This window comes from Pseudomonas sp. NPDC090233 (assembly GCF_044772285.1).
Lineage (GTDB): Bacteria > Pseudomonadota > Gammaproteobacteria > Pseudomonadales > Pseudomonadaceae > Aquipseudomonas.
Genome location: NZ_JBIVYQ010000001.1, coordinates 56,776 through 155,858, shown reverse-complemented (window position 1 = coordinate 155,858; position 99,083 = coordinate 56,776). Strand labels below are relative to the sequence as shown.

Here is a 99,083-nt window from a genome sequence, read left to right as displayed (position 1 = left end):
TGGTGCGCATTCTACGCATTCCAAAATCAGTGTCAACACTTTTTTTTGAGCTAACTCACTGAATCTTAAACCCTTTATAGAGAAGGGGTGCCCAGCGGGCAGTAAAGGATTTTCAACGGACGACTAGCGGGTGTTTATTATTATTGATAGCATCAGTACATTCGTTAAAAATATAAAACACGAGGTTCCTGCAACATGGCTAACACCCCCTACCCCCAGTCCTACTACGCCGCCTCGGCCAACCCGGTGCCGCCACGTCCGGCGCTGCAGGGTGAGGTGGAAACCGATGTGTGCATCATTGGCGCCGGCTACACCGGCCTGTCCAGCGCATTGTTCCTGCTGGAAAACGGCTTCAAGGTGAGCATCGTCGAAGCGGCCAAGGTCGGTTTCGGCGCATCGGGCCGCAACGGCGGCCAGATCGTCAACAGCTACAGCCGCGACATCGATGTAATTGAACGCACCGTTGGCCCCAAGCAGGCACAACTGCTCGGCCATATGGCTTTCGAAGGCGGCCGCATCATCCGTGAGCGCGTGGCCAAGTACAACATCCAGTGCGACCTGAAAGACGGTGGCGTGTTTGCCGCGCTGACGTCCAAGCAAATGGGTCACCTGGAATCGCAAAAGCGCTTGTGGGAGCGTTTCGGCCACACCCAACTGGAACTGATGGACCAGAAGCGCATCCGTGAAGTCGTGGCCTGCGACAGCTACATCGGCGGCATGCTGGACATGAGCGGCGGCCACATCCACCCGCTGAACCTGGCCCTGGGTGAAGCGGCCGCGGTCGAGTCGCTGGGCGGCATCATCTACGAACAGACCCCGGCCATCCGCATCGAGCGTGGCGCCAACCCGGTCGTGCACACCCCACAGGGTAAGATCCGCGCCAAGTTCATCATCGTCGCCGGCAACGCCTACCTGGGCAACCTGGTGCCTGAACTGGCTGCCAAATCGATGCCATGCGGCACCCAGGTGATCACCACCGAGCCGCTGGGTGAGGAACTGGCCCGCACCCTGCTGCCACAGGACTACTGCGTCGAAGACTGCAACTACCTGCTCGACTACTACCGCCTGACCAGCGACAAGCGCCTGATCTTCGGCGGCGGTGTTGTCTACGGTGCGCGCGACCCGGCCAACATCGAAGCGATCATCCGCCCGAAAATGCTCAAGGCCTTCCCGCAGTTGAAAGACGTCAAGATCGACTACGCCTGGACCGGCAACTTCCTGCTGACCCTGTCGCGCCTGCCGCAAGTCGGCCGTATCGGCGACAACATCTATTACTCGCAGGGTTGCTCGGGCCACGGCGTGACCTACACGCACCTGGCAGGCAAAGTGCTGGCCGAAGCGTTGCGTGGCCAGGCGGAACGTTTCGACGCGTTCGCCGGCCTGCCGCACTACCCGTTCCCAGGTGGCCAGATGCTGCGTGTACCGTTCAGCGCCATTGGTGCCTGGTACTACAGCCTGCGCGACCGTCTGGGCTTCTGATGCAATCGGTGCCGGGTTCTTGGCAAAGAGCCCGGCACTGGCAGGTTACCGCCCCAGGCTATTCACCGCCTGTTTAGCCGCCACCTCCTGGCCCGCCCGGGCCAGTTCGTCGGCAGCCTGCAGCCAGCGCTGCCGGTCCACCTGGGCCGGTAGTTGTCGTGGCGGCTGTATCAACACTGCCCAACTCCCCTCCTTCACCCATGCTGATTCGAAATCATCAAAGGCCATCAACTGGCGCCGGTGCATGCCTGAACGCAACAGCACCCGCTGCTTGTAACGGTCATAGCCGATTAGCAGCGCATAACGCGGCTCGCTCCACCATGCCGAACCTTCCTCATAGCGCAACAGCACCGGGTTGCCGCCGGCTACCTGGGCCAGCAAGGCATCGAGCTGTTTGTCCAGCGGGTATACAACCATGCCGTAATCGCGTGCCACGCGAGGAATGCTGGTGGCCAGCGACTCGGCGCCCTGCGGCAGGTTCAAGGGTTTGTCCAGCAGCCCCGGGGTAATCGGTGCGCCCTGTTGCGAAAGCAGCGCCGCCAGAGCCATGGCCCCGCTGTGATTGGCATTACCGCGATAGAACGGCACGCTGCTGATCTCGACCCGCTGTGGCAGCCCCTTGAGCGTCGCCGGTGGCGCGCTTGCACACCCGCTCACACTTGCCGCGATCAGGCACGCCAGCAACAGGCGGCGTGGGCCGAGGCCCCACGATTTGAAAGTAGGAAGTTGCATGGACACTCGCTTGTTCTGACTCTAGGCCACCGATCATAGGGCCCAGCGCCGCGCCGGTATAGCCCGGTGCAGGCTTGGAACCAAACGAACCAAGCAATAGACCTTCGATCAATGGAACGTCACAAACGCGGAGCTAGACTAAAGCAGTGTCTGGAGGGTGAGCCGTGGGCTGGCCCGAGAGAAGGAGGCACACATGAGTATGACTGTGGCAATTCTCATGCTGGTGGGTATGTGGCTTAGTGTCGCTGCCGCCATGTTATGGGGCGTTTTGCGTATCGTGCGGCGTCATTCACACCATCACCACCTGCCACCGCAGGCCGCGGTCAAACCGCAGCCCGCGAAAGGGGCGCAACACGCCCCTCGGCATCGTCTTACCCCTCAGCCGCCTCACGCTTGAGGCGTGCACGGCGAGCGAAGATGTTAAGCATCTCGATCACTGTCGAGAAGGCCATCGCCGCGTACACATAACCCTTCGGCACGTGGGCACCGAAACCTTCGGCGATCAGGGTCATGCCGATCATGATCAGGAAGCCCAGGGCCAGCATCACCACGGTCGGGTTGTCATTGATGAAGTTCGCCAGCGGGTCGGCGGCCACCATCATGACGATCACGGCACTGATCACGGCAATGATCATGATCGGCAGGTGCTCGGTCATGCCCACGGCGGTGATGATGCTGTCGACCGAGAAGACGATGTCCAGCAGCAGGATCTGGAAGATCGCGGCTGCGAAGCCCAGGGTGACCGTGGAGGAAACCTTGGCTTCTTCCTTGGCGCCATGCGGGTCGACGCTCTCGTGGATTTCCTTGGTCGCCTTCCACAGCAGGAACAGGCCACCGGCGATCAGGATCACGTCCTTCCAGGAGAAGGCATTGCCGAACACCTCGAATACGGGGTCGGTCAACTGCACGATCCAGGCCACGGTGCTGAGCAGCGCCAGGCGCATGACCAGGGCCATGCTGATCCCGATACGGCGCGCCTTGGAGCGGTACTCGACCGGCAGCTTGTTGGTCAGGATCGAGATGAAGATCAGGTTATCGATACCCAGTACGACTTCCATGGCCACCAAGGTGGCAAGGGCTACCCAGGCGGTGGGGCTTGCGGCGAGTTCCAGCAAATATTCCATTTTTCAGTCCTGCAACGGTTCTGGGTCAGATGTCCTGGGTCTTGTCTTGCGGCTCGGCGTCCTTGGGCTTCTCGCCCTCGGTGCCGATGGCGTCGCTCAAGGCGTCCTGCGCCGCCTTGTTGGTGTCATCGATGGCTTGCTTGGCCGACTTGGCGGCCTGGTCGAGCATCTGCTGGGCAGATTTCTCGGCCTGGTCGCAGCCAGCAAGGCTGAACAGGGCCAAGGCTAGCACCAACGGTGTGCCGATGGATTTGAATTGCAGCATGGGGTCCTCGCTTGTCGATATCCGCGCGGCGCGCAATGCGCCTGATGGAGGCGGATTTTAAACATCCAGATACATCAGGAAAATTCGTATTTTCAGCGGTTATACTTCGGTTTTCACGAATCGAGAACAGCGATGCTCAATTATCGCCAGCTGCATTACTTCTGGGCCGTGGCCAAAACCGGCAGCATCGCCCGCGCCAGTGAGCAGTTGAACCTGACCCCGCAAACCATCAGCGGGCAGATCAGCCTGTTCGAGCAGACCTACGGCCTGGAACTGTTCCAGCGGGTCGGCCGGCAGCTTGAGCTGACCGAAACCGGTCGCCAGACCCTGGTGTATGCCGAACAGATGTTTCAGCTTGGTGGCGAACTGGAGGCCATGCTGCGCGCCGGCCCGCAGGAGCAGATCCTGTTCCGCGTGGGGGTGGCCGACGTGGTGCCCAAGTCGATCGTCTACCGCCTGCTCGCCCCCACCATGGAGCTGGATGACGTACTGCGTATCAACTGCCGTGAAGACAAGCTGGAACGCCTGCTGGCCGACCTGGCGATCCAGCGCCTGGACCTGGTGATTTCCGACAGCCCGATGCCCAATCACCTGGACATCAAGGGTTACAGCCAGAAGCTCGGCGAATGCGGCCTGAGCTTTTTCGCCACCAAGGCCCTGGCGCAGCGCCATGCCGGGGGCTTTCCCGCCTGCCTGCACGATGCACCCTTGCTGATCCCTGGCCAGGAGACCGTGGTGCGCAGCCGCCTGTTGCGCTGGCTCGAAGAGCAGCAGGTTCAACCAAGGATCGTGGGCGAGTTCGATGACAGTGCGTTGATGCAGGCGTTCGGCCAGTCCGGCAGCGGCATTTTCGTTGCCCCGAGCGTGATCGCCGAGGAAGTGTGCCGCCAGTACGGCGTCGAGCTGATCGGCCAGACGGACGCGGTGCAGGAGTCGTTCTACGCCATTTCAGTGGAGCGCAAAGTCAAACATCCAGGGATCGTGGCGATCACCGAGGGCGCGAGAAAGGAGTTGTTTCATTGGTGACGTGTTAAAGTCGCGGCCTTTGACGTTACCGAGATTTTGCTGCACATGTCCCCCATCCTTCGCCTTCTCAACCGCACCAGCCTGGTGACCCAGATCGTCATCGGCCTGCTCGCCGGCATCGCCCTGGCCCTCATCGCGCCAGCCATCGCCCGCGACCTGGGCTTCCTCGGCAAGGTGTTCGTCAGTGCCCTCAAGGCCGTGGCGCCGGTGCTGGTGTTCATCCTGGTCATGGCTTCGATCGCCAACCATCGCCATGGCCAGGAAACCCATATCCGGCCCATCCTCTGGCTGTACCTGCTGGGCACCTTCGCTGCCGCGGTGGTGGCCGTGGTCGCCAGCATGTTGTTCCCTTCGCACCTGGCCCTGAGCACCGGCGAGGCCACGTTGAGCGCCCCCGGCGGCATCGGCGAAGTGATGCAGAACCTGCTGCTGAGCGCAGTCGACAACCCGATCAACGCCCTGCTCAACGCCAACTTCATTGGCGTGCTGACCTGGGCCATCGGCCTGGGTGTCGCCTTGCGCCATGCCGGAGAGACCACCCGCACCGTGGTCGAGGACCTCTCGAATGGCGTGACCCTGATCGTGCGCGTGGTGATCCGCTTCGCCCCGCTGGGGATCTTCGGCCTGGTCAGTTCCACCCTCGCCCAGTCCGGCCTGGATGCCCTGCTGGGCTATCTGCACCTGCTGGCGGTGCTGATCGGCTGCATGCTGTTCGTGGCGCTGGTGATGAACCCGTTGATCGTGTTCTGGAAGATCCGCCGCAACCCTTATCCGCTGACCTTGCTGTGCCTGCGCGAGAGCGGCATCACGGCATTCTTCACGCGCAGTTCGGCTGCCAATATTCCGGTCAACCTGGCACTGTCGGAGCGTCTGGGCCTGCATGAGGACACCTACTCGGTGTCGATCCCGCTGGGTGCGACCATCAACATGGCCGGCGCAGCCATCACCATCACCGTGCTGACCCTGGCTGCCGTGCACACGCTAGGCATCCCGGTCGACCTGCCGACTGCCGTGCTGCTGAGCGTGGTCGCAGCTGTATGCGCCTGCGGTGCCTCGGGCGTGGCCGGCGGCTCGCTGCTGCTGATTCCGCTGGCCTGCAGCCTGTTCGGCATTCCCAGCGAAATCGCCATGCAGGTGGTGGCGGTGGGCTTCATCATCGGCGTGCTGCAGGATTCGGCGGAGACTGCACTGAACTCGTCGACCGACGTGCTGTTCACTGCGGCGGCCTGCCAGGCTGAAGAGCGTCGCAGCTGAAATGGCAGGGGCCGCGATGCGGCCCCGATTGCCTTGAGCGATGGCTTTACCTACGCTAGTGGCCTTTTCCTCGCAATGAGACAGGGCCATGTCAGAACACCAAACCGCAGACGAAGGCCGCTTCACCGGTACCGAGATCCGCATTCTCGGCGCACTGATCGAAAAACAGGCCACCAGCCCCGAAAGCTACCCCCTGACCCTCAACGCCCTGCTCTTGGCGTGCAATCAGAAGACCAGCCGCGAACCGGTCATGAACCTGACTCAAGGCCAGGTCGGCCAGGCACTGCGTGCCCTCGAAGGCAAGGACATGACCCGGCTGCAGATGGGCAGCCGCGCCGACCGCTGGGAACAGCGCGTGGACAAAGCGCTGGAGCTGGTACCGGCGCAGTTGATCCTGATGGGACTGATGTTCCTGCGCGGGCCGCAGACACTCAACGAGTTGCTGACTCGCAGCAACCGCCTGCACGACTTCGACGACACTGAACAGATCCAGCACCAGCTCGAACGCCTGATTTCGCGCGACCTTGCCCTGCACCTGCCTCGCCAGGCCGGCCAGCGCGAAGACCGCTATACCCATGCGCTCGGCGATCCAGCGGAAATCGAGGCGATTCTCGCCGCGCGCCAGCAGGAAGGGGGCAGCCGTAGCAGTGGTGGGAATGTTTCGGAAGAACGGATCGAAGCCCTCGAAGCTCGGATTGCAGCCCTGGAGGCGCGCTTGGCCGAACTCGAAGGCTAAGCCCACTCAGTGTTCCGGTTCAGGGAAGTTGCGGCAGCTTTTGCGTTCTGCCAGCTCCCGGTCACTGGGGCGCTGGTCGACGAACACGGTGCGGCCGTCGGCGTAGATTTCCAGGTAGCCCCAGTGCAGGTCCTGCTCTTTCTGCCCGGGCTGTGGTGGCACTAGCCACCAGGGTTCGCGGCTGATCAGGGTCATGGGTGAGATTCCTGAGAGTGTCTGGGGTAATGATAGACACCCTCAGGTTTATGCCAGATTTACGCCGGTGCCGTGGTGCGAATCAGGTGGTCGAAGGCTGACAGCGAGGCCTTGGCGCCCTCTCCCACAGCGATGACGATCTGCTTGTACGGCACGGTGGTCACATCACCCGCCGCGAACACGCCAGGGATATTGGTCGCGCCCTTGGCGTCGACGATGATCTCGCCGCGCGGCGACAGCTCGACCGTGCCCTTGAGCCAGTCAGTATTCGGCAGCAGGCCGATCTGCACGAAGATGCCCTCCAGCGCCAGATCATGCGATTGGTCGGTGGTGCGGTCCTTGTAGCGCAGGCCAGTCACTTTCTCACCGTTGCCGAGCACTTCAGTGGTCAGCGCGCTGGTGATCACCTTGACGTTCGCCAGGCTGTGCAACTTGCGCTGCAGCACGGCATCGGCACGCAGCTGGCTGTCGAACTCGATCAGCGTTACGTGGGCGACGACACCGGCCAGGTCGATGGCCGCTTCAACACCAGAGTTGCCACCGCCGATCACCGCCACACGCTTGCCCTTGAACAGCGGGCCGTCACAATGCGGGCAGTAGGCCACGCCACGGGCACGGTATTGCTGCTCACCCGGCACGTTCATTTCACGCCAGCGGGCGCCGGTGGCGAGGATCACGGTCTTGGCCTTGAGCGAGGCGCCGCCGGCCAGGCGTACTTCATGCAGGCCGCCGTCGGTGGCCGGGATCAGCGCTTCGCCGCGCTGCAGGTTCATGATGTCAACGTCGTATTGCTTGACGTGTTCTTCCAACGCCGTGGCCAGTTTCGGCCCTTCGGTTTCCTGCACCGAGATGAAGTTTTCGATAGCCAGGGTGTCGAGTACCTGGCCGCCGAAACGCTCGGCGGCGACACCGGTGCGAATACCTTTACGCGCAGCGTAGATGGCTGCCGAGGCACCGGCGGGGCCGCCGCCGACCACCAGCACGTCGAACGCTTGCTTGGCGTTGATCTTCTCGGCCTGGCGGCTGCCGGCGTTGGTGTCGAGCTTGCCGAGAATCTCTTCAAGGCCCATGCGGCCCTGGCCGAACACTTCGCCGTTAAGGTAAATGCTAGGTACCGCCATCACCTTGCGCGACTCGACTTCTGCCTGGAACAGCGCACCGTCGATGGCCACGTGGCGCACGTTCGGGTTGAGCACCGCCATCAAGTTCAGCGCCTGAACTACGTCTGGGCAGTTCTGGCAAGAAAGCGAGAAATAGGTTTCGAAGGTAAATTCGCCTTCCAGCGCCTGGATCTGCTCGATCACGTCGCTACTGGCCTTGGACGGGTGGCCACCGACTTGCAGCAGCGCCAGTACCAGGGAGGTGAATTCGTGGCCCATGGGGATGCCGGCAAAACGCAGGCTAATGTCTGCACCCGGGCGATTAAGCGAGAACGAAGGACGACGAGCGTCGCTACCGTCCGCGCTAAAGGTAATCAGGTTCGACAGGCCGGCAATTTCCACCAGCAGGTCGTGCAGTTCGCGGGACTTCGCGCCGTCGTCGAGGGAGGCAACGATCTCGATCGGCTGGGTGACCCGCTCCAGGTAGGTTTTCAGTTGCGATTTAAGCGTGGCGTCCAACATACGGGCGATTCCTTTTTCGAATTTCGGATACAAAAACGCCCAGGCACTAGCGCCCGGGCGTTTGGCGGGGCAATGAGACGTTCAGCTTTGGCGGCTGCTCACCGCCCACGGTTGACGCATGACCTTAGATCTTGCCGACCAGGTCCAGCGACGGGGCCAGGGTGGCTTCGCCTTCTTTCCACTTGGCCGGGCAGACTTCGCCTGGGTGAGCGGCAACGTACTGGGCAGCCTTCACTTTGCGCAGCAGTTCGGCTGCGTCACGGCCAACACCACCGTCGTTGAGTTCGACGATCTTGATCTGGCCTTCCGGGTTGATCACGAAGGTACCGCGATCGGCCAAGCCGGCTTCTTCGATCAGCACGTCGAAGTTGCGCGAGATGATGTGGGTCGGGTCACCGATCAGTGGGTACTGGATCTTGCCGATGGTGTCCGAGGTGTCGTGCCAGGCTTTGTGGGTGAAGTGGGTGTCGGTGGACACGCCGTAGATTTCCACACCCAGCTTCTGGAACTCGGCGTAGTTGTCGGCGAGGTCACCCAGTTCGGTCGGGCAGACGAAGGTGAAGTCGGCCGGGTAGAAGAACACGACAGACCATTTGCCTTTCAGGTCGGCTTCGCTGACCTGGACGAACTCGCCCTTGTGGTAAGCAGTGGCGTTGAACGGTTTGACCTGGCTGTTGATGATTGGCATGAGAGACACTCCTTCATGGGGTTGGAATCAGTTGATGGAGTGAATCCTAACCGCTGGTCGCCGATAAGGCTCATTGGCAAAGCTCATGCTGGTGATTGGTTTTGGCTATAAAGAATTCATTTCGATAGATTGTTTGATTCCAACGACCCTTCACTGCCGGCACAGGTAGGCCGGCGGGCTTTGATCCGCATGCAGCTGGTAGTGGATCGAGCAATGCTCATCGCCCCACTTGACCTTGAGCGTGCCCTCCTCTGCATCAGAGCGCACATGCAGGCGCCCGCCCTGCCCGACCATACCCAGTTCATTATCTTGCGCATCAAAGACCTGCGCGCCAAACGGCAAGGCACTGCCATCATCGAACTTTCCCTGCAGCGTGAACTCACGACCAGTACGCGTCGGATAATGCAACAGCGATGCAGCGCCAGCCCGTGGCACCACCGATTGCGCGGCCAGCAGCAATTCGGTATCACGCGACATGCCTTTGGGGTCTAGCTCGATCGTATTGATGCTATAAGGCAACAATGAAGGGACTACTGCGTAGCCACGTCGATCAAGTTTCACCTCTGGCTGCTGCCGTATGCGGGCTGCGGCGGCACCCGGCGCATGGACGATGGCAAAACTTTCGCCCAGCGGCGGTGCTGTGATAGCTCCGCCCGCATGGGCAACCACAGCCCCTTGCGCCCCGAACGTTGCCTGGCGATAACCACGACGGCTCGACAAAGAACCACTGATCACGCCGCTCGAACCGCGGTGCAGCAAGTTGGCGTCAAAGCCACCGTCTGCTCGATCCCCGCCTTGATGCAGCACCGCCAAGCCATGCCCCCACTGCCCTCGCTCCCCCGACACTCCACTCCAACGCACGTTGGATCTGACCTGCCCTCGTGAATCCCTGTCGAGCGTTGCGCTGAGCGAAGAACGGCGCCGCTCGCCTAGTGGCATGCTGGCACTGAACATGAGGGTGTTGATGGGCTCGCGTGTCCCACGCAGCTCGCGGCTCAGGTTGATGCTGTAACCGATCCTGCCCAGGTGATGGTTGTAACCAAGCGAGTAGCTCTTCTGGCTTTGGCCAGACCAGCTTTGCCGAAGGCTGGCGCTGAAGGCCAGGCGCCCGCCCCGCTCCCCCAACGGCTGGCCAACGGTCAGGCCCGCCTGCCAGCGAAGCGCGTCGGTACGCACGCCACTAATTGAACGGGCATAGTCGTTGAAGCTGTAGTAGTCAGGCCCTTCGCTACGGGTCAAGGTCGCGCCCAGGTCGGTTCCCGTCTCGCTCAAACGCTGTCGCCAGCTCAGCCGCCAGGCCTGGCCTTGCACATGCCGATTTCGTGGAAGGGTAGCAGTCGCGTGATAGCCAGTCAGGCCCACCGCACCAAACGCAGTATTCATTGCCACGCCCATGGCACTTGCCAGGTAATCCTCAGCTAACCATGAGCCGCCGTGTACGCTGAAGCGGTTATCCAACCCTTGTTGCCAACTGCCCTGCACGAAACCTGGTCCCGATTGACCTTCTGCCTCCCGAAACACCCCGCTGGCCAACTCGAAACGCCACGCCCCTGGACGTAGTGCAAGCGGTGCCGCCTGATACGGCAGGAAGAACGTTCGCACGCTGCCATCGGCTTCCCGCAGGCTGACCTCCAGGTCATCGTTCAGGCCGCTGGCGTACAGGCTATCGATTTCAAACGGGCCAGGCGTTACGGTCGACTCATGCAGCAGCACACCACGCTGGCGAATGCTCAACAGTGCAACGCTGTTTGCAACCCCTCTCACCACCGGAGCGTACCCGCGCTGTTCCTCCGGCAGCATGCGCGGGTCACTGCCCAGCCGCACGCCACGCATGGCGATACCTTCAAATATGTCAGAGCCACTGTAGCTGTCACCCAGCGTCAACTGCGCTGACCAGGCAGGGATATCTCGGCGTACCGAGGTCGATATCGGCTGATAACGCGCAGGCATGCCCGTAGAAGCTTGCCAGCTACCCTCATGACGCCAGTACCACTGGCCGGTATTGAATCCACTGCGCAGCCCGAGGTAGGCCTGGCGTGTGGAGTCGCCTTGTTCAAGGTTTTGCTGTTCGTAGAGATTCAGTCGATAGTCGAAAAAACCTGCGGTGATACCGCTGTCCCAATTTTCCGGCGGGAGATAGCCACTGGGTAGGCGCAACAAGGCGTACTGCGGCATTTGCAGATGCAGCTGCAGGTTGCCGAAGTCCAGTGTTTCACTTGCAGCCGCAACACTTTCAGCCAGCCGGACGCAGGCTCCGTCTTGCGCCAGTTGGTCGCGGGTTTGACCGTCCAGCCGCTGCAGATCAACCCCGAGCTTCTGTAACAAAGTCTCGCTGTAACAGGGCGCTGCCTGACCACTTAACCCCTGTACACGCAAAGACACCTTCTGGCGCCCCACCCATTGTTGATTCACTGAGACATCGAGGGTGTAGACCCCTTCGGGCACTGTCGTCTCCTGCTCGAAACGGCGAAGGTCGACCGAAGTCCCCTCTCGCAGAAGCCCGGCATCGAACTCAACGGCGGCGGCATGGCCTGCAAAGTATGCGAAGAAAACGCCAGCAAGCGCATGACAATGAAGGTAGCGCCTACTCATCGTACAGCCCTTGTGCCACCGCGCCTCATTCTGCCACCCGCACCTTCGTCAACGCTGGCGCTTCGCGCACTGCGCCATGGTCATCAATGAAGGCATACTGCAATTGAGCCTTGGCCGGGTTGGCCATGTCCTCGACTCTGAAGCGGGTGCTGGCAAATGGCAGCATGTGGCTTGGCTCCAAGGCCATCGCAGCCCGCCCTTCCTGCAGCACGGTCAAGCTGGCCAGGTTGACCACATAGGGGCTCGCATTATCAGCCACCAATACCCATTGCCTGCCTTCGCGAAGCCATTGCCAGGAGATTGCCTGGTGAGCATCCCTGGCCTTGCCTTGCAAACCCGCTGGCCGATACATCAACTTGATCCGCGAGCGCAACGAAACCTGAAGGGCATTGCCCGAACCTTTTGGCGGCACTTCAAGCACGTTGAGCCAATAAAGGCTTTCGCGATCAGTGGGCATGGCTTCGCCAGCCTGGAACAGCCTCAGGCTCTGGCCCTTACCCGCATCCAGGCGAAACATTGCCGGCATTACATTGAAGGGGATGTGCAGGTCCTGCGGCTGGCTCTGCGGGTGACCATCGTCGACCCAGGCCTGAACCAGCGATGGCGTGCCGCCAACGTTGCTCAGTTTGACGGTCACTTCGGGCTGCTCGGCAGGAAAGACCACCCGAGTGTTGGCGATAACCACATTGGCAGCGAGGTGCGGGGATGCCAGGCAGACAGCCAGCAGCACCCCGCGCCGCAAGGCGTTGGATAAAAGGCGCATGGTAATTGTGCTCAGGAACAGAAGAAAAGGCAGCCCAGATGGGCTGCCTTCTTTCAAGGGTTACGGATAGTCCAGCGCGTACTGCACACGGGAGGCTACCGTTCCAGGCGTGGTCCCACCTGTGGAGTAGTACCGTACGGCGTAACGCAATGTTGCGTTGCCATTGACGATCTGAACCACTTGCGAGTTCTGCTGGCCTTTTGCACCCGCTAGGTTCATCGGCCTTTGCTGATCGTTGAGCAACTCCAGCTGGACATTCTCGCTCCCGCCAGCATCCACAATCAGGCGGCCCTCCGGGCTGATCGTCGCACCGGGAGAGAAATGGGTCGATACTCGGGTGATGCCGGGCGAGCAGTTGGAAAGATTTAACTGGAAAGGCGTCTGGCCGGCGGTTTGACCGGCCCTGCTCAGCAGAGAGGCGTTCACGTTCGGCAGCGTCACCGGTAAGGTACCGTTGCCTCCATTAATGACACAGGTTGGCGCATCTACGTGGCCATCGAACGAAATATCACCGTAGTCAGCCTGGGCTGCCTGAGCCCAGAAAAGCAGGGTGCAACTGCTTGCAAGCAAGTATTTCGAGAAAGTGTTCATAGTCACCTTTTCATTCTGATAGACATTACCAGGCAATGACTGCCAGGCTGCAACCGCCTTGGCGGCACGAGTAGTATCAGTAAGGTGATGAGGTAAATATGTAGGGTGACTCATCAGTCAGCCCGACGAATCGCGGGCCGCACAAGTAGGAAAACGACCTCACTTTGAAGAGGTCATCTTCCTGTCGAGAGTCGTTAACGGGTAACCGTACGCATCGTGACGAATTCTTCTGCTGCCGTAGGATGCACACCAATGGTCTCGTCGAACTGCTGCTTGGTCGCGCCCGCCTTGAGCGCAATTCCCAAACCCTGAATGATCTCGCCAGCGTCTGGCCCGACCATGTGGCAACCCAGCACCTTGTCGGTCTCGGCATCCACCACCAACTTCATCAGGGTTTTCTCCTGGATGTCGGTAAGGGTCAGCTTCATGGCGCGGAAGCGGCTCTCGAAGATCTGTACCTTGTGCCCGGCCTCCAGTGCCTGCTCTTCGGTCAGGCCCACGGTGCCGATGGGGGGCTGGCTGAACACTGCCGTGGGGATGTTCTGGTAGTCCACCGGGCGATACTGTTCAGGTTTGAACAGGCGTCGTGCTACCGCCATGCCTTCGGCAAGAGCCACCGGAGTCAGCTGCACCCGACCGATCACATCGCCGATGGCCAGGATCGACGGCGCAGTGGTCTGATACTGCTCGTCAACGCGAATGTAACCGCGCGGGTCCAGCTCCACACCAGTGTTTTCCAGGCCCAGACTGTCGAGCATCGGGCGCCGGCCAGTGGCATAGAACACGCAGTCGGTGATCAGCTCGCGACCGTCCTTGAGGGTGGCCTTGAGGCTGCCGTCTTCCTGTTTTTCGATGCGCTGGATATCGGCATTGAACTGCAAATCCAGGCCGCGTTTCTCCAGCTCTTCTTTCAAATGAGTACGGACCGAACCATCGAATCCGCGCAGGAACAAATCGCCGCGATAGAGCAAGGTGGTATTGGCGCCCAGACCCTGGAAGATCCCGGCAAACTCAACGGCAATGTAACCGCCGCCCACCACCAGCACGCGACGTGGAAGCTCCTTGAGGTAGAACGCCTCGTTGGAGGTGATGGCCAGTTCCTTGCCTGGGATATCCGGCACCTGCGGCCAACCGCCGGTGGCGATCAGGATGTGTTTGGCGCTGTAACGCTGACCTTCTACTTCCACTTCGTTGGCCGCGGTGATGCGCGCATGGCCTTGCAGCAAGGTCACACCACTGTTGACCAGCAGGTTGCGATAGATACCGTTGAGGCGCTCAATCTCGCGGTTCTTGTTGGCGATCAGGGTGCCCCAGTCGAAATGACCTTCTTCCAAGGTCCAGCCGAAGCCTGCGGCTTGTTCCAGTTCATCGGCGACGTGGGCACCGTAAACCAGCAGCTTCTTGGGTACGCAGCCGACGTTGACGCAGGTACCGCCCAGGTAGCGGCTCTCGGCCACTGCCACTTTTGCGCCAAAGCCCGCGGCGAAGCGCGCCGCGCGCACACCGCCGGAACCGGCGCCTATCACGAACAGATCAAAATCGTAGGCCATGTATTCAGTCTCCTTGGCTGGCGCTCAGCATACCGCCGTTGGCCGCCACAAACAAAAAAGCCACCCCGAAGGATGGCTCGTCGACCTGCAGGGGCGAATCAGTACGCCTTGCCGGCCTTGTAGAAGTGCTCGAAGCAGAAGTTGGTCGCCTCGATGTAGCCTTCGGCACCACCGCAGTCGAAACGCTTGCCCTTGAACTTGTAGGCGATCACGTTACCTTCGGCCGCCTGCTTCATCAGCGCGTCGGTGATCTGGATCTCGCCACCTTTGCCCGGTTCTGTCTGTTCGATCTTCTCGAAGATGTCCGGCGTCAGGATGTAACGACCGATGATCGCCAGGTTGGAAGGTGCGTCTTCCGGCTTGGGTTTCTCGACCATGGAGTCTACGCGGAAGATCCCGTCCTTGATCTCTTCACCGGCGATGACGCCGTATTTGTTAGTTTCTTGCGGATCGACTTCCTGGATGGCGACGATCGAGCAGCGGTACTTCTTGTACAGCGCAACCATCTGCGCAAGCACGCCATCGCCTTCGAGGTTGACGCACAGGTCGTCCGCCAGCACCACCGCGAACGGCTCGTCACCGATCAACGGACGACCAGTGAGAATGGCGTGGCCCAGGCCTTTCATTTCGGTCTGGCGGGTGTAGGAGAACGAGCACTCGTCCAGCAGGCGACGGATACCGACCAGGTATTTTTCCTTGTCGGTGCCCTTGATCTGGTTTTCCAGCTCGTAGCTGATGTCGAAGTGGTCTTCCAGGGCGCGCTTGCCGCGGCCGGTGACGATGGAAATCTCGTTCAGGCCAGCGTCCAGTGCCTCTTCAACGCCATACTGGATCAGTGGCTTGTTGACCACTGGCAGCATTTCCTTGGGCATGGCTTTGGTAGCAGGCAGGAAGCGAGTGCCGTAACCGGCTGCCGGGAACAAGCATTTCTTGATCATAAACGTCCTTAAACAAAGGCAGACACTGTGGAATTCGGCGCAGTCTAATCAGGCGGCAGTCACCTTACAATGCCCCGCCTGTGGCCGACCGATGGGAACATAGAGATAACCCAGTGTAGATAGTTCCTACGGATCGTGAAGAATACGACCGGCAACGACTACCGGTATACGCTTCAGCCCCCTGTTCCCTGCCCGATCAACACACCCTCCACCGTCTGTCCATACAAATTCACGCCATCGTTGGCGTGAAACTTCAACCGGGTTTTCTCGATGGATCCCTCCACCAGTCTTGGATCCTGGGGGCGTTCATGACGGTTGATCCACGCCGCCACGTCCCAGGCTTCCTGATCGCTCAGGCTGCCTGGTTTGCCCAGGGGCATGTTGTGCTTGATGAAAGACGCAGCCGTGTTGATCCGGTGCATGCCGGCACCCCAGTTGTAGGACTCCTGGCCCCATAACGGCGGCATCACGTAATCACCGGCCACTTTTTGCCCTTCACCCTCGTCACCATGACAGATCGCGCATTGCTCGCGGTAGACCTGCTGGCCGCGCTTGAAGTCGTAGCCGCCCTGCGGCTGAGCCACGTCGGGATAACCGCGACCGGCCATTTCCACCCCCGTTGGGGCGTTGTTCGACAGCCAGTAGGCATACACCGAAAGGGCGGTCATCTGCGGACTGTCGGCCGCCGGCGGTTTGCCGTTCATACTGAACTGGAAACAACCCTGGATGCGTTCGGCATAGGTATTCACCTTGTCGTTCTTCTTGCGATACGCCGGGTACATTGGATAAGCACCCCACATCGGCGCAGAATTGGCCAAGCGCCCCTGGTCTAGGTGGCAATTGCTACAATTCATGCCGTTACCCACAGCTTCAGGCATCAAACGACGCGTATCGACGAACAGTGCATGACCTTCGCGGACCAGCTTGCCAAAAGCATTGTCCGGCAACTTGCTTTCAGCGGGTGGCACAAACTGAGCAGAGGTCTGCCCAGGTGCAATTTTAAGCTGGGACTGATCTTCCATGGCGATAGGCGCCGCCAGGGCATTAGCCACGCCCCACAGCAGCAACGATGGCATCAGCATTTTCATGGCTTGGCCTCCGGGCTGGCAGGGCTGGCGGGGCTGGCGAAGTACTCGGCAATAGCCTTGACCTCCTCCTCGGTCATGGCCTTGGCCACATTCACCATCAACTGATTGGGGTCATTGCTGCGGCTGCCGTCGCGCCAGCCGTTCAGTTGTGCCACCAGGTAACTGGCCGGCTGCCCGGCCAATGCTGGAAAATGTTCGCCAACTCCGCTGCCACCCGGACCGTGGCATTGCACGCAACCGGGTATCTGTCTGGTCCAGTCGCCGTAGAGGGCCAGGCGCGTGGTGGCGTCGTCGGCGATCTGTTGGCGACGCTGGCCGGGCGCCGGGTTGCCGGGCAGGCTGGCCAGATAGAGGCTGACCGCGGTGATTTCTTCCTCGCTCAATGCCTTGGCCAGCGGCTCCATCACCGCCTGCTTGCGACTGCCATCTCGCCAATCATGCAATTGTTTGCTGAGATAACCGGCCGGCAGGCCCGCCAACCGCGGAAACCCAGCGGCGGCAATGCCGTTACCATCAGCGCCATGACAACTCAGGCAGGCCATGGCAGCGGGGTTGGATCCGCCCTGGGTGAAGACTTTCTGGCCATCGGCGGCATGCGCCATTGGCCAGGCGAAGACCAGCATGCTGCTGATCGCCACTCGACTGAACGGGCTCATCACGAATCTCCATTTCTTTTGTTATAAGCTTAGGCTTAAAAAACATAAGCAAATGGATACTAGCCCCGCCCAGACGCTCGTAACAACGCCATCCCCTTCCAAAGGGCGATCATTGACCTGTTAACTGCGTTTCAGTTGAGCCAGATCAACTGCCCGAGATGCATTTGGTCGCTGCCGTGCGCACATCGCCCAGGCGCAGCGGGAAGTTGTTCAAGCGCTCATGCAGCTTGATGCTGCTGCCGCTGCCGCGTTTGTCAATGTCCACCAACGCTGCGGGCCCGGCACCGGATGTAAGCTTCTGCGGCACGATCAAACGCAGGCCGTCGTCACGTTTTTCCTCGATCAGCGGATCGCGGGTTTCGGTCAGTTCTTGTTTCACACAATCGGCATACTCGCGCGGCGATTTGCCGGAAATCACGTCGAGGGTTTCGTGTGACTGCTCAAGCTCCGATACGCTGACACACCCCCCCAGCGCCAGGGACAACGCCGCAACCATCCACTTCATTTGCAACACCTCAGCTATCAGGAATGGGTTCGACCACAGTCAGGCACTTTTGCTCCGTGCTTTGGCAGATTTATCCGTCACCCTGCCATCAGGCGCGGCAGCAAGTCCCGACATCGTGGTATCGTTCACGTTTGCAGAGCCAGACCTTGCGGAGCACCCCATGAAATTCGTACACCAGCGCGAGCACCTCAACGAGGACGATATCGTCGTCATCGAGTGTTCTCAGCGCTGCAATATCCGCCTGATGAACGACGCCAACTTCCGCAGCTTCAAAAATGGCGGTCGACACACTTATCACGGCGGCCACTTCGAGCGTTTCCCGGCCAAGATCACGGTACCCAGCACCGGTTTCTGGAACATCACCATCGACACCGTGACCACTCGCCCGATCTCGGTAACGCGCAAGCCAACCTTGACCCACAAGATCAAGATCATCCGTCGCTCGTCGTCGAAACTCAGATAAGACCGCCATGACCCAGAACATCAAATACGTCATCAAATACAAGCTCGACGGCGAGCGCCGCTGGGATTTCGCCGTGATGCCCGACGCCTCGCACGAGCAGGCGATGGATGCCCTGCGCAAGATTCATGGCGAGGACGCCGACAAGATCAGCGACATACAGGTAAGCAAGGCACTTTAAGGCAGCTCGCCAAGGAGAACCGCATGAGCAACTGGCCCGACCGTCGTATTCTCGATCTGCTGGGCATCGAGTTGCCCATCCTTCAGGCGCCCATGGCCGGTGCCAGCGGTTCGGCCATGGCCATCGCCGTGGCCCGTGCCGGCGGCCTGGGCGCCTTGCCTTGCGCCATGCTCACGGGCGAACAGATTCGCGGGGAAATTGCTGCTTTTCGCAGCGCGTGCCCAGGCCGCCCACTGAACCTCAACTTCTTCTGCCACCAACCGCCCGAACCCGACAGCGAGCGCGATGCACGCTGGAAGCAGGCGCTCCAGCCTTACTATGAAGAGCTTGGTGCCGATTTCGAGGCGCCCACCCCGGTCTCGAACCGCGCGCCTTTCGATGAGCAGAGCTGCCAATGGGTCGAACACTTGTGTCCTGAAGTGGTGAGCTTCCACTTCGGGTTGCCTGAAGCGGCAATGCTGCAACGGGTAAAAAGCGCAGGGGCCAAGGTCTTGTCCAGCGCCACCACGGTCGAAGAAGCCCTCTGGCTAGAAGCCAACGGCTGCGACGCAATCATCGCCATGGGCTACGAAGCCGGCGGCCATCGCGGCATGTTCCTCAGTGAAGACATCACCAGCCAGGTCGGCACCTTCGCCCTGGTGCCGCAGATTGCCGACGCGGTGGAACTGCCGGTAATCGCTGCGGGCGGCATTGCCGATCATCGTGGCCTGGTCGCGGCGCTGGCCCTGGGCGCAAGCGCCGTGCAGATCGGTACGGCTTATCTGTTCTGCCCCGAGGCCAAGGTGTCCCCAGCCCACCGCCGTGCGTTGAATAGTGCATCGGCCAGCGACACGGCCCTGACAAACCTGTTCACCGGGCGCCCGGCACGCGGCATCAACAACCGCATCATGCGTGAGCTGAAGCCGATGAGTGCACTGGCGCCACGCTTCCCGCTGGCCGGGGGCGCGCTGATGCCGCTTCGGGCGATCAGCGAACCTCAGGGTAGTAGCGACTTCAGCAACTTGTGGTCGGGGCAAGCGTTGCGCTTGGGCCGGCACGCCCCGGCTGAGCAACTGACGCGAGAAATTGCCAATAAGGCGTTGGCGATTGTCGGGCGCTGAAAAGATACAGCCTGAACAGCCCCTTCCCGGCCAATGGCTTATCGCTATATAGTCATCGCTATAACGATAACCTCAAGGAGCTGTCTTCATGCGTATCCGCCTGTCCCACCTGACCGCCACCGCCCTGGCCAGCCTGGTCACCCTCAACAGCGCCTGGGCCGACGAGGTACAGGTTGCGGTCGCCGCCAACTTCACTGCGCCGATCCAGGCCATCGCCAAGGACTTCGAAAAAGACACTGGCCACAAGCTGATCGCCGCCTATGGCGCGACCGGGCAGTTTTACGCACAGATCAAGAATGGTGCGCCGTTCGAAGTGTTCCTTGCCGCTGACGAAAGCACCCCGGCCAAACTCGAGCAAGAGAAGGAAATCGTCCCAGGCTCGCGCTTCACCTACGCCATCGGCACCCTGGCCCTGTGGTCGGCCAAGGACGGTTACGTGGATGCCAAGGGTGAAGTGCTGAAGAAGAACGAGTACCAGCACCTGTCCATCGCCAACCCGAAAGCCGCGCCATACGGCCTGGCCGCGACTCAGGTGCTGGACAAGCTGAAACTGACTGAAGCCACCAAGGCCAAGATCGTCGAAGGCCAGAACATTACCCAGGCCTTCCAGTTCGTTTCCACCGGCAACGCGGAACTGGGTTTCGTCGCCCTGTCGCAGATCTACAAGGACGGCAAGGTGACCAACGGCTCAGCGTGGATCGTGCCTTCCAACTTGCATGACCCGATCCGCCAGGACGCCGTGATCCTCAACAAGGGCAAGGACAATGCCGCTGCCAAGGCGCTGGTCGAATACCTGAAAGGCCCTAAAGCGGCTGCAGTGATCAAATCTTACGGTTATGAGCTCTGATGCCACTCGATGCCAGTGACCTGGGGGCAGTCTGGCTGACCATCAAGCTGGCCAGCCTGACCACCCTGATTCTGCTAATCATTGGCACTCCTATCGCCTGGTGGCTGGCGCGCACGCGCTCTTGGCTACGCGGGCCAGTGGGCGCGGTGGTGGCACTGCCATTGGTGCTACCACCGACAGTCATCGGTTTTTACCTGCTGATCGCCCTCGGCCCGCATGGCTGGATAGGCCAGGCCACCCAGGCGCTGGGCCTGGGTAGTGTGGTGTTCAGCTTCACCGGCCTGGTGATCGGCTCGACGGTGTATTCCATGCCGTTCGTGGTGCAGCCTCTGCAAAACGCCTTCGGCGCCATTGGCCAGCGCCCGCTGGAAGTTGCCGCAACGCTGCGCGCCAGCCCGTGGGACACCTTCGTCCACGTGGTGCTGCCGCTGGCGCGGCCGGGTTTCGTTACCGCCAGCCTTCTCGGCTTCGCCCATACCGTGGGCGAGTTCGGCGTGGTGCTGATGATCGGTGGCAACATTCCGGACAAGACCCGCGTGGTCTCGGTGCAGATCTTCGATCACGTCGAGGCCATGGAATATTCGCAAGCCCACTGGCTGGCCGGTGCCATGCTGGTGTTCTCGTTCCTGGTGCTGCTCCTGCTGTACGCTGGGCGCCGCGGCAAGGCTGGCTGGAGCTGAAATGAGCGGATCGATTGTGGCGCGCCTGAAACTGGCCCGCGACGACTTCACCCTGGATGTCGACTTGCAACTGCCTGGACGTGGCATCAGCGCGCTGTTTGGTCACTCAGGTTCGGGCAAGACCTCATGCCTGCGCTGCCTGGCCGGGCTGGAGCGGGCTGCCAGCGCGTACATCGAAGTCAATGGCGAAGTGTGGGAAGACAGCGCACGCGGCTACTTTCAGCCCCCCCACCTGCGGCCGGTGGGCTACGTATTCCAGGAGGCCAGCCTGTTCCCGCATTTGTCGGTGCGCGGCAACCTGGAGTTTGGCTGGCGGCGGATTGCCCCCGGCGAACGCAAAGTCAGTCTCGATCAGGCGTGCCAATTGCTAGGCATCGGACACCTGCTTGAACGCAAACCGGCCACCTTGTCCGGTGGCGAGGCCCAACGCGTCGGGATTGCTCGTGCATTGCTCAGCAGCCCGCGCCTGCTGTTGATGGACGAACCTCTGGCCGCGCTGGACGGGCCACGCAAACGCGAAATCCTGCCTTACCTGGAGCGGCTGCACGACGAACTGGACATCCCGCTGGTGTACGTCAGCCATGCTCAGGACGAAGTGGCACGGCTGGCCGACCACCTGGTGCTGTTGGAGCAAGGCAAGGCCATGGCCAGCGGGCCAATCGGTGAGACGCTGGCCCGCCTGGACCTGTCGCTGGCCCAGGGCGAGGACGCTGGCGTGGTGTTCGAAGGCTTGGTGGTCGGCCACGACCCGTATTACGACTTGCTTGATCTGCGCCTGCCCGGCAACGATGCCACTGTGCTGCGCATCGCTCACCCGGCGCACAGTATGGGCAGCACCTTGCGCGTCAAGGTGCAGGCCCGCGACGTGAGCCTCGCGCTGGCGGCAGACAGCGCTTCGAGCATCCTCAACCGATTGGCGGTGCGAGTCAAAGAGGCGTGCCCGGCAGACAACCCGGCGCATGTACTGGTCAGCCTGGATGCCGGCGGCAACGCATTGCTGGCACGCATCACCCGCTTTTCGGCGGATCAGCTCGGCCTGCATCCCGGTCAGGCGCTGTACGCTCAGATCAAGTCGGTGGCGCTGTTGGGCTGAGCATCAAGCGATCAGCCGCTGTCCATTGCTCAGAGACCTGATCGAGGCCGCCGCAATGCTCGACTGCACCCTGCCCCCCAGCCTGCATTATGTTGACGACAGCCAGCCCGGCCTGAGCCGGCGCCGATGGCGCGACCGCTTCATCTACCTCGATACGCAGGGCCAACGGGTGCGCGATGCTGAAACCCTGGCGCGCATCGCGGCGCTGGTCATCCCCCCTGCCTACACCGATGTGTGGATCTGCGCCGATCCGCAAGGCCACCTGCAAGCCACAGGGAAGGATGCACGTGGCCGCAAGCAGTACCGTTACCATGCGCAGTGGCGCGAACTGCGCGATCAGCACAAGTATGGGCGGATGCTGGCATTCGCCCAAACGTTGCCCAAGCTTCGCGCGCAACTGGAAGCCCATCTGGCCCGACCCGGGCTGGACCGGGAGAAGGTCATGGCCCTGGTCGTCAGCTTGCTGGACCACACGCTGATCCGCATTGGCAACCAGCGCTATCTGCGCGACAACAAGTCCTATGGGCTGACTACCCTGCGCAACCGCCATGTAAAAGTCGAAGGCAGTACCATCCGCTTCCAGTTCCGAGGCAAACGCGGCGTGGAGCACAACGTCACCCTGCGTGATCGGCGCCTGGCAAACCTGCTCAAACGCTGCATGGAGCTGCCTGGGCAGGCGCTGTTCCAATACTTGGATGAAAACGGCCAGCGGCACAGCATCGGTTCCAGTGAGGTCAACCAGTTTCTACAGCAGCTCACGGGTGCTGACTTCACCGCCAAGGATTACCGCACCTGGGCGGGTAGCAGCCTGGCGCTGAGCCTGCTCAGGCCCTTGGCTTGGGAGCCGGAGAGCGAAGCCAAGCGCCAGGTTGCGGCCATCGTCAAGCAAGTCGCCGCACGCCTGGGCAATACCCCAGCCGTGTGCAGACGCTGCTACATCCATCCCGCGGTGCTTGAGCATTACGCGCTGGGCCGGCTGACAAACTTGCCAGGACGCCGCGTGCGCAAAGGCCTGGAGCCGGAGGAGGTTGCCCTGCTGCTGTTTCTCCAGGCGCTCGAAGATGCACCCGATGATTGAGCGCGGCTATTTCTCTCATCGTTCAGAGAAATTTCCCATTCGGCCCGAAGCCCCCTATCCTTGCCAGCGAGCACCTCCACCGACACCCTTAATGCGTTCAACTTCGCTGCCTGCAACTCAAGATGGCCAACAGAATTTGATCTTCGGGGGAATTAATATCCGCCGAAAGCGTCTTTAATGAGAAGGAAGAGGGACAGGCTCCCACCGCTGCGGCACTTGGCCTGGCGGATTTCTACATCACCAAGGAGAACTACATGCTGATACTCACCCGTAAGGTTGGCGAAAGCATCGTCATCAACGATGACATCAAAGTCACCATTCTGGGCGTCAAAGGGATGCAGGTGAGGATTGGCATCGATGCACCCAAAGACGTTCAGGTGCACCGCGAAGAAATCTTCAAGCGCATCCAGGCTGGCAGCCCCGCGCCGGAAAAACACGACGACCAACACTGAGTGCTTCGCTTCAAGCCGCACGGATGCGCTTGATCGGGTGGTTGGTATACCCAGGCCTCAGGTGCCGAGCAGTTCGCGCACCTTGGCAATCATCCTGTCCATGTCGAACGGTTTGTCGAACACTGCGGCGAATAATTCCGGGCGTCCTTGGCTGGCCTGGGCGCCGCTCATCAGAATCACCGGCAGGTCGGGCAACTCCAATTCATCACGTATTGCCTTGGCAAGTTCTTCACCATTAAGCACCGGCATCATGTAGTCGGTGATCACCAACTCCACGCGCTTCTCCTTTAAAGCCTCCAAGGCCTTGCGCCCATTGCTCGCCTTTTCTACCAGAAACCCCTCATCCTCCAGGGCAAAGCCCAGGATATCGGCGATCAGGTATTCGTCATCGACGATCAGGATGGTGTTCATCTACTGGGCCCGTCACCCGCTCCCTTGCGGCACCGGTGTCCCCGAGAGCACGCCACATGCGCCCTTGAAAGCCTTGCACAGGCTGATCCCTTGCGAGTCGATGAGCAGCTCGTGCAACGCGGGGTCATGTTGGCTGTCGCGCACTTTCAAAATCGACAACATGCGCCGTAACTGGGACTCAAGCTCGACGAAGCGCATCAGCATGAGGTTGTCGACGATGCTCGACAGGTCAGGCGCCGGGGCGGTGATTTCCGAGCCGAACAGGTCGCGCATCTCCCAGGTGAGCATGACACTGACATCTCGCGCCCGCAGCTCGCCGGCCAGCGCTCGGAAGAACGCATTGAGCCGCGCAGGGTCGACAGCCAGGCGGCTGAACGCGCCTAGGCTATCGATCAACACACGCTTGCTGCCCTGCTGCTCGACAGATTCGAGCAGTCGCGCACCGACCTGGTCCAGCAACCCTTCGGTTGTCGGCTGCCAGCACAATTGCAAGGCGCCTTGGCGTTCCAGCTCGGTGAAATCGTAACCCAACGAGGCAGCCTTCAGGCGCAACCGCGCCGGTGTTTCGTAGAACCCGAAATGCAGCGCGGGCGCATCGCAGGTGGCGGCGCCTAGAAACGCCAGGCCCAAGGAGGTCTTGCCGATTCCCGACGGCCCCATCAAGAGGCTGACCGAGCCTGCGGTCAAGCCGCCGCCGAGCATTTCATCCAGTGCCGGCACTCCCGTGGTGACCCGCGACAATGTGGCCGAGCCAAACTGACTGGGGTGACTGTAGAGTGACTCAATGCGCGGATAGACATGCATCCCCGCCTCATCGATCAGGCATTCGTGGCGCCCAGACAGTGAGCCGCTGCCGCGCGTCTTGCGCAGCTGTACATGGCGCACGGCCCGGCTGCCCACAAGCTGCTCGCCCAATTCGATGACACCATCGACCATCGTGTGTTCCGGACTGCCCTCGTCCAACCGTGCGCTGGTCAGCAGTAGCACGGTACACCCTGCAAAGGCGGCATGGCCTTGCAGCTCCGAAACGAACTTCTTGGTGTCCAGCGTGGTTTCAGCGCGTACCCGGGCATTGAGCACGCCATCGACGATCAACAGGCTGGCCTGCTGCCGCACGATCTCCTGGCGGAGCAACTTGACCACAGCGTCCAGCCCTTCCTGTTCGAGGGTATCGAAGGCGCTGACGAATTGAATCTGGTCACCGATCAGAGCCGGGTCGAAAAAATCGAGGGTTGCCAGGTACTGGAACAGCCGCTCATGCGACTCGCTGAGCAAGGTCGCCACCAATACCCGGCCACCACTGCGCACATGGCCATAGGCCAACTGGTTGGCAAGAATGGTCTTGCCCGCCCCAGGCGGCCCTTGAACGATGTATGAAGCGCCCGCAATCAAGCCGCCCCTGAGCAGGGCATCGAGCCCTTCAATTCCCGTCAACAGTCGTTTGAGTGCCTGAACCATGATGGCTACCTGTGGGGTTGGGTATCGGCATCCTGCCGGGACGCTGGCAAATACAGGCGCATGCAGGTGCCCACGCCAACCGTGCTGTCCACAGTGATTGCACCATTGCTCTGCTTGGCGAAGCCGTAAGCCTGGCTGAGCCCAAGGCCCGTGCCCTTGCCGAAAGGCTTGGTGGTGAAGAAAGGCTCGAAAATGCGTAGCAGCACCTGCGGGTCGATGCCCGCCCCGTCGTCACGCACCTCGAAGCACACGAACGGACCGTGCATCCCGTCCACTTCACCGCTGAGCGCAACGGCATCGAGCGCAATGCAGATCGTGCCGCGCTCGCCGATTGCATCGCGGGCATTGAACAGCAGGTTGAGCAAAACCATCTGCAACTGCCCCGCGTCCACCTCGATGAAAGGCAAGTCAGGTTGCAGCCGCTCTTGCAGAACAATATCGCGCGGCAAGGCGTGCTCCAGCAGGTTTCGCGTCGAAGCCAGCACCGTAGCGGGCGCAATCAGGCTGACATCCAGCTGTCGATGGCGGGCAAAAGTGAGCAGTTGCTGGGTCAGTTCCGTCCCCCGCTGGCCCGCATCGAGAATGTGCTCGAGCATGCGCTGCACGCGAACAGGGTCTTGACTGCCAAGCGCCAACTTCGCCGAGGTGATGATGATGGTCAACAGGTTATTGAAGTCATGTGCCAGCCCGCCTGTCAGCTGGCCAAGCGCCTCAAGCTTTTGCGCCTGGAAGAGCTGCGCACGGATCGCGTCCAGTTGCAATGCCGATTCGCGTCGATCAGTGATATCGCGGGTAACCTTGGCCAGGCCGATGATCTGCCCCACGTCATCGCGGATAACATCAAGGGCAGCCAACGCCCAGAACTGCGTACCGTCCTTGCGCAGCCGCCAACCTTCATCCTGCGCCACACCCTCTTCCAAGGCCTGCTTGATCAGAAGGTCGGGGCGCCCCGCTGCGCAATCCTGGGGGGTGAAGAACAGCGAAAAGTGCCGGCCGATCACTTCCTCGGCACGGTAGCCCTTGATGCGCTCGGCCCCCGCATTCCAAGACACCACGCGGCCTGATGGGTCGAGCATATAGATGGCGTAGTCCACCACCGATTGCACCAGCTGCTCATAGCGGCTAGCGGGCATGACAGGGTGATCGATGCAGTCAGCCGAAACCATGCAAACTCCACAGGCGCAGCGGGAAGGACGTAGTGAGCTTAGCCAATACTACTCGCTTGGGTCAGGCTGTGTGGTAGCGGATCATCAATGCTCACGCTCGACGAGCACAGGACTGATCCGCCTCGGCATCGCCACCTTCAACAACCACAAACCCACGAGCGAGATCAGGCCGCCAGCGCCCAGCGTCATCAGCCGCTGTTTCAAGGGATGCTCGACATCAAAGCCGAGCATCAGCAGATACGCGCCTACACAGATCAGGCTGAAATAGAGGAAAGCCCCCATCAGCACTACCAGCATGAATAGCAAACGCCAGATCAGCCGTGGGCGGACAATGCGCCCGTGAGCCTTGGAAGTACTGCCCTGCGACATGGCAATTGCGCTCATTGGATCCAACCAGAAGGGCAACAGTGGCTTAATGGCAGCATGGTGTCAATTGCCCGTTAGATCACGTCTGCGTACCTTTGATCATAGGTGCTGTAGTTGACTCAAATATAACAATGGGTTATAAAGCGCCCTTGATTGCCAGGCCCTTCTGCTTAGAGGTGCGCCGGTCCAAGTGACCCTTTCAAGCGTGCGAGTGTGGTGGAATTGGTATACACAGCAGACTTAAAATCTGTCGGCGTGAGCCTTGCGGGTTCGAGTCCCGCCACTCGCACCATATTCCTTTAAAAAGGCGCCCATGTGGCGCCTTTTTGCTGTGCGGCGGAAATCCTTAGCGCAACTGCTAAAGTGGAGCTTGTCACAGCCCATTGGAATCTCGCCATGCGCTACTCCCTGTTTGCTGGTCAACGCGATGCCATCATCCTCATCGCCCGCATACTGCTGATGATCCTCTTCGTGATTTCCGGTTGGTCCAAGCTGACCGGGTTCGAAGGTACGGTCGGCTACATGACCTCACTGGGCGCCCCTGCCCCCATGCTTGCCGCAGCGGTAGCGGTGATCATGGAATTCTTCGTTGCGATCATTCTGATCCTGGGTTTCTACACCCGTCCGCTAGCTTTCCTGTTCGCTCTGTTCGTACTGGGCACGGCGCTGCTTGGCCACCCATTCTGGAACATGGTCGACCCTGAGCGCGCCGCCAACATGACCCAGTTCTTCAAGAACCTGAGCATCGTCGGTGGACTGCTGTTGCTTGCAGTGAGCGGCCCCGGGCGCTTCTCGCTCGACGGGCGTTGAATCAGTCGTCCAGATCGTCGTGTCAGGCTGGGTGATTGCGTTCGTCGTCATCAAAGTCATCCAGCCCCGCTTCGTCTTCCTCGACCTCATCCTCCGCACCCTGGGCGTCCGCCTCGGGATCGAAGTCTTCGTAGAGAAATTCGTGATCGAGCAGGTGATCGTGCTCGGGCTCGTGCAGGTCGTCTTCGTCGCGCATGGTCGCTCCTGGGAATAGGGTTCGCCTGTATAGGCGCATCGTCAGCCAGGGTCAATGAATTGTGGTTAATGCTGACTTAACCGGCGGGCTTCATCTTACAGACTTCCCTTCAAACGCTCCTTGCCCGCCGTCTTGGCGGGCTTTTTTTACGCGCCGCTCCATGAGCGGAAGAACGATCAGTCGAAGCTTCTCCCGCAGCGGCGCACATGCTCTTCACACTTTCTTGACACCTGTTCAGGCATGCTGACACTGCTTCGAACGTTCTTTAGGCCCGCCTTCAATTGTTGGCGGGTTTTTCTTGTCTGGGCGAACCACACCCAGGGAGCACTACGATCAGTTGATCGGCACGAGTTGCTCACGCTGGGCAGAGGTCAGGTCGTCAATTACGCCAACTTTCACGGATGGCTGGCCTGCATCCAAGGGCTTGCCCAAGTCAGCAGAGGCGACTTCAGGAAGCTTGTACATGGCACCGGTGAGCGGATCTACAATCAGCATGCCGATAAGCCCGCCGATGAGGATATTGCCCCAATACCAACCACTCAGGCTTGAGTCCAGCTCAACAGTCTTGTCCGGATAGCCTTCTTTCTTGAAGTGAAGCGTATACGTCTGGCCAGTGAAGTACCCCTTGCCTGATTTCAAGGTCACTGTACTGGGGGTATTTCCGGAATGAACAACAGTACCGTTCTTGTCGGTAACTTCAAACGAGGCGCCTGGCGGCGCACTGGATACCGCAACGGGGTAGCGTGAATCGCCAACGATACTCGCGCAACCCTGAACGTTTAGCATTGCAACAATTGCTGTCAACCCCATCATTTTCCGGAACGTCATCGGTACCACTCCATTGCGCCGTCATTGGCATGGCCGGGAATCGGCCGGCGTGGACTATACTGAAAGTGATATCACTTTGGAATCATCGGGCGCGCTTATGACTGGAGGCTGGACGTGGGCCTTCCTCCACCTTGAACTCAAGGTTTTTTCGCCCACAAAGAAAAACCCCGCAGAAGTTAATCTGCGGGGCTTTCGAATGGTGGAGGCCGAGGTCGGAATCGAACCGGCGTAGACGGATTTGCAAACCGATACAAGAGTCGCCGCCTCATGCATGCTGGAGGGAAAAATCAGTTCCAAAACGAATCAGGTTTTACCGGCCTGCAGCCCGCATTCTACAAGGGTCGCCGCAAAAGTTTTGGAACTGGTTTTTGCCACGTTTCTGCCGATAATGTGGCTTTGAGCGCTCCGCCATTTCGCCATCATCATCCTCGAGGATTTCGAATGCACAAGGATCCAGAAGTCGTTGTCACCAAGCAGCGCACCCTCCATACCTATTCCGAGTTATGGCATGCATCCAAATGCGTTCTTGATGTCGGGCTGGCTGAACCAGACGGCTGCTCGCGGCAGTTTCTCTCTAGCGCCCTCCTCACGGCTTTTTGTTTCGAGGCCTACATGAATCATCTCGGAGCGAAATATTTGCCGGTTTGGAAAGCTCTAGAGCGGCTGAGCCCCCTCGAAAAAATGGAGATGTTGTGCCACGAGTTTGACGTGAAGTTCCCACATGGCATGGGTGGCCGTCCGCTTCAGACCGTGGACAAGCTCTTCCGTTTCCGTAATGCAATTGCACACGGAAAAACGATGGATTTGAACTATAAAACCAAGGCTATGACAGTGAAGAACTACCAGGCCGAGCACGAGAAAATGCTGCTTGCTGACTGGGAGGTGCTTATCACCAACAGCGAATTTGCTCAGCGAGCTCGGGAGGATGTGCAAGCTGTTTTGACGAAGCTGCATGAGGCCTCTGGCGAAGATGATCTTCTGTTTTCATACGGGGCTAGCCTCCATAGCTCCACTCTAGTCATCAGTTGAGCACCAGCTTCCAGTACTGCAGCAGTAGCGTAAGAATCACCGCTCAGGCCGCGCAGTTCGCGGCCTATGCATCGAAGCTGTCTAATATGCATTGGCGAGTTTGAGCCACTTTCGACCAGTAAAACCGAAAAGCTCCTGCGCAGTTTTAGACACCCGGTGTACCCCATCCAGGCGTTCTGCCGACCACGATCCGTCCTGGCTCGTCTCCTCCCCACTCCTCCACTGATTCGTACTTGAACAGGCCGATGTGAAAGGCCTCCTCCACCTCCATCAACGCCCAGTACCTGGCCGCTTCGGTAAACTCCAGCATGTCTGCCAGCCCATCAGCGTCTACTTCCCGGCGGCGATGCGCGGCGTACGCCATCTCGCTGAGCACGGCGGCGCGCCCATCCGGATCGGTTACCAACGCCCCTTGGTCGTCGAGCTCCCAGAGCCACGCTTTCGGCAGCTTGCTCATTGCACCACCCTGCACCACCACGACTGCGCATATAGCACGCCGTCGACTTCCTCGAATCCCGTGATGTTTATCCCTAACGTCGCCATGCCGTTCACGCAAGCGTCGTGCAGTCGAGGGATGATGTCGCCGCTTGGGGTCGGGTTGAACACCCAGGCCTCGATGCAGGGGCGGCCGAGCACCTTGCTGTTGCCGTACTCGATGTGCACGTCTGCGCGCAAAGGCTGGACCTTGCGCAGCTTTTCAGCGGGAATGGCTACGCCGCGCTCACGCCGGCGAACGAGAAGGAAGTACATAGGGCACCAATACTGTATATCGATACAGTATCGTATAGATGGACACCGCTCCGGGCAATTGCCGTCCAGCGGTGCGATGGACAGGATAGTGGCAAAACGTTAGCGTCTCGGCCTGCTACGACCACTAGTGATGGCAACCAATCATGCGCTGAGGTACAGGATGAAAGAGATAATCCGAAGGATGCTTATCGTTCTTTGGCTGGCAGCCATTGCTACACATATTTTCAATATGTTTGACCGGGGAATTTTCCACCATGAGGTGTGGCAGATCTCGGCATTGCTCATGGTGCCTATCTGGGCGCTGCAGTTCATATTGCTCGGTATTGCAAACCCTCTTGCCCTCAAGCGTAAGGGCTAGGGTGGCGTCAGGGCGTCGTACTCACGCTCGCACTGCCGGCCGGCTGTCCGGGCTGCGTCATAAGCTTTCGCCAGGTCTCCCGCTCGTTCATCAGCCCGTGCGAGCAAGTCGGACAGCACCATAGCGGCGCGGGTGGCTGCCTGGCCTCGGGCGACAGCGGCGGTATCCGTGCCGGGGCAACTGACGGTGGCGGCGAGCTTTCCGGCTTCGTCGCGCAGCCGCTGGCCAGCAGCATCGGCGCCAGCAGCGCCAGCATCAGCAATCGTTCGTTCTTCCTGAGCATGGGCTCTCGCTTCCTCCTGCGCCGTGGCGCGTCGTTGTTCTTCCTGGCGGGCCGCACGCTCGCCGATCACTTCGGCCAGGCGGTCGCCGCTGTCTCGTTCTGCTGATGCCTGGGCGGCCTCGGCACGCTCCACCGACCGGCCGTGCTCATACACCAGCCAGTAGGAGCCCAGCAGCGCCAGCAGCAAAATCGACCTGAATGTCCACGACTTCATACCAGCGCCCTCCGGACGCCCTCATCGATGATCGACGGCGAGTACGGATTGCCGCCGTTCTCGTGGATGATGATGCTGACCACCATCCCGCGCAGGGTGGCTTGGTCCTTGATGTTGATCGGGTCGGTGGTGAGCACGCCCATGCGCTTGGCCACGGCGCCAGCGTAGGCCTGGGTGTCGTTCTCGTTACTCGGCGCCCAACGGCTGATGGTTTCGAGCACTGTGTCGATCCCCTTCCCGCCCACGCCGGGCATGCCGTCCTTGCCGCGGTAGTTGATCAGCAGCTTGCCCAGGGCGCGGATGCCGTTCTCGGGCGTGTCGAAAATGGCGAAGCGGCCACTAGGCTCTTTGCCGATCTGGCCCTGCCAGTCGTTGCGGGGGTTGAAGTCGATGTTGCCGGGGTTGCGATTGCGGATACCCCGAGGCTGCGAATGGGTCATGTGTTTTCTCCAGGCAAAAAAATACCGCCAGGCGGCGGTTGGTGGTTTCAGTTGTGATCAGGCCGGAGGGACAGGCCATTCAATATCTGAGGGGTAGCCCTCTTGCTCGGCCAGTCGATTCAGCGCAACACGGTAGCGCTTCCAGTCCTTCAGCAGTGCGACTTCCTGGTTCGTCGCCATATCAAGGTCGACGGCATCCTGCAAAGGCGCAATTGCCGCGTCGGCAGATACACGGCGCTGGGATACTTCTGCGCTGACCGTGGCCAGCAGGTGCGCAGAGGCCGCCTCGGTCTTCATCGCTGCCGTGATCACCTGCGACCAGTCGATAACGCCGGTTACGGCAACCTGCTCGACAGTCTCAAGCCCGGGCAACGATATCGGACCATCGTCCGGGTTGAGGATATCGACCGGGAAACGAGCCTGCTCAGGCGCGTCTGCCGCGTGAGGTAGCGTGAGCGTGATCACCAGGTCGCCACTCACTCGCTCGACGGGGACTGGGATGAATTCGTCGCCGACCGCTTCAGCCGGGAGTGACGCACCCTCAGTGAGTGGCGCCAGGTCATACGCCTTGCCATTGATGACCAGGGCGTCACCTAGCTTACTCACGGCGAGCAACAAGTCAGAACGAACTGGGGAAAGCTTGATAATCATCAGTACCACCTTCCAAATGCGGTGAGTTTTACTAGAACGGTGCCCGTCAGGTTGTTGGGCGCTGTATCGAGCACAAAAACACCGGTACCCGAGAGCGTTTGGGACGCGGTAGGAACAACTGACATGATGCGTCCGGACATGTAGGCAGTGCCCAGCACTCGCGGAAGATCCCCGACGAATGCCAGCGGGAATGCCCAGGATGTAGCACCGTAACTTCCAGAGCCGTAAGCGTTAGTCATCGCAATCGACGGAGTGGTGGTCACGCTGCAGATCAGCGTCCCGTCGGCAAGCTTGATGTATTCACCGTTGGCGTTGGCGCCCCGCTCGATAATTGCTCCAGTCGGAGCGCCAGAGACTTGGCTTACAGTCCCGACAATGTTGCCTGTGGTGAAGATTTCGTCCCATGGCCCCCAGGCCGTACCAGCGTTATTGCTGACACGAATCCAGTTGCGTGCTTTCAACAACGCGCCCGATGTTGCTGCACCGGCGTAGCTGACAGCCCGTTGCTCTCTTGAGCCACCTGTGTAGGTTTGCTGCGTCTCAATCCACCAGAAACCCACTCCGTAGGCTGGCGGCTTTGTGCCGGAACAGGCCGTTCCATAGAGGCCAACCGATCCTCCTGGCAAATTGTCGATGTTTACCGCGGCGTCATTGATGTATTGCCCGGACAGAGCACGCGCAGCGAAAACTGCCTCCTGTACTCGAACCAGCGAAGTGGTTGGCAGGCTGATTGCTCCAATCGCTTGCGCAACAGTGGCGGCCAACGTAGATGACGTCCCCAGCCCCAGGCCAGCTCTGGCGTCAGCCTGGTTTGCTCCGCCGGTCCCACCTTTAGCCACGGGCAAAATATCGTAGTTGCCAGTAGTGCCCAGCGCGGCGAGCTTATTTCCGTACTGATTCACCAGGGCACGAAGGGCGTCCGCAGAGTCTTTGACGTAGCCTTGCATCGGAGCAAGGCCATATCCGCCTGCCGAAACTGTCGCGCCTTGGTAGGCTGGCAAGATACTCAGAACCGTTGCGCTGGCGATATTGGCGACCTCATACCAGCGCCCGTCCGGCCCCTGGAAAGCATCGCCAACTCTGGCGTTTGCGGCGAAGTTGACACCGGTACCCACCACCGAAGTCTGGCCGGCCGTTATCGCGACCGTACCGGATCTATACCACGGCATAGTTATTACCTTCTAAATGATTAGACTTGACCCGCGCTTGGAATTTCCAACTATCATCACCGTGCGTTCAGTCGTAATCTGAAACATCCAACATGATGTAGTGATAGCTGGAGCAGTAAGTGTTTGGCACAGGGTTGGAGCTGAGCCTGTTGGCGTTATTGTAAGTTTGAACCCCTTGCAGCCTCACCATGGTAGCGCTCGGTTTGGATATGCAACTGGCGGCAATCGTTGCTATTGCCGAGGGGTCGGTTGGGTCGTTGGGAATTACCTGGTGAAATGACCAGGCCCAGAACACGCTCTGAATTACCGCCACTTTCTTTAGCGCGGGATAGGACCTATCAGTCGTGGGAAACGACCCGTCAGTAGACTTACCAGAAACTGCTTCCAAGACCCTCATGTATTTCATCCTGGAATCAAACACCACTGCGCCGGTGGCTTTGTTTTTCACCACCAACCCGTAATTGATCGCAAACCTCTGCCCCCTGCTGGCGACATCGAAGACGTAGACTTCAAACGGGTTCTGAGTGGTGGCCCAGAACGTCACGCGCAGGACGCCATTGATCAACTGACCCGACCAGCAAACCGCAACGTTGTTCGGCATCGATAGCGCTATGGTGGCTGTCGTGTAGCCTGGGAAGTCTCTGGTTATAAAGTAGATAATGCCGTTGGGGCCGCCCGCCTGGGACGTGGCCGTCAGCGTCAGCTTCTCGACCAGTGCCAGGTTGGCGTATGTGCCATCAATCTGAACAAAACCATTGGCGTTTTTGATTCGAAGTCCGTATTCGGCCATTCAATAAACCCCATACTGAACAACGGCGGGCGTCGGCGTATATCCAGCAATTGCCACGAATGTCCAAGTCACGGTGTTCCCGCTCACGCTGATCTCAGGCGTCGTTTGCATCGCATCGAAGTTGCTTGCGACAGGGCAGATGAAAAACGCGGCACCAAGGCCGCTGGGTACTGTAAAAGATCCGCTGGTCGTCCCGGTGCTAAAGGAGCCGATGGTCCTCGTTATACGATCCGTGATCTCCAGAATCACAGCTCCAGTCGCTGGATGCTTCACTCTTAGCCCGTAGATAGCCATCAGCTGAGTCTTCCTAGCGTGACAACATCCACACTGCCGGCATAGACCTTGGTGCCAGCCCCTGTGAGGTTGGTGCGGCCGTCAGTGGTGGACTCGTTGATCTCCAGCTCGTTGGTCACAAAGTTGATGCGAATACCGCGCTGGCCGGGGATGTAGTTCGCGCTCCGGAGCTCTCCCGTGATGATCAAGTTGATGATGTCGGCCTGACTGATGACTGCGCTGTTCATGATCACCTGGCCACCTTGAACGGTGAATGGGCTCACCAACGCGCCATTGATGCCGTTGACCACAGCGAAGCGGTCGGCTGATACCAGGAACTGGCTCTGCAGGCCGGCTGGTCCGTTTTCGATCCCGAGGCCGATGCCAGCTGCCACGTACTGCCCTTGGGCATTGACCTGCATCTTCACGTTCCACATCGTCGACAGCTTGCCAGACGTGTCAGCGTAGGCCGATGACGTCTGCTGGATCGCTGTCGAGTTTCCTTCCACTGCGGCACTCAGCTGTTGAACCGCTGTAGCCGTGGCCTGTTGGTTGGTGGCTACTGTCGTCTCGACGGTGATGAGGCGACTTTCGTTTGTGTCGACCTTCGCGCCGAGCTCAGTGGTTCGCTGGGTCTGGGCGAAATCCGCCTCAGTGCGCACTTTCACCTCCTGTGCGTAGGTCGCGGTGCTGTCCCAGCCTTTGAGCGCATCCAGCAGATCGCCCTCACCGTCATCGCCCCTGGCTGACGCCCTCAGCGCCTGGAGGCTACCGGCTGTTGCCGTGACCTTACCGTCGACTTCTGCAATCTCAGCGGTATTGGTCGCCACCTGCTGGGCCAAGCCGTTCGCAATTTCGACGGACTGCCCTACTTCAGCCCACAATGTGGAGTTTGGTGGAGCATTCGCGCCGGATGGATCTGCCGGGATTGCCTGCTTGGCCTGGTAGATCCTGCCATCGTCGACGACCATCTGCCCCTTCTCGTAGGGCTCATCCTTGTCATAGTCCTTTAGCCCGCCCAGTGATTCAATCTGCTCCTGCAGTCCCGGGATCTTCTGAATTTCTTCGAGCAGATCCTGGCCAAGCTCGCTTTCGGTGATCTGACCGCTGATGTAGTCGAGGATTGCGTCAGCATCGGCGCTGGACTGCCCATACACCCAGTCAGACCACGGGCCGATGTTGCCGGTCCGATCAACCAACCGACCACGGAAATAGCGCACCACTGCCGCAGCCATTCCCGAGTGCAGGTAGGTTGGCGTTGGATAGGCGAACTGGCCCAATGGCAGCGGATTCTGCCCAGTTGGCTCGGGCGCCATCTGGATCTCCGTATAAGCCGTATCCTCGGCGCCGGTCGGGAACCCCCAGTTCAGCCTGATCGCAAAGATTTCCGAAGTGGCGCGGAGGAATGCCAGCGCGGGTGGCTCGCCCTCCTTACCCTTCAGCTCTGTAAGCAGCGAGCTTCGCCAGGTCGAAGTGATATCGAAGGCGCTGACGGCGCGAACGCGCGCGAGATAGGCGCCAGCGTATATGCCGACAACATCTACCGATGTCGTTCCGGTGCGCTGTAGCCTGATCCAGTTGCCGCTGTCCTTGCGCCATTCAACGTCATAGGCGACTGCACCCTCCACTGCTGGCCATGCAATAGTCATGGTGCTGACCGCGATGCCTTGGTCAACGGCGTAGGTCGAAGTCATGGCCACACTGGCCGGGGGCTGCACGGTTGTCACCGGAATGACGCTGATCGGGCGTTCGTCCAACTTGGCGCCGGTATCGATCGCCGCGAACTTGCTTGGGTTGAATTCGAGTGCAGTGATCTCGTACTCACCCTCCTGGGTTCGGGCAGTTTTCAACACGCGGAACAGCTGCACTGCCAGATCGTCGTAGTCGATCGCCCACTGAAGCTCGGGCTCTGGCTGAACGCCGTAGGCAGTGGTCACCGTCACGGCGCGACCGGAGACCGCCTGCACAGTACGCGCCTGAGCGGTGCCGTTGGGCAGATTCAGGATCAGGCGGTCACCGGCCTTGATCGGGGTGTCACGGTCGAGCGTTACCACGCGTCCGGCCGCTGCCGATATGCGCCCACCGTTCGGGCGGCCGGCCACCAACTCATCAGCGACAGGAATGACATAGCCAGGCAGCGGAATGCGTCCCTCCATGCCGGTCTTGAAGGTGACGGTGCGGTCCTGGCTGTTGCTCAGCAGCGCCCACTTCCCGCGGCGCTGGGCCTCGGAGGCACGGGTGCAGCCAATGGCCGAGATCTCGACCGGGCGATCCCGGTACCGGCGCTGGAGCGCCAGGTCTGTCACGGGGATAACGTCGGTGTCGTAGTTGTTGGCCGGGTTGTCGTAACTGACTAGCGCACGGCTGTAGTGGGTGTTGCGCTCGGCACCACCGTAGACGAACTCGCCATTGATGACGTTGGCACGGGTGAAGACATAGTCGATGTCCTGCGCGCGCGGCATGTCTGCCTGCATGAACAACGAGCCGTGGGCCCAGTACACCATGCCTCGATAGATGGCAGACAGATCGCGGAGCAGCGTCCAGGCTTCGGCGCGGCCCTGCAGGTTCATGTCGCACAGAAAACGCGGCTCTTGGCCGCCAATCCCGTTCGGCACCTGCTGGTCGCAGTACTGGGCGATACGGTACATATCCCATTTGTCGACCATCCACGATTTGATGCGCTTGCCCAGGCCGAAGCGGTCCTCGACACACAGGCCGTAGGTCACGAACGCCGGGTTGTTGGTCCAAGCCTGCTTGAAGCTGCCATCCCACACGCCGGTGTAAGTGCGCATGACCGGATCGTAGTTGCTGGGCACCGGCCAGCGCTTGGCGTTGCAGTCAACGGTGACAGCCGGGATGTTCTGGAACTGCTGGGCATCAAACTCGATGTACAGCAGCGCCGTGTTCGGGTAGCGCAGCTTCTGGTCGATGATTTCGGTGTAGCCGGCGATGGTCATGGTGTCGGCGACGGTGCCGCTGTTGGCGTTTGGGGTGATTCGGCGAACACGCAGCATCCAGCCGGTGGTGGCCGCTGGCAGATTCACGCGGACCGAGCGCTGATAACCGTTGGTGGTTTTACCGTCGACCGCGCCCAGATGGGCCTCAACGTAAGCCCCACCATCTGTAGCGATATCGATGGCGTACTCGATGCGGTAGCCATTGGTGTTGCCGCTGCTGTCCTGCTGAGCGAGGCGCGGCCAGGACATGCGGACTCGCACGGCCGAAAGCTGGGTATTGCTCAGCGCACGGCTGAACGGGTTGTCGCTACGAAGCTCCACGTTGACGGTGGTCTCGTTTTCGACCGCCGGAATGCCCTGGATATAGTCCTGCTCGATCGTGCCCCGTCGCCACTCCCACTTCACGCCGGGGAAATTCACGTTGCCGCTGGAATCCATGATTGGCGTGTTGTCGAGGTAGATATCGCGGTCCGTAGGCGTTCCGTCGAATTCGCCCTCGCCCACCGCCAGCAGGATCTTGGCGATGTTCGTAGACGAAAGGCTGTCGGGGGCCTCAACGGGGGTTTTCGGCTTGCTTTCGCCGCCCTTGGCGCCGGTGATGTCCAGGCTCATGCTTTCCTCCGGGCAATAAAAAACCGCCCTGAGGCGGTCTGTGCACTGAATTGGCCCTAGGCCTTGTCTTGCGCCTCAATGGAGGCTGAGATGATCGCCCCGCCCCACCGGCGCCTGCCGATGCAGATGGGTACCGGGTTACCGCTGGCCGTTGTGTTCTTGGCGCTACCGAAGGCATAGGACGGGAGGTTTTCGGACGCGGCGCTCTGGGATAGCCCCTTCGCCTGAGGACTGAGCATCTGAATGACGCCACCCGCAGTCAGCGCTATACCTGCACTTAGTAGGGGGGCGCCGAAAGGGGTTGCGGATAAAAACACGCCAGCGACGATTAAGATGATTCCAATCACCGTCTGCAGCACCCCACCCCTCTTGCTGCCCCCAACCACTGGCACAATGCGAACTTCTCGGGTGCCGCCCCGAGCAAATTCATCTTGCCCAACATTTTTTCGATTCCGGAACACGGCGAAACGCATGCCTAGGCTGTCCAGTCGGCGAATCTCGTCCTCAAAACCCGGCAGCGTTGCCTTAAGCGACTTGAACACCTCCCACGTTTCGCCGCTGTCAATGAGGCGGCGATGTGACCGCCCGAACAGTTTGGCCAGGGACCCCGACAGCTTGATTTCAGTCATCGAAACAAATTGGGAAGCTACAGCCGCCATGATATTGCCTCTAATAAAAAACCGCCCGAAGGCGGCCTTGTCAGTTGTAGTCGATGTAGGGCCCTATGAAGACCCCGCTCATGTCGCCGCTAATTCTGTAAACGCTCTCGGCACCATCCCGAACACTGCCGGTAATTGAGCGAACTGCCATCCCTCCGCACAGTCCTGAATCAGCAAGACCAATACCTATGTTTGGCTGTCCGGCAGGAAGATAAAAGCTAGCGCGCTGGCCGGTCCCAATTTTTGCAGCTCTCTTGCCGTCAACATAAACAACGACATCACACCCAGAGCCCAAGGCGCCCGAATCTCGAACAACCGTAAGCGTTCCTCCGCCTTCACTAGGCTTGGATTGAAAGGCGTACATTTCATCGCGAGGCACTGGCTGTGCTTGGGATACAGGCGTTGCGGAGGTAGCGCACCCCGACAGCACTGCCAGGCTTGCAGCAACGATCAAAATTCGCATGTGATTCCCCCCCTTGAAAACCGGGAATGTAGCAGCGGGCTGGCTAGGCATCCAGCGTGGATGGAAAGCCAGTAACCGGAACCCCCGGCACCGTAGTAGCGTTGTGCCCCCATGCGGCAGTCGCATGGCGATGAACTTTCACGAGTAAATATCATGACCGCAGACGCTGAATTCCTTCGCGAAAAATCCAAGCAAGGCCAGAAAAACGCCGAATTTCGGGATCTGATGGATTCCATTAAGTATGAAATCAATGATCAAACCCGCGCCGGCTCTTACAGCACTACCTACACGCTCAGCGACGACAAGGTTCAGTTTGCGGATGCGGTGGTTGAGCACTTTGCACAAAGCGATGATCCATGCCAAGTGACCTACGACGCTGATGAATCCACGCTGCATATCAGCTGGGAACAGCCAGAAGAGTAACCATACCCTAACAAAACCCCAGTCCGTTGCCGGAAAGCCCATGGACTGGGGCAGATGTGATCTAGGAGATCAAATGAGCAAAGTAGGTCTTTCTTCATTCGAAGCAGGCGTGATGTCTGCTCTTGGCGCCATTTCGCTGTACCTTCGCTCTCGGCCGGATTACGACGCGGCTGAGCTGCAGAAATACGTGAGCTTCTTCAAGAACACTCGTCAGGATGATGCGGAGTCGACAGCTTTCAATATGCCGCTTGACGCTGTTGGCGGAGATCTCAGCAATGTGCAAGAAGCAATCAAGAACGGCGTAGGTGCAACTCCGCGCTGATCAGCCCTGCGCATTGCCGGTAACAACCGCGCCGACAATGCGCACTCGTCCATCCTGGCCAACCTCAAATACCTTCTTCATATCGTTCTCCTGCGGCATTGCCGCTTCATTTCGCGTCCCGATGACGCAACACAAGGCGCGTGCGGTCAAGCCAGGGCCCGCCGAACACGATAATTTCTGATGGCCTGCCGAGCAGGTGGTGGAGCATGAATGGGCCGGGCCCGAAGGCCTGGGCGTGCTCCTCGGGCAGTTGAGCGTCGGCGCCCAGGTAGATGCCGGCGTGGTTCGGGTGAGCCGTGCGCCCGACCGCCATGACGATCATGTCCCCGCGCTGCGGCTGGCTGACCTGGTAAAACCCGGCAGCCTCATAAGCCTGCTCGTACAGGCTCGGGCCGTCGGCTTTCTCCCACCAACCCTCTTCACGAGCGTAGGCCGGGAACTCCAGATCCCACTCCCGCTTGTACCAGTCCGCGCAGACCTGCCAGCAGTCCCAGGCACCGTGCACGAAAGGCCGGCCCAGCAGCGGCGTATTACCGGACGGGGTGACGGTACGCAGGTCGCCTTCCGGCCAAGACAGGATGTACCAGGGCAAACCCGTGGCTTCGCACATGGCAAGGTCGCGGGGCGAGGGCCTGCTGGTAGCGTCTGGATGCGAGTGCACGATGCCGATCACCTCCCCCTGATCCTCGGCTGCAGCGTACTGATCCGGCGAGATACGAAACTCTTCGGCAGGATCTGTGGCGGAATTCTCACACGGCACATACCGGTGAGATCTACCAACAATGATGATCAGCCCGCAGCACTCGCGCGGGTATTCCGCCGCTGCGTGCGCTTGCACGGCGGCCAAGATGTGTTTGCGCATCGTCAGCTCCGAGCGATCAGAGAGACGGCCGGGAAGCCGCCGAAGGGCAGTTGGTTGCCTTGCCCGTGTCGTACAGTGCACCCGGTATCCAAGCAGCCATTGCACTGATCCTTAGCAGGATCATCCGTAGGGTTGCCGTCGAGATCGTAGTACGGGCCGGTGTAGCCGCAGTTCGGGCCACGGTAGCCAGCGGTCATAGCCCAATGGCACAGCTGCGTCATCTGACGGCCGATCGTCTCGCCGCCGACATCGCCGGGACTGGCAAGCTCCCAAGCGACAGTGGTACCGCTCTCCGAGACCTTCTGATCGACATACCAGACTTCGATCTCCTCCTCGGCCGGGTCAGCCGTCGGGTTGCCAGCCGGGAAGTTAGTGGCATCGAGGTACTCAGCCAGGGTATGGCGCATCGTCAGTTGGAACTCGAGCAGGTTGTCGAAGGCCAGGCACAACGCAGTAATCCGGCCATTGACGTTGCCGACAGTCAGGGTTGGACGAACAGCGGTTCCGTCCGAGTTCGCCTCGATCCCTTCAATCTGCATCGGCCAGGCGCCGTACTCATTGCCTTGCCACCAGATCGATTTTGCGGGTAGCTGATCGGCGTCGGCGCCAGCAGCGGCCAGCTCCTGCGGGGTGTGCGGTATCGCATGCCCATGGAAGCGCAGGACGTCAGCGCCAAAATCCGAGCCGTCCAGTTCGAACAGGATGATCTCGGATCCCGGTTCCAACTTCTGCAGCTGGGTGATCAAACTCATGGGTGATACGCCCTCTCAAACGTCGCTGTCAGCACCACCACGCCACCAGGCCGGCGCTGCTGTTGGAAAGTTTCGCAGCGATACATGCCCAGCGCGCCTTCCAGATTGGTCCAGAGGAATGACTTGGCGCCACGGTGACGACGGATGAACGCTATGACGGGCGCAATCTCATCAGCTAGGCCGCCGAACGATAAGTCCCAGCTGTCGACCTCGCCGTTGAGTCCATCGCTGGACACCTGGGCGTAGCCATCGCCGAACTGCGATTTGCGGGTACGCAGGGTGCTATCGCCGCTGGCTTCATCGTCTGGCACCCAGCTAAATGTCTCGATCGCCATCAGCGCCTCCCCATGCTGTTTCTGTAACTCACCCCGCCGGCGCGCCACGACACTGCAATAGCACGCTCGGCCACGCCCTGCATTTGCTGCTCCAGGTTCTGCTGCAGCGCCGCACTGTCCAGCTCCATACCGTCATTGCTCCTATCCTCTACTGTCACAGCCACAGGAACGCTGACCTGAACCACTGTTGATCCGCCGCCAGCGCCGCCGACCATCTGCACGCCGAGCGATCCATCGGCCCCGCGCGCGAGCGGCATGATGGCCTCTGGACCGGCTTCACCCATGATGCCGGTGCCGCCGTTGGCCAGGCCGAACGCGGTCGGCTTGCTGAGGATGCTGTTGGTGAACGCGCCACCCTTGGCGAACATCTGCACACCGCCGCTCCACGCCCCTCCTTTGGCTTGCGTCGGGCCAGACCAGCTGTCCAGGTACTGCGAGCTGTAGCCCGCTTGGGTAGAACCCAGCGAGGAGGCGCCGCCCCCGAAGTAGTTGGATGCAGCAGATACCCCCATGCTCACCAACCCGCTAAGCAGCGAGCTCGCGGCCTGCTGGCTAGCGATTCTGGCCATGTCGGCAATCACGCTCGATGTGAAATCTTTGAAGCTGGCCTTGCCGCTGATGGCGAAGTCGGCAATGGCATCTCGGGCCGTGTTGAAGCCCGTGGTGAGCATGTCGTCGGTTGCGCCGGCCACGTTCGCCGCATCGGCCTGGATGTTATCCCACGCACGTTTGGCGCCGTTCCGGTAGTCCCGCTGTGCCAGCAGGCGGGCGTCGAAGCCGTCGACCTCCATTTGTAACTCGCGCGCCTGGTAGTCATCCAAGTCGGCCAGCCGCTGCTGGTAAGCATCCTGGCTCAAGCGGCGGGACACATCCTCCTGCTGCTCCTCCAGCTGCCGGCGCGCCTCAGCGTAGTTCTGCCGCACCGCATTCAGTCGATCAGCCTGCTCGCGCTGGTCATCGCCCATTCCCACACCGGCCACGTCCGCGTTTATCGCGTCCTGCCGGGTCTGCAGCACAACCTCCATGGCCTTGCGGTACGCCTCGGCGCTGTTGCGCCGGATTTCTGCGAGCTTCTTCTCCTCCTCCGCCCGCTTCTGCAGAACCGGGTCGGCGTAGGCCGTGTTGAGATTCTTGATGCCAAGCTCCATCTCGGCGGCTGTGATCTTGCCAGCGGCCTGAGCTTTACGCAGGCCCTGTACTCCTTCAACCAGATCAGTGAGTCGTTTCTTCTCTGGCAGCGCCCTATCGATGATGGCATCAAGGGCTTTGATCTCATCCTTCAGCGCCTTAGTGCGGTCCTTGCTCCCTTCGGTGGCGTCCTTGTTGGCTTTCTTCTGAGACTCGATCGCGCTGGCCGCCGAAAGAATCGCTTGGCGATCGGCTTCGGTGAGGTCGGCGTTTTCGGCCAGGTATCGGTTGGCGATCTTGGTCGCATCGCCATTGTCCTGTAGACCGGCCAGCTGCTTCTGCAGCGTCTCCAGGTACGTCTGCCCTGCCGAGCTCATCCCTACCTTGGCGGCGTTGTTTGCCTGAGTCGACGCGGTGTTTTGGTCAGTTACGCCGGTGAGCACGCGCAGCGTTTCGGCAATCAGGCTTGAGCGCTGGTCTGCGTCGCTGACTGCGCCGGCTTGGGTGATCCATTGCTGCACGGTGCTGGCCGGCAGCTGCAGGCGATTCCCCACCTCTTGCAGGATCGGCGATAGCCCTTGACCTGCCGCGCGAGCTTCGTTGAGTCGGTCAACCAGGCCTTGGTACTCGGACAACTGCCGGTTGTACTGGCCGCCGGAGTCGCGCGCCGGTGCTGTCAGCACAGCTGAACGGATGGACTGGGCCAGATCGCCATAGGCGTCCTTGACCTTGTCCGCCGAAGTGATCTGTTCCTGCTGCCACTTCACCAGCGACGCTTCGCGCTGATCCCTGTTGAGCTTCGCAAATTCCTCGCCCAACTGTGAGACCGGCTTGTGCAGGTCCTCCAGACTGACGCCTGCCTGGTCGCCGCTGTTGCTCAGCAGCAGGAAGCTGGCTGCGGCCGTACCTGCCAGCAGAGCCAGCCCCAGCGGTCCACCTAGGACGCTGAGAAGGCCTGCACTGACGGTGCGAAGACTGGCCTGTGCAGTAGCTACCGCAGCCGTAGCGGCCGCCTCCCGCTGCCGAGCCTGGGCGAGCTGGATGGACATTTGCGTCTGCACTGCAGTGCTGCGCGCCGCCGCAGCCTCGCGAGCGGCAAGGATGGTAGCGGTCTCGGCCTTGCGCTGATCAGCAATCGCCGCCTGTACCACGGCCTCGGCCTGGGCGATACGCGCGGCCCGATCAGCAAGGGCTGCCTTCACAGCCAGCCCAGACTTCGCTACATAGTTGGTCAGCGCCGCCACGCCCGCACCAGCCATGGCCACTGCCACCAGATCGACATTGTCGGCAAGGGCAATGAGCATGCTCGACAGCCCCGCTACCGCGCCGGTCTGCTCTTCCATTCCGCCCAAGAAGGTCTGAATGGCGTTGCTGATGTTCACCATCGCATCCTGCACGCTGGTGGACATGTCGGCGGCAGCCTGGCGATTGACCTCAACCGTCTTCAAAAGGCCGGTGTTGATGTCGTCCAGGGACAGTTTTCCCTCAACGCCAAGCTTGCGGATCTCCTCAGCACTTTTCCCGGTAGCGGTCGCAATGGCCGTGACGATGGTGGGCATGGCGTCCTGAATGGACACCCAGCCATCCGCCTCGACCTTGCCGGTCTGCAGGGCTTTGGAGTAGGCGTCCAGCGCAGAGCCGGCCTTGTCAGCGGCAGCGGCATTGGTCACCAGCAGAAAGCTGAAGCTGTCGGTGATATCGAGGGTCTGCTGGGTGTTGAAGCCCAGGCTGCGCATGACGTCCGCAGTGCGGATGTACAGCTCTTGCGCCTCAGCCAGTGGCCGGTAGGTTTCCTGAGCGGTCCGGAGCAGATGCTCCTGCACCGTTTGGTACTCACCCGCGCTGCCGGCGGCGGCCTTCATGCGGTCGGACATTTGTCCATAGACGTCAACCTGCTGGATGATGCCACCAATCAAACCAGCGCCTGCGACGGCGGCAAAGGCGCCACGCATCAGTACACCGGCTTTCTCGGCGGCAACCCCGGCGCTGTCGAACGCGGAGTCAACTTGCTCCAGGTTACGGTCAATCGACTGGGTGGTGCGCGCCACCACCTGGTCAGCGCTGGCCAGTTCGCGGCGCAGTTGTGCCGTGGTGGCCTCGATCTGGACCAGCATCCCCTGGACTTGTTGGTCGGCCATGAAAATCTCCAAGCACAAAAAACCGCCCGGAGGCGGCACGCTGTCTACTGTTTGGGCCGCCCTCGCAGGAAGCTCTTCAACTTGTCCGCGACGCTTTCACGCTTTTGCGGTGAGGCCGGGGTTTGCCCCTGTCCTTGGCCCTGCCCCCTCCCGGTCCAGTCGAGACGAGCATCGAGCGCGAGCATGATTTGCGGAATTGGGGTGTGCCACGCGGTGTCAGGCGGCCAGCCAAGCCAGCCGGTGGCCACGCCGAACAGATAGTCGACGTAGCTGCCGTTCTTCACTGCGCTGTGCTGACCGCCTCGTCCTTTCCCCGGGCGGCCACGCTCGGTGGCACCGGGTTGAGCAGGACGGTGATGAACTCGGTCAGCTTGCCGGACACCTGGGCGACGCCGGTGTGAAACACTTCACCGGCAATGACAGCGTGTTGATCCGGCTTCAGGTCGGCGCCGGCGACAACAACGTCGGCACAGGCGGCGATACTCATGAGGCGCATGGCTTCAAGCGCGCCGCGCAGCCCGCCAAAACGGGCCTCGATGCGCAGCGCGGCATCCAGCGTCGGCTTGAGGGTGTAGCTGCGACCACCGATCACCAGAGTGACGGTGCCGTGCAAGGCTTCGCTCATTGGGGTTCTCGCAGGAGAGGACGGAGCTTGCGCCCCATCGATCACGGAACAGCCGGGCCGGCTGGAATTTCAATGATGTCGGTGTTGATCCCGAGCGTGATGTTTCGGCGCACCACGTTGTCGGCGGCTCCGGGTGCCACGGTGTTGTTCATCACCTTGACACCGTAATAGAACGTGGTCGGCAGGATCGCAGGGGTTGCGCCCGGGTCGCCATCGTTGAGCGTGACCTTGATGTTGTAATTGCCCTTGGAGCGGTCTTTGTGAGCGACACCCACGGCTTTCTGCCCGGCATCGCCATTGTCCAGGCCAACGGCCAGGGTCATGTTGCCCGCATCAGCGGTGCCCTTGTACTTGCGCACCCGGCCATTGGCCAGGGAGGTGAAGTTCACCGGGTTGAACGTGTCGCCGAATTCGCCAAGATCTTCGATCTCGCCAACGTCCACATAGGTGTCAGCTTCGTATTCGGTAAGAGTACTCGCGCCGGTCTTGCCGCCAATGGAAAGGCGGCAGCCTGCGGCTGTGTTGAGGTTGTCGTCGGCCATGGTGGTTCCTCCAAAGGCACATTGGATAACAGCCGCAGCGCGGCCCGTGGGTGATTCAGTGGGTGGTGATCACGCGGAAAGTGATCGAACCCTGGTAGGTGATGCCGTCAGCATCGCGCTGGGCGTCCGCCTGCTCAAGACGAATAGAGACGGCGCGACCTACTTCAAGCGGAAGTCTGCGCTCGTCCAGCGCGGCGATAACCTCGCCATTGATGCGCTTGACCTCTGCCTGGCCCACTGCATCGGACCAGACTGAAAGGTACAGCAGACGCGTATCACGCTTGCGGCCCGAGATCGGACTGCTATTGACAGAGACCTCTCGGTCGATGGACACATACGGCATATCCGCATTCAGCGGTGCTCCGTCGTAGATTGGGCAACTGACCTCGCTTTGCAGTCTGGCGAAGATGGCCTCCTGAAGGGCCAGGGATGGATCAGCCATTGCCTACCCCCTGGCTTGCCTTGCGTAGCGTGCTCCGCACGGCTACCTCAATGTCGGCCATTACGTATTCTCGGTTGACTTGCATGGAGGGGCGCAGCCAAGGGTGCGCGGGTCTGGCGGGAATATTGGGGTATTTGCCGAAGAAGTTTGTCCCGTCACTTTTGTTGGTCACGCGCCGGCTTCGATCTCCAGCCCGCTTCCCACCAGAGTAGCCCTTGGTCCCATACTCGATGAAGCGCAGGTAGAAGAACCTTTGGTTGTCCCTTCTGCCTCGGATACCGATCTGGGCATCCAGGCCACTAGGTGATACGTAGACTTTCAGTGCAGCAGCTGCAGCACCGGTATCCTTAGGCATCAGCTGTCGTTGTGTCTCCAGAATCCGATTCGCGGCCTTCTCCATCGCCGGCTTCAGCTCGTTGTCCATCGTCTTGTGGATGTTGCGAAGCGTCCGGCGCAGCCGGATGTCGCCGCGGATGCTGGACCGGCGTGGCATAGCCTACTCCTTGACCGGGTCAGTCTTCGCGGGCCTGACGCTTTTGTCGGTGACGGCTTCGGCGTAACCACGAGCAATGAGGCCTTCTGCCTGCTCCTTGGTCACCTCGAACTCTTCGCCCTTCTCACGCTCACCAGATGCTCCCGTCAACGGGCCCAGTGCTCGAATCTTCATGGTTCACCTCATGGGTTAGGGACTGATGAGCACAAAAGCCTCATCAGCGTGTTGTCGTTATCTGGCAGAACCGCCTCGACCTGATAAGTAACTCCGCGTCGCGTGAGCCGAGATCCTGCAACGATGTCTGAGCGCGGCCTGCCGATGATCTCCGCTGTCAAAACAGCATTCAGTTTTTCAGCAACAGCTGTGACCCTACCGCTTGGAGTTCGAACCTCTCCCCACATTTCAGGGCGAGCAGCTGGCAGCCAGGTCACTGTGGCGCCACCTGATTTGTTCCTCTCCTCATGCCTATGAGCCACCTTCAGCCGATGACGCAACGGGCCGGCCCTCATACACCCCACCCAATACGATGCGGGGTCAGCAGAGCCATCGAGCCTTTCGGTAGCTCGGTGGCAATGGTGCCGATCACAACGTCCTCGCGGTTCGCATAAAGATGGCCGAGGATCAGCAAGCAGGCAGCGCTGATCTGCTTGTTGCTGACCATAGGGCGCTCGCCGGCATCACCCGCAGCTACCGCAACATCCAGCGCTTCTTGGTCGGCGTAAAAGCGGCGCCCCAGATAATCCATCGCCTGCCCTTCTGCAGCCTCGATCAGGAGCTCAAGGTACTCGTCATCATCGTCTGGATCACGAAGGTGATGACGGGCGATGGTCAAGCTGATGACCGACATACCCTCACTCCTTCAGCGGTTCGAGGGATGCCAAATTCCGCTGCACTAGTTCTTCAGCGTGCCGGCGCGGCACCGTATACGCCGGGCCGCCGCGACGGCGAAGCTCACCTTCATCCATGTATGACCGCAGCGGATAGATCTGAAGAGTCGCAGGGTTTAGCTTCGGCTGCCCATCTGGTGCCGACTGGTCAGCGTCGGCGGGGCTGTAGGGCAGGATTGATGCGCTCTGGCCGGCGTCTTCGGACCCCGCAGCGTCAGTAGTGGCGATGCCGGGGCTGGTACCCTGATCGCCCGTGGCGACATCCAGCCCAGTGCCGGCGACTGCTTGTCCTTCTGGCGGCACCAACCCCGATCCTTCCGCTTGACCTGGAGCAACTGCCGGGACCCCCGAGTCGCTCGAGTCACTGCTAGCTGGAGCAAGCGCAGTGTCAGCCGAAGAAGGCGAACCGGCAGTCTCAGTAGAGCCGCTGCTAGAGTCAACGGTGGTGACCGGACCCTTCGCATCAGCCGTGGATACTTGTGTTTCCTGTTTACGTGCCATTGGATTACTCCATTGGGGCGCCATTTCTGGCGCCGCGTTGCGGAATAGTTAAGGAGTGACCAGCGGGCCAGTGACGAACGCTTCGTCGCGGTAGATCGCAAACGCCAGGCGCTCCTCGGCACGGATCGTCGCCATGTTGTTCTCGAAGTCCTTGTCGTTCTCGGTCGAGATCAGCACTTCGATCTCCATGCGGTCGAAGATCTGAGCGCCGAGCTTGAACGCGCCGACCAGGAAGTCGTTCTGGGTCATGGCCTGAGTGGAAACCACCGGGCGATTCCAGAGCTTCGCGTTGGTGCCTTCCTGCGGCTGGCCGATGATGTATCGGCCCTCACCATCTTTGGTGAGCTCGATCGCTGCCCAGTCGATGGGGTTCAGCACGATGCCGTCCGAGGGGAAGTCGGCCAGCTCTGCTTGCAGCAGCGCCAGGCGCAGACGGTCGATCCGTTGCTCGCCCACTACCGTCAGCCCGGCCTGCGGTGCATACAGCTGAGCAACAGTCACAAGACCCTGAAGGTTGGCACCAGTACCGTTGCCGTAGAGCAGCTGAGCCTCTTCCGCCATGTTCAGTCCGTAACGAGCGCGACCGTCGATGTAGCTCTGCAGTGCCTTGGCATCGTCGAGCATCTGCCGACTCGCCTTGAACAGGTGGGCAATGGTGCGGACGTTCGCGGTGGTCAGCGCGAAGGTGATGTCGGAGTACGGCTTGGCGGTGTTCTCCGCGACGGTCCGCGCGTTGTTGGTGAATCCGGTCTCGCGAATGTATTCGATGGAGTTCGACTCGGTCTGACCCGGCGCCACCAGGTCGCGAATGGTCAACCGGCGCTGAGGCGGAGCAACGACACCAGCCAGACGCTCAGCAGGCACCAGGTCGCCGCCGGTTGCGGTGGTAATGGCCGCGCGCGGTACGGAAACGCGGCGAGAGCCACGGAAGGACGAGTTCATGTCCTGCATTTCTTCGCTGCCGATCACCAGAGCGCCAACCGACTTCTGCGGCTCCTCTTGATTGCCGCGGTCACGGCTGGCGTTCACCAGCTTCTGCTCGGCTTCGCCCAGGCGGGCATTGAGCTCGCCCTGCTTGGTCAACAGTTCGTCGACCTTGGCGCGGGTTTCGGCAGTCATCTCGCCGGACGCCTTGATCTGCTTGTCGGTCGCCTCAGCTTGGGCTTTGATCTGATCACCAATGCCTTTCAGGCTGGCATTGAGTTCTTTGACTTGGGCTTCAAAGTCCATGGTCACTTTCCTTTCAGAGAATTGAGAAGATTTGTTGCCGCGCTCAGTGAGGCGGAGAGGTCTGGCGCGACAGCGCTGGGCTTATCGGTCAGGGCAGCGTTATGCGTGCCCCCGCCGACAGCGCGAGGCATGGCGGACTTGAAATTGGCGAAGAGTTCGCGACGCTCGGAGCGAGTCATGCCACCTTTGGCCAGCGCTACATCCATCGCCTTGAGTGCATTGGCCTGGGCAGCGTCTTCTGTCTCGCGCTCCGTGACTTCGGTTGACGACAACAATCCAGTGGCCAGTCCGAGCTCCACGGCACGCTTGCCACGGATGTAGGTCTCGTCGTCCATCAGTTCGGCCATGTCCTCTGCCGACTGCCCGCTGGTCTCGGCATAGAGATCCGCCATCGCGGCGTCGAATTCCTCCATGTCGTCAGCGATGTCGCGCAGGTAATTGCGGTTGCCTGCGAGCCAGGTCCAGCAGTTGTGAATCATGAGAAAGGCGCTGCTGGCCACCTCACGCTTCTTGCCGGCCAGGAAAACAATCGAAGCAGCGCTGGCCGCCATGCCGAGCACCTTAGTGGTGACCTCATGGCTGTGCTCTTGCAGGCGGTTGTAAATGGCAATGCCTTCAAACATGTCACCGCCAGGCGAGTTGATGTAGACAGTGACATCGCGCTCGCCGATAGCCCGCAAGGCGGCATCGATTCGCTTCAGCGTGACGCCCTCGCCATACCAGTCCTCACCGATCACGCCGTATACCGTGATGGTGTCCGAGGTGTTCTCGACGGCCGCCTGGATCGCGGGGTTCCATTTGTCGAGCGCGCGCGGGCTCATCTCGCTGCGCAGGCCGCGAGACTGGATCTTGTGTTTCATGGATTGCTCCCGTGATTTACTTTTCCGGCTGTTGCAGCCAGTTCATCAATGCGGCCCGTGCGGCCTGGCTATCGTTCTGCTTTCCCAGCTGATCCAACGGCACCAGGTTCGATTGAACAGTAAGAACGTCACCGCCGGGCATGTGAGGCATGTTGTCCTTGCGTCGCCCCTCGTTCCGGGTGATGAACCCGTTCTGAGCCATGGTGCTCAGGTACGCGGCGCGCCCGGAGCTGTCTGCCCGCAGGAATGCTTCCAGCGAGAACTCCGAATAGAAATTGATCCGATCCACGGCAGTCAGGCAGCGCTTATTCACGCACTGCTCAATCGGCGCCGTGAAGGACATGATGCAGTAGGTGAGAAACGCGATCTGCTGCTGTTCCAGACCGGTGCCCCAGTTGCTGCCCTTGTCGGTCTTCATCACCATCCATGGGGGGACGCCGAACCAGCGGCATATCTCTTCAACGCTATGCCCTCTCGACTCAAGCAACTGAGCGTCGGCGGGGTTGATACCGATCAACTCCGGCTTGACGCCCTGCTCGAGTACTGGGCTCTTTCCTGCGTTTAGCGCGCCGGAGATCGTCTTCACGTATTCGCGGAACTCAACACGTTGGGCCGGGCTCAACGTCTTGTCTACGGAGAACGCCACCGTAGGCATCATGCCGTTGCGGAAGGTGCTGTTCGCAGCGTCGTCTGCCGACATCGCCGAACCGAACACATCCGCGCCATAACGAATGGCGGAGAGCCCAACCTTGCCGTCTAGGGTGAAGGCTGGGATGTGGAGCATGTCCTGCCGCTTGATCTCGCGGCGTGCGCCCTTTCGTGGCCTGAAGTAGTACCTCAGCCGGTCGTTATCATCGAACTCAAGGTCTACCCTGGACGGCATCAGGAAGTCCAGAGCGATGACGCGGCCGGCCGAGCGATGGATTTCGCAGTAAGCATTGCCCCACAGCAACATCGATGCGACGACTGCTTGCCAGAAATGGAAGGCGGCCATGTCTTCGTTTGGGCTGTTGTGCACCACATCGTACAGCGGGAAATCCCTAGCATTTTCGCGACTACCATCCGGCATCCGCTTGTAGATACTCAGGGGCAAGCCTGCCACCGAAGTCGAGATGATGCGGACGCAGGCCCATACCGTGGAGAGCCGCATCGCTTTGTCCACGCTGACCGACTTGCCGCTGCTGGACTGAGCGCCAGAGAAAGCGCTCCAAAAGCCGCCATCTGAAAGCCTAATCGTCCGGCCCAGCCACTCACTCACGCTGGCTGAAGGCTTGGTGGCCGCAACCCCCAATGCCTGGGATAGAGTTCTAATCACTGATCAGCCCTCGGCGTGGGATCGCTGGTCAGACCTCGGCGAAGGAAGCCGGCGATGCAGAAGAAACTCACCGCTCCCGCGAGCAAAGCCCAGCCTGTACCGGCCAGCACCCATACCCCGGCACAAGCCAGGCAGAAGGCCACCAGAGCGCAGGCGATGAAAATGTAAAGTGCGTTCATGCGATCAACGGGTCCCGAATGCCAGCCATGAAGTTGTCCATTCCCCCGCGGCCTTCAGGATTGAGGCTGATCAGAGAAACGGCGTTGAATGTAGCCATCAGCGGGTCGATCTTCGCCGTGCCAGACGCCTGCTTGGTGATCAAGAAGGCGTTGGCCGACGGCACCCCTTTGGCGTTGCCGCACGACCAGGCCATGAGTGGTTGTCCGCAGTGCAACAGCGTGCCCTCGGCGAGCTTGCGTTCTGTCGTCTTGATCGCGCCGGTGAGCTTCCAGCCCTGGGAGATACCAACGATCTTGTCTTCCTCGACGCCGGCATCGGCCAGAGCGTCGAGAACAGAGCCGATACCCGCGGGGTCGAGTCCAACCTTGTCCAGCAGGCCGGTCTCATTGATGCGTTTGACGATGGCGGCGAACTGCTCAACGTCATCACCAATCCGCTTGACGATGGTGAGATCGCCTATCGCCTCGAGATCCTTGAGTCGGGGCGCCTCCGATTTGCGCCGTTCCAGCACAGAGGGGTGAGCCCAGGCATGGGCCCAATGGAACCACCTGCGCGTGCCGGACTCCCGACCAACAACAGCAAGGCCGAGCAAGTCATCAAGCCCGCCACCGTCACCACCCACATCGATGACTTCGCAGCGGCCAAGGATTTCATCCAGGCTTAGCCAATCGGCCGCCTGTGGCTCCCAGAATTCGGCGCCGACCCAGGCGTCAGACATGAGGGCCAAGCCGATCTCGATGTTGAGGTGCTTTGCCAGGAATCCACGCAGCTCGGCTTCGCCGTCGATCTCGGCCTGCATGAACAAACGCTCAAGCGTAGGACGGTCGACCGAAAACCCCATGTTGGGATTCACTAGGTGAAAGTTCTCAGGCCGCCGGGCCTCGCCACTGTCGATCATCTCCTTGGAGAATTCGTAGATGATCGGCAGGAAGCGGTTGTCGTTGATGCGGCCATCCCGCACGCCGCGTGCGTAGTTCAGCTTCGACCGGAACACGCCGGCCGGTGGCTCGTTCGACTGCGTGGTTAGCCAGATGACGAAGCCTTCAGGCCTCGACAGCAAACCGCCGGTGGCCTCGCGGATCATGTCCGCAGCCTTGGGGTTCTTGCCGAAGAGCCAGGCCTCATCGATCAGCACGCCGACAGCCTTCTTGCCCCCCACCACATCGCTGTCAGCGGCAACCACCTTCAGCGTGGCACCCGTCTCTCGGTGCGTGATCAGCCGAAGGTGTGGCTGTACGTGCAGCAGATCCTTCAGCTCCTCGTCGTTGTTGACCATGTCCTTGGCCGGCACGAAGGCGTTGTCGGCAATCTCCTTGGTCGGCGCGAGGATGATGAACTCAGCCGACATCCGCCAGTTTCGGACCAGCGCCGTCAACATGATCGCGGCGGCGATGGTCGACTTGCTGTTCTTCTTCGGGATGCACAGCATGAACTCCCGAATCAGGCGCTCACCGGTCTCGCTGTTGTAGCTGCCGAACACAGCTCCTGCGAAGGCCAGCACCCAAGGGGCGCACGCACTTGCGATGGTCGGACTGCCCGGGGCGTCGACGATACGCAGTCCCTTGAAAACCTCCAGGCTCTCTTCGGCTTCCTGGGGAAACAGCGGCTCTGGAATGATTGATTCGCTGGCAGCCAGGCGCCGCCACCAGTCGGGGCAGGCTGTAGTCCAAAGCATGTGTCACCCCTTGACGACAGTGAGGGGCGGTTTGCTCTGGGAGTACTTGCCCTTGCCCGCTTCTTTGGCGGCTTCCGCTTTCTGCTCTTTCTTGCCAGCTTCTGCTTTCTTCCCGTGTATGTATGGGACGGCAGTCTGCGCAGCGTTGCGCCGGTCGAAGACTTTTGCCCGGGGCTCGTTCATCAGCGCTAGCAGCCAAACCAGCGGGTCGTCGGTTGACGGCAGGCAGCTCAGGAACTCGCCGTCGGCTTCGTTGACCTCGGCACCGTCTCCAGCGGGCTCATCAGCCTTCGCTTTGCCTCTGCGTTTTTTGGGCTCAGGGTTAACACTGAGCTCTGCCCGGCGAGCCAGAATGGCGGATGCAATCTTCGGGTCGTTGGCCCAGCGTGAACCAGCTGCAGCAGCGGTAGAGGGCTTGCTGCCTGCGGCTTCCGCAGCTTCTTTGTTTGACGCGCCCCGGGCCTTAGCGTCAACAAACTGTCGCTGTTTGTCTGTTAACACCATTAACAAAAACCTTTAGGGGGGAGAAAAATGTCTACGTGGGGTCGGAGGCGGTCTAGCTAGATGAGAATCCCTAGCTTTTGACCCCCCTACACCTTTAGAGGCACGCCATTGACGTGCTTCTGCGCCGCTCGGATGGATTTCGACGGTCCGCGGCTGACTCAGCCGCCCAGGCCAGCTGACTCCTCGGCCTGTTTGACCGAGTCGTGGCAAGGCTTGCAGAGGCTCTGCCAGTTGGCCTGATCCCAGAAGAGAGTCATGTCCCCACGGTGAGCAATGATGTGGTCGACCACCTTTGCGGCGGTCGTGCGGCCGTTCCGCTCGCAGAACACGCAGAGCGGGTGCTCATTGAGGTAATGCTCTCGCGCTTTCTGCCATCGGTAGTCGTAGCCACGCTGAGAGCTGGTCATGCCGCTACGCCAGCTGCCAGGCGTGACCACCTTGACCCGCGAAGTCGCGTTTTCCTTGATACGCGATCCCAGAGTCTTGAGCCTGGCCATCAGCGTACCTCCACCTTAATGCCGCACTCTACCCATCGAAAGACGCGACTCGTCTCCGGCTCGCGGCCGGTTATGTGGGGCATGACAAGGAGCCCGGCAAGGTAGTACTTCAGCCACCAGGACTGGCGGCAGACGATCGTTGCATACACCTTGGCCATAGCCGGTGTTCCTCATCTCTTGTACCAAGTCAACTGGTAGCACCGCGCATCAGGCGGCACCTCGGCGATTGGCCAGCGCAGTCAGTCCATGTGCATGCGCTCTGGCCGCGTGCGGCTGATACGAAGGGTCTGCACCAGGTAGGCAGAGCCGGCTGCGGTGGTGATGAAGTCTCCTACTGCGATGCCGTCGGCGCCGTCCACATAGAGCTTGCAGGATGTGTAAGGTGGTCGCTTCAAAGCCATCCCGCACCTCCTGCCCGGATTGTTCTGCTATTCGCCGCTCCAACCCAGCAACTTGAGCTGAGCATCGATTGCGGCCAGTTCAGTCCTGAAGTGTTTTTCAAGAGACTCAGCAACCGATTGCAGGACACCCTCGTCCTGATAGTCACCGGTGATCATCAACGCAACGCCCTTGCCGCTGAGCACCGTATCTAAGCGCCGCTGCGCTTGGTCGCGGGTGTGGAACAGGCTGTATGCGCAGGCAATCTGCTGTCGATTCATCGGCATCTCCGCGCCACGAAACGGCGCATGTCTATTTTGTGGTACGGCTACGGCGATACCCGGTTGAGAGCCTCATCAGCTTTGTCGGCTGCCTGGTTCGCGGTGGTTGCAGCCTTCGAGGCCTTGGTAGCGGCACTCTCGGCCTTACTGGTCAGCTCATCTAGGCGCTTGTCGCGCTCCGCCATTGCGGCGTCGTAGGCCTCGCGGATCTGCTTCACCTGGTTGGCTTGGGTGCTCGTCATAGCCCAATAGGCCGACTGCCAGCCCAGCACCGCACCGCCGGCAATCAGCACCAAGGCGATGACCCATATCTCAGCCCGTCGCCACCAGCGACGAGCGATGAACTCAATTGCACATCTGTCCATCAGGAATTACCTCCCAGCTTTCCGCGCAGGCGTGCGATCTCCTCGCTTTGGGCGGTGACCTGCTTGGAGAGCTGGCCGACCTGCCCCGTCAGGGCTTCGATCTTGCCCTCCAGGCGGCCAACGGTGGCCATGAGGTCGTTTCGCTCCTTAGCGAACTGATCAGCACGGGCCTCGGCCTGCTTACGAGCATCGCGCTCTGAGTCGAGCAGTTCGTTCAGCCGGCGGACGGTGCCTATGTCGGCATTGTCCATGGCACGGTCAGCAGCATCCTTCGAGAGGAACTTACGCAGCCATAGAAAGCCACCCAGCAATACAGTGCCCGTTCCGCCCAGCCATGTGGCTGTGCCTGGGCCGAGGTCGGTCGGGTCCATCCAGAATCTCCAGAGACAAAAAAGCCCGCACTGGGCGGGCAAGGGAGCTACGCAGAACGAGTTAAATCTGGTGGCTATAGAAGAGCGAGTAGGATTCGATGCCGTCGTTCGGCTGCTTGATGCCGGCGTTGGAGTAATGAAGGGCTCGAATACCCACCTTCTGGGTCTCGCCAATCTTTAGGCCAACGCCGATGCGATCCTCGAAGTTGAAGGAGGAGCCAAAGTCCTGATCACCAGCAGAGGTGCCGGAGAACACCGCAACGCCAATACCCGCCTCAACAAATGGCTTCACATTGCCGCTACCGAATTCATACACAAACACCGGAGCGAACGAGAGCGAGTGAGCACCACCGGAAGCATCTCCTGCCTCCCAATATGTATACCCAGCATCCCAGTAACCGGTTAAACGGCCCGCGCTGCTTTCAAACCAGCTTTTGTCCCAGTTGAAGCCCACGCCTACGCGCGCTGTAAGGCCGCCTTGGCTTGTCGCACCGAGCGCCCCCGACAGCTCAGCTGCTCCGGCGGACGCAGCGAAAAGGGAAAGCGCTGCAGCAGCTAGAACGGTTTTCATAATCACGGTCTTCCATATTTGTTTAGTTAGCAACCTATCAGAATCATAGTGCTATCAAAACGTTCCGCGTTCCAGAAAATAATTCTGCTCGCTCTCGCTAGGGTTGCGCCAGGACTCATGAGGGCCTCAATGGGCCAATAAAAAACCCGGCTTTTTGGCCGGGCTTTGAATGTTTTCGCCATAGGCGAAATTATGACGATGGCGAAATAGTGCCAGAACGCTCCTCAAACCGTCAAGCGGCTAGTTCATCATCCTCATCCCAGCCTCTAATCCTCTCGATCGCAGCCGAAACGGGCTTGAGTGCCTGCCGGTCCAGCTTATCGATTTGCACGCCCAGTCGCTCCCAGATTTCCTGCCAATCACGCGCCCAATTCTGGGGGTTCATCTTCTCTCCTGTCCGCTCTTCAACGAAGAGGCTGACCGCTCCAGGGCCCATTCCCTCGCGGCCTGCCACCAGCAGTTTGTGTGACTGGAGCGCGGCCATTGCCATCCAGTAAGCCCGCTGCTTCTTGCGGTCGGTCAGAGAGTCCAGTCCACTCCCTAGCCAGACCAGGCCATGCGCAATGCTCAGGTCATTCCCATTTGCGATCGGCGAATAGAGAAAGTTACCGAAGTGCCGGAGGCTTTTCGGCAGCGAGTCAACGGCGAGAAGGATCAGCCCAGCGGTGAGCATGTGGATACATTTGGTTTCAGTCAGACGACGTCCTGATCGGGTTTCCTGAACATCCTCGGTGCGGACCTTGTAGACCTTTGCCACCTCTTTGCCGTCATGGTTTTCAAGCATGACCATGATCTTGTTTTCTCCTGATCCGAACTTACGGCCAATCACAGCCGCCTCTGCGGCGACCGCAAGCGCCGAAGGCCGGTCTTCGTGGAGTGCATCGTGCCAAGCCTGGCGAGCGCAAATTACCTTCATGTCCTTCCCCCTCAATCCCCGGTGTAGTTGGTGCCGCCGGCGCCGAGCCGGTTGCTTCCCTGATATGTAGCCTCAGGCCCGGATGCCTGAGGGTTCTTCAACTGCTCGATCTGCCGGAGCGCTGCCCGGAGCCTCATGCTGAGCTGGGTCACCAGTTCATCCAGGGCCAGGGCCTCGCCAGTTGCAGCCACTACCCAGCCCGAGGCGTTGCAGTGGCCGCATGGCAGTTCATGAAACAAGCCCTTGGTGACCGCTCTCCCACGGCACAAAGGGCACTCACCCAACTCGATTACGGCCTTCTTGAATGCTGGGCCGTGCGTCTTCATCAACCGACCACCTTCAGCCCTTGAGAACGCAGCGACTGGTCAGCAACACCCCGGGCCCAATCTGCATCCGGGTCACCCATCTGAACGGGGAATGGGTTGGTGACGCGCAGAGTTTCGAGTGAGGTCTGCCAGCCCCACCAGGCAGATTGAACCTGCGGAATGACGTACTCGTCGTCACCGCCTCGGGTGAGCACCGCCCTGTCAAAACGGCCGTTCCGCTCAAAGCTTTTTGCCTCATATGCCGCCTCAAACTGGACGCGCATCTTGTCGCTGTTCTTCATTTCGAATCCTCGCTAATTACAAATGCGGTAAGGTCGCTCGGTGCCACGTCTGCCGTGGCCTCGGGCGAATTCTGCGAAATTTCAAATAAGGCCTTGGTAAGGCGGTGGATGACGGCGAAGCCAACCCGGTCAAGCCAAGCGTGCCACTTCTCCAGGGCTGCCCGACGCTGCTGCATGGCCTGGGTGTGGATGTAGGTGCTGGCGATCTTGCCCAGCGTGTGGTTCAGCAGCATCTCGCCGATGTGGCCGTCGATGCCGAGGTCGGTCCAGGTGCTGCGAGATACCTTGCGCAGGTCGTGGCTGGTCCACTCACCCTGCCCCAGGCGGGTGAACACCGCGCTGGCCTGGGTCTCGCTCAGCGACAGGCCGTGCCTGTTCGGGAACAGGTACACGCCCTCGTAGCCCTGAGCCTGCTGAGTCGCCCGGTACCGGACCAGCAGCGCCTTCACCTGAGCGGTCAGCGGCAGGCGGTGCTCCGTGCGGGTCTTGGTGTTGGCGGCCGGTATGAACCACTCGGCAGCGGCCAGCGAGACTTCGCTCCAGCGCGCCATCCGGGTCTCACCGATCCGGGTGCCATGGGCCAGCATCATCAGGGCCAGCATGGCGTCGCCCGGGGTCTGCTCGAAGGCCTGGGCCAGCTGCTGCATCAGCTCCGGCAGCTGAACGTCACGCAGGCGGGCTGCCTTGGGCAGGATCTTTGCCTTGGTGAAATCGTTGAAGCGCATCCCGGCCATCGGGTTGCGATCGATCAGGCCCAGCTGCAGGGCCTGGCGGAAGGCAGTCAGCAGCAGCGCGAACATCTGCCGCAGGTAGGACAGCGACACCTCGGCCTGGCATGGCCACATCAGGTGCTTGTCCAGGGCATCGGCATTCACGGCAGCCACGGCCAGGTCATCCAGGCGTGGCTTCAGGTGCTGGGCGATGGCGGAGCGGGCGCCGGCCTTGCGCTTCGCCGACAGTGAGCGATCCCGCGCCATCCGGTCGCCGTACCAGTCCAGCAACTGCCCAACGGTGGCCATGCCCGACACCACCGGCGCAGTGGCCGGGGAGCGCAGCAGGCGCTGACGCAGGGCAGGCAGCTCGGCAATCACTGCCGACACACTCAGTTCGGGCCAGCGGGCGACCGGCACCCACTTCTTGCCGCGCACCAGATGCCAGGTCGCACGCTCGCGGTTGCTCCAGAAACGCAGGTACAGGCCGGGGTGACGCGGGTCGCGCAGATCGCGCACCGACTTGTCGGCAGCCTGCCGGCGCACCTCGGCCTCGCTCAACTTCACTTCACGGGTCGCGCTCATGCGGCCACCGTCGCAGGCAGCAGCAGGTAGGCGCGGATGGCTTCGACGGCGTCGATGTTGCCCCGGCACACGATGGCCAGATAGCCCTGGTCGGCAAGGGCCTGCAGGTAAGCGTCCTGGCTGGGTGAAACCGGCGCATCGAACGGCGGCATGGCCTTGAACTCGATGTACAGGCCGAAATAGCCACCGCGCGCCATCGGCAGCACCAAGTCGGGGACGCCGGCCTTGACGCCCTGCCCCTTCAACTTGGCGGCCACGGCCTTGACCCGATGCCCACCATTCGGAACGTGGTAGATCAGCTTGTAGGCCTGCGGATAGCGCAGTTGCAGCTCCTGCATCAGCGCGGCCTGCTCCTGCCCCTCCCGGTCGACGGGCTTGGCGCGGGCCGCTTTGGCCTTGGACGGGCGAAGGGCGGGTACTGTCATGCGACTTCCTTGCGTGCGTAGCGGGCCGACAACGGCCGCTCGGATTGGCTTGGGGCCTTGACTGGCGGCTGCCAGCTGGCCGAGAGGGTCTCGAAACGGTTGTATTGGCCGAGGAAGGCTGCACGGACGGTGCCGGTTTCGATGTCACGGCCCTTGCCGACAATGATCTCGGCGACACCCTTGAACTCGCTGTTTTCGTGGTAGACCTCATCGCGGTACACGAACAGGATCACGTCGGCGTCCTGCTCGATGGCCCCCGATTCGCGCAGGTCGGAGTTCACTGGGCGCTTGTTCGGGCGCTCCTCGCATTTGCGGGAAAGCTGGCTGAGCAGCACAACCGGAATGCCCAGCTCGCGGGCCAGCAGCTTGCAGCCGCGGCTGATGCTGCTGACCGCTTCAGTGCGGTTGCCGCCCTCGCCGTCCATCAGCTGCAGGTAGTCGACCATCAGGATGTCCAGGCCGTACCGCATCTTGTGCCGGCGTGCCAGCGAGCGGATGCGGCCAACCGTGGCGGCGGCGCGGTCGGCGATGAACAGGTTGGCGTGTTTCAGCTTGGCCGCTGCAGCGCAGAGCTCCGCGCCATGCGACTCACAGGCTGAGCCGTTCTTGATCAGGTTGAGCGGGATCCGTCCTTCAGCGGCGACGGCACGGTCGATCAGCTGACCCTTGCTCATCTCCAGGCTGATGACCAGGCCGGACTTCTTCTGGCGCACCACGGCGTCCAGCACAAAGCCCATGGCCAAGGTGGTCTTGCCCATGGCCGGGCGACCCGCAACGATGATCAGTTGCTCAGGCTGCAGGCCGCCCAGCTTCTCGTCCAGGTCAGCCAGGCCGGTCGAAAGGCCGATCAGCGTCTCGCCGCGTGACAACCGGTCGTGACGCTCCTGCCACACCTCCAGCTGGTCAGCCATCAAGTCGGCGGCCTTCACGATCTCATCGCCGTCACCGCCAGCGTCGATGCCCATGGCCGCCGCCTGCACGGCCGAGATCTTGTCCTGAATGTCGCCACTGCCCTGCACGATCTCCAGGGTGCGGTCGCTCAGTTCGTACAGGGCGCGCTCAATGGCTCGATCCCGAACGATGCCGGCGTAGGTGCCAGCGCTGGCCACGCTCGGGGTGTTGTGGACCAAGGAGGCGCAGTGCCCCAGGGCGCGCTCCCCGTTGTGCAGCACGCCGATTTGGTCGGCGACGGTCAGCAGATCGACGGCCTTGCCAGCAGCGCGCAGAGCCTGGATCCCCCGGAACACCTCGGCGTTCTCGGCGAAGTAGAACGACTCGGGCGAAAGGTCATCGGACAGGGTGTCGATCAGCTCCGGGCGCTGCAGCATGGCGCCCAGCAGACCGTGCTCGGCCTCAGCGTTGTAGGGCTCATGCATGGTAATTGCCCTCCACCACCTTCACGAAGTTGGACGGGGCAATCAGCCAGTCGAACGTGGCGCGGAATGGCTTCGAGCCGTTACGGCCTTCGACCTTGCCCATCAGGAAAGCGGAAATGCTCACCTGGAAGAAGTAATCAGCCCAGAAGCCCAGATCGCGGTGCACGTCGCTTTCGCGCCAGCGGGCCTGCAGGGCACGCTTGCGAGTGTCGTTCAGGATTGCGACTGCTGGCAGCTCAGGGAGAGCCTGGTGGTACAGGTCGACAATGGCCTGGTACGGGCACGACTCCATCGCTGGCTTCTGACGACGAGGTTTCGCTTGAGCGGATTGACCCTCGGCGCCGACGACTACTCCGTCAGGAGTAGTATTTGTATTTCTTTCTTTATTGTGTGTCAGGAACGCCACATTGGACGTGTTAGAAACGCCACACTGTGGCACTTCTTTTGGTTTGTTCGGATGGGTGTTTTTCTTGTCGATCTTCCACTCGCCGACCGGGGCGAAACCGATCGGACTGCGGCTGCCACCGTCGCGGTGAATGACGCCCTGACGAAGCAGCTCGCTGATCGCCCTGGACACGTCTTCGCGACGGATTCCGGACATCTGGGCGATGTACGATGCAGCGATGCAGGCGCTCTCCAGGTTGTAGCCAGCGGTTTGGCGGTGGATTGCCAGGGCGACACGAAGCTCGCGGCCTGACAGATCAGCCCCGATCAGGGCCTCGTACAGGTCGTTGTCCATTCGGGTGAATCCGCTTTTCGGTTGGATAGTGGTGACGATGCTCACACGCCACCTCCGCACAGCGATGCCCGCAGGTGCTCGACACACTCGCGGCGGAGCGCGGATTTCGAGGAAGCTGCGTACTGGAGGCGAATCATTCGCGCGGCATCGAGTGCGGCGGATTGGTGGTAGGCTTTTTGGTGTGAATCGAACAATGGCGCGGTATTGCTAGCGTCCTTTGCTGTGTGCATAATCGACCTCGATATGTGTTGTAGAGAAAGCCGCCCTGCCAGGCGGTTTTTTTTCGCCCTCAATTCAGGCACTGGATGCATGAACAGCGGGACGGACTCACTACTGGCGCAAGGCCAGGTCATCCATAATTCCCATCAAGCAGCGCCGAGCTCTGGCCAGATAACTCTCCAGTCATCAGGCCGAAGTTGCTGGCGAGTAACGGCGCCACGGCTGGCTACCTCAGTCTTCGCAGCCATCTCCGCAGATGCGGTCTTGTGTCCGTAGGCGATAAGTCGCAGGTAGGCCCGAGACGTACCGGTTTGAGCGACCTGCTCATCTGTCGCCGTCTTGAGCCACTCCAGCAGCCCGTTTTTTCTGGTCCGCATTTCGGGCCTCCGTCGTAGTCCATCCGATTATTACCGCTGGGTAATGATTAAACAATACCCACAGGGAATTTACCTTTTGGTAACGGTCACAGATCATTGCTCGATGGAAATTTCAGACATTCGCCGCGACAATCTGCGGCTACTCATGAACTCGCGCTTCGAAGGCAAGCAGGCCCGTATTGCTGATGCCCTGGGGAAAAGCGCCAACTACATCTCGCGCTGCCTGGCAGGACCTGAAAGCTCCGGCGCCAAGAAGATCGGGGAGGATTTCGCCCGAGAGATTGAGGAAACCCTCGGCCTTCAGCGCTACGCCATGGATCAACCAGGTCTCGTCAGCAAGCAGCCGACTGTTGAGGCAAATGCCGAATTCATCGGCTCCTTCGACGTCTGGGACGACGACACGCCACTGGGCGACGATGAGGTCTATGTGCCGTTTCTAAAGGAAGTAGAGCTGTCCGCTGGCCAGGGACGAACCGTGGTTCAGCAGTCGAGCAACCGGAAGCTGCGGTTTGGGAAATTGACACTTCGCCGACAAGGCGTTCAGCCGAGCGACGCAGTTTGCGTAACCGTCAGCGGTAATAGCATGGAGCCTGTTTTGCCCGATGGCAGTACTGCCGGCGTGGACCAAGGCAGGACGACGGTGGTTGATGGGAAGATGTATGCGATCAACCATGCAGGACAGCTTCGGGTCAAGACGCTGTACCGGCTACCTGGCGGCGGAATCCGCCTCCGTAGTTTCAACAGAGAGGAGCATCCGGACGAGGAGTACTCCGCTGAAGATCTCGTTTCTAACCAGATCATTGTGCTTGGCCGGGTGTTCTGGTACTCGGTCCTTCTGTAGATCCCCCAAAAACGAAGCCCGCTGATGCGGGCTTTTTTTTGCCTTCGAGAAAAAAGATTACCCATGGGTATTGACGCATATCGTTACCCGCAGGTAACTTTACCTCATCGCCGGATAGACACCGGCCAGAAACGAAGGCAGCGATGGACAGGCCTCAACGGTCCAGAGGGGTGGCAACTGCCCCGGGCGCGCAGCGTAAAGCGCCAATGCAGTTATCCAGCGGGTGGGCACCGCGGCTGGAAGAACAAAACGAGTGCGAACTGGACTAGGGCCAGGTGGTAATCAAGGCGCACATGAGTTGTTGGTCGACGCCAGTAGCGGACCGACAACGGAAAGCATCACTGAAGCGCCTGGCTTGCCCGGGCGTTTTGGGATGCAGACCATGTTCAGTCAGCGGCGCTTGCCCAGGCTTGGCGCCCCGCCACTGACGAAGTGGACGCTAGCAAATGGGGTTGAGTGGTCAGGACCTGTCGGCAAGTAGGTCTGATCCAGATCCTTTGCGCACGCCTGGCAAAGGGTTGGGGGGCGCTCCCAGTCTCCGTGAATTTTGAATTTTGACTTGCACCGCCAGCAATTTTTCTCGATCCATTTAGAAACGGAAGCTGGCTGTTTCGTCTTTGGCGCCTTCAGGGACCACTGTCCCTTTCCAGCCTGCTTGTTCGCCTTAATTGCCGCTTTTGCGGCAGCTTTGGACGCCTTCCGGCTCTGCTTGGCGTTTGGATGACCTTTTGCGAGTTTCTGGAGCTCAATGATTTTATCGAGCAGAGCAAACTCGGCACGTAGCTGCAGTGTTGTCTCATCCAGTTCTGGCGCGATCGGCTTCTTTCGATCTTCGGCGTCCATATGGAACTCCTCCCCTGATCATCCCGCGAGAGTAGCAATTTGCCTGCATCTCGCGCCAGCTCATACCAACCGAGATCACAAATGGACACGATCACCGTCGGCGCATGGATAGGCCATCTCGGCCGAGGCCTGGCACCTCGCGAATTGCAATGCATCCTCGACGTCGCCCAAGGCTTCACCACCAAAGAAATCGCACGGCACTTCGGCATCAGCGAAAGCGGTGTCGAGAAGCGCATCGGCGACGCCATGTTGAAGCTGGGCGTTCCCCGCCGTGCCGCGGCCGTAGCCGAAGCCATGCGCCGCCAGATCATCAGCCCCCTCTGCATCATGCTCGCTAGCCTCATCGCCATGCATGCGGTGATCGACGATAGCGACCCGATGCGCCGCGACCGCCGCGCGCCGGAGCGCCGCACCGCGCAAGTTCGAATCGTTCGCAAGGCCGAGGCCTTCGAGCTCCACGCCTGACCCTACCGAGGATCACCACATGCAGACAGCAATGCACCCTGCTTTCGAGCAGAAGATTGCCGTGCTCGCGGCCCTGCTCGAGCGCAGCAAGTCAGTGAGGGCAGAGGCGCACGCCAAGGTCGGCCAGCCAGCCCCCCGCTACCAAGCCTCCGGCAAGGGCGGCACGTGGGATGTGGTTGAAATCGCTACGGGTGCTGTTCAGGGCTTCGCGTACAGCTACCAGGCAGCCATGCGGTTTGTGGATGCGATGGAGGCAGGCGCGGCGACAAAGCGTGGCCTGCAATGAGCAAGCGCAAACCCCACAACATGCGGGCCCGCCTGGAGCGAACCTGCCGTGCACTGGTAGTGGCCAACCATGCCGCCGTGGTGAACATCGACCCCAGCGGCCAGCAGGTGCTGGTCAACTGGCACAACCTCAAGCAGATCCGAGTGCGCCAGGTCGTAGACGCTGTGTGCGATCTATCGCACCGCTGGACCATCTACCTGAGCGTGATGTGCCAGAAGCCCAACGGCGAGCAGTACTGCAAATCGATCGAGGTAGCGCCGCAGGGCAACTACAAGGCCGAGCACATCACCGATGTCATCGAAACCACCTACCGCGACTTGCGGGCCCAGGCCAACCCTGGCCACCTGATCGCATCAGGGTGGATCGCAATTCCCACCGACACAACGCTCGACGAAGTGCAGGCCGCCAAGGTCTTTGCAGCTGTCGGCGCCTGGAATCAGCAGAAGGCAGCATGAAACGCATCACCGAGCGCGTCCGGCACGGCCGGCGCCAGCAGAACATCAATTTGCCGCCCAGTGGCTTGGATACTCAATCAGAAGGTATTCACATCGCACGGACGAGCAATGCTGAAAAGGAGGGTACCTCAGGCGTGTCTCTCCGCCTGAGGCCGACCATTAAAAGCCGAACCAAGCTGTGAACAGCGTGATCAGAACTTTCAGGTCTAGCCTGATAGTGATCTCTACTTCCATAGGACCCTCCTTGAGCAAAGTCAGTGTTTTGGATGGCCATGGGGTTTAGCCACGACACAACCACCGCCAGTTCCTATTCAAGCAAACTGGGTCGGACGACTGGATGTGACCCAGACGACAGACTTTAGCCTTCGTTCAGAGGGAGCTCAGGTTGGGCGCGACTTTACCCATTCCTCAGTATTAAAACAAGCACTTACCCAAATGCCACCATGCCGCATCCGGCCACGGAGGGCGGCGCATGCATGGAGAAAGCCATGATCGGCACACCCTGCCACTACGTCCAGCAGCACTATCAGGTGCCGGCCTGCATCGGCCGTCGAGTTATCGCCTACGGCAAGCCTGGCACCATCACTGAGGACCACGGCCACTACATCGGCATTACGCTCGACGAAAGCACGAAGCGCCGCGCCGGCCGCTACCACCCAGTGGACGGCATCGAGTACGGCGACATGGTCGAGAAGCTGCCCAGGCCGGCGCGCAGTAGCAACTACGACAAGTTCCTTGACGAGGACATCGACTGCTACTTCCACGAGTTCCTTTGCATCATCAAGCCAGAGGTTGAGATGCGCGGCGGGTGCAGAGTATGGCGTGACGGCGGCTTCCACCAGGTGCCGCGCGAGTTTCGCATGTACCGCACCACGCACGCGCTTGATTACCTCGCCCGCGCCAGCGTCACCGGCGAATGGTGCCGCACCATGAAAGAGGCCAAGGCCAGCTACAAGGAAGCGCTGAAGAAGGCGCCAAAGCCATATCGTCGCTGGGACAACGAAGCAGAATACGGCGCCTACCGCGACGCCTACTACGACCTCTAGTCCATCCCCGCTGCCCGCCAGCGCCTTCCCCTATTCAACGATAACGCCTCCCCGGCAAGGGCGGCGCCTGCACGCAAGGACCAGAACATGACCTGTATGACCTCCCTCGCCCTGCCCTTCGAAAAGGAGCTGGTCGTCGATCTCTTCGCCGGTGGCGGCGGCGCCAGCAGCGGCATTGCCGAGGCGTACCGCGAGCCGGATGTGGCAGTAAACCACAACCCAATCGCACTGGCCGTGCACCGCGCCAACCACCCGCAGACCGAGCACTACGTGGCTGACGTGTTCGAGGTCGACCCAATCGAGGCGACCAAAGGCCAGCCGGTCGGCATCCTGTGGGCTTCGCCGGACTGCCGCCACCACAGCAAAGCCAAGGGCGGGAAGCCGCGCGACCGCAAGATTCGAGGCCTGGCATGGGTCATCATCCGCTGGGCATACCAGACCAGCCCTCGCCTGATCTTCTTGGAGAACGTTGAAGAATTCGCCGACTGGGGGCCACTCGACGACGAAGGCAAGCCGGTCAAGGCGGAAAAGGGCCGGACGTTCAAAGCGTTTGTGGATGTGCTGGGCAGCGGCATCCCTGAGGATCACCCCGACCTGCCAGAGATCTTGGCCGAGATCGGCGAGCACGTACCGAAGGAAGCTCTGCTGCGCGGTCTGCGCTACAACTTCGAGCACCAGGTGCGAGTCGCAGCTGATCAGGGCGCACCGACTATTCGCAAGCGGCTGTACGTCATCGCCAGGCGCGACGCCAAGCCGATCGTCTGGCCTGCACCAACGCATTACAAGAATCCAGCCAAGGGCCAGAAGGCATGGCGATCAGCCGCCGAGTGCATCGACTGGGAGCTGGAGGGCCGCACGATCTTCCGCGACGATGCCCTGGTGGAGAACACCATGAACCGAGTCGCCAAAGGCCTGTGGCGACACACCCTGGCCAGCAACGATCCGTTCATTGTCCCGATGCGGGGCACCTCGAAGTCGCACACCAGCACGCACACCGTTGCTGAACCGGCCTCGACCATCAGCGGCGGTGGAACCCATCACGCATTGGTTCAACCGGCGCTGGCTATGGCGGGATGCCTCACCGAGCATGCGAACGGGTCCACGCAGCGCACATTCGATACCATTGAGCCGCTTCGCACCCAGGTTGCTCAGGTCAAAGGGGGCCACTTTGCGCTGGTCGGCGCGCATCTGACGCACCTCACGCATCATGGCGATCGCTCCGGCTATCCAGTGACGGACCCCGCCCTGACTGTAACGGGCGCCAATCGTGGCGAACAGGCGCTGGTCTCTGCGTCCCTGGTTACGCTGCGAAAGGGCTGCGTGGGCGCCGCAGCTACCGGACCTCTCAGCTGCATCACCCAAAACAGCGGGCACCACGCGATTGCATCAGCCCACCTTGAGCAGGCCAACGGCGGTTTCTACAAGGGGGACGGCCGAGCAGCTGACGATCCGTTCTCGACTGTCCTGGGCAAAGGCGCCAATCAGCGGCTGGTCACCGCCTACATGGTGAAGTACTACGGCGCCGAGAAGGATGGCATCTCACTTCGCGAGCCAGTCCACACGATCCCATCAAAGGATCGAATGGCAGTGGTCGAGGTGGTGCAACTGCAGAGCCATTCGCTGACTGACGAACAGCTAGCCAGCGCCCGCAAATGCGCAGCGTTCCTGCGCAAGTATCTGCCCCAGCACTTCACCGAATACGCCGACATTGTCATGGTCGGGGGTTACGTGCTGGTCGACATCACTCTTCGGATGCTGCAGCCGCACGAACTGAAGCGGGCCCAGGGCTTCCGCCCCAGCTACATCATTGATCGCGGCCTGTTCTTGGACGAGAAGACCGGCGAAACCTACTGGAAGGCCATCAGCAAGACCGACCAGGTGAAGCTGCTGGGCAACAGCGTCTGCAAGGACGAAGCCCGGGCTCTTGTCGCGGCGAACGCATCCGACCTCATCGAACTCTATCAGCGCTTGGCGGCCTAGGATTTTAGTGCCGAGATCAACCCGGTAACTGCGCCGATTAAGCCGAACACGATTCCGAACCAAAACATCACCGATTCCCTTCGATGTTTCTGCTCCTCTCTGATCGCCGACCGCACCGTTCGCAATCCAAGATCCGTAAGGTATTTAGGCTGCTTTGGGTCCTTATCCCATTCCACCTGATCGTACATAGTCCTGTCTGACAGGTCAGGCATTGGGATAAGCAAGCGTTCAGCCTTGCCGCGCAAATATTCGGTTTGAATTAGCCTTTTCCATTCAAAAAGGTCTTCAGCCTGGCGGTAGTAGTTATCAAGCTCGCCCGAATCATATGCCTCTTGCGTGTGCGGCGGCCTCTTCAGCTCCATCTTCAGTTCGGCTTTCGCCTGACGGAAAAGCTGCATCCGGTACTGGATGTAACTCAACATTGACTGAACCCTTTTGACATTTCGGCGAACTATAGCCGCAAGGTATCCCCATGCCCACAGAAAACAAAATCGATTGCCCCGCACTTCACAAGCGAAGCGCTGGCTACCCGTTTGGCGATCGCGTACCTCGTACCGTCCGCATGCTGGTGACCGCAACCGCCGACAAGATCCCTGGTGTCGAGCTCGCGCACTACCCGGAGGCTAAGGCCGGCCACACCTACCGGGTGTGGACGAACAGCCACGGCGCCGTTGTTGCTGTGATGGATGACGGCAATCGCCTCGGCCTGCGCCCAGCAGAGTTCGAAGTCGACAGCTGGCACCACCTTGCAGCTGAGCCAGCCCCACAGCCCCACGCCGAGCCGATAGCGTGGATGGTTGGTACTGCCTTCTGGTGGACCAAAGAAGAGGCAGAGCGGGATGCGGCGGCGATGAATCTACCCGTCATTACCCTAGGCCCGTGCGCCGGTCCAGGTGAGGTCGAGCGGCTGCGCAAGGAGCTGGTCGAGTCGGATCACGCCTTTGTCCGGGCGTCCCGTGAAGCTGAGCAGCTGCGCACCAAGCTGGCCGAGCGAGATGCGCTGTTGCGCGAATTCCTCGAAGTTGCAACCGGCGGCTTTTCGGATAGCGATCACGTTCTACGCGTGCGACGCCACCTCGAAACCTTCCTATCCGCCAGCGCAGATCCGGACGACAAATGCGCGCACAGCTACGCCAACAAGCTGGGCTGCCCGGAGTGCGGCGAGGCGTTCAGCGGCGAAGATCCAAAGGCGAAGTCATGACGACGCACTTCGCACCATTCACCGACCTGGATGACGTTGAGCAAGCGCCCTGCGGTACTTGGCTGGGCCAATCTTCCGAGCTTTCAGCCGACTGGTCCATGGTCGATTGCCAACTGTGCCAGAAACGCAAGGAAAGGATCATCGCAGCCTCAGATGATGAAGAGCGCTTCATCGTCGAGCAGATGGGCGACATGGCGGCCTTCATGCGCGCGGTGGATTCAGCCCCGTAAGAGAACATTTGTACTCCTGCGCTGTAACCCTTCTCCCCTCTATTCACTCAGCGAGAGCTGAGGCGCTGACCTGCTACCCAGTCGTAGGCACGCTGGAGGGCCCAGGCCATAGCGGCAGTCATCGTCTGCCCCTGGCAAGCTGGGTGGTTTTCTTCAAGAAGCATCAACCCTTTCTCGCCGTAGACGCCGAAGAAAAGCTGGGTGACGTTCTCTTTGGAGACGCGCACCTGAATGTTGATGAGGGTGCCGCAGGACAGGCGCTCGTCGTAGTTGCGGAAGTGCAACTCCGGATTGGCCCATTCCCAGTAAACCGTACCGCGATTACGCATGGCTGGGCCTAGTAGTGATGAATTGTCATCTTAGGCTACAGCAACACTCCGAAATGGCTATCTATTTCTTAACCGCTGAATCAGTTAACTGCCGCGGTGTCCTGCCTGAAGGGGGTGCACCCACCGCCCCCTGGCCTTCAGCGTACTCAATCCAGCGGGCGAAGGCCTGACGGTGCCGTCGGCAAGTCTCGTCCCAATCAATGTGGTCCATCTGCTCGTAAGCAATTTGTTTCATCGTATCAGCGGCCAAATCGCTCAGATCCTTAAGCGCTTGGTACGCCTGATATTGGCGCTCATGTTTGTCAGCACTCATGAGAATTCATCCGCAAGCTATTGATATCAGTTACCTAGAATTACCGACCAGCGTAAGCGGCTTGAAGGTTCACTACCTCCCGAAAAAGCCGACGAGCGATACCAAAGGCCTTCGCGCCATCTAATACCAACCCCCCTCTATTCACTGCCGCGATATGGCGGCCAAGGCGAAGCTATGTCTCAAGCAAAGGAACGCCCGATCCTGTTCAGTGCGTCGATGGTGCGCGCCATCCTGGAGGGCCGGAAGACGGTAACCAGGCGTGCAGCCAAGAACGTCGTCGAGGCCCCGCATTTTAGGTCAGGCTGGAAAGCGACCCTGCCCAAAGGCAGTGGCGCGATTGACATAACCTCCGATACTGCACAGTTGGCCAAGGCCAGTCCTTATGGCCGGCCAGGTGACCGCCTGTGGGTGCGCGAGGCTTGGTTGGCAGATGCTCAACTCGACTTGATCGTTCCGCGCGACCTGAGCCAGGGAGAGCCAATCTTGTATCCGGCAGATGGCAGCGTCCGGCAGACGGGGTGCGCAATGGTCTCGCAGGGCCGAGGGCGCCCATCGATCCACATGCCGCGCTGGGCTAGTCGCATCCTGCTGGAGATCACCGACGTGCGCGTCGAGCGACTGCAGGACATCAGCGAAGAGCAGGCAGAGGCGGAAGGCGTTGGCTTTCTCCGTCGTTCGCCAGACGCCGACGAGACATTGACTGCTGCCCAGTTATTCGAATGCCTCTGGAGCAGCATCAACGGCGACGAATCATGGAGCGGCAACCCCTGGGTATGGGTCGTCGAGTTCAAGAGGATCGAGCCATGACCCGCCTCGCCCTCTGCCTCCTGCTGCTAGCCACCCTGGCCGGATGCATCGAACAACCCGGCCACCTGGAGGTGAAAGAAGACAAGGCACGCGCCGTCACCTGCTGGCAGTCGGATAGCGGTATGGCCTGCCTTCCCAACTGGATGCTGGCCCCGCCGGAACCTGAGAAGTGCCTGATCAATGACATTGGCAAGTCCGAGGCCTGCAAGAAGCTTTTCAGGGAAAACGCCGGCAACCAGCGCCAGCTCTCCCCGCACGAAACACAACCAGAACCTACACCCGCACTGGCGCCTGGGCGCTGGATTGATGAGAGGTATCAGCTGTGAGCAAGGTTATTCACTTGGTCTCGCACCTCAGTTGCTTCGACGATCACGACTGTCAGATCGCATGCAACCAGGCCGGCGAAGACATGGACGGCTCAGACCGGCCGAAAGAGGTTACCTGCAAGAAGTGCTTGCGGGTGTACGAAGCACGCGAACGGCATGCCAGGAAGCAATTCGAAAAGCGCGAAGCTGAGCTGAAGGTGGTGCAGCCATGACCGACCTGATCGAAGTGAAGACGGCAGACCTGGCCGGCGAGGCGCTTGGCTGGGTTGTAGGGAAAGCCGAAGGGCTGGAGCTGGAATTGGTCCCGCCGCAGTACGGCAACCCCTGGCGGGTATTCGCGCGGTACCGGGGCCAGGTCATCGAGCACACCAAGCGCTACAACCCTTGGGAAGACTGGGCGGTCGGCGGGCCGTTGCTGGCGAATTACCGTGTCGGCTTCGGCCTCTACTCGGACTCGTTCTTTGCAGTCACTGGCCTGGATGAACTTCCGGGCGACGCTGACGGTTCGACTCACCTTATCGCCGCCTGCCGCGCCATCGTCGCCGCAAAGCTCGGCGATACCGTCCAAGTGCCGAAGGAGCTGATGCCATGAAAACCCTTGGCGAAATCATCGAAGCCGCGAAATCCGGCGAACGCCCTGACTACGACGACCTGCGCCTGGCCGTATGCGCCATGGATGGTCTCATGACGTTCGACCGCCAGGCCATCTGGAAACTGGCCGAGGGCGAGGAAAAAGGCAAGAAGCCGTTCTTGATCTGGAGCAGCGTCTGGCAGCGTGACGAGCAGTTCCAGCGCATCAAGCGCGCCATGGCGACCGACCCGAAATCCTACCTCGGCGCCAGCTACGACCCCGACAGCCCAGCCGTGCAAGAAAGGCGGCGCATGTCGATCGCAATCATGGAAGGCGTTGCACGCCGCGCACAGGAGAAGAAGCAATGATCCCGCCCCTGATGTACATGGCCTACCTGGTATATCGAGGCCCGCGATGAGTGCTGCAGCCAAGGTGCTCGACCCCTGCAGCGCCAGCCGCATGATGTGGTTCGACAAGCAAGACCAGCGCGCCCTGTTCGGCGACATCCGCGACGAAGAGCACCTGCTCTGCGACGGCCGGGTGCTGAAGGTTGAGCCCGATGTGCTCATGGACTTCCGAAGCCTGCCCTTCGAGGACTCAACCTTCCGCCTGGTTGTATTCGACCCGCCACACCTTACCCGGGCCGGCGTCGACAGCTGGATGCGCGCCAAGTACGGGGTCCTCACCAACGACTGGCGGGAGGACATTCGCCAGGGTTTCGCCGAGTGCTTCCGAGTGCTGGAGCCGGAGGGAATCCTGATCTTCAAGTGGAACGAAACCCAGGTACTGGTCAGCGAGCTGCTGACCCTCACCGATGAAAAGCCCCTGTTTGGCCACAAGTCCGGCAAGCGCGAGAAGACGCACTGGATCACCTTCATGAAACGCGCAGCAGCCTAACCCCTCCCCCTACAACTCAAGCCCGCCGACATGCGCGGGCGAGGATTCCCCATGTCCGCAACTCAACGCTTCCACGAAACCGCCAACGACTGCCTGGAACGCCTGGCGGCCGATCTCTGGCCAGACGCCAAGCTGGCCCTGGTCATCTACACCCCGGACAAACCTGAGCTCGACATCGTCCTCAAGGACAGCGGGCTGAAAGTCGACGAGGTGATCAACACGCTGCGTCGGCGCGGCGGCCTCAGCCTTGATGGCGAGAACGTCTACAAGCGCTCGGTCTGTGACGTCATCATCGGCGCCCTTGCCACGGGCAAGCAGAACAACAACCCACCGCCAGCCGATCACTGGTGCCTGGAGTTTTGGGATATCGGCCGAGCCGAGGGGACGCTGCAGGAAGAACTGGTGCAGGCGCTGCGCTTGGTGCGCAAGGAGCTCGACGCCTGCCAGCGGGTGATCCATTACGCGGGCGGCTTCGATCCGGCCTACGTCAATGATGCCCAAGCCGCACTCAAGATCGCCGACGCAGTGCTCGAAAAAACTCCAGCCTGACAACCAACCTGCCGCCACCGGCGGCGTGGAGACCATCCCATGGAAACCGAGATCCTTTCGGACGAAGAGCTGGTGGTGATCACCGGCTACAAACCCCGGGCGTGGCAGCGCCGCTGGTTGAAAGAAAAAGGATGGCATTTCGTCGAGAGCCGTGGCGGCCGGCCCTTGGTGGGTCGCCTGTACGCGCGCCAAATGCTCAGCGGCGTGGTGATCGACACCGTGCCGGTAGCTGCAGCCCCGCCCCCGGCGCCAGCCTGGACCCCTGATTTCTCCCGAGTAAAGTGAAATGCGACCCAGAAGTACCGAGAACCGCGACCTGCCGCCGGGTATGTACCGGCGCAAGCGAACCAGAAAGAACGGAAACGTGTGGGTTGGGTACTACTACCGCGACCAGGCCGGCAAGGAAATCCCTCTCGGTACCGACCTGGTGCAGGCCAAGCTGAAGTGGGCCGACTTCGAAGCCAAGGCCACCCCGGCCGAGCTGACGACCATGAAGGGGATCTTCGACGAGTACCTGCTGAAGATCATCCCGGGCAAGGCCGCCAGAACCCAGAAGGACAATATCTACGAACTCAAGCAGCTGCGAGCCGTGTTCGACTCGGCACCGATCGACGCCATCACGCCAGCGATGATCGCCCAGTACCGCGACTCGCGGTCGGCGAAGACCAGGGCGAACAGGGAAATCGCCCTGCTCTCCCACGTATTCAACACAGCCAGGGAATGGGGTCTCACCACCCGGGACAACCCGTGCCTGGGCGTGAGGAAGAACAAGGAAAAACCGCGCGACTTCTACGCCAACGAAACGGTATGGCAGGCGGTGTATGAGGAGGCTCCACCGGAGCTGAAGGATGCGATGGACCTGGCGTACCTGACTGGCCAGCGGCCGTCGGACGTGTTGTCCATGCGGAAGGACGATATTGAGGGGATCTACCTGCTGGTCAGCCAAGGCAAGACCGGCAAGCGATTGAGGATCGTCTTGGAGGTGGACGGGGTGAAGAACAGCCTGGGCCTGCTGCTGGAGCGGATCATGCGCAGGACAAGTGAGCACCTGTCGCCGTTCTTCATCGTCAATGAACACGGCAAGCGCATGAGTTGGCCGATGCTCCGCAACCGATGGGCAGATGCCCGGGAGGATGCCAGGGTGAAGGCCGAGGTCGAGAAGAAGCCGGACCTGGCCAACCGAATCGCTCAGTTCCAGTTCCGCGATATCCGACCGAAGGCGGCGTCTGAGATCAACGACCTGAGCGATGCAAGCGTGCTGCTGGGCCACTCGAAAGAGGGAATTACCGAGCGCGTTTATCGCCGCGTCGGCGCCATCGCCAAGCCCTCGAAAGGCTGAAGTTTCGGAACTCCATGCCTTTCGTTTCGGAACTCTTGGCTTTTTTGACCCATAAAGAAAAACCCCGCAGACGTTAATCTGCGGGGCTTTCGAATGTGGAGGCCGAGGTCGGAATCGAACCGGCGTAGACGGATTTGCAATCCGGAGCATAACCACTTTGCTACTCGGCCTCAAAGTTCGGATCTAGCTGCTTGCGCTTCTATCTCCTTGAAACACCGAACCTTTTTCAAAGTTTCCTGCGTTTCGATGGGCGCCATTATGTCTGCATTCAACCAACCTTGCAACCCCCTGAACATAAAAAATATTCAAGGCGTTCAAGGTGTTAGCGCAAGCGGCCCAGCTTGCTCCACAAGCCCACCACGGTATTCTCCACCGTGCCGCTGGCAGCCATGCCGATTCGCTCCTGCAGGCTCTTGCGTTCGGCGTAGTGCAGGTGGAACAGGTTGGCGTTGCGGGCGCGGTCGCTGAGGTATTCGTCACTGGTCTGCAATTGATCCACCAGTTGGCGATTCAGCGCAGCGACGCCCAGCCAGACCTCACCGGTTGCCACCTCGTCTATGTGCAGCTGTGGACGATAGCGCGAGACGAAATCCTTGAACAGCTGATGGGTGATGTCCAGGTCTTCCTGGAACTTCTCCCGACCCTTATCGGTGTTTTCGCCGAACACGGTCAAGGTGCGCTTGTATTCGCCTGCGGTCAGCACTTCAAAATCGATGTCGTGCTTCTTCAGCAACCGGTTGACGTTGGGCAACTGCGCAACCACGCCAATCGAGCCAAGCACAGCGAAGGGTGCGCTGACGATTTTCTCGCCGATACAGGCCATCATGTAACCACCGCTGGCGGCCACTTTGTCGATACACACGGTCAGCGGAATACCGGCCTGGCGAATACGTGCCAGCTGCGACGCGGCCAGGCCGTAGCTGTGCACCAGGCCACCGCCACTTTCCAGGCGCAGCACCACTTCGTCTCGCGGCGTAGCGAGGGTAAGCAGTGCGGTGATCTCGTTGCGCAGGCTCTCTGTGGCAGAGGCTTTGATGTCGCCATCGAAGTCGAGCACGAAAACTCGGCTCTTCTCCTCGACCTTGCCCTTCTTCAGTTGTTTATCTGCCTTGGCCTGCTGCTTACGCAGGGCCTTGAGCTGGGCCTTGTCGAGCAAGCCCGACTCCAGGCGCTCGCGCAGCTCTTTATAGAACTCGTTGAGGCGGGTGACCTGCAACTGCCCGCCCGCCTTGCGCCGCCCCTTGCCGCGCAGACCGGCGATGGCGGACAACACAACCAGAATGGCAATCACCAAGGTGGCGGTTTTGGCGAGAAAGCTTGCGTATTCGGCAAGAAACTCCACGTTGACTCCTTCATGAACCAGCGCCAGGAAGGCGCGAAACTGTTGCAAGCATACCGGCGCGACCGTGGCGCTGCCAGCGGCGGTAAACGCTGGCAACACAGTTCAAACAACCTTTTCAAACGCTTGTATGTTTTTTCGTTGACAGCCTGTGTGCCGCGTCCTAACCTCGCATCAACCTTCAAGCGGCCGGACACTTTTGTGGGCAACCTCTACCTGATCCGACATGGCCAAGCCTCATTTGGTGCCGACGACTATGACGTCCTGTCGGACGTGGGTGCTCAGCAAAGCCAGGCACTCGGCGAGCATTTCGCCCAGCTGGGCCTGAGGTTGGACCGTTGCGTTGCGGGTAGCCTGCGCCGTCAGCAAGACACCGCACGATTGGCACTCACAGCGTTGCAGGACAATGGCCACGCCGTTCCAGCTATTGAAACCGACGCGGCGTTCAATGAGTTCGATGCCGACGGCGTGATTCGCGCTCTGCTGCCGGGCCTGTTGGCCGATGAGCCAAACGCGCGGCACATACTGCGCAACGGCGTACAGAACCGCAGCGAGTTTCAGCGCCTGTTCGCGCTGATGGTGCAGCGCTGGCACGCCGGCGAACATGCCGACGATGGCCTGGAAACCTGGCAGGCATTTACCTCCCGGGTCAACGCCGGCCTGCAGCGTGTGCTGGAAACTGCTGGCAGTGGCGACAACATCGCCGTGTTCACCTCCGGCGGCACCATTGCCGCCCTGCTCCACCTGGTTACCGGAATTACCCCCAGTCAGGCCTTTGCGCTGAACTGGCAGATCATCAACACGTCGCTCAGCCAGTTGAAATTCCGCGGCCGCGACGTGGCCCTGGCTTCCTTTAACAGCCAAGCCCATATACAGCTGTTGAAGGTGCCGGAACTCATTACTTATCGATGAGCCCGGCCTGTTGCGTCCTGTGGACGCGAATAATCACTTAACAAGGAATACACCATGAGCGATGTAGCTAAAGCAGTCGAAGCGATGAAAGCAAAGTTCAATCCCGCCGCTGCCGCCGGCCTGGACCTGGTGTTCGGCTTCAATATCACCGATGAAGACAAGCACTACGCACTGCTCGTCAAGGATGGTACCTGCGAGATCCAGGAAGGCGAAAACGCCGATGCCAACTGCACCCTGGTCCTGGACAGCGAAACCCTGAAAGGCATCGTCAGCGGTGAAACCGACGGCATGCAGGCCTTCATGGGCGGCAAGCTGCGCGTCGAAGGCGACATGATGCTGTCGATGAAGCTCAGCGAGCTGTTCCCTTCCTGAGTGACGGGCGCGCCAAGCGAAGCGAAAACCGAAGCCTGAACAGCTTCGGTTTTTTTTTGCCCGGCGACGGCATTCGGGTCAGTGATCAACCGGCAACACCCTCACCTATTGGGCGTTTGGCACGCTTGTTCCAGAGCAGTAACGCCATTAGGCTAGCCAATAATCCTTGCGATCGATAATAAGGCAAACGCATGACGCTCACCGACCAGTCCACCCAGGTACGCCCCGGCGAAGAACTCGACGCGGCCGTCATCGACCATTACCTGAAGGCCAACATCGCAGGCCTCGAAGGCACGCCAAGGATCAGCCAGTTCCCCGGCGGCGCGTCCAATCTGACTTATCTGGTTACCTACCCCGGCCGCGAATTCGTGCTGCGGCGCCCGCCGTTCGGCCAGAAAGCCAAATCGGCCCACGACATGGGCCGCGAGTTCCGCATTCTCAACCAGCTCAACAGCGGCTTCCCGTACTGTCCGAAGGCCTATGCCCATTGCACCGATGAAACACTGATCGGCGGCGAGTTCTACGTGATGGAGCGGGTCAACGGCATCATCCTGCGCTCGGACATTCCTGCCGAGCTTGGCCTGGATGCCACACGCACCGAAGCGCTGTGCAAAAGCTTCATCGACCGCCTGGTAGAGCTGCATCAAGTCGACTATCAGGCCTGCGGCCTGGCCGACCTGGGCAAGCCGGAAGGCTATGTGCAGCGCCAGGTCGAAGGCTGGACCAGCCGCTATGAAAAAGCCCTGACCCCCGATGCCCCACGCTGGCAGCAAGTCGTCGCCTGGCTGCGCGAGAAGATGCCGGCCGACCACCCGCGCCCAGGCATCGTGCATAACGACTATCGCTTCGACAATGTGATCCTCGACGCCGACAACCCCATGCGCATCATCGGCGTGCTCGATTGGGAAATGGCCACCATTGGCGATCCGCTGATGGACCTGGGCAACAGCCTGGCTTATTGGATCGAGGCGAGCGACCCGGCGCCTGTGCAGATGATGCGCCGCCAACCGAGCAATGCCCCCGGCATGCTCACCCGCCGCCAGTTCGTCGACTACTACGCCGAGCGCGCCGGCATCAGCCTCGACAACTTCGATTACTACTATTGCTACGGCCTGTTCCGCCTGGCCGGCATCGTCCAGCAAATCTACTACCGCTTCTACCACGGCCAGACCCAGGACAAACGCTTCGCCCAATTCATTCACATGAACCGGTTGCTTGAGCAAATGAGCTTGCAGGTCATCGCCAAATCCACGCTCTGACGACAGACAACAAGGAAAACAGCATGTCCAAGACCCACCTGTTCGACCTCGATGGCAAGATCGCTTTCGTTTCCGGCGCCAGCCGTGGCATTGGCGAGGCTATCGCCCACCTGTTGGCGCAGCAAGGCGCCCATGTGATCGTTTCCAGCCGAAAGCTCGATGGCTGCCAGCAAGTGGCCGACGCCATCATCGCGGCAGGCGGCAAGGCCACCGCAGTGGCCTGCCACATCGGTGAACTGGAGCAGATCCAGCAGGTTTTCGCCGGCATCCGCGAACAGTTCGGGCGCCTGGACGTGCTGGTCAACAACGCCGCTACCAACCCGCAATTCTGCAACGTGCTGGACACCGACCCAAGCGCCTTCCAGAAGACCGTTGACGTCAATATTCGCGGCTATTTCTTCATGTCGGTGGAAGCCGGCAAGCTGATGCGTGAAAACGGCGGCGGCAGCATCATCAACGTGGCCTCGATCAATGGCGTTTCGCCAGGCCACTTCCAGGGCATCTATTCGGTGACCAAGGCCGCAGTGATCAACATGACCAAGGTTTTCGCCAAGGAATGCGCGCAGTTCGGCATACGCTGCAACGCCCTGTTGCCAGGTTTGACCGACACCAAGTTCGCCTCGGCACTGGTGAAAAACGACGCCATCCTCAACGCCGCGCTGCAGCAGATCCCACTCAAGCGCGTCGCCGACCCCAAGGAAATGGCCGGTGCGGTGTTGTACCTGGCCAGCGATGCGTCGAGCTACACCACAGGCACCGCGCTCAATGTGGACGGTGGCTATCTGTCGTGATCAAACCTTGATCGCCTGCAGCGTGTAGCTGAGCGGCAGGCGCTCGGGACCTTTGCTCAGGCGCCACTCGCCGTCGGGGCCTTTGTCCATCTGCCCCGGCAGCGCCTCCCAGGGGATGCTCTGGTGCTCGGCCAGGGCTGTCAGTTGCAGGCCGTGCCCCAGCAAGGCGCTGATGATCTCGCCCAGACCATGGTTCCATTCATGGGTCTCGGTCAAGGTGAGGCGCTGGACGCTGTCGACGTAAGTCTGGTCGTTGTGCCATACCGTTGGCGTCTCATGCTCGAAGTACGGATATTCCAGCTGTAGCCGATCCTGGTGGTCTTCGTTGACCGCCATCAGCATCGGATGTCCATCACGCAGGAACAAGCGCCCGCCCGTTTTCAGCAAGGCCGCCACAGTGCGGGCCCAGGGCTCGATATGCGGCAGCCAGCAGAGCGCGCCGATACCGGTGTAGACGAGGTCGAAACTACCGGCCTGCAGCACCTGATCAGCGTGATAGACATCGGCTTCGACATACTCGATCGGCGTGTTGCAACGCTTGGCCAACTGGCGCGCTTCTGCCAGCGATGCTGCCGAGTAGTCCAGGCCGCAGACCTGGGCGCCCAGCCGCGCCAGCGAGAGGGTATCGGTACCGATATGACATTGCAGGTGGACGGTTCGCAGACCGCTGACATCGCCGAGCTGTGGCAAATCGAAGCGCACGGTTTCCGAGAGATGTGCTGATTGCTGGACGAATAGATCGACCTCGTAGTCTTTCGACGCGGCATGCAGTGGGGCACGTTCGTCCCAGCTGGCACGGTTGAGTTGCTGTGATCGGTCCATGGTGAACATCCTTGTTGCCATTGGTGTTTAGATCGGCCCCACTCAGTGTTACAAACAGGTAGCCGCCGCAGCGCGGCGTTGCAATGCCACGCCATCGTTCTTCTGCGCATAGTAGTCCACCCGCGTGCCGCCGCCCTGCGGATACACATCCACAAACGATTCCGCCTCACGCGTATAAACGGTCAGCCCACCTTGCTTGCGCGGCTCCAGGTAACCACTGGCGTCTTCCCCGAACACATCCTCTTTCTGCCAGCTGAACTGAATGCACTGGGCCACCAGCTCCGGCGCCTTGCGCGAGTCGAGCTGCGCAGTCGGCTTACCGCCGCGTGCCGTTTCCATGGTCGCAGAAGCGCAACCAACCAGTACCAGCGCTGCAGCCATCGGCAGAATTGCTCGCATGTTCCATCCTCGGGGCAAAAAAGAAAGCGACTCTAGCACTGCCGGGCAGGGCGAGTGAATTGTCCGCCGCCGGCTGCTGTCGCAGGTAAGACATGCCTACAACAGGAGATTTGTCATGAAAGCACGCCGTCTTTTGCCTTCGCTGTTCCTCGCCACCCTGCCCTGCCTGCCCATGGTCGCTTCAGCTGCGCCATCGGCCGAAGAAAGTATCACCGCTCCAGAAACCCATAACCGCGAACTCAAGGTCGGTGACAAAGCGCCGGACCAATACAAGCGCGACGACCAGGCCATCAAGGACTGGAAAGCCAAGGGCTTGCCGGCCCCCGAGAAAGAAAGCCACTGGGTGCGCATGGGTGACCACTATGTGCTGGTGCAGATTACCAATGGCGTCGTACTTGCTATCCACCCTGCCTCCTGATTCAGCGCACCAAGCTGCGCCGCTCATCGCCGGCGCAGCAAATCTTGTCCGCACAGGAAACCAAATGGATCGCTCACAGTCCTAGCAAGTGCCCCGTAAACCTATGCGGATCAAGGACCTATATCGTGATGACCCGCCTTGCAAGCTTTTCGCTGATCGGCGCATTCCTGCTACTCGCCGGCTGCCACCACCATCATTACCACGATGACGATGACGGCTGGCGCGACGGTGATCGCGGCCACCGTCACCACCAGCGGCACGATCGCGACGATGATGATCGCCGCTACCGTGACCGCGATTACCGTTGATACGTCTTTCCACTCCACACATAACCTGATGATTTTTCCGAGGCTCCTATCATGCGTCTGACTTTGCCTTCCCTCGCCCTTGGCCTGCTGCTGTGCCAAGGCGCTTTCGCCGGTGACGGCACTGCCGCCATTGGCGGTGGCCTGGGTGGCGTCCTGGGTAACGTTGTCGGCAAACAGCTCGGCGGCAGCACCGGTGCAGCCATCGGTGCTGGCGTGGGCGGCGCGGCGGGCAGCGCGGTCGCAGCGCGCAAGGGCAACCGTACTGAAGCCGCCATCGGCGGCGGCCTGGGTTCGGCTGGCGGCTCGCTGCTGGGCGGCAAGGTTGGCGGCTCAGCCGGTTCGACCATCGGTGCCGGCCTCGGCGGCGCGGCCGGTGGCGCCATCGGCAACCACCTGGGTGACAACAACGGCAAGAAGCACCGCCGTCATCGTCACTGAGTCATCCTGCACCAGGGCCGCCTTCGCGGCCCTTTTTGTTCACGCGCACACCAAACCCTGCAACACATCAACACGGCCTTCACTACAACCTGCCACACTGACTGCTACTGTCTTCCGTGCCCCTTGAGTGAAGGAACACCCCCGCCCCATGAACCAGGAACTGCTCTGGGTCCTCGGCCTGCTGGCTGTCGTCGTCGCCCTCTTCGTCATCAACCGTCCGCGCATGGACGTGGTCGCCCTCCTGGTGATCCTTGCCCTGCCCTTGTCGGGCATCCTCACGGTCGAGCAGGCGCTGGCCGGTTTCAGCGACCCCAACGTGGTGCTGATCGCCGCCTTGTTCGTGATCGGCGAGGGGCTGGTTCGCACTGGCATCGCTTACCGCATCGGTGAATGGATGAGCGCACAGGCCGGTGACAGCGAAGCGCGCCTGTTGGTATTGCTGATGGTATCGGTGGCCGGGCTGGGATCGGTGATGAGTTCGACCGGCGTGGTCGCGATTTTCATTCCGGTAGTGCTGAGCATCGCCGCGCGCCTGCGCATTTCGCCCAGCCGCCTGATGATGCCGCTGAGCTTCGCGGGCCTGATCAGCGGCATGCTCAGCCTGGTGGCGACCCCGCCGAACGTGGTGGTGCACAGCGAGCTGGTGCGCAATGGCGAACAAGGGTTCAGCTTCTTCAGCTTCACTCCTTTTGGCCTGGTAGTGCTGGTGCTCGGTGTCGGCTACATGCTGCTGACGCGCCATTGGCTGAACGGTGAAGTTCGCAAGGACGGCCGGGTGGAAAGCCGCCGCACTTTGCTCGACCTGGTACTCGACTACAAACTCAACGGCCGCGAGCGCCGCCTGCGTATTCGCCCGCATTCCCCGCTGATCGGCCATACCCTCGGTGAATTGGCGCTGCGTACCCGGCATGGCGCCAACGTGATCGGCATCGAGCGCCAGCACAAGTTCACCACGCGGGTAATCGCCGCCGACTCCAATACCGTGCTGCATCAAGGCGATGTCCTGCTGCTCGACCTGTTCGCCAATCGCGACGACCTGCGCAACCTGTGTCAGACCATGCAACTGGAACCGCTGCACTTCAAGGCGGCCTACTTCATCGACCAGTCCCAGGAGCTGGGCATGGCCGAAGTCTCGCTGCCTCCTGGATCGCAACTGATTGGCAAAAGCATCCTGGACCTTGCCTTTCGCACCCGCTACGACCTCAACGTGGTCGGCCTGCGCCGCGAGCAGGCGGCGATCGAAGAAAACCTGGTGGAAGAACCGTTGCGCCAGGGCGATACGCTGCTGGTGGTCGGCCTCTGGAAAGCGGTGCGGCAACTGCAAGGCCAACCGAAGGACTTCCTGGTACTGAGCCTGCCCGCCGAGATCGACCAGGTCGCACCGGCACGCGCTCGCGCGCCCTACGCCTTGATCAGCCTGGCGGTCATGGTCGGGCTGATGGTCAGCGGTGCGGTGCCCAACGTGCTTGCCGCGCTGATCGGCTGCCTGCTGATGGGGGCGGGGCGCTGTATCGACATGAACAGCGCGTACCGGGCGATCCACTGGCAGAGCCTGGTATTGATCGTCGGCATGCTACCGTTCGCCCTGGCCCTGCAGAAAACCGGCGGTATCGACCTGGCGGTGGGCGGGTTGGTCAGCCTGCTGGGCGGCGCCGGCCCGCTCGCGATGCTTGCCTGCCTGTTCATGGTGACCGCCGTAATCGGTCTATTCATCTCGAATACCGCCACTGCGGTGCTGATGGCGCCCGTGGCAATCAGCACCGCGACCCAGCTGGGTCTATCGCCCTACCCGTTCGCCATGACCGTGGCCCTGGCGGCCTCGGCTGCATTCATGACCCCGGTTTCCTCGCCGGTAAATACCCTGGTGCTAGGACCTGGCCAGTACCGCTTTGCCGACTTCGTCAAGGTTGGGGTGCCCTTCACGGTGCTGGTGATGTTGGTAACGGTGTTGATGGTGCCTTGGTTCTACGGTTTATGACATTACCGCAGCGAGTGTAGGCTATTTGGCATTATGTTGCGCGATCGCGGCAGATTGACATCAACTAGCCTGTGGAAACACACTGACACGTCATTGCCCCAGGTGCCTACAGCCGTTGTCCTGGATTTCGTCTCCGCTTGTCGGTCGAGCCTATGGTTTTTCCAGCCCAATCGCGCTTGTTGCCCTATGTCGCCCTGTTCGGGCTGACCTTTGCCCTGACCCTCGGCGGGATCCTGGCCCGGCCAATCGAGTCCCTGTCGCTGTTCTGGCCAGTCAATGCCGTGCTGGCCGGCATGCTCTTGCGCTACCCGCGCCAAGCCAGCCCGCTGGGTTTCGCCTTGATCTGGCTGGCGATGGTCGCCGCCGACTTGGCCTGCGGCAGCGCCTGGGCGCCGGCACTGTGGTTCAACCTGTGCAATTTGGGTGTGGTGGTGACGGTATGGCTCTTGCTGTCACGCCTGCCGCGTCGGCATCGACGCATGCGCAGCCCGCAGGGCGTGCTCACTGTGTTCGGCGCCAGCACCGCAGGGGCTGCGGTGGCGGCCAGCCTGGCCTGCGTGATGGCTGCGCCGTGGTTCGAGCAATCGCTGCGCTCCACCTGGCTGGCCTGGTTCAGCGAGCAGTTCTCGACCAGCGTGCTGGTGTTGCCTGTGCTGCTTACCGCGCCTTCGGCCCGTGCGCTGGTGCGCAGCGGTGCCCAGGCGATCCGCCTGGCTCCCCTGCTGGTGCTGCTCGCGTCGCTGGCGTTGAGCATTCTCTTCGGCGGGCCGGGGGCGATTGCCTTCCCGATCGCGGCGCTGCTGTGGTGCGCCTGGACCTACTCACCCTTCCTGGTTTCCCTGCTGACACTCACGGCAGGCAGTACGTTGATCGTGGCAGTGGCGCAGAACCTCATGCACTTCAGCGTGCCGCAGAGCGAACCGGGGGTCAGCACACTGATGTCGGCGCGCCTGGGCATCGCCATGCTGGTGCTCGGGCCACTGGTAGTGGCCTGCGTCAGCCAGGCCAATCGCAGCCTCCTGGCCCGCCTGGCGCATCAGGCCACCGTCGATCATCTGACCGGCGTGCTGACCCGCAGCGCCTTTACCCAGCGCGCCAGCGCCGTGCTCGACAGCCGCCAGCTGCATGCCCAGGCACTGCCGCTGACCTTGATGATGCTGGATATCGACCACTTCAAATCAATCAATGACCGCCATGGCCACGGCGTGGGTGACCAGGTGTTGCGCCAGTTCGCCCGTACGTTGCAAGACCAGTTGCACGACGGAGAGCTGCTGGCGCGCATGGGCGGAGAAGAGTTTGTGGTGCTGCTGCCGGGGCTGGCACCGGAGCGTGCCAAGTTCACAGCTGAGCGCTTGCGCCGGGCCGTCCAGGACCTGCACGTGGCTCAAGGCGATGCGCGCCTGCAAATCACCGTCAGCATCGGCCTCGATGGCTGCGCTGCCGATGTCACGGCACCCGGCCTTGACGAGCTGTTGGCCCGCGCGGACCAGGCGCTGTATCGCGCCAAGGCCCACGGCCGTAACCGCGTCGAACTGGCCGAAGCGCAGCGTCAGGTGGTCTGACTCAACCTGCCAGCAAATCCCAGGACAGCTTGGCGATCAGCACGCACAGCAGAATCAAAAACAGCCCGCGCACGAACCCTGCGCCCTTGCGCACAGCCAGCCAGGTGCCGGTCAGCGCGCCAAGCACATTGCACGCAGCCATTGGCAGGGCAATCGCATACAACACATTGCCGGAAGGCACGAAGAACACCAGCGCCGCCAGGTTGGTGGCGATGTTGACCAGCTTGGCCGAGGCTGAGGCATGCAGAAAGTCCAGGGCGAAGAAGCGAATGAACAGGAAGATCAGGAAGCTGCCGGTGCCTGGGCCAAACAGGCCATCGTAGAAGCCGATGGCGCCTCCAATCAGCACCGCCAGGCACTGCTCTTTGCGGCCAATTTTCGCCGGCTTGTGCAAGGTGCCGAAGTCTTTCTTGCAGAAGGTGTAGATCGCCATCAGCACAATCATCACCAGCACCGCCGGGCGCATCACGCTGGGTGGCACCAGCGACACCGTAGCGGCACCTGCGAACGACATGACGAACGCACTGAGCGCCGCTGGCACGATCAGTCCCCAATCCAACGTCACCTTGCGAATGAACGAGCGCGCCGCAAAGGCCGTACCGCAGACTGAAGCCAGCTTGTTGGTGCCCAGCAAGGCTGCGGGTTGCGCGGTGGGCAGCACGTTGAACAGCGCCGGGATCTGAATCAGCCCGCCGCCACCGACAGCGGCATCGATCAGGCCGGCGGCAAAGGCGAACAGGGAAAGTACGGCAATATCCATCATGAAGCGGTTCCAGGCAGTGAGGGCAGACCGCAAGGCTAATCAAAACGTCGCGCTTGTGTTGAAATGCCACATTGCACAAACCGCAACAAGGAGCCTTTCATGGCATTGGACATGCTGCGCGAAATCCAGGCCTTCGTCAGCGTCGCGCACAAGCGCAGCTTCGTCGCCGCCGCTCGCGCCCTCGGCCGCTCACCCAGCGCCGTGACGCGCGCGGTGCAAATGCTGGAAGACAACACCGGGTGCAAGCTGCTCAACCGCAATGCCAATGCGGTGACCCTCACCGACGCAGGTGAACGCCTGCTCCCGCATGCCGAACGCTTGCTGGATGTGCAACGTGACGCAGCCGACGAACTGGCCGCGCTCAGTGGCAACGCGCAAGGCTGGATCCGCTTCGGCGTGCCGCAACTGCTCGGCGAACATGTGCTGCCTGGCGTACTGGAGGCGTTTTCCCAACGCCACCCGCAGGTCACCCTGGATGTGCAGTACAGCGATGAGGCGATGGACCCGTTGTTGGGCAAGCTCGATTTCGTGGTGCGGGGGGCCTTCCCACAATCAAGTGAGCTGATTGGGTATCCGTTGTGGCGCTACCAACGTCATGTCTATGCCAGCCCTGCCTACCTGGCCCGCAATGGCACACCTCGACTGCCAGAAGAGCTAGTGGATCACTCATTGATCCTGCACACCGCTCCACGCATCCTCAAGGCCTGGCATTTCTGCCGTGATGGCCACATCACGAGTCTGCGCCCTCACCCGAGGCTGCGACTGAGTTCAGGTGACGCGGTGTATCACAGCACGCTGGCAGGTGCCGGCATCGCTCGACTGGCTGATTGGGTCGGCGAAGCACAAGTCAAAGCCGGACGCCTGGTGCGTGTATGCCCTGAATACCGGTTGACGTCCAGCACCGGACAAGACCCTCAGATGCATGCTGTGTACCCCGCTGGAGAGCTGCCAGCACGGGTACGCGAGCTGCTATTGGCATTGCGCCAGGCAGGTGAAATGACGATTGAACAGCCCGGCTGACAGCTGTTCAAAATCTGCTCAATTTAACAGAAGCCACAAACGGCTTGGCTTGCAGCATTTTATCCACAGACCTACCCACGTTTTTTGTGGACAGATTTCCCCTTGCAAAGAAGGACTTATCGCACGCGCAGCAATGCCGCATTCGCCGCTTTGACCAGCTCGATCCATTCAACCGCGCTGATCTCACCCGATTGCTCCAGGGCTTCGGCACAGCGCAACGCCTGATCATATTCATCCTCTTCGAGGATATCGGCAGTGAGAAAACGGCTACGCCACTCCAGCATGGCTGAAGTGTCCTTCTTGCATTCCATCTATGTATTGACTCCAAGGCAAATGACCAGGCGCTATGCGACCCATTATGACGCGAGCGCGAGAGTACACGAGCTATTTGCACTTGAGAACGACTTGCAGCTACCGCTAGTCCAGCGGTATACCAAGATGGGCTGAGGAGAATGGCAGGAAATTGGCCCATCTGACGAAGGAGACGGGCCGGAGGGTGGGCGGAAAGTCAGCTGGGCGGAATGGTCCCCAGCAGGCCGATCAGAATCGTCAGTAGCAAAAAACCACCCAGAAACAACGCGAGCTTGCCCATTGAAACCTCTTCAAATATAGAGTGGGGATGAAAAGCAGTATGAGGGGCAAGCTGATACGGTTACAGATTCAGGTTTGTAGAAAAAATGCGTATCAGATGACGATTGCAGCGCTAATATTCTCGCAGCTGCAGCGTATTTGTATCTTTGTGTGTACGAAGTGAGACCTGATACACAACAACGCTTTCTGCGCAGCAATAGGACACATGCGCGATACAGCGATCTACTTTACTGGCTGGCATCCAGACACAACCGATGGCCAAGCCAAGGAATCGCCCCATGTACGCCAGCCATGCTCCCGCAACTCGCCGCCTCAAACGCACTACCCTGTTTGCCTGTGCCCTGCTGCCGCTTGCGCTAATGAGCGCTGGCGCAACCCTCGCAGCACAAACCCAGCCGCCAGCCTCCACGCATGCTGCAGATGAATTCGGCCCACTGAAACACATCAACGCCGGTGTGCTTGATGTCGCTTACGTTGAACAAGGCCCGGCCGATGGCCCGGTGGTGATTCTGCTGCATGGCTGGCCTTACGACATCCACAGTTTCCAGGACGTCGCCCCGACCTTGGCCGCCAAAGGCTATCGAGTTCTGGTGCCCTACGTACGCGGCTACGGCGCAACACGCTTCCTCTCGGGGCAGACGCCTCGCAACGCCCAGCCTGCGGCGCTGGCCAGCGACGTGATCGCGTTCATGGACGCACTGCAGGTAAAACGTGCCGTGCTGGCGGGCTTCGACTGGGGCGCACGCACTGCCGACATCGTCTCGGTGCTGTGGCCCGAGCGGGTGAAAGCGCTGGTTTCGGTCAGTGGCTACCTGATCAGCAGCCAGGAAGCAGCCAAGGCACCTCTGCCGCCGAGCGCCGAGTTGCAGTGGTGGTACCAGTACTACTTCGCGACCGAGCGCGGCCAGGCGGGCTATGAAAAGGACCGTCATGCCTTTGCCAAGCTGATCTGGCAGAGCGCCTCGCCGAAGTGGGCGTTCGACGATGCCACGTTCGAACGCAGCGCGCAGGCGTTGGACAATCCCGATCAGGTAGCGATTACCGTACACAACTATCGCTGGCGCCTGGGGCTGGCGCAGGGCGAGACACGCTACGACCCGCTGGAAGCGAAACTGGCCAAGTTCCCCAGCATCGGCGTACCGACCATTGCCCTCGAAGGTGACGCCAATGGCGCGCCGCACCCACCTGCCGAAGCGTATGCGCAACGGTTTACCGGCAAGTATGAGTACCGGCTCATCAGTGGCGGTATCGGCCATAACCTGCCGCAAGAGGCACCGCAGGCATTCGCCCAGGCGGTGGTGGATGCAGATCACCTGTAGGCCCTGGCGGTTTAATTGCTACATCAAGTTTCCGAACACACCCAGCCGGCCCGGCTGCGGTCGTCAGCGCCCTGCGACCCGCCGGCAGCCGAAAACCCGAGCAAACTCGGGTATCAAAGAGGGTTCCGATCTACACGAATAGAAACAGGTACAACTCAAATTTGTAGGATGTTTTTCTTCGCTGGGTACGAATTATCGTGATCGTCAGCATTCGCTGTATGAAACCTCAGTTTCCGCAGGATTATTGAGCTGCTACGGTCCATTTTCCTACAACGGCACGGAGGCCCTCAGCGTGAGAGATACATGGACCCGTTCAATAGTTCTGGCTTGGCATTGCAAAAAAACCTGCTCGCATTGCGCAAGGAGCGAGATCGCCTGAAGGCACTCGGCAAGCTTGAAGAGGCGCTGCAGCTTGCGCGACAGATTGCCCAGATCGAGGCCGTTGTTGAGCGATTGCCCCAGGGTGCGAAGCCGCCGACGTTGCAATAGCGGCTATGCTCCGGCCCCGCTCAGCAGGCAGCTCGAGTGCCCACTCGCTTGGGCATCGCCCCAAGGCCTGTCACGGCAAAGGCAATCACCAGCGCCCCGGCACCTAGCTGGAAGATCAGTTGCTGATTGGAGCCATCCACCAACATCGCGATCAGCGCCGGGGTCACTGCTGCAGCCCCCATCAAGGTCATGCTGACCACCGGCGTGAGCTTGCCTGTCGGGTCGTTGGTGGTGATCAGTGCCATGTAGTACGACAACGACAGCACCCAGCCGAAATTGAGTAGCAACAGCGCGACACACAACTGCATCGGCGTACGTGTATGGCCCGTGAGCATGGCAATGGAAATAAACACCGCCACCAATCCCACGGCGATCATCAGCTGGCGGTTGACCCGTGCCCCCAGCACACTTGGCAATGCTGCGCCTGGCAAGCCGCCAATGGCGGACAGGCCGAACGCCCAACCGATATCGACACCACCGATTCCCTGATCACGCGCCAGTTGGTCGATGAAGCCCCAGACACAGTAAATGGCGATCTGCATGAAGAGCATGCCTACCAGCGCACTGCGCCCCGTGCGCGCAGAACCACCCTGGGCCAGCGTACCTTCGCCGCTTTCCTGCAAGATTACCGGACGACGTGGCAGAACCAGGCTGGCGGCGCAGATCAGCAGGTACCACAGGCCGAACGAGCACAAAGCGGTCACCGCTCCACTCTGTGCGGCAAGCAAAGGCAAGGCTGCGGAAAACAACGAGTACTCCGGCGTCTGCAACAACAGCATCAGCCCAAACGAACGGTCCTGATTGGGCAGGCGCCCCAGCGTCGTCACCGCGTACGCATAGACCAGCCCCGCGCAGGTACCGGCTGCCAGGCGCACGATCAGCAGCGTCATGCTGGTGCTGGCAAACGCCGTGGCAATGCTCAAGGCCACGCACAGCATCCCGACCCACAAGCACAGGCCGCGCCCACCGTGGCGCTTCATCAACAGCGGACACAGCAAGGTGCCGAGGGTCATGCCGATCATTTCGACCGACACCACCCAACCCTGCAGGTCAAGTGACAGGCTCAGCCGCTCGGTGACCAACCCCATGAAGATGGGTTGCACTCCACAGACGATGAATGACGTACAGGCAATGAATATGAGGGCGGCACGCACTCGCTTGGAATCACTGAGCATGGGGAAACTCCGACACGGCATTGTTTTTATTGTGGGAAGGCGGGGCACGCGCCCAATGCTGGGCCGAACCAGAGGGCTTTGAAAGTTAATTATCGGAATCGACTCCAGTGGGCTTTTTAATGCAGGCCCGCATCCAAAAACGCACTGCCGTCGATCCTGATAATTAATTTGAGCCCTGTCCCGATCCTCCCTACCGTGTGACGTCATACCAGCCTCGGAGAACAGGCCCGAACATGAACGACCGTGAGTTCATCAACGCCATCGACCCAGATGGCCTACCCCTGCACATAGCCGTCAAGAACGGGCGCATTACCCACGTCGGTGCGCAGCGCGCCGCCGAAACGGCCCGCGAAACCATCGACCTGGAAGGCCTCTTGGTGTTGCCAGGCTTCGTTGACGGCCATATCCACCTGGACAAGAGTTTCGTCGGCGACCGTTGGCGCCCGCACCAACCGGTGGCGTCCCTACGTGAGCGCCTGGCCGTGGAAAAACGCGAACTGGCCAGCGCCCCGCCTATCGTCGAGCGCGCCAATGCCCTGATCCGCCAAGCCGCCTCGTTCGGCACGATTGCCATGCGCTGCCATGTGGACGTGGACGCAACCACTGGCCTTGCCAACCTGCGCGCCATCCTGGAAGCCCGCGAGCAGTGGAAAGACCTGCTCGACATCGAACTGGTCGCCTTCCCCCAGGCAGGTGTGGTCAGTTGCCCGGGCACCGCCGAAGTGATCGAAGCCGCCGTGCGCGAAGGCGTGCAGGTGGTCGGCGGCATCGACCCGACCACCCTGGACGGCGACGCCGAGGCCCAGCTCGACATTGTCTTCGGCATTGCCGACCGGCATAGCGTGAAAGTCGATATCCACCTGCATGAACCGGGCGACATCTGCATCGCGCAGCTCGAACGGATTGCCGCACGCACCCACGCATTGGGCATGCAAGGCCTGGTGGCGGTCAGCCATGCCTACGGCCTGGGCGATGTCTGCGAAAGTGTGGTCGACCGCACCGCCGAGATGCTCGCCCGCGCCGGCATATCGATCATGACCAACGCTCCCGGCGAGCACGCCTTCCCGCCTGTGCTACGCCTGCGCGCCGGCGGCGTGCGGGTGTTCACCGGCAACGACAATATTCAGGACGCCTGGTGGCCTTACGGCAACGGCGACATGCTGCAACGGGCCATGCTGGTCAGCTACCGCTCAGGCTTCAATACCGACGAAGAACTGCGCGTAGCGCTGGAAATGGCGACCGAGGCCGGCGCCGGGGTCATGGGCAAACAGGACTATGGCTTGAAGGTTGGCAACGAAGCGAGCTTCGTGCTGTTCAAGGCGCCGAATGCCGCAGCGGCGGTGGCGGCGGCAATCCATGAGCGGGTGATTGTGCGCCATGGCGCATTCTGGGGTGGGCCTGCGCAGTTGCAGTTGAAGGCAGCGCAATTCGCCGAAGAACTGCGCCGCTGACCCTGGCTTAATCAGCCTCTGACCTGAGGATGCCAATCAGGATCTCGGCCAGCGCTTTGACCATCGGATCGACCGTCGGGCGATGGAAGATTGCAGCCTCGAATACCGTGATCGGTGTGAAGCCCTCCTCCGCCCCCAGTACCCGATGCGCTGCCGTCACCACCCGGTGCGGCAGCAGGCTGACGCCCAGCCCATTGGCCACTGCCTCCTGGATACCCGCCAGGCTCGAACTGGTAAAGCCGATACGCCAACTACGGCCCATGGCTTCGATGGCGCTGATCATATCGTCACGGTACAGGCCGCGCGGCGGGAAGGTCACCAGCGGGATCGGGTCCTGAGCGAAACACGGAAACTGCGCGCTGTCGAGCCAGTCGATGCGCTCCGGCTGGCAGGCTACCGCTTCACGGCTGTGCCGACGCTGCTTGACCAGCACCAGGTCCAGCTCGCCGCGGTCGTAGGTGCTCATCAGGTCACGGCTGAGCCCGCCGGTGATCTCCAGCTTGACCTTGGGGTGCTTCCGGTTGAACGCCGCCAGCGCCTGCATCGTCTTGCCTGCGACGAAATCGTCCGGCAGGCCGATACGCACCGTGAGCGTGATTCCACCCGACATCGCTTCGGTGAGCTGGTTGCTTACCGCCAGCAGATGGCGCGCGTAGCCCAACAGGGTTTCGCCAGCGTCGGTGGGGTGCACCTCGCGGTTGCTGCGGTCCAGCAACTGTTGCCCGACCATTTCTTCCAGGCGGCGAACCTTCTGGCTGACGGTGGACTGCGTGGAGTGCAGGCGCGCGGCGGCAGTGGTGAAGCTGCCGCAGTCGGCGACCATGACCAGGGTGCGAAGCATGTCCAGGTCGTAAATGGGACGGTTGGTTTTGGCGGAGTCTGACATTGGGGGTTCAGTATTTGAATTTTTGGCTGGATGCATGATGCCAGAATGTTTCAAAAAATCAGATTCCGCCCCTTTCTTGTAGTCCATTTCCCAAACATACTGCTGCCGCCTATTTTCCGTTGCGGTTGCAGTATCACCGCTCTAGTCTCGGCCTGTCGCTGCACATCAGCGACACGGCTTTGACAGGCCGCAACGGTTTAAGCACACGGCTTACCTTCTATGGTGGCTGTATGTGGGGCACGCTTGCGTGCGCCGGAACTTGCTTATTCCGCCGGTCTGTCAACCCACGTACAGCTGCCACCCTTCTGTTTGACAGCGGGAGAGTGGCGACATCTAGCGAGGTAATAAGCAATGTTAAAGATCGTCCCCGATCCACCTCACAATCTCCTTGCCCCGCGAAAGGGCCCGCCCAGTCACAGAAAATTTCAGGGAGATGAGCAATGAGCACTGACGACATCAAATGTACTGTCGGCAAGACCACGTTCTTTCAGGGCGAAAACCAGACCCATCCACTGTTTCGTATCGAAGCCGGTATCCCTTGCCAGGATGCCCGCGAGCAAGCGTCAGCATTGATGGGCTATGTAAGGGAACTGACGGTTATCGGCGTAATGGATGAAAAGCCGATGATGATCTGGGCTGCACACTACCTGAGTGCACTGGCCAAGGCGCTGATGGATGATGCCGAGTTGGGCATGATGCATTGACTCAGTGGGCACACATGCAGAGCCTTTCATTAGTGTAATTTTCGCCTCACGTTGGCGTCAGATGCAGGCCGCACCGCAGGAAGTTTTGCATGCTATCAGTGCTGAAAAATCGAGAACTTAGACATCGCCTCCTGAGACCGTCGCCATGATGTTTGCCATAGGCAGCTACCTTGGCCTCTTCCTCGCTGCATTCGGCGCCGCGACAATACTGCCGATGCAGTCCGAGGCGGTGCTCGTGGGTATGCTGGTGTCAGAGCACTACGCAACCTTGACGCTGCTAACTGTTGCCACCTTGGGTAACGTGCTGGGTTCGCTGGTGAACTGGCTTTTGGGTCGGGGGATTGATCATTACCGGGACCGCCGCTGGTTTCCCGTAGGGCCAGACAAACTGCAAAAAGCGCAGAATGTGTACCAGCGCTATGGCTATTGGTCTCTCTTGCTGAGTTGGGTGCCATTGATAGGCGACGCATTGACGCTGGTCGCAGGGGTAATGAGAGAACCCCTATGGCGCTTTGTGCTGATCGTGTCGTTGGCCAAAGGTGGCCGATACGCCATTCTTGCGTTGGTTGTCCTGGGAATCATGCCTTGAATGAACGTTGTTCTATGGGAGAGTGGCGGAGGCTGTGATAATGGGGGCAACTACAAGGGCCCTAACATGCTGACCATCTCCAATAACGTGCATCTACCGGATGCCGACATCGAACTGACATACATCCGCGCGCAAGGCGCGGGTGGGCAGAATGTCAACAAGGTGTCCAGCGCCGTGCACCTGCGCTTCGACATCCCGGCCTCATCGCTGCCCGAATTTTACAAGGAGCGGCTGCTGGCGCTGCGCGACAGTCGCATCACCGGCGACGGCGTGTTGATCATCAAGGCTCAGCAGTATCGCACTCAGGAGCAGAACCGTGCTGACGCACTGGCGCGTCTGGCCGAGCTGATCATCTCTGCCGGCAAGACTGAGAAGAAACGCCGCCCCACCAAGCCGACCCTCGGCTCGAAAACCCGCCGCCTCGAAGGGAAAGCCAGGCGGAGCACTGTCAAGGCGGGCCGGGGGAAGGTGGAGTTCTAGTGCTGGCGGTGGGAGGCTGCGGGCATGTCTCAGTTCTGGGCTGCCAGTATCCCCTGAGTGAACGGATTAACAAATTCAATCCTGGCCTCAAAATGGGCGCATGCTACCGATTTCTGGTGGTCCCAACTGAAACGAAAAAAGGCCCCTAAGGGCCTTTTTTCTTGCCCTACCGAAATAATTCGATAAGGCCAATTTGGAGCGGGAAACGAGACTCGAACTCGCGACCCCGACCTTGGCAAGGTCGTGCTCTACCAACTGAGCTATTCCCGCGTCGTGATGGGTGCCATTCTAGCGATATCTAAAACGGCGTCAACCCCTTGATTCAAAAAAGTTTTATTTTTGCTCCGAACCTTCGCGCAGGTGTGGCCAGGCGGCCAGCAGGTAGTGCGCCATGGACCACAGGGTAAGCGCCGCAGCCACCAGCAGCAAACCATAACCCAGGATCACCCAGAAGCTCACCGCGGGTGGATTGGCCAGCAGAATCACCAGCGCCAGCATTTGCGCGGCGGTTTTCCACTTGCCGAGGTTGGACACCGCCACGTGCGCCCTCGCCCCCAGCTCGGCCATCCACTCGCGCAGCGCCGAGACGACGATTTCGCGGCCGATGATCACGGCAGCCGGCAAGGTCAGCCAGAAGTTGGCGTGCACCTGGACCAGCAGCACCAGGGCCACGGCGACCATCAACTTGTCAGCCACCGGGTCGAGGAATGCACCGAACGGCGTACTCTGCTGTAGGCGACGCGCCAGGTAGCCGTCCAGCCAGTCGGTGGCGGCGGCAATGGCGAACACCGTGCTGGCGGCCATGTAGCTCCAATGATAGGGCACATAGAACAGCAGGATGAAGATCGGAATGAGCAGGACGCGTAGAACGGTGAGCAGGTTTGGAATATTCATCGGTACGACTGGCTGCGGGTTGAGCCCGGCATTCTACTCGCTATGCAGGCTGGCATAAATCGACTCGGCAAGCTTTTTACTAATGCCCGGGGCTTTGGCGATCTCATCGATACTCGCACGGTTGAGCTCCTGCAAGCCGCCGAAATGTTTCAGCAGGTCACGGCGGCGCTTAGGCCCCACCCCGGCAACGTCTTCCAGGCTCGACACGCGGCGGGCCTTGCCGCGCCGGGCGCGGTGGCCGGTGATGGCAAAGCGGTGGGCTTCGTCGCGGATCTGCTGGATCAGGTGTAGCGCCGGGTTGTCGCCCTTGAGGGTGAATTCGTGGGCCACGTCGTTGAGGTACAGGGTCTCGAAACCGGCCTTGCGGGTCACGCCCTTGGCCACACCGAGCAGGGTCAGGTCGGTGAAAGCCAGCTCCTGCATCACATCGCGGGCCATGTTCAGCTGGCCCTTGCCACCGTCCACCAACAGCACATCGGGTAGCTTGCCCTCGCCGTCCTTGATACGCCCGTAGCGACGTGTCAGGGCCTGGTGCATGGCGGCATAGTCGTCACCGGCAGTCACACCTTCGATGTTGAAACGGCGGTAATCGGACTTGAGCGGGCCTTCCGGGCCGAACACCACGCAGCTGGCCACGGTGGCTTCGCCGCTGGAGTGGCTGATGTCGTAACACTCCAAGCGTTGCGGCACTTCGGCCAGGCCCAGCACCTCAGCCAGCGCCTCGAAGCGTGCGGCCATGTGCTGGCGGTTGGCCAGGCGCGCATTGAGCGCCTGCTCGGCATTGGTCACTGCCAGTTGCTGCCAGCGCGCACGCGTGCCACGCACCCGGTGGCTGATAGTCAGCTCGCGGCCGCGCAGGGTCTGCAACGCCTCGCTGATGGCGCTGAAGTCTTCGTGCACCACGTTGACGATCAGCTCGCCCGGCAGTTCGCGCTCGGCATTACCCAAGTAGTACTGGGACAGGAAGGCCGACATGACTTCGGCCACCTCCTCCTCGATGCCCACTTGCGGGAAAAAGTTCTTGCTGCCCAGCACCCGCCCACCGCGCACGCTGATCAGGTGCACACAAGCGCCGCCCGGGTTGACGAAGGCGGCAACCACATCGACATCGCCGGAGCCGCCTTCCATGTATTGCTGGTCCTGAACCCGGCGCAGCAAGGCGATCTGGTCGCGCAGCTCTGCGGCCTTTTCGAAGTTCAGGGCCATGGCGGCCTTTTCCATCTCGACGTTCAGTTCATTGCCCAGCTGCTGGCTGCGGCCTTCGAGGAACATCACCGAATGGCGCACGTCCTCGGCGTATTCATCGGCATCGACCAGACCAACGCACGGCCCCTTGCAGCGTTTGATCTGGTATTGCAGGCAGGGCCGGGTGCGGTTGGCGTAGTAGCTGTCTTCGCACTGGCGCACCGAGAAGGCTTTCTGCAGCAGGCTGAGGCTTTCACGGATGGCCCCGGCACTGGGATAAGGCCCGAAGTAGCGACCCTTGGCTTTTTTCGCCCCGCGATGAATCCCCAGGCGTGGGAATTGGCCGTCGGACAAAAATACATAAGGGTAGGATTTATCGTCGCGCAACAAAATGTTGTAGGGCGGCCGCCATTGCTTGATCAGGTTCTGCTCAAGCAGCAGCGCCTCGGTTTCGTTGGCGGTGATGGTGGTTTCGACCTGGGCGATACGCCCCACCAGCGCGGCGGTTTTCGGCGCCAGGCCGGTCTTGCGAAAATAGCTGGCCAGACGCTTCTTGAGGTTCTTGGCCTTGCCCACATAGAGCAACCGAGCCTCGGCGTCGAACATCCGGTAGACGCCCGGGCGACCGCTGCAGGTCGCCAGGAACGCGCTGGCATCAAAGACTTGGGACATGAGATTTTACAGGCTTGCGTCGACCATACCGTGGCGAACGGCCAGCAAGGTCAGTTCGACGTCGCTGGTGACCGAGAGTTTTTCGAAGATCCGATAACGGTAAGTATTGACGGTCTTGGGCGACAGGCACAACTTGTCGGAGATGATCTGCACTTTCTGGCAACCGACAATCATCAGGGCGATCTGGATTTCCCGCTCCGACAGCGCGTCGAATGGCGAACCTTGCGGCTGAAACGATTTTAGCGCCAGTTGCTGGGCGATCTGCGGGCTGATGTAGCGCTGGCCGGCGAACGTCAGGCGAATGGCCTGGACCATCTCGTCCAGGCCTGCGCCCTTGGTCAGATAGCCCGCCGCACCGGCTTGCATCAGGCGCGTGGGGAACGGGTCTTCCTCGCACACGGTCACCGCCACCACCTTGATGTCGGGGTAGCTGCGCAACAGTTTGCGGGTGGCTTCGAGGCCGCCAATGCCGGGCATCTTCACGTCCATCAGCACGACATCCGGCTTGAGTTCTCGGGCCAGCTTCAGCGCCGACTCGCCCGAATCCGCCTCACCCACCACCTGCAGGCCGTCGATGTCG

General features: G+C 60.7%; 125 protein-coding genes, 3 tRNA genes and 1 pseudogene (1 of these 129 running past the window's edge). 53 read left to right on the top strand and 76 right to left on the bottom strand.

The genetic code is table 11. The features are described 5' to 3' along the window. Positions 1-195: 195 nt before the first annotated feature. Entirely contained in the window at positions 196-1,479 is a 1,284-nt protein-coding gene (locus ACIQUF_RS00915) for an NAD(P)/FAD-dependent oxidoreductase (RefSeq protein ID WP_403126998.1), read from the top strand. A gap of 45 nt (positions 1,480-1,524) precedes the next feature. Here the strand turns inward: ACIQUF_RS00915 and ACIQUF_RS00910 are convergent, their stop codons facing one another. Next, positions 1,525-2,211 carry a peptidase C39 family protein gene (locus tag ACIQUF_RS00910; RefSeq protein WP_403126995.1) on the bottom strand — a complete coding sequence of 229 codons (687 nt, stop codon included), beginning with the start codon at positions 2,209-2,211 and terminating at the stop codon, positions 1,525-1,527. A gap of 193 nt (positions 2,212-2,404) precedes the next feature. Between ACIQUF_RS00910 and ACIQUF_RS00905 the strand changes: the two genes are divergently transcribed. Then, entirely contained in the window at positions 2,405-2,608 is a 204-nt protein-coding gene (locus tag ACIQUF_RS00905) for a hypothetical protein (protein ID WP_403126993.1), read from the top strand. Here ACIQUF_RS00905 and ACIQUF_RS00900 read toward each other — a convergent pair. Further along, a complete protein-coding gene (locus tag ACIQUF_RS00900) occupies positions 2,583-3,335 on the bottom strand; it encodes a TerC family protein (protein ID WP_403126990.1) in 753 nt (250 codons plus the stop codon). The two genes, ACIQUF_RS00905 and ACIQUF_RS00900, sit on opposite strands and share 26 nt — an antisense overlap. A gap of 25 nt (positions 3,336-3,360) precedes the next feature. Then, positions 3,361-3,600, bottom strand: coding sequence for a hypothetical protein (locus tag ACIQUF_RS00895; protein WP_403126987.1), 240 nt, complete (start codon positions 3,598-3,600; stop codon positions 3,361-3,363). A gap of 132 nt (positions 3,601-3,732) precedes the next feature. On the opposite strand from ACIQUF_RS00895, the gene nhaR reads away from it, so the two are divergent. The 3 genes from nhaR to ACIQUF_RS00880 all read left to right on the top strand — a co-directional run bounded on the left by nhaR (position 3,733) and on the right by ACIQUF_RS00880 (position 6,616). Then, on the top strand, positions 3,733-4,626 hold the full coding sequence (nhaR, locus tag ACIQUF_RS00890; RefSeq protein ID WP_403126982.1) for a transcriptional activator NhaR: 894 nt from the start codon (positions 3,733-3,735) through the stop codon (positions 4,624-4,626). A gap of 45 nt (positions 4,627-4,671) precedes the next feature. Next, a complete protein-coding gene (sstT, locus tag ACIQUF_RS00885) occupies positions 4,672-5,880 on the top strand; it encodes a serine/threonine transporter SstT (RefSeq protein WP_403126977.1) in 1,209 nt (402 codons plus the stop codon). Positions 5,881-5,968: 88 nt separating this feature from the next. Then, on the top strand, positions 5,969-6,616 hold the full coding sequence (locus ACIQUF_RS00880) for a YceH family protein (RefSeq protein ID WP_403126974.1): 648 nt from the start codon (positions 5,969-5,971) through the stop codon (positions 6,614-6,616). A gap of 6 nt (positions 6,617-6,622) precedes the next feature. On the opposite strand, the gene ACIQUF_RS00875 is transcribed toward ACIQUF_RS00880, so the two are convergent. The 11 genes from ACIQUF_RS00875 to ACIQUF_RS00825 form a co-directional block, all read right to left on the bottom strand. Next, positions 6,623-6,811: a hypothetical protein gene (locus tag ACIQUF_RS00875; RefSeq protein ID WP_403126971.1), complete on the bottom strand. Its 189-nt coding sequence runs from the start codon at positions 6,809-6,811 to the stop codon at positions 6,623-6,625. A 59-nt stretch (positions 6,812-6,870) separates the two neighbouring features. Further along, positions 6,871-8,433 carry an alkyl hydroperoxide reductase subunit F gene (gene ahpF, locus ACIQUF_RS00870; protein WP_403126968.1) on the bottom strand — a complete coding sequence of 521 codons (1,563 nt, stop codon included), beginning with the start codon at positions 8,431-8,433 and terminating at the stop codon, positions 6,871-6,873. Positions 8,434-8,557: 124 nt separating this feature from the next. Continuing rightward, complete coding sequence (gene ahpC, locus ACIQUF_RS00865; RefSeq protein ID WP_274909605.1) at positions 8,558-9,121, bottom strand: alkyl hydroperoxide reductase subunit C; 564 nt, start codon at positions 9,119-9,121, stop codon at positions 8,558-8,560. Positions 9,122-9,271: 150 nt separating this feature from the next. Then, on the bottom strand, positions 9,272-11,713 hold the full coding sequence (locus ACIQUF_RS00860) for a fimbria/pilus outer membrane usher protein (RefSeq protein WP_403126964.1): 2,442 nt from the start codon (positions 11,711-11,713) through the stop codon (positions 9,272-9,274). A gap of 25 nt (positions 11,714-11,738) precedes the next feature. After that, positions 11,739-12,476, bottom strand: coding sequence for a molecular chaperone (locus ACIQUF_RS00855; protein WP_403126961.1), 738 nt, complete (start codon positions 12,474-12,476; stop codon positions 11,739-11,741). Positions 12,477-12,536: 60 nt separating this feature from the next. Beyond that, the gene (locus tag ACIQUF_RS00850) at positions 12,537-13,067 is read right to left on the bottom strand and encodes a fimbrial protein (protein WP_403126958.1); all 531 of its coding nucleotides are present in this window, start codon (positions 13,065-13,067) and stop codon (positions 12,537-12,539) included. 194 nt (positions 13,068-13,261) lie between these two features. Continuing rightward, positions 13,262-14,617 carry a glutathione-disulfide reductase gene (gene gorA, locus ACIQUF_RS00845; protein ID WP_403126955.1) on the bottom strand — a complete coding sequence of 452 codons (1,356 nt, stop codon included), beginning with the start codon at positions 14,615-14,617 and terminating at the stop codon, positions 13,262-13,264. Between the two features lie 98 nt (positions 14,618-14,715). Continuing rightward, complete coding sequence (galU, locus tag ACIQUF_RS00840) at positions 14,716-15,555, bottom strand: UTP--glucose-1-phosphate uridylyltransferase GalU (protein ID WP_060513464.1); 840 nt, start codon at positions 15,553-15,555, stop codon at positions 14,716-14,718. A 173-nt stretch (positions 15,556-15,728) separates the two neighbouring features. Continuing rightward, positions 15,729-16,643, bottom strand: coding sequence for a c-type cytochrome (locus ACIQUF_RS00835; protein WP_403126952.1), 915 nt, complete (start codon positions 16,641-16,643; stop codon positions 15,729-15,731). Beyond that, the gene (locus ACIQUF_RS00830; RefSeq protein WP_403126948.1) at positions 16,640-17,299 is read right to left on the bottom strand and encodes a c-type cytochrome; all 660 of its coding nucleotides are present in this window, start codon (positions 17,297-17,299) and stop codon (positions 16,640-16,642) included. Before ACIQUF_RS00830 ends, ACIQUF_RS00835 begins: the two co-directional genes overlap by 4 nt. 145 nt (positions 17,300-17,444) lie before the next feature. Beyond that, the gene (locus ACIQUF_RS00825; RefSeq protein WP_403126943.1) at positions 17,445-17,804 is read right to left on the bottom strand and encodes a hypothetical protein; all 360 of its coding nucleotides are present in this window, start codon (positions 17,802-17,804) and stop codon (positions 17,445-17,447) included. A 160-nt stretch (positions 17,805-17,964) separates the two neighbouring features. On the opposite strand from ACIQUF_RS00825, the gene ACIQUF_RS00820 reads away from it, so the two are divergent. The 8 genes from ACIQUF_RS00820 to csrA all read left to right on the top strand — a co-directional run bounded on the left by ACIQUF_RS00820 (position 17,965) and on the right by csrA (position 23,695). Next, positions 17,965-18,267: a DUF1883 domain-containing protein gene (locus tag ACIQUF_RS00820; RefSeq protein ID WP_039602623.1), complete on the top strand. Its 303-nt coding sequence runs from the start codon at positions 17,965-17,967 to the stop codon at positions 18,265-18,267. 7 nt (positions 18,268-18,274) lie between these two features. Beyond that, positions 18,275-18,445 carry a hypothetical protein gene (locus ACIQUF_RS00815; protein WP_403126939.1) on the top strand — a complete coding sequence of 57 codons (171 nt, stop codon included), beginning with the start codon at positions 18,275-18,277 and terminating at the stop codon, positions 18,443-18,445. A 23-nt stretch (positions 18,446-18,468) separates the two neighbouring features. Then, positions 18,469-19,545: an NAD(P)H-dependent flavin oxidoreductase gene (locus ACIQUF_RS00810; RefSeq protein ID WP_403126936.1), complete on the top strand. Its 1,077-nt coding sequence runs from the start codon at positions 18,469-18,471 to the stop codon at positions 19,543-19,545. 88 nt (positions 19,546-19,633) lie between these two features. Beyond that, positions 19,634-20,392, top strand: coding sequence for a molybdate ABC transporter substrate-binding protein (gene modA / locus ACIQUF_RS00805; RefSeq protein WP_403126933.1), 759 nt, complete (start codon positions 19,634-19,636; stop codon positions 20,390-20,392). Further along, complete coding sequence (gene modB / locus ACIQUF_RS00800; RefSeq protein ID WP_403126930.1) at positions 20,392-21,072, top strand: molybdate ABC transporter permease subunit; 681 nt, start codon at positions 20,392-20,394, stop codon at positions 21,070-21,072. Before modA ends, modB begins: the two co-directional genes overlap by 1 nt. A 1-nt stretch (position 21,073) precedes the next feature. After that, positions 21,074-22,165, top strand: coding sequence for a molybdenum ABC transporter ATP-binding protein (modC, locus tag ACIQUF_RS00795; RefSeq protein ID WP_403126927.1), 1,092 nt, complete (start codon positions 21,074-21,076; stop codon positions 22,163-22,165). Positions 22,166-22,220: 55 nt separating this feature from the next. Then, the gene (locus tag ACIQUF_RS00790; protein WP_403126925.1) at positions 22,221-23,243 is read left to right on the top strand and encodes a DNA topoisomerase IB; all 1,023 of its coding nucleotides are present in this window, start codon (positions 22,221-22,223) and stop codon (positions 23,241-23,243) included. Between the two features lie 254 nt (positions 23,244-23,497). Then, positions 23,498-23,695, top strand: coding sequence for a carbon storage regulator CsrA (csrA, locus tag ACIQUF_RS00785; RefSeq protein ID WP_012315047.1), 198 nt, complete (start codon positions 23,498-23,500; stop codon positions 23,693-23,695). Between the two features lie 57 nt (positions 23,696-23,752). Here csrA and ACIQUF_RS00780 read toward each other — a convergent pair whose 3' ends face one another. The 4 genes from ACIQUF_RS00780 to ACIQUF_RS00765 form a co-directional block, all read right to left on the bottom strand. Continuing rightward, positions 23,753-24,106: a response regulator gene (locus ACIQUF_RS00780; RefSeq protein WP_403126922.1), complete on the bottom strand. Its 354-nt coding sequence runs from the start codon at positions 24,104-24,106 to the stop codon at positions 23,753-23,755. Positions 24,107-24,118: 12 nt separating this feature from the next. Beyond that, a complete protein-coding gene (locus tag ACIQUF_RS00775; RefSeq protein WP_403126920.1) occupies positions 24,119-25,564 on the bottom strand; it encodes an ATPase domain-containing protein in 1,446 nt (481 codons plus the stop codon). A 5-nt stretch (positions 25,565-25,569) separates the two neighbouring features. Further along, entirely contained in the window at positions 25,570-26,730 is a 1,161-nt protein-coding gene (locus tag ACIQUF_RS00770; RefSeq protein WP_403126917.1) for a nitrogen regulation protein NR(II), read from the bottom strand. Positions 26,731-26,814: 84 nt separating this feature from the next. Next, a complete protein-coding gene (locus tag ACIQUF_RS00765; protein ID WP_403126914.1) occupies positions 26,815-27,114 on the bottom strand; it encodes a hypothetical protein in 300 nt (99 codons plus the stop codon). A 189-nt stretch (positions 27,115-27,303) separates the two neighbouring features. Between ACIQUF_RS00765 and ACIQUF_RS00760 the strand changes: the two genes are divergently transcribed. Next, positions 27,304-27,388 (top strand) — tRNA-Leu (locus ACIQUF_RS00760). Between the two features lie 104 nt (positions 27,389-27,492). Next, positions 27,493-27,906 carry a DoxX family protein gene (locus ACIQUF_RS00755; RefSeq protein ID WP_403126912.1) on the top strand — a complete coding sequence of 138 codons (414 nt, stop codon included), beginning with the start codon at positions 27,493-27,495 and terminating at the stop codon, positions 27,904-27,906. Positions 27,907-27,928: 22 nt separating this feature from the next. Here the strand turns inward: ACIQUF_RS00755 and ACIQUF_RS00750 are convergent, their stop codons facing one another. Then, positions 27,929-28,102 carry a hypothetical protein gene (locus ACIQUF_RS00750; protein ID WP_403126909.1) on the bottom strand — a complete coding sequence of 58 codons (174 nt, stop codon included), beginning with the start codon at positions 28,100-28,102 and terminating at the stop codon, positions 27,929-27,931. Positions 28,103-28,435: 333 nt separating this feature from the next. Further along, positions 28,436-28,930, bottom strand: a complete 495-nt coding sequence (locus ACIQUF_RS00745; protein ID WP_403126906.1) for a hypothetical protein — start codon at positions 28,928-28,930, stop codon at positions 28,436-28,438. 267 nt (positions 28,931-29,197) lie between these two features. Between ACIQUF_RS00745 and ACIQUF_RS00740 the strand changes: the two genes are divergently transcribed. Beyond that, entirely contained in the window at positions 29,198-29,959 is a 762-nt protein-coding gene (locus tag ACIQUF_RS00740; RefSeq protein ID WP_403126903.1) for a hypothetical protein, read from the top strand. A gap of 145 nt (positions 29,960-30,104) precedes the next feature. Here ACIQUF_RS00740 and ACIQUF_RS00735 read toward each other — a convergent pair whose 3' ends face one another. Beyond that, entirely contained in the window at positions 30,105-30,416 is a 312-nt protein-coding gene (locus tag ACIQUF_RS00735; protein ID WP_403126900.1) for a hypothetical protein, read from the bottom strand. Then, the gene (locus ACIQUF_RS00730; protein ID WP_403126897.1) at positions 30,413-30,709 is read right to left on the bottom strand and encodes a hypothetical protein; all 297 of its coding nucleotides are present in this window, start codon (positions 30,707-30,709) and stop codon (positions 30,413-30,415) included. The genes ACIQUF_RS00735 and ACIQUF_RS00730 overlap by 4 nt, the downstream gene beginning before the upstream one ends. A 160-nt stretch (positions 30,710-30,869) precedes the next feature. Between ACIQUF_RS00730 and ACIQUF_RS00725 the strand changes: the two genes are divergently transcribed. Further along, on the top strand, positions 30,870-31,067 hold the full coding sequence (locus tag ACIQUF_RS00725) for a hypothetical protein (protein ID WP_403126896.1): 198 nt from the start codon (positions 30,870-30,872) through the stop codon (positions 31,065-31,067). Here ACIQUF_RS00725 and ACIQUF_RS00720 read toward each other — a convergent pair. From ACIQUF_RS00720 to ACIQUF_RS00690, 7 genes are all read right to left on the bottom strand, one after another. Next, on the bottom strand, positions 31,064-31,564 hold the full coding sequence (locus tag ACIQUF_RS00720; RefSeq protein WP_403126893.1) for a DUF2514 domain-containing protein: 501 nt from the start codon (positions 31,562-31,564) through the stop codon (positions 31,064-31,066). The two genes, ACIQUF_RS00725 and ACIQUF_RS00720, sit on opposite strands and share 4 nt — an antisense overlap. Next, positions 31,561-32,004, bottom strand: coding sequence for a structural protein P5 (locus tag ACIQUF_RS00715; protein WP_403126890.1), 444 nt, complete (start codon positions 32,002-32,004; stop codon positions 31,561-31,563). Before ACIQUF_RS00715 ends, ACIQUF_RS00720 begins: the two co-directional genes overlap by 4 nt. A gap of 57 nt (positions 32,005-32,061) precedes the next feature. After that, positions 32,062-32,655: a tail fiber assembly protein gene (locus ACIQUF_RS00710; RefSeq protein ID WP_403126887.1), complete on the bottom strand. Its 594-nt coding sequence runs from the start codon at positions 32,653-32,655 to the stop codon at positions 32,062-32,064. Beyond that, the gene (locus ACIQUF_RS00705; protein WP_403126884.1) at positions 32,655-33,824 is read right to left on the bottom strand and encodes a hypothetical protein; all 1,170 of its coding nucleotides are present in this window, start codon (positions 33,822-33,824) and stop codon (positions 32,655-32,657) included. Before ACIQUF_RS00705 ends, ACIQUF_RS00710 begins: the two co-directional genes overlap by 1 nt. Positions 33,825-33,891: 67 nt before the next feature. Next, positions 33,892-34,614, bottom strand: a complete 723-nt coding sequence (locus ACIQUF_RS00700) for a hypothetical protein (RefSeq protein WP_403126880.1) — start codon at positions 34,612-34,614, stop codon at positions 33,892-33,894. Positions 34,615-34,907: 293 nt separating this feature from the next. Then, a complete protein-coding gene (locus ACIQUF_RS00695; RefSeq protein ID WP_403126878.1) occupies positions 34,908-38,456 on the bottom strand; it encodes a host specificity protein J in 3,549 nt (1,182 codons plus the stop codon). Between the two features lie 56 nt (positions 38,457-38,512). Continuing rightward, positions 38,513-39,115 carry a tail assembly protein gene (locus ACIQUF_RS00690; protein WP_403126876.1) on the bottom strand — a complete coding sequence of 201 codons (603 nt, stop codon included), beginning with the start codon at positions 39,113-39,115 and terminating at the stop codon, positions 38,513-38,515. 616 nt (positions 39,116-39,731) lie between these two features. Here ACIQUF_RS00690 and ACIQUF_RS00685 point away from each other — a divergent pair. Both ACIQUF_RS00685 and ACIQUF_RS00680 read left to right on the top strand, forming a co-directional pair. Then, the gene (locus tag ACIQUF_RS00685) at positions 39,732-40,001 is read left to right on the top strand and encodes a hypothetical protein (RefSeq protein WP_403126873.1); all 270 of its coding nucleotides are present in this window, start codon (positions 39,732-39,734) and stop codon (positions 39,999-40,001) included. Positions 40,002-40,074: 73 nt separating this feature from the next. Beyond that, positions 40,075-40,323: a hypothetical protein gene (locus ACIQUF_RS00680; RefSeq protein ID WP_403126870.1), complete on the top strand. Its 249-nt coding sequence runs from the start codon at positions 40,075-40,077 to the stop codon at positions 40,321-40,323. A gap of 106 nt (positions 40,324-40,429) precedes the next feature. Here ACIQUF_RS00680 and ACIQUF_RS00675 read toward each other — a convergent pair whose 3' ends face one another. From ACIQUF_RS00675 to ACIQUF_RS00525, 31 genes and pseudogenes are all read right to left on the bottom strand, one after another. Further along, the gene (locus ACIQUF_RS00675) at positions 40,430-41,185 is read right to left on the bottom strand and encodes a C40 family peptidase (RefSeq protein ID WP_403126867.1); all 756 of its coding nucleotides are present in this window, start codon (positions 41,183-41,185) and stop codon (positions 40,430-40,432) included. A gap of 2 nt (positions 41,186-41,187) precedes the next feature. Then, on the bottom strand, positions 41,188-41,937 hold the full coding sequence (locus tag ACIQUF_RS00670; protein WP_403126864.1) for a phage minor tail protein L: 750 nt from the start codon (positions 41,935-41,937) through the stop codon (positions 41,188-41,190). Beyond that, the gene (locus tag ACIQUF_RS00665) at positions 41,934-42,272 is read right to left on the bottom strand and encodes a phage tail protein (protein ID WP_403126861.1); all 339 of its coding nucleotides are present in this window, start codon (positions 42,270-42,272) and stop codon (positions 41,934-41,936) included. The genes ACIQUF_RS00670 and ACIQUF_RS00665 overlap by 4 nt, the downstream gene beginning before the upstream one ends. Next, positions 42,272-45,538, bottom strand: a complete 3,267-nt coding sequence (locus tag ACIQUF_RS00660) for a phage tail tape measure protein (protein WP_403126858.1) — start codon at positions 45,536-45,538, stop codon at positions 42,272-42,274. Before ACIQUF_RS00660 ends, ACIQUF_RS00665 begins: the two co-directional genes overlap by 1 nt. A gap of 44 nt (positions 45,539-45,582) precedes the next feature. Next, positions 45,583-45,822, bottom strand: coding sequence for a hypothetical protein (locus ACIQUF_RS00655; RefSeq protein ID WP_403126855.1), 240 nt, complete (start codon positions 45,820-45,822; stop codon positions 45,583-45,585). Then, positions 45,819-46,163 carry a hypothetical protein gene (locus ACIQUF_RS00650; RefSeq protein ID WP_403126852.1) on the bottom strand — a complete coding sequence of 115 codons (345 nt, stop codon included), beginning with the start codon at positions 46,161-46,163 and terminating at the stop codon, positions 45,819-45,821. The genes ACIQUF_RS00655 and ACIQUF_RS00650 overlap by 4 nt, the downstream gene beginning before the upstream one ends. A 41-nt stretch (positions 46,164-46,204) precedes the next feature. Beyond that, positions 46,205-46,705, bottom strand: a complete 501-nt coding sequence (locus ACIQUF_RS00645; protein ID WP_403126849.1) for a hypothetical protein — start codon at positions 46,703-46,705, stop codon at positions 46,205-46,207. 55 nt (positions 46,706-46,760) lie between these two features. Then, positions 46,761-47,147 (bottom strand): DUF3168 domain-containing protein, encoded by a 387-nt coding sequence (locus tag ACIQUF_RS00640; RefSeq protein ID WP_403126846.1) that lies wholly within the window; start codon positions 47,145-47,147, stop codon positions 46,761-46,763. Beyond that, positions 47,140-47,640, bottom strand: a complete 501-nt coding sequence (locus ACIQUF_RS00635) for an HK97-gp10 family putative phage morphogenesis protein (RefSeq protein ID WP_403126844.1) — start codon at positions 47,638-47,640, stop codon at positions 47,140-47,142. The genes ACIQUF_RS00640 and ACIQUF_RS00635 overlap by 8 nt, the downstream gene beginning before the upstream one ends. Before the next feature lie 3 nt (positions 47,641-47,643). Next, positions 47,644-47,814 carry a hypothetical protein gene (locus ACIQUF_RS00630; RefSeq protein WP_403126841.1) on the bottom strand — a complete coding sequence of 57 codons (171 nt, stop codon included), beginning with the start codon at positions 47,812-47,814 and terminating at the stop codon, positions 47,644-47,646. A gap of 8 nt (positions 47,815-47,822) precedes the next feature. Further along, positions 47,823-48,149 carry a phage head closure protein gene (locus ACIQUF_RS00625; protein WP_403126838.1) on the bottom strand — a complete coding sequence of 109 codons (327 nt, stop codon included), beginning with the start codon at positions 48,147-48,149 and terminating at the stop codon, positions 47,823-47,825. Further along, positions 48,146-48,487: a head-tail connector protein gene (locus ACIQUF_RS00620; RefSeq protein ID WP_403126835.1), complete on the bottom strand. Its 342-nt coding sequence runs from the start codon at positions 48,485-48,487 to the stop codon at positions 48,146-48,148. Before ACIQUF_RS00620 ends, ACIQUF_RS00625 begins: the two co-directional genes overlap by 4 nt. A gap of 589 nt (positions 48,488-49,076) precedes the next feature. Further along, the gene (locus tag ACIQUF_RS00615; RefSeq protein ID WP_403126832.1) at positions 49,077-50,258 is read right to left on the bottom strand and encodes a phage major capsid protein; all 1,182 of its coding nucleotides are present in this window, start codon (positions 50,256-50,258) and stop codon (positions 49,077-49,079) included. Positions 50,259-50,260: 2 nt separating this feature from the next. Continuing rightward, complete coding sequence (locus ACIQUF_RS00610; protein WP_403126829.1) at positions 50,261-51,118, bottom strand: head maturation protease, ClpP-related; 858 nt, start codon at positions 51,116-51,118, stop codon at positions 50,261-50,263. A 16-nt stretch (positions 51,119-51,134) separates the two neighbouring features. After that, complete coding sequence (locus ACIQUF_RS00605) at positions 51,135-52,433, bottom strand: phage portal protein (RefSeq protein ID WP_403126825.1); 1,299 nt, start codon at positions 52,431-52,433, stop codon at positions 51,135-51,137. After that, positions 52,430-52,612 carry a hypothetical protein gene (locus ACIQUF_RS00600; protein ID WP_403126822.1) on the bottom strand — a complete coding sequence of 61 codons (183 nt, stop codon included), beginning with the start codon at positions 52,610-52,612 and terminating at the stop codon, positions 52,430-52,432. Before ACIQUF_RS00600 ends, ACIQUF_RS00605 begins: the two co-directional genes overlap by 4 nt. Further along, positions 52,609-54,288, bottom strand: coding sequence for a terminase large subunit (locus ACIQUF_RS00595; protein ID WP_403126819.1), 1,680 nt, complete (start codon positions 54,286-54,288; stop codon positions 52,609-52,611). Before ACIQUF_RS00595 ends, ACIQUF_RS00600 begins: the two co-directional genes overlap by 4 nt. Positions 54,289-54,291: 3 nt before the next feature. Next, positions 54,292-54,792 (bottom strand): terminase small subunit, encoded by a 501-nt coding sequence (locus ACIQUF_RS00590; RefSeq protein ID WP_403126817.1) that lies wholly within the window; start codon positions 54,790-54,792, stop codon positions 54,292-54,294. A gap of 158 nt (positions 54,793-54,950) precedes the next feature. Then, on the bottom strand, positions 54,951-55,289 hold the full coding sequence (locus ACIQUF_RS00585) for an HNH endonuclease (RefSeq protein WP_403126814.1): 339 nt from the start codon (positions 55,287-55,289) through the stop codon (positions 54,951-54,953). Between the two features lie 170 nt (positions 55,290-55,459). Further along, positions 55,460-55,690: pseudogene (locus ACIQUF_RS00580) on the bottom strand (hypothetical protein). Between the two features lie 27 nt (positions 55,691-55,717). Next, positions 55,718-55,948, bottom strand: coding sequence for a hypothetical protein (locus tag ACIQUF_RS00575; protein WP_403126811.1), 231 nt, complete (start codon positions 55,946-55,948; stop codon positions 55,718-55,720). Positions 55,949-55,995: 47 nt separating this feature from the next. Next, positions 55,996-56,313, bottom strand: a complete 318-nt coding sequence (locus ACIQUF_RS00570; protein ID WP_403126808.1) for a hypothetical protein — start codon at positions 56,311-56,313, stop codon at positions 55,996-55,998. Then, positions 56,313-56,684, bottom strand: a complete 372-nt coding sequence (locus tag ACIQUF_RS00565) for a DUF3450 domain-containing protein (RefSeq protein WP_260777199.1) — start codon at positions 56,682-56,684, stop codon at positions 56,313-56,315. The genes ACIQUF_RS00570 and ACIQUF_RS00565 overlap by 1 nt, the downstream gene beginning before the upstream one ends. Before the next feature lie 61 nt (positions 56,685-56,745). Continuing rightward, complete coding sequence (locus ACIQUF_RS00560; RefSeq protein ID WP_236197736.1) at positions 56,746-57,255, bottom strand: acyloxyacyl hydrolase; 510 nt, start codon at positions 57,253-57,255, stop codon at positions 56,746-56,748. A 232-nt stretch (positions 57,256-57,487) separates the two neighbouring features. Further along, positions 57,488-58,171: a hypothetical protein gene (locus ACIQUF_RS00555; RefSeq protein ID WP_403126801.1), complete on the bottom strand. Its 684-nt coding sequence runs from the start codon at positions 58,169-58,171 to the stop codon at positions 57,488-57,490. Between the two features lie 11 nt (positions 58,172-58,182). Then, a complete protein-coding gene (locus ACIQUF_RS00550; RefSeq protein ID WP_403126798.1) occupies positions 58,183-58,500 on the bottom strand; it encodes a hypothetical protein in 318 nt (105 codons plus the stop codon). Further along, positions 58,497-58,778 (bottom strand): hypothetical protein, encoded by a 282-nt coding sequence (locus tag ACIQUF_RS00545; protein ID WP_403126795.1) that lies wholly within the window; start codon positions 58,776-58,778, stop codon positions 58,497-58,499. Before ACIQUF_RS00545 ends, ACIQUF_RS00550 begins: the two co-directional genes overlap by 4 nt. Beyond that, a complete protein-coding gene (locus ACIQUF_RS00540; protein WP_403126792.1) occupies positions 58,775-60,073 on the bottom strand; it encodes a tyrosine-type recombinase/integrase in 1,299 nt (432 codons plus the stop codon). The genes ACIQUF_RS00545 and ACIQUF_RS00540 overlap by 4 nt, the downstream gene beginning before the upstream one ends. Next, on the bottom strand, positions 60,070-60,498 hold the full coding sequence (locus ACIQUF_RS00535; protein WP_403126790.1) for a VRR-NUC domain-containing protein: 429 nt from the start codon (positions 60,496-60,498) through the stop codon (positions 60,070-60,072). Before ACIQUF_RS00535 ends, ACIQUF_RS00540 begins: the two co-directional genes overlap by 4 nt. Beyond that, on the bottom strand, positions 60,495-61,874 hold the full coding sequence (gene dnaB / locus ACIQUF_RS00530; RefSeq protein ID WP_403126788.1) for a replicative DNA helicase: 1,380 nt from the start codon (positions 61,872-61,874) through the stop codon (positions 60,495-60,497). Before dnaB ends, ACIQUF_RS00535 begins: the two co-directional genes overlap by 4 nt. After that, complete coding sequence (locus ACIQUF_RS00525) at positions 61,867-62,658, bottom strand: replication protein (protein WP_403126785.1); 792 nt, start codon at positions 62,656-62,658, stop codon at positions 61,867-61,869. The genes dnaB and ACIQUF_RS00525 overlap by 8 nt, the downstream gene beginning before the upstream one ends. A 654-nt stretch (positions 62,659-63,312) precedes the next feature. Between ACIQUF_RS00525 and ACIQUF_RS00520 the strand changes: the two genes are divergently transcribed. After that, positions 63,313-64,050, top strand: a complete 738-nt coding sequence (locus ACIQUF_RS00520; RefSeq protein ID WP_403126783.1) for a helix-turn-helix transcriptional regulator — start codon at positions 63,313-63,315, stop codon at positions 64,048-64,050. Between the two features lie 390 nt (positions 64,051-64,440). On the opposite strand, the gene ACIQUF_RS00515 is transcribed toward ACIQUF_RS00520, so the two are convergent. Then, positions 64,441-64,893, bottom strand: a complete 453-nt coding sequence (locus tag ACIQUF_RS00515; protein ID WP_403126781.1) for a hypothetical protein — start codon at positions 64,891-64,893, stop codon at positions 64,441-64,443. Positions 64,894-64,974: 81 nt separating this feature from the next. On the opposite strand from ACIQUF_RS00515, the gene ACIQUF_RS00510 reads away from it, so the two are divergent. The 6 genes from ACIQUF_RS00510 (at position 64,975) to ACIQUF_RS00485 (ending at position 69,125) form a co-directional block, all read left to right on the top strand. After that, a complete protein-coding gene (locus tag ACIQUF_RS00510; protein WP_403126779.1) occupies positions 64,975-65,358 on the top strand; it encodes a LuxR C-terminal-related transcriptional regulator in 384 nt (127 codons plus the stop codon). A gap of 19 nt (positions 65,359-65,377) precedes the next feature. After that, on the top strand, positions 65,378-65,644 hold the full coding sequence (locus ACIQUF_RS00505; RefSeq protein ID WP_403126774.1) for a hypothetical protein: 267 nt from the start codon (positions 65,378-65,380) through the stop codon (positions 65,642-65,644). Then, the gene (locus tag ACIQUF_RS00500) at positions 65,641-66,099 is read left to right on the top strand and encodes a hypothetical protein (RefSeq protein ID WP_403126771.1); all 459 of its coding nucleotides are present in this window, start codon (positions 65,641-65,643) and stop codon (positions 66,097-66,099) included. The genes ACIQUF_RS00505 and ACIQUF_RS00500 overlap by 4 nt, the downstream gene beginning before the upstream one ends. Next, positions 66,096-66,281, top strand: coding sequence for a hypothetical protein (locus ACIQUF_RS00495; protein ID WP_403126768.1), 186 nt, complete (start codon positions 66,096-66,098; stop codon positions 66,279-66,281). Before ACIQUF_RS00500 ends, ACIQUF_RS00495 begins: the two co-directional genes overlap by 4 nt. Positions 66,282-66,587: 306 nt before the next feature. Next, positions 66,588-67,145, top strand: a complete 558-nt coding sequence (locus ACIQUF_RS00490; protein ID WP_403126765.1) for a hypothetical protein — start codon at positions 66,588-66,590, stop codon at positions 67,143-67,145. A gap of 87 nt (positions 67,146-67,232) precedes the next feature. Beyond that, a complete protein-coding gene (locus ACIQUF_RS00485; protein ID WP_403126762.1) occupies positions 67,233-69,125 on the top strand; it encodes a DNA cytosine methyltransferase in 1,893 nt (630 codons plus the stop codon). Here ACIQUF_RS00485 and ACIQUF_RS00480 read toward each other — a convergent pair. Further along, positions 69,122-69,547, bottom strand: a complete 426-nt coding sequence (locus ACIQUF_RS00480; protein ID WP_403126760.1) for a hypothetical protein — start codon at positions 69,545-69,547, stop codon at positions 69,122-69,124. The genes ACIQUF_RS00485 and ACIQUF_RS00480 overlap by 4 nt on opposite strands. Positions 69,548-69,597: 50 nt before the next feature. Here ACIQUF_RS00480 and ACIQUF_RS00475 point away from each other — a divergent pair, with 50 nt between their 5' ends. Beyond that, entirely contained in the window at positions 69,598-70,326 is a 729-nt protein-coding gene (locus ACIQUF_RS00475) for a hypothetical protein (RefSeq protein WP_403126757.1), read from the top strand. Next, positions 70,323-70,556, top strand: a complete 234-nt coding sequence (locus ACIQUF_RS00470) for a hypothetical protein (RefSeq protein ID WP_403126754.1) — start codon at positions 70,323-70,325, stop codon at positions 70,554-70,556. The genes ACIQUF_RS00475 and ACIQUF_RS00470 overlap by 4 nt, the downstream gene beginning before the upstream one ends. 47 nt (positions 70,557-70,603) lie before the next feature. Here ACIQUF_RS00470 and ACIQUF_RS00465 read toward each other — a convergent pair whose 3' ends face one another. After that, positions 70,604-70,885, bottom strand: coding sequence for a hypothetical protein (locus tag ACIQUF_RS00465; protein ID WP_403126751.1), 282 nt, complete (start codon positions 70,883-70,885; stop codon positions 70,604-70,606). 61 nt (positions 70,886-70,946) lie between these two features. Further along, positions 70,947-71,198, bottom strand: coding sequence for a hypothetical protein (locus ACIQUF_RS00460; protein ID WP_403126748.1), 252 nt, complete (start codon positions 71,196-71,198; stop codon positions 70,947-70,949). Positions 71,199-71,372: 174 nt separating this feature from the next. On the opposite strand from ACIQUF_RS00460, the gene ACIQUF_RS00455 reads away from it, so the two are divergent. The 9 genes from ACIQUF_RS00455 to ACIQUF_RS00415 are packed head-to-tail and all read left to right on the top strand — an operon-like array spanning position 71,373 to position 75,687. Beyond that, complete coding sequence (locus ACIQUF_RS00455; RefSeq protein ID WP_403126747.1) at positions 71,373-72,005, top strand: hypothetical protein; 633 nt, start codon at positions 71,373-71,375, stop codon at positions 72,003-72,005. Then, positions 72,002-72,331: a hypothetical protein gene (locus ACIQUF_RS00450; protein WP_403126744.1), complete on the top strand. Its 330-nt coding sequence runs from the start codon at positions 72,002-72,004 to the stop codon at positions 72,329-72,331. Before ACIQUF_RS00455 ends, ACIQUF_RS00450 begins: the two co-directional genes overlap by 4 nt. Next, positions 72,328-72,543, top strand: coding sequence for a hypothetical protein (locus ACIQUF_RS00445; protein ID WP_403126741.1), 216 nt, complete (start codon positions 72,328-72,330; stop codon positions 72,541-72,543). Before ACIQUF_RS00450 ends, ACIQUF_RS00445 begins: the two co-directional genes overlap by 4 nt. Continuing rightward, positions 72,540-72,923 carry a DUF2591 domain-containing protein gene (locus ACIQUF_RS00440; RefSeq protein ID WP_403126738.1) on the top strand — a complete coding sequence of 128 codons (384 nt, stop codon included), beginning with the start codon at positions 72,540-72,542 and terminating at the stop codon, positions 72,921-72,923. Before ACIQUF_RS00445 ends, ACIQUF_RS00440 begins: the two co-directional genes overlap by 4 nt. After that, positions 72,920-73,270 carry a hypothetical protein gene (locus tag ACIQUF_RS00435; RefSeq protein WP_403126735.1) on the top strand — a complete coding sequence of 117 codons (351 nt, stop codon included), beginning with the start codon at positions 72,920-72,922 and terminating at the stop codon, positions 73,268-73,270. The genes ACIQUF_RS00440 and ACIQUF_RS00435 overlap by 4 nt, the downstream gene beginning before the upstream one ends. A gap of 46 nt (positions 73,271-73,316) precedes the next feature. Beyond that, positions 73,317-73,799, top strand: a complete 483-nt coding sequence (locus tag ACIQUF_RS00430; protein ID WP_403126733.1) for a class I SAM-dependent methyltransferase — start codon at positions 73,317-73,319, stop codon at positions 73,797-73,799. A gap of 51 nt (positions 73,800-73,850) precedes the next feature. Continuing rightward, entirely contained in the window at positions 73,851-74,348 is a 498-nt protein-coding gene (locus tag ACIQUF_RS00425; RefSeq protein WP_403126730.1) for a hypothetical protein, read from the top strand. 39 nt (positions 74,349-74,387) lie between these two features. Next, positions 74,388-74,633, top strand: coding sequence for a DUF4224 domain-containing protein (locus ACIQUF_RS00420; protein ID WP_403126728.1), 246 nt, complete (start codon positions 74,388-74,390; stop codon positions 74,631-74,633). A 1-nt stretch (position 74,634) separates the two neighbouring features. Further along, positions 74,635-75,687 (top strand): tyrosine-type recombinase/integrase, encoded by a 1,053-nt coding sequence (locus tag ACIQUF_RS00415; RefSeq protein WP_403126725.1) that lies wholly within the window; start codon positions 74,635-74,637, stop codon positions 75,685-75,687. Positions 75,688-75,783: 96 nt separating this feature from the next. Here the strand turns inward: ACIQUF_RS00415 and ACIQUF_RS00410 are convergent. After that, positions 75,784-75,857, bottom strand: a tRNA-Cys gene (locus tag ACIQUF_RS00410). A 152-nt stretch (positions 75,858-76,009) separates the two neighbouring features. Then, on the bottom strand, positions 76,010-77,029 hold the full coding sequence (gene sohB, locus ACIQUF_RS00405) for a protease SohB (RefSeq protein WP_403126722.1): 1,020 nt from the start codon (positions 77,027-77,029) through the stop codon (positions 76,010-76,012). A gap of 198 nt (positions 77,030-77,227) precedes the next feature. Between sohB and ACIQUF_RS00400 the strand changes: the two genes are divergently transcribed. The 4 genes from ACIQUF_RS00400 (at position 77,228) to ACIQUF_RS00385 (ending at position 80,360) form a co-directional block, all read left to right on the top strand. Beyond that, on the top strand, positions 77,228-77,938 hold the full coding sequence (locus tag ACIQUF_RS00400; RefSeq protein WP_403128852.1) for a histidine phosphatase family protein: 711 nt from the start codon (positions 77,228-77,230) through the stop codon (positions 77,936-77,938). Positions 77,939-77,992: 54 nt separating this feature from the next. Then, on the top strand, positions 77,993-78,310 hold the full coding sequence (locus ACIQUF_RS00395) for an SCP2 sterol-binding domain-containing protein (RefSeq protein WP_400727441.1): 318 nt from the start codon (positions 77,993-77,995) through the stop codon (positions 78,308-78,310). 191 nt (positions 78,311-78,501) lie between these two features. Then, positions 78,502-79,569, top strand: a complete 1,068-nt coding sequence (locus tag ACIQUF_RS00390) for a phosphotransferase family protein (protein WP_403126719.1) — start codon at positions 78,502-78,504, stop codon at positions 79,567-79,569. A 23-nt stretch (positions 79,570-79,592) separates the two neighbouring features. Next, the gene (locus ACIQUF_RS00385) at positions 79,593-80,360 is read left to right on the top strand and encodes an SDR family oxidoreductase (protein WP_403126716.1); all 768 of its coding nucleotides are present in this window, start codon (positions 79,593-79,595) and stop codon (positions 80,358-80,360) included. Here the strand turns inward: ACIQUF_RS00385 and ACIQUF_RS00380 are convergent, their stop codons facing one another. Both ACIQUF_RS00380 and ACIQUF_RS00375 read right to left on the bottom strand, forming a co-directional pair. Beyond that, entirely contained in the window at positions 80,361-81,182 is an 822-nt protein-coding gene (locus tag ACIQUF_RS00380) for a class I SAM-dependent methyltransferase (RefSeq protein WP_403126713.1), read from the bottom strand. A gap of 48 nt (positions 81,183-81,230) precedes the next feature. Beyond that, a complete protein-coding gene (locus ACIQUF_RS00375) occupies positions 81,231-81,581 on the bottom strand; it encodes a hypothetical protein (RefSeq protein WP_403126710.1) in 351 nt (116 codons plus the stop codon). A 115-nt stretch (positions 81,582-81,696) separates the two neighbouring features. Between ACIQUF_RS00375 and ACIQUF_RS00370 the strand changes: the two genes are divergently transcribed. The 5 genes from ACIQUF_RS00370 (at position 81,697) to ACIQUF_RS00350 (ending at position 86,285) form a co-directional block, all read left to right on the top strand. Next, on the top strand, positions 81,697-81,999 hold the full coding sequence (locus tag ACIQUF_RS00370) for an RcnB family protein (protein ID WP_403126707.1): 303 nt from the start codon (positions 81,697-81,699) through the stop codon (positions 81,997-81,999). Positions 82,000-82,127: 128 nt separating this feature from the next. Continuing rightward, positions 82,128-82,307, top strand: a complete 180-nt coding sequence (locus tag ACIQUF_RS00365; protein ID WP_403126704.1) for a hypothetical protein — start codon at positions 82,128-82,130, stop codon at positions 82,305-82,307. A gap of 51 nt (positions 82,308-82,358) precedes the next feature. Next, a complete protein-coding gene (locus tag ACIQUF_RS00360; RefSeq protein WP_400794370.1) occupies positions 82,359-82,745 on the top strand; it encodes a glycine zipper domain-containing protein in 387 nt (128 codons plus the stop codon). A gap of 148 nt (positions 82,746-82,893) precedes the next feature. After that, positions 82,894-84,723 carry an SLC13 family permease gene (locus ACIQUF_RS00355; RefSeq protein WP_403126701.1) on the top strand — a complete coding sequence of 610 codons (1,830 nt, stop codon included), beginning with the start codon at positions 82,894-82,896 and terminating at the stop codon, positions 84,721-84,723. A gap of 137 nt (positions 84,724-84,860) precedes the next feature. After that, entirely contained in the window at positions 84,861-86,285 is a 1,425-nt protein-coding gene (locus tag ACIQUF_RS00350) for a diguanylate cyclase (RefSeq protein ID WP_403126698.1), read from the top strand. 1 nt (position 86,286) lies between these two features. Here the strand turns inward: ACIQUF_RS00350 and ACIQUF_RS00345 are convergent, their stop codons facing one another. After that, positions 86,287-87,048 (bottom strand): sulfite exporter TauE/SafE family protein, encoded by a 762-nt coding sequence (locus tag ACIQUF_RS00345; protein WP_403126695.1) that lies wholly within the window; start codon positions 87,046-87,048, stop codon positions 86,287-86,289. 99 nt (positions 87,049-87,147) lie between these two features. Here ACIQUF_RS00345 and ACIQUF_RS00340 point away from each other — a divergent pair, with 99 nt between their 5' ends. Beyond that, positions 87,148-88,068, top strand: a complete 921-nt coding sequence (locus tag ACIQUF_RS00340; RefSeq protein ID WP_403126693.1) for a LysR substrate-binding domain-containing protein — start codon at positions 87,148-87,150, stop codon at positions 88,066-88,068. Between the two features lie 116 nt (positions 88,069-88,184). Here ACIQUF_RS00340 and ACIQUF_RS00335 read toward each other — a convergent pair whose 3' ends face one another. Next, complete coding sequence (locus tag ACIQUF_RS00335) at positions 88,185-88,379, bottom strand: hypothetical protein (protein ID WP_403126691.1); 195 nt, start codon at positions 88,377-88,379, stop codon at positions 88,185-88,187. A 558-nt stretch (positions 88,380-88,937) separates the two neighbouring features. On the opposite strand from ACIQUF_RS00335, the gene ACIQUF_RS00330 reads away from it, so the two are divergent. Beyond that, positions 88,938-89,978: an alpha/beta fold hydrolase gene (locus ACIQUF_RS00330; RefSeq protein ID WP_403126688.1), complete on the top strand. Its 1,041-nt coding sequence runs from the start codon at positions 88,938-88,940 to the stop codon at positions 89,976-89,978. A gap of 303 nt (positions 89,979-90,281) precedes the next feature. Further along, a complete protein-coding gene (locus ACIQUF_RS00325) occupies positions 90,282-90,467 on the top strand; it encodes a hypothetical protein (protein ID WP_403126685.1) in 186 nt (61 codons plus the stop codon). A gap of 20 nt (positions 90,468-90,487) precedes the next feature. On the opposite strand, the gene ACIQUF_RS00320 is transcribed toward ACIQUF_RS00325, so the two are convergent. Continuing rightward, a complete protein-coding gene (locus ACIQUF_RS00320) occupies positions 90,488-91,642 on the bottom strand; it encodes an MFS transporter (RefSeq protein WP_403126682.1) in 1,155 nt (384 codons plus the stop codon). A 233-nt stretch (positions 91,643-91,875) separates the two neighbouring features. On the opposite strand from ACIQUF_RS00320, the gene ACIQUF_RS00315 reads away from it, so the two are divergent. Further along, entirely contained in the window at positions 91,876-93,093 is a 1,218-nt protein-coding gene (locus ACIQUF_RS00315; RefSeq protein ID WP_403126681.1) for an amidohydrolase family protein, read from the top strand. 7 nt (positions 93,094-93,100) lie between these two features. Here ACIQUF_RS00315 and ACIQUF_RS00310 read toward each other — a convergent pair whose 3' ends face one another. Beyond that, positions 93,101-93,979 (bottom strand): LysR substrate-binding domain-containing protein, encoded by an 879-nt coding sequence (locus ACIQUF_RS00310; RefSeq protein ID WP_403126679.1) that lies wholly within the window; start codon positions 93,977-93,979, stop codon positions 93,101-93,103. 440 nt (positions 93,980-94,419) lie between these two features. Between ACIQUF_RS00310 and ACIQUF_RS00305 the strand changes: the two genes are divergently transcribed. From ACIQUF_RS00305 to arfB, 3 genes are all read left to right on the top strand, one after another. After that, positions 94,420-94,683 (top strand): DUF3077 domain-containing protein, encoded by a 264-nt coding sequence (locus tag ACIQUF_RS00305; protein ID WP_403126676.1) that lies wholly within the window; start codon positions 94,420-94,422, stop codon positions 94,681-94,683. A gap of 148 nt (positions 94,684-94,831) precedes the next feature. Next, the gene (locus ACIQUF_RS00300) at positions 94,832-95,272 is read left to right on the top strand and encodes a YqaA family protein (RefSeq protein WP_403128850.1); all 441 of its coding nucleotides are present in this window, start codon (positions 94,832-94,834) and stop codon (positions 95,270-95,272) included. 66 nt (positions 95,273-95,338) lie between these two features. Then, positions 95,339-95,752, top strand: a complete 414-nt coding sequence (arfB, locus tag ACIQUF_RS00295; protein WP_403126674.1) for an alternative ribosome rescue aminoacyl-tRNA hydrolase ArfB — start codon at positions 95,339-95,341, stop codon at positions 95,750-95,752. A gap of 194 nt (positions 95,753-95,946) precedes the next feature. On the opposite strand, the gene ACIQUF_RS00290 is transcribed toward arfB, so the two are convergent. The 4 genes from ACIQUF_RS00290 to uvrY all read right to left on the bottom strand — a co-directional run. Next, a tRNA-Gly gene (locus ACIQUF_RS00290) sits at positions 95,947-96,022 on the bottom strand. Between the two features lie 63 nt (positions 96,023-96,085). Beyond that, positions 96,086-96,646 carry a CDP-diacylglycerol--glycerol-3-phosphate 3-phosphatidyltransferase gene (gene pgsA, locus ACIQUF_RS00285; RefSeq protein WP_274909763.1) on the bottom strand — a complete coding sequence of 187 codons (561 nt, stop codon included), beginning with the start codon at positions 96,644-96,646 and terminating at the stop codon, positions 96,086-96,088. Between the two features lie 33 nt (positions 96,647-96,679). Further along, a complete protein-coding gene (gene uvrC / locus ACIQUF_RS00280; protein ID WP_403126670.1) occupies positions 96,680-98,503 on the bottom strand; it encodes an excinuclease ABC subunit UvrC in 1,824 nt (607 codons plus the stop codon). A gap of 6 nt (positions 98,504-98,509) precedes the next feature. After that, a protein-coding gene (gene uvrY, locus ACIQUF_RS00275; protein ID WP_403126667.1) for a UvrY/SirA/GacA family response regulator transcription factor crosses the window boundary here: on the bottom strand, positions 98,510-99,083 show its 3' portion. 65 nt of this gene lie beyond the right edge of the window; only the last 574 of its 639 coding nucleotides appear in the window; its start codon lies off the right edge, out of view; it ends in the stop codon at positions 98,510-98,512.

Excerpts from the sequence above, each read along its gene's own strand:
- ACIQUF_RS00915 (WP_403126998.1), top strand. The coding sequence starts at position 196 with ATGGCTAACACCCCCTACCCCCAGTCCTACTACGCCGCCTCGGCCAAC.
- ACIQUF_RS00910 (WP_403126995.1), bottom strand. The coding sequence starts at position 2,211 with ATGCAACTTCCTACTTTCAAATCGTGGGGCCTCGGCCCACGCCGCCTG.
- ACIQUF_RS00905 (WP_403126993.1), top strand. The coding sequence starts at position 2,405 with ATGAGTATGACTGTGGCAATTCTCATGCTGGTGGGTATGTGGCTTAGT.
- ACIQUF_RS00900 (WP_403126990.1), bottom strand. The coding sequence starts at position 3,335 with ATGGAATATTTGCTGGAACTCGCCGCAAGCCCCACCGCCTGGGTAGCC.
- ACIQUF_RS00895 (WP_403126987.1), bottom strand. The coding sequence starts at position 3,600 with ATGCTGCAATTCAAATCCATCGGCACACCGTTGGTGCTAGCCTTGGCC.
- nhaR (WP_403126982.1), top strand. The coding sequence starts at position 3,733 with ATGCTCAATTATCGCCAGCTGCATTACTTCTGGGCCGTGGCCAAAACC.
- sstT (WP_403126977.1), top strand. The coding sequence starts at position 4,672 with ATGTCCCCCATCCTTCGCCTTCTCAACCGCACCAGCCTGGTGACCCAG.
- ACIQUF_RS00880 (WP_403126974.1), top strand. The coding sequence starts at position 5,969 with ATGTCAGAACACCAAACCGCAGACGAAGGCCGCTTCACCGGTACCGAG.
- ACIQUF_RS00875 (WP_403126971.1), bottom strand. The coding sequence starts at position 6,811 with ATGACCCTGATCAGCCGCGAACCCTGGTGGCTAGTGCCACCACAGCCC.
- ahpF (WP_403126968.1), bottom strand. The coding sequence starts at position 8,433 with ATGTTGGACGCCACGCTTAAATCGCAACTGAAAACCTACCTGGAGCGG.
- ahpC (WP_274909605.1), bottom strand. The coding sequence starts at position 9,121 with ATGCCAATCATCAACAGCCAGGTCAAACCGTTCAACGCCACTGCTTAC.
- ACIQUF_RS00860 (WP_403126964.1), bottom strand. The coding sequence starts at position 11,713 with ATGAGTAGGCGCTACCTTCATTGTCATGCGCTTGCTGGCGTTTTCTTC.
- ACIQUF_RS00855 (WP_403126961.1), bottom strand. The coding sequence starts at position 12,476 with ATGCGCCTTTTATCCAACGCCTTGCGGCGCGGGGTGCTGCTGGCTGTC.
- ACIQUF_RS00850 (WP_403126958.1), bottom strand. The coding sequence starts at position 13,067 with ATGAACACTTTCTCGAAATACTTGCTTGCAAGCAGTTGCACCCTGCTT.
- gorA (WP_403126955.1), bottom strand. The coding sequence starts at position 14,617 with ATGGCCTACGATTTTGATCTGTTCGTGATAGGCGCCGGTTCCGGCGGT.
- galU (WP_060513464.1), bottom strand. The coding sequence starts at position 15,555 with ATGATCAAGAAATGCTTGTTCCCGGCAGCCGGTTACGGCACTCGCTTC.
- ACIQUF_RS00835 (WP_403126952.1), bottom strand. The coding sequence starts at position 16,643 with ATGAAAATGCTGATGCCATCGTTGCTGCTGTGGGGCGTGGCTAATGCC.
- ACIQUF_RS00830 (WP_403126948.1), bottom strand. The coding sequence starts at position 17,299 with ATGAGCCCGTTCAGTCGAGTGGCGATCAGCAGCATGCTGGTCTTCGCC.
- ACIQUF_RS00825 (WP_403126943.1), bottom strand. The coding sequence starts at position 17,804 with ATGAAGTGGATGGTTGCGGCGTTGTCCCTGGCGCTGGGGGGGTGTGTC.
- ACIQUF_RS00820 (WP_039602623.1), top strand. The coding sequence starts at position 17,965 with ATGAAATTCGTACACCAGCGCGAGCACCTCAACGAGGACGATATCGTC.
- ACIQUF_RS00815 (WP_403126939.1), top strand. The coding sequence starts at position 18,275 with ATGACCCAGAACATCAAATACGTCATCAAATACAAGCTCGACGGCGAG.
- ACIQUF_RS00810 (WP_403126936.1), top strand. The coding sequence starts at position 18,469 with ATGAGCAACTGGCCCGACCGTCGTATTCTCGATCTGCTGGGCATCGAG.
- modA (WP_403126933.1), top strand. The coding sequence starts at position 19,634 with ATGCGTATCCGCCTGTCCCACCTGACCGCCACCGCCCTGGCCAGCCTG.
- modB (WP_403126930.1), top strand. The coding sequence starts at position 20,392 with ATGCCACTCGATGCCAGTGACCTGGGGGCAGTCTGGCTGACCATCAAG.
- modC (WP_403126927.1), top strand. The coding sequence starts at position 21,074 with ATGAGCGGATCGATTGTGGCGCGCCTGAAACTGGCCCGCGACGACTTC.
- ACIQUF_RS00790 (WP_403126925.1), top strand. The coding sequence starts at position 22,221 with ATGCTCGACTGCACCCTGCCCCCCAGCCTGCATTATGTTGACGACAGC.
- csrA (WP_012315047.1), top strand. The coding sequence starts at position 23,498 with ATGCTGATACTCACCCGTAAGGTTGGCGAAAGCATCGTCATCAACGAT.
- ACIQUF_RS00780 (WP_403126922.1), bottom strand. The coding sequence starts at position 24,106 with ATGAACACCATCCTGATCGTCGATGACGAATACCTGATCGCCGATATC.
- ACIQUF_RS00775 (WP_403126920.1), bottom strand. The coding sequence starts at position 25,564 with ATGGTTCAGGCACTCAAACGACTGTTGACGGGAATTGAAGGGCTCGAT.
- ACIQUF_RS00770 (WP_403126917.1), bottom strand. The coding sequence starts at position 26,730 with ATGGTTTCGGCTGACTGCATCGATCACCCTGTCATGCCCGCTAGCCGC.
- ACIQUF_RS00765 (WP_403126914.1), bottom strand. The coding sequence starts at position 27,114 with ATGAGCGCAATTGCCATGTCGCAGGGCAGTACTTCCAAGGCTCACGGG.
- ACIQUF_RS00755 (WP_403126912.1), top strand. The coding sequence starts at position 27,493 with ATGCGCTACTCCCTGTTTGCTGGTCAACGCGATGCCATCATCCTCATC.
- ACIQUF_RS00750 (WP_403126909.1), bottom strand. The coding sequence starts at position 28,102 with ATGCGCGACGAAGACGACCTGCACGAGCCCGAGCACGATCACCTGCTC.
- ACIQUF_RS00745 (WP_403126906.1), bottom strand. The coding sequence starts at position 28,930 with ATGACGTTCCGGAAAATGATGGGGTTGACAGCAATTGTTGCAATGCTA.
- ACIQUF_RS00740 (WP_403126903.1), top strand. The coding sequence starts at position 29,198 with ATGCATGCTGGAGGGAAAAATCAGTTCCAAAACGAATCAGGTTTTACC.
- ACIQUF_RS00735 (WP_403126900.1), bottom strand. The coding sequence starts at position 30,416 with ATGAGCAAGCTGCCGAAAGCGTGGCTCTGGGAGCTCGACGACCAAGGG.
- ACIQUF_RS00730 (WP_403126897.1), bottom strand. The coding sequence starts at position 30,709 with ATGTACTTCCTTCTCGTTCGCCGGCGTGAGCGCGGCGTAGCCATTCCC.
- ACIQUF_RS00725 (WP_403126896.1), top strand. The coding sequence starts at position 30,870 with ATGAAAGAGATAATCCGAAGGATGCTTATCGTTCTTTGGCTGGCAGCC.
- ACIQUF_RS00720 (WP_403126893.1), bottom strand. The coding sequence starts at position 31,564 with ATGAAGTCGTGGACATTCAGGTCGATTTTGCTGCTGGCGCTGCTGGGC.
- ACIQUF_RS00715 (WP_403126890.1), bottom strand. The coding sequence starts at position 32,004 with ATGACCCATTCGCAGCCTCGGGGTATCCGCAATCGCAACCCCGGCAAC.
- ACIQUF_RS00710 (WP_403126887.1), bottom strand. The coding sequence starts at position 32,655 with ATGATTATCAAGCTTTCCCCAGTTCGTTCTGACTTGTTGCTCGCCGTG.
- ACIQUF_RS00705 (WP_403126884.1), bottom strand. The coding sequence starts at position 33,824 with ATGCCGTGGTATAGATCCGGTACGGTCGCGATAACGGCCGGCCAGACT.
- ACIQUF_RS00700 (WP_403126880.1), bottom strand. The coding sequence starts at position 34,614 with ATGGCCGAATACGGACTTCGAATCAAAAACGCCAATGGTTTTGTTCAG.
- ACIQUF_RS00695 (WP_403126878.1), bottom strand. The coding sequence starts at position 38,456 with ATGAGCCTGGACATCACCGGCGCCAAGGGCGGCGAAAGCAAGCCGAAA.
- ACIQUF_RS00690 (WP_403126876.1), bottom strand. The coding sequence starts at position 39,115 with ATGGCGGCTGTAGCTTCCCAATTTGTTTCGATGACTGAAATCAAGCTG.
- ACIQUF_RS00685 (WP_403126873.1), top strand. The coding sequence starts at position 39,732 with ATGACCGCAGACGCTGAATTCCTTCGCGAAAAATCCAAGCAAGGCCAG.
- ACIQUF_RS00680 (WP_403126870.1), top strand. The coding sequence starts at position 40,075 with ATGAGCAAAGTAGGTCTTTCTTCATTCGAAGCAGGCGTGATGTCTGCT.
- ACIQUF_RS00675 (WP_403126867.1), bottom strand. The coding sequence starts at position 41,185 with ATGCGCAAACACATCTTGGCCGCCGTGCAAGCGCACGCAGCGGCGGAA.
- ACIQUF_RS00670 (WP_403126864.1), bottom strand. The coding sequence starts at position 41,937 with ATGAGTTTGATCACCCAGCTGCAGAAGTTGGAACCGGGATCCGAGATC.
- ACIQUF_RS00665 (WP_403126861.1), bottom strand. The coding sequence starts at position 42,272 with ATGGCGATCGAGACATTTAGCTGGGTGCCAGACGATGAAGCCAGCGGC.
- ACIQUF_RS00660 (WP_403126858.1), bottom strand. The coding sequence starts at position 45,538 with ATGGCCGACCAACAAGTCCAGGGGATGCTGGTCCAGATCGAGGCCACC.
- ACIQUF_RS00650 (WP_403126852.1), bottom strand. The coding sequence starts at position 46,163 with ATGAGCGAAGCCTTGCACGGCACCGTCACTCTGGTGATCGGTGGTCGC.
- ACIQUF_RS00645 (WP_403126849.1), bottom strand. The coding sequence starts at position 46,705 with ATGGCCGACGACAACCTCAACACAGCCGCAGGCTGCCGCCTTTCCATT.
- ACIQUF_RS00640 (WP_403126846.1), bottom strand. The coding sequence starts at position 47,147 with ATGGCTGATCCATCCCTGGCCCTTCAGGAGGCCATCTTCGCCAGACTG.
- ACIQUF_RS00635 (WP_403126844.1), bottom strand. The coding sequence starts at position 47,640 with ATGCCACGCCGGTCCAGCATCCGCGGCGACATCCGGCTGCGCCGGACG.
- ACIQUF_RS00630 (WP_403126841.1), bottom strand. The coding sequence starts at position 47,814 with ATGAAGATTCGAGCACTGGGCCCGTTGACGGGAGCATCTGGTGAGCGT.
- ACIQUF_RS00625 (WP_403126838.1), bottom strand. The coding sequence starts at position 48,149 with ATGAGGGCCGGCCCGTTGCGTCATCGGCTGAAGGTGGCTCATAGGCAT.
- ACIQUF_RS00620 (WP_403126835.1), bottom strand. The coding sequence starts at position 48,487 with ATGTCGGTCATCAGCTTGACCATCGCCCGTCATCACCTTCGTGATCCA.
- ACIQUF_RS00615 (WP_403126832.1), bottom strand. The coding sequence starts at position 50,258 with ATGGACTTTGAAGCCCAAGTCAAAGAACTCAATGCCAGCCTGAAAGGC.
- ACIQUF_RS00610 (WP_403126829.1), bottom strand. The coding sequence starts at position 51,118 with ATGAAACACAAGATCCAGTCTCGCGGCCTGCGCAGCGAGATGAGCCCG.
- ACIQUF_RS00600 (WP_403126822.1), bottom strand. The coding sequence starts at position 52,612 with ATGAACGCACTTTACATTTTCATCGCCTGCGCTCTGGTGGCCTTCTGC.
- ACIQUF_RS00595 (WP_403126819.1), bottom strand. The coding sequence starts at position 54,288 with ATGCTTTGGACTACAGCCTGCCCCGACTGGTGGCGGCGCCTGGCTGCC.
- ACIQUF_RS00590 (WP_403126817.1), bottom strand. The coding sequence starts at position 54,792 with ATGGTGTTAACAGACAAACAGCGACAGTTTGTTGACGCTAAGGCCCGG.
- ACIQUF_RS00585 (WP_403126814.1), bottom strand. The coding sequence starts at position 55,289 with ATGGCCAGGCTCAAGACTCTGGGATCGCGTATCAAGGAAAACGCGACT.
- ACIQUF_RS00575 (WP_403126811.1), bottom strand. The coding sequence starts at position 55,948 with ATGAATCGACAGCAGATTGCCTGCGCATACAGCCTGTTCCACACCCGC.
- ACIQUF_RS00570 (WP_403126808.1), bottom strand. The coding sequence starts at position 56,313 with ATGGACAGATGTGCAATTGAGTTCATCGCTCGTCGCTGGTGGCGACGG.
- ACIQUF_RS00565 (WP_260777199.1), bottom strand. The coding sequence starts at position 56,684 with ATGGACCCGACCGACCTCGGCCCAGGCACAGCCACATGGCTGGGCGGA.
- ACIQUF_RS00560 (WP_236197736.1), bottom strand. The coding sequence starts at position 57,255 with ATGAAAACCGTTCTAGCTGCTGCAGCGCTTTCCCTTTTCGCTGCGTCC.
- ACIQUF_RS00555 (WP_403126801.1), bottom strand. The coding sequence starts at position 58,171 with ATGAAGGTAATTTGCGCTCGCCAGGCTTGGCACGATGCACTCCACGAA.
- ACIQUF_RS00545 (WP_403126795.1), bottom strand. The coding sequence starts at position 58,778 with ATGAAGAACAGCGACAAGATGCGCGTCCAGTTTGAGGCGGCATATGAG.
- ACIQUF_RS00540 (WP_403126792.1), bottom strand. The coding sequence starts at position 60,073 with ATGAGCGCGACCCGTGAAGTGAAGTTGAGCGAGGCCGAGGTGCGCCGG.
- ACIQUF_RS00535 (WP_403126790.1), bottom strand. The coding sequence starts at position 60,498 with ATGACAGTACCCGCCCTTCGCCCGTCCAAGGCCAAAGCGGCCCGCGCC.
- dnaB (WP_403126788.1), bottom strand. The coding sequence starts at position 61,874 with ATGCATGAGCCCTACAACGCTGAGGCCGAGCACGGTCTGCTGGGCGCC.
- ACIQUF_RS00520 (WP_403126783.1), top strand. The coding sequence starts at position 63,313 with ATGGAAATTTCAGACATTCGCCGCGACAATCTGCGGCTACTCATGAAC.
- ACIQUF_RS00515 (WP_403126781.1), bottom strand. The coding sequence starts at position 64,893 with ATGGACGCCGAAGATCGAAAGAAGCCGATCGCGCCAGAACTGGATGAG.
- ACIQUF_RS00510 (WP_403126779.1), top strand. The coding sequence starts at position 64,975 with ATGGACACGATCACCGTCGGCGCATGGATAGGCCATCTCGGCCGAGGC.
- ACIQUF_RS00505 (WP_403126774.1), top strand. The coding sequence starts at position 65,378 with ATGCAGACAGCAATGCACCCTGCTTTCGAGCAGAAGATTGCCGTGCTC.
- ACIQUF_RS00500 (WP_403126771.1), top strand. The coding sequence starts at position 65,641 with ATGAGCAAGCGCAAACCCCACAACATGCGGGCCCGCCTGGAGCGAACC.
- ACIQUF_RS00495 (WP_403126768.1), top strand. The coding sequence starts at position 66,096 with ATGAAACGCATCACCGAGCGCGTCCGGCACGGCCGGCGCCAGCAGAAC.
- ACIQUF_RS00490 (WP_403126765.1), top strand. The coding sequence starts at position 66,588 with ATGATCGGCACACCCTGCCACTACGTCCAGCAGCACTATCAGGTGCCG.
- ACIQUF_RS00485 (WP_403126762.1), top strand. The coding sequence starts at position 67,233 with ATGACCTGTATGACCTCCCTCGCCCTGCCCTTCGAAAAGGAGCTGGTC.
- ACIQUF_RS00480 (WP_403126760.1), bottom strand. The coding sequence starts at position 69,547 with ATGTTGAGTTACATCCAGTACCGGATGCAGCTTTTCCGTCAGGCGAAA.
- ACIQUF_RS00475 (WP_403126757.1), top strand. The coding sequence starts at position 69,598 with ATGCCCACAGAAAACAAAATCGATTGCCCCGCACTTCACAAGCGAAGC.
- ACIQUF_RS00470 (WP_403126754.1), top strand. The coding sequence starts at position 70,323 with ATGACGACGCACTTCGCACCATTCACCGACCTGGATGACGTTGAGCAA.
- ACIQUF_RS00465 (WP_403126751.1), bottom strand. The coding sequence starts at position 70,885 with ATGCGTAATCGCGGTACGGTTTACTGGGAATGGGCCAATCCGGAGTTG.
- ACIQUF_RS00460 (WP_403126748.1), bottom strand. The coding sequence starts at position 71,198 with ATGAGTGCTGACAAACATGAGCGCCAATATCAGGCGTACCAAGCGCTT.
- ACIQUF_RS00455 (WP_403126747.1), top strand. The coding sequence starts at position 71,373 with ATGTCTCAAGCAAAGGAACGCCCGATCCTGTTCAGTGCGTCGATGGTG.
- ACIQUF_RS00450 (WP_403126744.1), top strand. The coding sequence starts at position 72,002 with ATGACCCGCCTCGCCCTCTGCCTCCTGCTGCTAGCCACCCTGGCCGGA.
- ACIQUF_RS00440 (WP_403126738.1), top strand. The coding sequence starts at position 72,540 with ATGACCGACCTGATCGAAGTGAAGACGGCAGACCTGGCCGGCGAGGCG.
- ACIQUF_RS00435 (WP_403126735.1), top strand. The coding sequence starts at position 72,920 with ATGAAAACCCTTGGCGAAATCATCGAAGCCGCGAAATCCGGCGAACGC.
- ACIQUF_RS00430 (WP_403126733.1), top strand. The coding sequence starts at position 73,317 with ATGAGTGCTGCAGCCAAGGTGCTCGACCCCTGCAGCGCCAGCCGCATG.
- ACIQUF_RS00425 (WP_403126730.1), top strand. The coding sequence starts at position 73,851 with ATGTCCGCAACTCAACGCTTCCACGAAACCGCCAACGACTGCCTGGAA.
- ACIQUF_RS00420 (WP_403126728.1), top strand. The coding sequence starts at position 74,388 with ATGGAAACCGAGATCCTTTCGGACGAAGAGCTGGTGGTGATCACCGGC.
- ACIQUF_RS00415 (WP_403126725.1), top strand. The coding sequence starts at position 74,635 with ATGCGACCCAGAAGTACCGAGAACCGCGACCTGCCGCCGGGTATGTAC.
- ACIQUF_RS00395 (WP_400727441.1), top strand. The coding sequence starts at position 77,993 with ATGAGCGATGTAGCTAAAGCAGTCGAAGCGATGAAAGCAAAGTTCAAT.
- ACIQUF_RS00390 (WP_403126719.1), top strand. The coding sequence starts at position 78,502 with ATGACGCTCACCGACCAGTCCACCCAGGTACGCCCCGGCGAAGAACTC.
- ACIQUF_RS00385 (WP_403126716.1), top strand. The coding sequence starts at position 79,593 with ATGTCCAAGACCCACCTGTTCGACCTCGATGGCAAGATCGCTTTCGTT.
- ACIQUF_RS00380 (WP_403126713.1), bottom strand. The coding sequence starts at position 81,182 with ATGGACCGATCACAGCAACTCAACCGTGCCAGCTGGGACGAACGTGCC.
- ACIQUF_RS00375 (WP_403126710.1), bottom strand. The coding sequence starts at position 81,581 with ATGCGAGCAATTCTGCCGATGGCTGCAGCGCTGGTACTGGTTGGTTGC.
- ACIQUF_RS00370 (WP_403126707.1), top strand. The coding sequence starts at position 81,697 with ATGAAAGCACGCCGTCTTTTGCCTTCGCTGTTCCTCGCCACCCTGCCC.
- ACIQUF_RS00365 (WP_403126704.1), top strand. The coding sequence starts at position 82,128 with ATGACCCGCCTTGCAAGCTTTTCGCTGATCGGCGCATTCCTGCTACTC.
- ACIQUF_RS00360 (WP_400794370.1), top strand. The coding sequence starts at position 82,359 with ATGCGTCTGACTTTGCCTTCCCTCGCCCTTGGCCTGCTGCTGTGCCAA.
- ACIQUF_RS00355 (WP_403126701.1), top strand. The coding sequence starts at position 82,894 with ATGAACCAGGAACTGCTCTGGGTCCTCGGCCTGCTGGCTGTCGTCGTC.
- ACIQUF_RS00345 (WP_403126695.1), bottom strand. The coding sequence starts at position 87,048 with ATGATGGATATTGCCGTACTTTCCCTGTTCGCCTTTGCCGCCGGCCTG.
- ACIQUF_RS00340 (WP_403126693.1), top strand. The coding sequence starts at position 87,148 with ATGGCATTGGACATGCTGCGCGAAATCCAGGCCTTCGTCAGCGTCGCG.
- ACIQUF_RS00335 (WP_403126691.1), bottom strand. The coding sequence starts at position 88,379 with ATGGAATGCAAGAAGGACACTTCAGCCATGCTGGAGTGGCGTAGCCGT.
- ACIQUF_RS00330 (WP_403126688.1), top strand. The coding sequence starts at position 88,938 with ATGTACGCCAGCCATGCTCCCGCAACTCGCCGCCTCAAACGCACTACC.
- ACIQUF_RS00325 (WP_403126685.1), top strand. The coding sequence starts at position 90,282 with ATGGACCCGTTCAATAGTTCTGGCTTGGCATTGCAAAAAAACCTGCTC.
- ACIQUF_RS00320 (WP_403126682.1), bottom strand. The coding sequence starts at position 91,642 with ATGCTCAGTGATTCCAAGCGAGTGCGTGCCGCCCTCATATTCATTGCC.
- ACIQUF_RS00315 (WP_403126681.1), top strand. The coding sequence starts at position 91,876 with ATGAACGACCGTGAGTTCATCAACGCCATCGACCCAGATGGCCTACCC.
- ACIQUF_RS00310 (WP_403126679.1), bottom strand. The coding sequence starts at position 93,979 with ATGTCAGACTCCGCCAAAACCAACCGTCCCATTTACGACCTGGACATG.
- ACIQUF_RS00305 (WP_403126676.1), top strand. The coding sequence starts at position 94,420 with ATGAGCACTGACGACATCAAATGTACTGTCGGCAAGACCACGTTCTTT.
- ACIQUF_RS00300 (WP_403128850.1), top strand. The coding sequence starts at position 94,832 with ATGTTTGCCATAGGCAGCTACCTTGGCCTCTTCCTCGCTGCATTCGGC.
- arfB (WP_403126674.1), top strand. The coding sequence starts at position 95,339 with ATGCTGACCATCTCCAATAACGTGCATCTACCGGATGCCGACATCGAA.
- pgsA (WP_274909763.1), bottom strand. The coding sequence starts at position 96,646 with ATGAATATTCCAAACCTGCTCACCGTTCTACGCGTCCTGCTCATTCCG.
- uvrC (WP_403126670.1), bottom strand. The coding sequence starts at position 98,503 with ATGTCCCAAGTCTTTGATGCCAGCGCGTTCCTGGCGACCTGCAGCGGT.